This is a genomic window from Modestobacter sp. SYSU DS0511, from assembly GCF_054050755.1.
This window is the reverse complement of the sequence record NZ_JBJGZY010000003.1, coordinates 57672-170423: the sequence shown is the minus strand read 5'-3', so window position 1 is coordinate 170423 and position 112752 is coordinate 57672. Positions and strand designations below refer to the sequence as shown.

At 74.1% G+C, this 112752-nt stretch carries 122 protein-coding genes and 1 pseudogene (2 of these 123 running past the window's edge); 97 read left to right on the top strand and 26 right to left on the bottom strand.

Annotated features, from left to right (window positions below; translation table 11 throughout):
* From rplD to truA, 30 genes are all read left to right on the top strand, one after another.
* Positions 1 to 753 carry the 3' portion of a 50S ribosomal protein L4 gene (rplD, locus tag ACI783_RS02995; RefSeq protein ID WP_457139054.1) on the top strand. It extends 213 nt beyond the left edge of the window, so 753 of the gene's 966 nt are visible here — the last part of the coding sequence; its start codon lies off the left edge, out of view; the stop codon is at positions 751 to 753.
* A complete protein-coding gene (gene rplW, locus ACI783_RS02990) occupies positions 750 to 1052 on the top strand; it encodes a 50S ribosomal protein L23 (RefSeq protein ID WP_457084187.1) in 303 nt (100 codons plus the stop codon). The genes rplD and rplW overlap by 4 nt, the downstream gene beginning before the upstream one ends.
* 63 nt (positions 1053 to 1115) lie before the next feature.
* Entirely contained in the window at positions 1116 to 1949 is an 834-nt protein-coding gene (gene rplB, locus ACI783_RS02985; RefSeq protein ID WP_457076402.1) for a 50S ribosomal protein L2, read from the top strand.
* A 23-nt stretch (positions 1950 to 1972) separates the two neighbouring features.
* On the top strand, positions 1973 to 2254 hold the full coding sequence (rpsS, locus tag ACI783_RS02980) for a 30S ribosomal protein S19 (protein WP_153359827.1): 282 nt from the start codon (positions 1973 to 1975) through the stop codon (positions 2252 to 2254).
* A 32-nt stretch (positions 2255 to 2286) separates the two neighbouring features.
* Entirely contained in the window at positions 2287 to 2754 is a 468-nt protein-coding gene (rplV, locus tag ACI783_RS02975; RefSeq protein ID WP_457139053.1) for a 50S ribosomal protein L22, read from the top strand.
* The gene (gene rpsC / locus ACI783_RS02970; RefSeq protein WP_457139052.1) at positions 2754 to 3668 is read left to right on the top strand and encodes a 30S ribosomal protein S3; all 915 of its coding nucleotides are present in this window, start codon (positions 2754 to 2756) and stop codon (positions 3666 to 3668) included. Before rplV ends, rpsC begins: the two co-directional genes overlap by 1 nt.
* 2 nt (positions 3669 to 3670) lie before the next feature.
* Positions 3671 to 4087, top strand: a complete 417-nt coding sequence (gene rplP / locus ACI783_RS02965) for a 50S ribosomal protein L16 (protein WP_222194238.1) — start codon at positions 3671 to 3673, stop codon at positions 4085 to 4087.
* Positions 4087 to 4320, top strand: a complete 234-nt coding sequence (gene rpmC / locus ACI783_RS02960) for a 50S ribosomal protein L29 (RefSeq protein WP_014742850.1) — start codon at positions 4087 to 4089, stop codon at positions 4318 to 4320. Before rplP ends, rpmC begins: the two co-directional genes overlap by 1 nt.
* Positions 4317 to 4628 (top strand): 30S ribosomal protein S17, encoded by a 312-nt coding sequence (gene rpsQ, locus ACI783_RS02955; protein WP_457139051.1) that lies wholly within the window; start codon positions 4317 to 4319, stop codon positions 4626 to 4628. The genes rpmC and rpsQ overlap by 4 nt, the downstream gene beginning before the upstream one ends.
* Before the next feature lie 190 nt (positions 4629 to 4818).
* The gene (rplN, locus tag ACI783_RS02950; protein WP_091770139.1) at positions 4819 to 5187 is read left to right on the top strand and encodes a 50S ribosomal protein L14; all 369 of its coding nucleotides are present in this window, start codon (positions 4819 to 4821) and stop codon (positions 5185 to 5187) included.
* Positions 5188 to 5189: 2 nt separating this feature from the next.
* A complete protein-coding gene (gene rplX / locus ACI783_RS02945) occupies positions 5190 to 5537 on the top strand; it encodes a 50S ribosomal protein L24 (protein WP_457139050.1) in 348 nt (115 codons plus the stop codon).
* Positions 5538 to 5542: 5 nt separating this feature from the next.
* Positions 5543 to 6127 carry a 50S ribosomal protein L5 gene (gene rplE, locus ACI783_RS02940; protein WP_457084197.1) on the top strand — a complete coding sequence of 195 codons (585 nt, stop codon included), beginning with the start codon at positions 5543 to 5545 and terminating at the stop codon, positions 6125 to 6127.
* 19 nt (positions 6128 to 6146) lie between these two features.
* Positions 6147 to 6332, top strand: coding sequence for a type Z 30S ribosomal protein S14 (locus ACI783_RS02935; RefSeq protein ID WP_113838243.1), 186 nt, complete (start codon positions 6147 to 6149; stop codon positions 6330 to 6332).
* A gap of 192 nt (positions 6333 to 6524) precedes the next feature.
* A complete protein-coding gene (gene rpsH / locus ACI783_RS02930; RefSeq protein WP_457139049.1) occupies positions 6525 to 6929 on the top strand; it encodes a 30S ribosomal protein S8 in 405 nt (134 codons plus the stop codon).
* Positions 6930 to 6944: 15 nt separating this feature from the next.
* Positions 6945 to 7484 (top strand): 50S ribosomal protein L6, encoded by a 540-nt coding sequence (gene rplF, locus ACI783_RS02925; RefSeq protein WP_457076394.1) that lies wholly within the window; start codon positions 6945 to 6947, stop codon positions 7482 to 7484.
* Positions 7484 to 7897: a 50S ribosomal protein L18 gene (rplR, locus tag ACI783_RS02920; RefSeq protein WP_457084201.1), complete on the top strand. Its 414-nt coding sequence runs from the start codon at positions 7484 to 7486 to the stop codon at positions 7895 to 7897. Before rplF ends, rplR begins: the two co-directional genes overlap by 1 nt.
* A gap of 34 nt (positions 7898 to 7931) precedes the next feature.
* The gene (rpsE, locus tag ACI783_RS02915) at positions 7932 to 8546 is read left to right on the top strand and encodes a 30S ribosomal protein S5 (RefSeq protein WP_153359847.1); all 615 of its coding nucleotides are present in this window, start codon (positions 7932 to 7934) and stop codon (positions 8544 to 8546) included.
* 1 nt (position 8547) lies between these two features.
* A complete protein-coding gene (gene rpmD, locus ACI783_RS02910) occupies positions 8548 to 8730 on the top strand; it encodes a 50S ribosomal protein L30 (protein WP_153359849.1) in 183 nt (60 codons plus the stop codon).
* A gap of 13 nt (positions 8731 to 8743) precedes the next feature.
* Positions 8744 to 9187, top strand: a complete 444-nt coding sequence (gene rplO / locus ACI783_RS02905; protein ID WP_457084203.1) for a 50S ribosomal protein L15 — start codon at positions 8744 to 8746, stop codon at positions 9185 to 9187.
* 175 nt (positions 9188 to 9362) lie between these two features.
* Positions 9363 to 10673 (top strand): preprotein translocase subunit SecY, encoded by a 1311-nt coding sequence (gene secY, locus ACI783_RS02900; RefSeq protein WP_457139048.1) that lies wholly within the window; start codon positions 9363 to 9365, stop codon positions 10671 to 10673.
* Positions 10673 to 11296, top strand: a complete 624-nt coding sequence (locus ACI783_RS02895; protein ID WP_457139047.1) for an adenylate kinase — start codon at positions 10673 to 10675, stop codon at positions 11294 to 11296. Before secY ends, ACI783_RS02895 begins: the two co-directional genes overlap by 1 nt.
* Positions 11297 to 11378: 82 nt before the next feature.
* Positions 11379 to 12182 carry a type I methionyl aminopeptidase gene (gene map, locus ACI783_RS02890; RefSeq protein WP_457139046.1) on the top strand — a complete coding sequence of 268 codons (804 nt, stop codon included), beginning with the start codon at positions 11379 to 11381 and terminating at the stop codon, positions 12180 to 12182.
* A 277-nt stretch (positions 12183 to 12459) separates the two neighbouring features.
* The gene (gene infA / locus ACI783_RS02885; protein ID WP_012950459.1) at positions 12460 to 12681 is read left to right on the top strand and encodes a translation initiation factor IF-1; all 222 of its coding nucleotides are present in this window, start codon (positions 12460 to 12462) and stop codon (positions 12679 to 12681) included.
* Between the two features lie 67 nt (positions 12682 to 12748).
* Complete coding sequence (rpmJ, locus tag ACI783_RS02880; protein WP_012950458.1) at positions 12749 to 12862, top strand: 50S ribosomal protein L36; 114 nt, start codon at positions 12749 to 12751, stop codon at positions 12860 to 12862.
* Positions 12863 to 12876: 14 nt separating this feature from the next.
* Entirely contained in the window at positions 12877 to 13251 is a 375-nt protein-coding gene (gene rpsM, locus ACI783_RS02875; protein ID WP_457076388.1) for a 30S ribosomal protein S13, read from the top strand.
* A 116-nt stretch (positions 13252 to 13367) separates the two neighbouring features.
* Positions 13368 to 13775: a 30S ribosomal protein S11 gene (rpsK, locus tag ACI783_RS02870; RefSeq protein ID WP_026844840.1), complete on the top strand. Its 408-nt coding sequence runs from the start codon at positions 13368 to 13370 to the stop codon at positions 13773 to 13775.
* Between the two features lie 33 nt (positions 13776 to 13808).
* Positions 13809 to 14435: a 30S ribosomal protein S4 gene (gene rpsD / locus ACI783_RS02865; RefSeq protein ID WP_457139045.1), complete on the top strand. Its 627-nt coding sequence runs from the start codon at positions 13809 to 13811 to the stop codon at positions 14433 to 14435.
* Between the two features lie 133 nt (positions 14436 to 14568).
* Positions 14569 to 15636, top strand: a complete 1068-nt coding sequence (locus ACI783_RS02860) for a DNA-directed RNA polymerase subunit alpha (protein ID WP_457076386.1) — start codon at positions 14569 to 14571, stop codon at positions 15634 to 15636.
* A gap of 166 nt (positions 15637 to 15802) precedes the next feature.
* A complete protein-coding gene (gene rplQ / locus ACI783_RS02855) occupies positions 15803 to 16585 on the top strand; it encodes a 50S ribosomal protein L17 (RefSeq protein WP_457139044.1) in 783 nt (260 codons plus the stop codon).
* Between the two features lie 31 nt (positions 16586 to 16616).
* Positions 16617 to 17468 (top strand): tRNA pseudouridine(38-40) synthase TruA, encoded by an 852-nt coding sequence (gene truA, locus ACI783_RS02850; RefSeq protein ID WP_457139043.1) that lies wholly within the window; start codon positions 16617 to 16619, stop codon positions 17466 to 17468.
* Here the strand turns inward: truA and ACI783_RS02845 are convergent, their stop codons facing one another.
* Together ACI783_RS02845 and mobA are read right to left on the bottom strand one after the other, a co-directional pair.
* Entirely contained in the window at positions 17469 to 18131 is a 663-nt protein-coding gene (locus ACI783_RS02845) for an SDR family oxidoreductase (RefSeq protein WP_457139042.1), read from the bottom strand.
* Between the two features lie 9 nt (positions 18132 to 18140).
* Positions 18141 to 18752: a molybdenum cofactor guanylyltransferase gene (gene mobA / locus ACI783_RS02840; RefSeq protein WP_457139041.1), complete on the bottom strand. Its 612-nt coding sequence runs from the start codon at positions 18750 to 18752 to the stop codon at positions 18141 to 18143.
* Positions 18753 to 18794: 42 nt separating this feature from the next.
* Between mobA and fdhD the strand changes: the two genes are divergently transcribed.
* On the top strand, positions 18795 to 19625 hold the full coding sequence (fdhD, locus tag ACI783_RS02835; protein WP_457139040.1) for a formate dehydrogenase accessory sulfurtransferase FdhD: 831 nt from the start codon (positions 18795 to 18797) through the stop codon (positions 19623 to 19625).
* A gap of 160 nt (positions 19626 to 19785) precedes the next feature.
* Here fdhD and ACI783_RS02830 read toward each other — a convergent pair whose 3' ends face one another.
* The 3 genes from ACI783_RS02830 to moeA all read right to left on the bottom strand — a co-directional run bounded on the left by ACI783_RS02830 (position 19786) and on the right by moeA (position 22059).
* Entirely contained in the window at positions 19786 to 20304 is a 519-nt protein-coding gene (locus tag ACI783_RS02830; RefSeq protein ID WP_457139039.1) for a MogA/MoaB family molybdenum cofactor biosynthesis protein, read from the bottom strand.
* On the bottom strand, positions 20301 to 20774 hold the full coding sequence (gene moaC, locus ACI783_RS02825) for a cyclic pyranopterin monophosphate synthase MoaC (RefSeq protein ID WP_457139038.1): 474 nt from the start codon (positions 20772 to 20774) through the stop codon (positions 20301 to 20303). Before moaC ends, ACI783_RS02830 begins: the two co-directional genes overlap by 4 nt.
* Positions 20775 to 20853: 79 nt before the next feature.
* Positions 20854 to 22059: a molybdopterin molybdotransferase MoeA gene (gene moeA / locus ACI783_RS02820; RefSeq protein ID WP_457139037.1), complete on the bottom strand. Its 1206-nt coding sequence runs from the start codon at positions 22057 to 22059 to the stop codon at positions 20854 to 20856.
* 81 nt (positions 22060 to 22140) lie between these two features.
* Here moeA and ACI783_RS02815 point away from each other — a divergent pair, with 81 nt between their 5' ends.
* The 16 genes from ACI783_RS02815 (at position 22141) to tsaD (ending at position 37197) form a co-directional block, all read left to right on the top strand.
* Positions 22141 to 23100: a PfkB family carbohydrate kinase gene (locus ACI783_RS02815; protein WP_457139036.1), complete on the top strand. Its 960-nt coding sequence runs from the start codon at positions 22141 to 22143 to the stop codon at positions 23098 to 23100.
* 46 nt (positions 23101 to 23146) lie between these two features.
* Positions 23147 to 23632 (top strand): beta-class carbonic anhydrase, encoded by a 486-nt coding sequence (locus tag ACI783_RS02810; RefSeq protein ID WP_457084231.1) that lies wholly within the window; start codon positions 23147 to 23149, stop codon positions 23630 to 23632.
* A 233-nt stretch (positions 23633 to 23865) separates the two neighbouring features.
* Positions 23866 to 24309, top strand: a complete 444-nt coding sequence (gene rplM / locus ACI783_RS02805) for a 50S ribosomal protein L13 (RefSeq protein ID WP_457084233.1) — start codon at positions 23866 to 23868, stop codon at positions 24307 to 24309.
* The gene (rpsI, locus tag ACI783_RS02800; RefSeq protein WP_457084235.1) at positions 24306 to 24737 is read left to right on the top strand and encodes a 30S ribosomal protein S9; all 432 of its coding nucleotides are present in this window, start codon (positions 24306 to 24308) and stop codon (positions 24735 to 24737) included. The genes rplM and rpsI overlap by 4 nt, the downstream gene beginning before the upstream one ends.
* 22 nt (positions 24738 to 24759) lie before the next feature.
* The gene (gene glmM, locus ACI783_RS02795) at positions 24760 to 26115 is read left to right on the top strand and encodes a phosphoglucosamine mutase (RefSeq protein ID WP_457139035.1); all 1356 of its coding nucleotides are present in this window, start codon (positions 24760 to 24762) and stop codon (positions 26113 to 26115) included.
* A 108-nt stretch (positions 26116 to 26223) separates the two neighbouring features.
* Positions 26224 to 28086 carry a glutamine--fructose-6-phosphate transaminase (isomerizing) gene (gene glmS / locus ACI783_RS02790; RefSeq protein WP_457139034.1) on the top strand — a complete coding sequence of 621 codons (1863 nt, stop codon included), beginning with the start codon at positions 26224 to 26226 and terminating at the stop codon, positions 28084 to 28086.
* Between the two features lie 125 nt (positions 28087 to 28211).
* Entirely contained in the window at positions 28212 to 28586 is a 375-nt protein-coding gene (locus ACI783_RS02785; RefSeq protein WP_457139033.1) for a holo-ACP synthase, read from the top strand.
* On the top strand, positions 28583 to 30037 hold the full coding sequence (locus ACI783_RS02780; protein WP_457139032.1) for an NAD(P)H-hydrate dehydratase: 1455 nt from the start codon (positions 28583 to 28585) through the stop codon (positions 30035 to 30037). Before ACI783_RS02785 ends, ACI783_RS02780 begins: the two co-directional genes overlap by 4 nt.
* A 26-nt stretch (positions 30038 to 30063) precedes the next feature.
* The gene (gene alr, locus ACI783_RS02775; protein WP_457139031.1) at positions 30064 to 31227 is read left to right on the top strand and encodes an alanine racemase; all 1164 of its coding nucleotides are present in this window, start codon (positions 30064 to 30066) and stop codon (positions 31225 to 31227) included.
* On the top strand, positions 31227 to 32429 hold the full coding sequence (locus ACI783_RS02770; RefSeq protein ID WP_457139030.1) for an alpha/beta fold hydrolase: 1203 nt from the start codon (positions 31227 to 31229) through the stop codon (positions 32427 to 32429). Before alr ends, ACI783_RS02770 begins: the two co-directional genes overlap by 1 nt.
* A 30-nt stretch (positions 32430 to 32459) precedes the next feature.
* The gene (locus ACI783_RS02765) at positions 32460 to 33086 is read left to right on the top strand and encodes a uracil-DNA glycosylase (protein ID WP_457084249.1); all 627 of its coding nucleotides are present in this window, start codon (positions 32460 to 32462) and stop codon (positions 33084 to 33086) included.
* Positions 33083 to 33532 (top strand): tRNA (adenosine(37)-N6)-threonylcarbamoyltransferase complex ATPase subunit type 1 TsaE, encoded by a 450-nt coding sequence (tsaE, locus tag ACI783_RS02760; protein WP_457084251.1) that lies wholly within the window; start codon positions 33083 to 33085, stop codon positions 33530 to 33532. Before ACI783_RS02765 ends, tsaE begins: the two co-directional genes overlap by 4 nt.
* Positions 33533 to 33639: 107 nt before the next feature.
* The gene (gdhA, locus tag ACI783_RS02755) at positions 33640 to 34983 is read left to right on the top strand and encodes an NADP-specific glutamate dehydrogenase (protein ID WP_457139029.1); all 1344 of its coding nucleotides are present in this window, start codon (positions 33640 to 33642) and stop codon (positions 34981 to 34983) included.
* Between the two features lie 47 nt (positions 34984 to 35030).
* Complete coding sequence (tsaB, locus tag ACI783_RS02750) at positions 35031 to 35672, top strand: tRNA (adenosine(37)-N6)-threonylcarbamoyltransferase complex dimerization subunit type 1 TsaB (RefSeq protein WP_457139028.1); 642 nt, start codon at positions 35031 to 35033, stop codon at positions 35670 to 35672.
* Positions 35669 to 36121, top strand: coding sequence for a ribosomal protein S18-alanine N-acetyltransferase (gene rimI, locus ACI783_RS02745; protein WP_457139027.1), 453 nt, complete (start codon positions 35669 to 35671; stop codon positions 36119 to 36121). Before tsaB ends, rimI begins: the two co-directional genes overlap by 4 nt.
* The gene (gene tsaD, locus ACI783_RS02740) at positions 36118 to 37197 is read left to right on the top strand and encodes a tRNA (adenosine(37)-N6)-threonylcarbamoyltransferase complex transferase subunit TsaD (protein WP_457139026.1); all 1080 of its coding nucleotides are present in this window, start codon (positions 36118 to 36120) and stop codon (positions 37195 to 37197) included. Before rimI ends, tsaD begins: the two co-directional genes overlap by 4 nt.
* Before the next feature lie 6 nt (positions 37198 to 37203).
* On the opposite strand, the gene ACI783_RS02735 is transcribed toward tsaD, so the two are convergent.
* A complete protein-coding gene (locus ACI783_RS02735; protein ID WP_457139025.1) occupies positions 37204 to 38475 on the bottom strand; it encodes a class I SAM-dependent methyltransferase in 1272 nt (423 codons plus the stop codon).
* A gap of 198 nt (positions 38476 to 38673) precedes the next feature.
* Here ACI783_RS02735 and groES point away from each other — a divergent pair, with 198 nt between their 5' ends.
* The gene (groES, locus tag ACI783_RS02730; RefSeq protein WP_036334331.1) at positions 38674 to 38982 is read left to right on the top strand and encodes a co-chaperone GroES; all 309 of its coding nucleotides are present in this window, start codon (positions 38674 to 38676) and stop codon (positions 38980 to 38982) included.
* Positions 38983 to 39167: 185 nt separating this feature from the next.
* Positions 39168 to 40808 carry a chaperonin GroEL gene (gene groL, locus ACI783_RS02725; protein WP_457139024.1) on the top strand — a complete coding sequence of 547 codons (1641 nt, stop codon included), beginning with the start codon at positions 39168 to 39170 and terminating at the stop codon, positions 40806 to 40808.
* Between the two features lie 144 nt (positions 40809 to 40952).
* Here groL and ACI783_RS02720 read toward each other — a convergent pair whose 3' ends face one another.
* Positions 40953 to 41252 carry a WhiB family transcriptional regulator gene (locus ACI783_RS02720; RefSeq protein ID WP_457063782.1) on the bottom strand — a complete coding sequence of 100 codons (300 nt, stop codon included), beginning with the start codon at positions 41250 to 41252 and terminating at the stop codon, positions 40953 to 40955.
* A gap of 383 nt (positions 41253 to 41635) precedes the next feature.
* On the opposite strand from ACI783_RS02720, the gene ACI783_RS02715 reads away from it, so the two are divergent.
* A complete protein-coding gene (locus tag ACI783_RS02715) occupies positions 41636 to 42394 on the top strand; it encodes a response regulator transcription factor (protein WP_457139023.1) in 759 nt (252 codons plus the stop codon).
* 137 nt (positions 42395 to 42531) lie between these two features.
* Here the strand turns inward: ACI783_RS02715 and ACI783_RS02710 are convergent, their stop codons facing one another.
* On the bottom strand, positions 42532 to 42963 hold the full coding sequence (locus tag ACI783_RS02710; RefSeq protein WP_457084267.1) for a DUF5319 family protein: 432 nt from the start codon (positions 42961 to 42963) through the stop codon (positions 42532 to 42534).
* A 182-nt stretch (positions 42964 to 43145) separates the two neighbouring features.
* Between ACI783_RS02710 and guaB the strand changes: the two genes are divergently transcribed.
* From guaB to ACI783_RS02690, 4 genes are all read left to right on the top strand, one after another.
* Positions 43146 to 44681: an IMP dehydrogenase gene (guaB, locus tag ACI783_RS02705; RefSeq protein ID WP_457139022.1), complete on the top strand. Its 1536-nt coding sequence runs from the start codon at positions 43146 to 43148 to the stop codon at positions 44679 to 44681.
* A 3-nt stretch (positions 44682 to 44684) separates the two neighbouring features.
* Positions 44685 to 45857 (top strand): GuaB3 family IMP dehydrogenase-related protein, encoded by a 1173-nt coding sequence (locus ACI783_RS02700; RefSeq protein ID WP_457084271.1) that lies wholly within the window; start codon positions 44685 to 44687, stop codon positions 45855 to 45857.
* Positions 45858 to 45859: 2 nt separating this feature from the next.
* Positions 45860 to 47422, top strand: coding sequence for a glutamine-hydrolyzing GMP synthase (gene guaA / locus ACI783_RS02695; protein ID WP_457139021.1), 1563 nt, complete (start codon positions 45860 to 45862; stop codon positions 47420 to 47422).
* A 220-nt stretch (positions 47423 to 47642) separates the two neighbouring features.
* Complete coding sequence (locus ACI783_RS02690; protein WP_457139020.1) at positions 47643 to 48641, top strand: sodium:calcium antiporter; 999 nt, start codon at positions 47643 to 47645, stop codon at positions 48639 to 48641.
* A gap of 52 nt (positions 48642 to 48693) precedes the next feature.
* Here the strand turns inward: ACI783_RS02690 and ACI783_RS02685 are convergent, their stop codons facing one another.
* Entirely contained in the window at positions 48694 to 48960 is a 267-nt protein-coding gene (locus ACI783_RS02685) for a hypothetical protein (RefSeq protein ID WP_457139019.1), read from the bottom strand.
* Positions 48953 to 49876 (bottom strand): PspC domain-containing protein, encoded by a 924-nt coding sequence (locus ACI783_RS02680; RefSeq protein ID WP_457139018.1) that lies wholly within the window; start codon positions 49874 to 49876, stop codon positions 48953 to 48955. The genes ACI783_RS02685 and ACI783_RS02680 overlap by 8 nt, the downstream gene beginning before the upstream one ends.
* Before the next feature lie 155 nt (positions 49877 to 50031).
* On the opposite strand from ACI783_RS02680, the gene ACI783_RS02675 reads away from it, so the two are divergent.
* Positions 50032 to 51243 (top strand): ATP-binding protein, encoded by a 1212-nt coding sequence (locus ACI783_RS02675; RefSeq protein WP_457139017.1) that lies wholly within the window; start codon positions 50032 to 50034, stop codon positions 51241 to 51243.
* Positions 51240 to 51905, top strand: a complete 666-nt coding sequence (locus tag ACI783_RS02670; protein WP_457139016.1) for a response regulator — start codon at positions 51240 to 51242, stop codon at positions 51903 to 51905. The genes ACI783_RS02675 and ACI783_RS02670 overlap by 4 nt, the downstream gene beginning before the upstream one ends.
* Here the strand turns inward: ACI783_RS02670 and ACI783_RS02665 are convergent.
* Both ACI783_RS02665 and ACI783_RS02660 read right to left on the bottom strand, forming a co-directional pair.
* A complete protein-coding gene (locus tag ACI783_RS02665) occupies positions 51902 to 52636 on the bottom strand; it encodes a PIG-L deacetylase family protein (protein WP_457139060.1) in 735 nt (244 codons plus the stop codon). The genes ACI783_RS02670 and ACI783_RS02665 overlap by 4 nt on opposite strands.
* A gap of 62 nt (positions 52637 to 52698) precedes the next feature.
* Entirely contained in the window at positions 52699 to 52986 is a 288-nt protein-coding gene (locus ACI783_RS02660) for a chorismate mutase (protein WP_457139015.1), read from the bottom strand.
* Positions 52987 to 53248: 262 nt separating this feature from the next.
* On the opposite strand from ACI783_RS02660, the gene pcrA reads away from it, so the two are divergent.
* Together pcrA and ACI783_RS02650 are read left to right on the top strand one after the other, a co-directional pair.
* Entirely contained in the window at positions 53249 to 55555 is a 2307-nt protein-coding gene (pcrA, locus tag ACI783_RS02655) for a DNA helicase PcrA (RefSeq protein WP_457139014.1), read from the top strand.
* An 8-nt stretch (positions 55556 to 55563) separates the two neighbouring features.
* On the top strand, positions 55564 to 55878 hold the full coding sequence (locus ACI783_RS02650) for a hypothetical protein (protein WP_457139013.1): 315 nt from the start codon (positions 55564 to 55566) through the stop codon (positions 55876 to 55878).
* Positions 55879 to 55887: 9 nt separating this feature from the next.
* Here the strand turns inward: ACI783_RS02650 and ACI783_RS02645 are convergent, their stop codons facing one another.
* Positions 55888 to 56832: a M23 family metallopeptidase gene (locus tag ACI783_RS02645; protein WP_457139012.1), complete on the bottom strand. Its 945-nt coding sequence runs from the start codon at positions 56830 to 56832 to the stop codon at positions 55888 to 55890.
* Between the two features lie 237 nt (positions 56833 to 57069).
* Positions 57070 to 57981: an esterase/lipase family protein gene (locus ACI783_RS02640; protein ID WP_457139011.1), complete on the bottom strand. Its 912-nt coding sequence runs from the start codon at positions 57979 to 57981 to the stop codon at positions 57070 to 57072.
* A 149-nt stretch (positions 57982 to 58130) separates the two neighbouring features.
* On the opposite strand from ACI783_RS02640, the gene ACI783_RS02635 reads away from it, so the two are divergent.
* The 14 genes from ACI783_RS02635 to ACI783_RS02570 all read left to right on the top strand — a co-directional run bounded on the left by ACI783_RS02635 (position 58131) and on the right by ACI783_RS02570 (position 71736).
* Positions 58131 to 59174, top strand: a complete 1044-nt coding sequence (locus ACI783_RS02635; protein ID WP_457139010.1) for a hypothetical protein — start codon at positions 58131 to 58133, stop codon at positions 59172 to 59174.
* Between the two features lie 34 nt (positions 59175 to 59208).
* A complete protein-coding gene (locus tag ACI783_RS02630; protein WP_457084295.1) occupies positions 59209 to 59619 on the top strand; it encodes a cobalamin B12-binding domain-containing protein in 411 nt (136 codons plus the stop codon).
* An 86-nt stretch (positions 59620 to 59705) separates the two neighbouring features.
* Positions 59706 to 60869: an ADP-forming succinate--CoA ligase subunit beta gene (sucC, locus tag ACI783_RS02625; RefSeq protein ID WP_457139009.1), complete on the top strand. Its 1164-nt coding sequence runs from the start codon at positions 59706 to 59708 to the stop codon at positions 60867 to 60869.
* A gap of 31 nt (positions 60870 to 60900) precedes the next feature.
* Complete coding sequence (gene sucD, locus ACI783_RS02620; RefSeq protein ID WP_457139008.1) at positions 60901 to 61779, top strand: succinate--CoA ligase subunit alpha; 879 nt, start codon at positions 60901 to 60903, stop codon at positions 61777 to 61779.
* Positions 61780 to 61944: 165 nt separating this feature from the next.
* Positions 61945 to 62889 carry a hypothetical protein gene (locus ACI783_RS02615; protein ID WP_457139007.1) on the top strand — a complete coding sequence of 315 codons (945 nt, stop codon included), beginning with the start codon at positions 61945 to 61947 and terminating at the stop codon, positions 62887 to 62889.
* 85 nt (positions 62890 to 62974) lie between these two features.
* Positions 62975 to 64168: a cell division protein PerM gene (locus ACI783_RS02610; protein ID WP_457139006.1), complete on the top strand. Its 1194-nt coding sequence runs from the start codon at positions 62975 to 62977 to the stop codon at positions 64166 to 64168.
* Positions 64169 to 64228: 60 nt separating this feature from the next.
* Positions 64229 to 64891: a phosphoribosylglycinamide formyltransferase gene (gene purN, locus ACI783_RS02605; protein WP_457139005.1), complete on the top strand. Its 663-nt coding sequence runs from the start codon at positions 64229 to 64231 to the stop codon at positions 64889 to 64891.
* A complete protein-coding gene (gene purH / locus ACI783_RS02600) occupies positions 64888 to 66438 on the top strand; it encodes a bifunctional phosphoribosylaminoimidazolecarboxamide formyltransferase/IMP cyclohydrolase (protein ID WP_457139004.1) in 1551 nt (516 codons plus the stop codon). Before purN ends, purH begins: the two co-directional genes overlap by 4 nt.
* A 21-nt stretch (positions 66439 to 66459) precedes the next feature.
* Positions 66460 to 67077: a pentapeptide repeat-containing protein gene (locus tag ACI783_RS02595; RefSeq protein WP_457139003.1), complete on the top strand. Its 618-nt coding sequence runs from the start codon at positions 66460 to 66462 to the stop codon at positions 67075 to 67077.
* Positions 67078 to 67228: 151 nt separating this feature from the next.
* Entirely contained in the window at positions 67229 to 68098 is an 870-nt protein-coding gene (locus ACI783_RS02590) for a bifunctional methylenetetrahydrofolate dehydrogenase/methenyltetrahydrofolate cyclohydrolase (RefSeq protein WP_457082393.1), read from the top strand.
* Complete coding sequence (locus tag ACI783_RS02585; RefSeq protein ID WP_457139002.1) at positions 68095 to 68403, top strand: DUF3017 domain-containing protein; 309 nt, start codon at positions 68095 to 68097, stop codon at positions 68401 to 68403. Before ACI783_RS02590 ends, ACI783_RS02585 begins: the two co-directional genes overlap by 4 nt.
* Positions 68404 to 68460: 57 nt before the next feature.
* Positions 68461 to 69414 (top strand): malate dehydrogenase, encoded by a 954-nt coding sequence (mdh, locus tag ACI783_RS02580; protein WP_457139001.1) that lies wholly within the window; start codon positions 68461 to 68463, stop codon positions 69412 to 69414.
* 38 nt (positions 69415 to 69452) lie between these two features.
* Positions 69453 to 70667, top strand: a complete 1215-nt coding sequence (locus tag ACI783_RS02575; protein WP_457139000.1) for an NADP-dependent isocitrate dehydrogenase — start codon at positions 69453 to 69455, stop codon at positions 70665 to 70667.
* Between the two features lie 184 nt (positions 70668 to 70851).
* Positions 70852 to 71736, top strand: coding sequence for a hypothetical protein (locus tag ACI783_RS02570; RefSeq protein ID WP_457138999.1), 885 nt, complete (start codon positions 70852 to 70854; stop codon positions 71734 to 71736).
* Positions 71737 to 71803: 67 nt separating this feature from the next.
* On the opposite strand, the gene ACI783_RS02565 is transcribed toward ACI783_RS02570, so the two are convergent.
* Positions 71804 to 72616: a CAP domain-containing protein gene (locus ACI783_RS02565; protein ID WP_457138998.1), complete on the bottom strand. Its 813-nt coding sequence runs from the start codon at positions 72614 to 72616 to the stop codon at positions 71804 to 71806.
* 204 nt (positions 72617 to 72820) lie between these two features.
* Here ACI783_RS02565 and ACI783_RS02560 point away from each other — a divergent pair, with 204 nt between their 5' ends.
* Complete coding sequence (locus tag ACI783_RS02560; RefSeq protein WP_457138997.1) at positions 72821 to 74143, top strand: hemolysin family protein; 1323 nt, start codon at positions 72821 to 72823, stop codon at positions 74141 to 74143.
* Here the strand turns inward: ACI783_RS02560 and galE are convergent.
* On the bottom strand, positions 74136 to 75092 hold the full coding sequence (gene galE / locus ACI783_RS02555; RefSeq protein ID WP_457138996.1) for a UDP-glucose 4-epimerase GalE: 957 nt from the start codon (positions 75090 to 75092) through the stop codon (positions 74136 to 74138). The two genes, ACI783_RS02560 and galE, sit on opposite strands and share 8 nt — an antisense overlap.
* Before the next feature lie 73 nt (positions 75093 to 75165).
* Here galE and hisC point away from each other — a divergent pair, with 73 nt between their 5' ends.
* The 4 genes and pseudogenes from hisC to ACI783_RS02535 form a co-directional block, all read left to right on the top strand.
* Positions 75166 to 76290 (top strand): histidinol-phosphate transaminase, encoded by a 1125-nt coding sequence (gene hisC / locus ACI783_RS02550; protein ID WP_457138995.1) that lies wholly within the window; start codon positions 75166 to 75168, stop codon positions 76288 to 76290.
* 27 nt (positions 76291 to 76317) lie between these two features.
* The gene (gene trpS / locus ACI783_RS02545; RefSeq protein ID WP_457138994.1) at positions 76318 to 77346 is read left to right on the top strand and encodes a tryptophan--tRNA ligase; all 1029 of its coding nucleotides are present in this window, start codon (positions 76318 to 76320) and stop codon (positions 77344 to 77346) included.
* Positions 77343 to 77939, top strand: coding sequence for a 2'-5' RNA ligase family protein (locus ACI783_RS02540; protein WP_457138993.1), 597 nt, complete (start codon positions 77343 to 77345; stop codon positions 77937 to 77939). Before trpS ends, ACI783_RS02540 begins: the two co-directional genes overlap by 4 nt.
* Positions 77839 to 78924: pseudogene (locus ACI783_RS02535) on the top strand (YihY/virulence factor BrkB family protein); the annotation flags it as partial. The gene ACI783_RS02540 and the pseudogene ACI783_RS02535, both read left to right, overlap by 101 nt.
* 58 nt (positions 78925 to 78982) lie before the next feature.
* Here the strand turns inward: ACI783_RS02535 and ACI783_RS02530 are convergent.
* Complete coding sequence (locus tag ACI783_RS02530) at positions 78983 to 80491, bottom strand: D-alanyl-D-alanine carboxypeptidase family protein (RefSeq protein ID WP_457138992.1); 1509 nt, start codon at positions 80489 to 80491, stop codon at positions 78983 to 78985.
* A 278-nt stretch (positions 80492 to 80769) separates the two neighbouring features.
* On the opposite strand from ACI783_RS02530, the gene ACI783_RS02525 reads away from it, so the two are divergent.
* The 10 genes from ACI783_RS02525 to ACI783_RS02480 all read left to right on the top strand — a co-directional run bounded on the left by ACI783_RS02525 (position 80770) and on the right by ACI783_RS02480 (position 92899).
* Positions 80770 to 81828 (top strand): BMP family lipoprotein, encoded by a 1059-nt coding sequence (locus tag ACI783_RS02525; RefSeq protein ID WP_457139059.1) that lies wholly within the window; start codon positions 80770 to 80772, stop codon positions 81826 to 81828.
* A 199-nt stretch (positions 81829 to 82027) separates the two neighbouring features.
* Entirely contained in the window at positions 82028 to 83566 is a 1539-nt protein-coding gene (locus ACI783_RS02520; protein ID WP_457138991.1) for an ABC transporter ATP-binding protein, read from the top strand.
* Positions 83563 to 84804 (top strand): ABC transporter permease, encoded by a 1242-nt coding sequence (locus tag ACI783_RS02515; protein ID WP_457138990.1) that lies wholly within the window; start codon positions 83563 to 83565, stop codon positions 84802 to 84804. The genes ACI783_RS02520 and ACI783_RS02515 overlap by 4 nt, the downstream gene beginning before the upstream one ends.
* Before the next feature lie 79 nt (positions 84805 to 84883).
* Positions 84884 to 86158 (top strand): ABC transporter permease, encoded by a 1275-nt coding sequence (locus tag ACI783_RS02510; RefSeq protein WP_457138989.1) that lies wholly within the window; start codon positions 84884 to 84886, stop codon positions 86156 to 86158.
* Positions 86158 to 86592: a cytidine deaminase gene (locus ACI783_RS02505; RefSeq protein WP_457138988.1), complete on the top strand. Its 435-nt coding sequence runs from the start codon at positions 86158 to 86160 to the stop codon at positions 86590 to 86592. Before ACI783_RS02510 ends, ACI783_RS02505 begins: the two co-directional genes overlap by 1 nt.
* A complete protein-coding gene (locus ACI783_RS02500; RefSeq protein ID WP_457138987.1) occupies positions 86589 to 87869 on the top strand; it encodes a thymidine phosphorylase in 1281 nt (426 codons plus the stop codon). Before ACI783_RS02505 ends, ACI783_RS02500 begins: the two co-directional genes overlap by 4 nt.
* Before the next feature lie 117 nt (positions 87870 to 87986).
* On the top strand, positions 87987 to 88895 hold the full coding sequence (locus ACI783_RS02495) for an ABC transporter ATP-binding protein (RefSeq protein WP_457138986.1): 909 nt from the start codon (positions 87987 to 87989) through the stop codon (positions 88893 to 88895).
* On the top strand, positions 88892 to 89707 hold the full coding sequence (locus ACI783_RS02490) for an ABC transporter permease (RefSeq protein ID WP_457138985.1): 816 nt from the start codon (positions 88892 to 88894) through the stop codon (positions 89705 to 89707). Before ACI783_RS02495 ends, ACI783_RS02490 begins: the two co-directional genes overlap by 4 nt.
* Before the next feature lie 181 nt (positions 89708 to 89888).
* Complete coding sequence (locus tag ACI783_RS02485) at positions 89889 to 90971, top strand: adenosine deaminase (protein ID WP_457138984.1); 1083 nt, start codon at positions 89889 to 89891, stop codon at positions 90969 to 90971.
* 290 nt (positions 90972 to 91261) lie between these two features.
* Entirely contained in the window at positions 91262 to 92899 is a 1638-nt protein-coding gene (locus tag ACI783_RS02480) for a DEAD/DEAH box helicase (protein ID WP_457138983.1), read from the top strand.
* An 87-nt stretch (positions 92900 to 92986) separates the two neighbouring features.
* Here the strand turns inward: ACI783_RS02480 and ACI783_RS02475 are convergent, their stop codons facing one another.
* The 4 genes from ACI783_RS02475 to deoC all read right to left on the bottom strand — a co-directional run bounded on the left by ACI783_RS02475 (position 92987) and on the right by deoC (position 97886).
* Positions 92987 to 94456: a hypothetical protein gene (locus ACI783_RS02475; RefSeq protein ID WP_457138982.1), complete on the bottom strand. Its 1470-nt coding sequence runs from the start codon at positions 94454 to 94456 to the stop codon at positions 92987 to 92989.
* A gap of 111 nt (positions 94457 to 94567) precedes the next feature.
* Positions 94568 to 95434, bottom strand: a complete 867-nt coding sequence (locus tag ACI783_RS02470; RefSeq protein ID WP_457082437.1) for an aldehyde dehydrogenase family protein — start codon at positions 95432 to 95434, stop codon at positions 94568 to 94570.
* Positions 95431 to 96891 carry an aldehyde dehydrogenase family protein gene (locus ACI783_RS02465; protein WP_457138981.1) on the bottom strand — a complete coding sequence of 487 codons (1461 nt, stop codon included), beginning with the start codon at positions 96889 to 96891 and terminating at the stop codon, positions 95431 to 95433. Before ACI783_RS02465 ends, ACI783_RS02470 begins: the two co-directional genes overlap by 4 nt.
* Positions 96891 to 97886 carry a deoxyribose-phosphate aldolase gene (deoC, locus tag ACI783_RS02460; RefSeq protein WP_457138980.1) on the bottom strand — a complete coding sequence of 332 codons (996 nt, stop codon included), beginning with the start codon at positions 97884 to 97886 and terminating at the stop codon, positions 96891 to 96893. The genes ACI783_RS02465 and deoC overlap by 1 nt, the downstream gene beginning before the upstream one ends.
* Before the next feature lie 318 nt (positions 97887 to 98204).
* Here deoC and ACI783_RS02455 point away from each other — a divergent pair, with 318 nt between their 5' ends.
* A complete protein-coding gene (locus ACI783_RS02455; protein ID WP_457139058.1) occupies positions 98205 to 99413 on the top strand; it encodes a DUF222 domain-containing protein in 1209 nt (402 codons plus the stop codon).
* Positions 99414 to 99483: 70 nt separating this feature from the next.
* Here the strand turns inward: ACI783_RS02455 and ACI783_RS02450 are convergent, their stop codons facing one another.
* The gene (locus ACI783_RS02450; protein WP_457138979.1) at positions 99484 to 99939 is read right to left on the bottom strand and encodes a GNAT family N-acetyltransferase; all 456 of its coding nucleotides are present in this window, start codon (positions 99937 to 99939) and stop codon (positions 99484 to 99486) included.
* Between the two features lie 77 nt (positions 99940 to 100016).
* Between ACI783_RS02450 and ACI783_RS02445 the strand changes: the two genes are divergently transcribed.
* Positions 100017 to 100874, top strand: coding sequence for an alpha/beta fold hydrolase (locus ACI783_RS02445; RefSeq protein ID WP_457138978.1), 858 nt, complete (start codon positions 100017 to 100019; stop codon positions 100872 to 100874).
* Between the two features lie 71 nt (positions 100875 to 100945).
* Here ACI783_RS02445 and ACI783_RS02440 read toward each other — a convergent pair whose 3' ends face one another.
* Positions 100946 to 101791, bottom strand: a complete 846-nt coding sequence (locus ACI783_RS02440; RefSeq protein ID WP_457138977.1) for an SDR family oxidoreductase — start codon at positions 101789 to 101791, stop codon at positions 100946 to 100948.
* A gap of 194 nt (positions 101792 to 101985) precedes the next feature.
* On the opposite strand from ACI783_RS02440, the gene ACI783_RS02435 reads away from it, so the two are divergent.
* The 5 genes from ACI783_RS02435 (at position 101986) to ACI783_RS02415 (ending at position 105204) form a co-directional block, all read left to right on the top strand.
* Positions 101986 to 102630, top strand: a complete 645-nt coding sequence (locus ACI783_RS02435; RefSeq protein ID WP_457138976.1) for a maleylpyruvate isomerase family mycothiol-dependent enzyme — start codon at positions 101986 to 101988, stop codon at positions 102628 to 102630.
* 31 nt (positions 102631 to 102661) lie between these two features.
* Positions 102662 to 103285, top strand: coding sequence for a uracil phosphoribosyltransferase (upp, locus tag ACI783_RS02430; protein ID WP_457138975.1), 624 nt, complete (start codon positions 102662 to 102664; stop codon positions 103283 to 103285).
* An 82-nt stretch (positions 103286 to 103367) separates the two neighbouring features.
* Entirely contained in the window at positions 103368 to 104255 is an 888-nt protein-coding gene (locus tag ACI783_RS02425) for a Gfo/Idh/MocA family protein (protein ID WP_457138974.1), read from the top strand.
* Positions 104162 to 104680: a DUF805 domain-containing protein gene (locus ACI783_RS02420; RefSeq protein WP_457139057.1), complete on the top strand. Its 519-nt coding sequence runs from the start codon at positions 104162 to 104164 to the stop codon at positions 104678 to 104680. The genes ACI783_RS02425 and ACI783_RS02420 overlap by 94 nt, the downstream gene beginning before the upstream one ends.
* 110 nt (positions 104681 to 104790) lie before the next feature.
* A complete protein-coding gene (locus ACI783_RS02415; protein ID WP_457138973.1) occupies positions 104791 to 105204 on the top strand; it encodes a DUF805 domain-containing protein in 414 nt (137 codons plus the stop codon).
* A gap of 45 nt (positions 105205 to 105249) precedes the next feature.
* Here the strand turns inward: ACI783_RS02415 and ACI783_RS02410 are convergent, their stop codons facing one another.
* The 3 genes from ACI783_RS02410 to ACI783_RS02400 are packed head-to-tail and all read right to left on the bottom strand — an operon-like array spanning position 105250 to position 108571.
* Positions 105250 to 106878, bottom strand: a complete 1629-nt coding sequence (locus ACI783_RS02410) for a phospho-sugar mutase (protein ID WP_457138972.1) — start codon at positions 106876 to 106878, stop codon at positions 105250 to 105252.
* Positions 106875 to 107741: an NAD-dependent epimerase/dehydratase family protein gene (locus ACI783_RS02405; RefSeq protein WP_457138971.1), complete on the bottom strand. Its 867-nt coding sequence runs from the start codon at positions 107739 to 107741 to the stop codon at positions 106875 to 106877. The genes ACI783_RS02410 and ACI783_RS02405 overlap by 4 nt, the downstream gene beginning before the upstream one ends.
* Positions 107738 to 108571: a purine-nucleoside phosphorylase gene (locus ACI783_RS02400; protein ID WP_457138970.1), complete on the bottom strand. Its 834-nt coding sequence runs from the start codon at positions 108569 to 108571 to the stop codon at positions 107738 to 107740. Before ACI783_RS02400 ends, ACI783_RS02405 begins: the two co-directional genes overlap by 4 nt.
* A gap of 83 nt (positions 108572 to 108654) precedes the next feature.
* On the opposite strand from ACI783_RS02400, the gene ACI783_RS02395 reads away from it, so the two are divergent.
* From ACI783_RS02395 to ACI783_RS02385, 3 genes are all read left to right on the top strand, one after another.
* Positions 108655 to 109815 carry a glutamate--cysteine ligase gene (locus tag ACI783_RS02395; RefSeq protein ID WP_457138969.1) on the top strand — a complete coding sequence of 387 codons (1161 nt, stop codon included), beginning with the start codon at positions 108655 to 108657 and terminating at the stop codon, positions 109813 to 109815.
* Positions 109812 to 111038 carry an amidohydrolase gene (locus ACI783_RS02390; protein WP_457138968.1) on the top strand — a complete coding sequence of 409 codons (1227 nt, stop codon included), beginning with the start codon at positions 109812 to 109814 and terminating at the stop codon, positions 111036 to 111038. The genes ACI783_RS02395 and ACI783_RS02390 overlap by 4 nt, the downstream gene beginning before the upstream one ends.
* 69 nt (positions 111039 to 111107) lie before the next feature.
* Positions 111108 to 112752 carry the 5' portion of a methylmalonyl-CoA mutase subunit beta gene (locus ACI783_RS02385; protein ID WP_457138967.1) on the top strand. 227 nt of this gene lie beyond the right edge of the window, so 1645 of the gene's 1872 nt are visible here — the first part of the coding sequence; the start codon lies at positions 111108 to 111110; the stop codon falls past the right edge of the window.

Here is a 112752-nt window from a genome sequence, read left to right as displayed (position 1 = left end):
AAGCCGTACCGCCAGAAGGGCACCGGCCGAGCCCGCCAGGGCTCGCTGCGGTCGCCGCAGTTCTCCGGCGGTGGCATCGCGCACGGGCCGCAGCCGCGGAACTACGAGCAGAAGACGCCCAAGAAGATGAAGGCCGCCGCGCTGCGCGGTGCCCTCTCCGACCGGGCCCGCGAGGACCGCGTGCACGTGGTCTCCGCCTTCGTCGAGGGCGACGCCCCGTCGACCAAGGCCGCGCTCAAGGTGCTGGACTCGGTCACCGCCGCGAAGCGGGTCCTCGTGGTGCTCGACCGTGACGACGTCCTCAACTGGATCAGCCTGCGCAACGTGCCGCGGGTGCACCTGATCGAGGCCGGCCAGCTGAACACCTACGACGTGCTCGTCTCCGACGAGGTGGTCTTCACCGAGACCGCGCTGGCGGAGTTCATCGCCGGCCCGGCCCGGGGCGGCAGCTCCGTCGAGCTGCCCGACCTGACCACGCCGGACGTCCCGGGTGGCATCCCCTCGATCGAGGGCACCGGCACGACGGACCTCGACCTGGGCGAGGCCCCGGCCGAGGCGGCGCCGGTCAAGAAGGCCGCGGCCAAGAAGGCCCCGGCCAAGAAGGCCGCCAGCGCTGCCGACGCCGCGCCGGCCAGCGCAGCCGAGGCCGCTGCGGCCCCGGCCGAGCAGGCCGAGGCCGCCAACGCCGGTACGGACGCCACGGCGCCCACCGAGGACGGCACCACCGACGCGAGCACCGAGGAGAAGGCATGAGCGTCCGCGACCCCCGGGACGTCCTGCTGTCCCCGGTCATCTCCGAGAAGAGCTACGGGCTCCTGGACGAGAACAAGTACACGTTCATCGTCCGGCCCGACGCCAACAAGACCCAGATCAAGATCGCTGTGCAGCAGGTCTTCAACGTGAAGGTCCTGTCCGTCAACACGATCAACCGTCAGGGGAAGAGGAAGCGCTCGCGCGGCGCTGTGATGGGGAAGCGCAAGGACACCAAGCGCGCCATCGTCGCCGTCGCCCCCGGCGACCGCATCGAGCTCTTCGGGGGCCCGGGCGCCTGAGGCGACAGCCTCATCCACCCGGACACCCGCCCCACAGACTGGACCAGAGGACTCTGAGGAACCATGGCCATCCGTAAGTACAAGCCGACGACGCCGGGCCGCCGCGGCTCGTCCGTCGCCGACTTCGCCGAGGTCACCCGCGACCACCCCGAGAAGTCGCTGGTCCGGCCGCTGCACGGTCGCGGCGGGCGCAACGTCCACGGCCGCGTCACCGCCCGGCACCAGGGCGGTGGGCACAAGCGCGCCTACCGGCTGATCGACTTCCGCCGGGCGGACAAGGACGGCGTGCCGGCCAAGGTCGCGCACATCGAGTACGACCCCAACCGCACGTCGCGCATCGCGCTGCTGCACTTCGCCGACGGGGAGAAGCGCTACATCATCGCCCCGGCCCGGCTGAAGCAGGGCGACACGGTGGAGTGCGGGCCCGCCGCCGACATCAAGCCCGGCAACAACCTGCCGCTGCGCAACATCCCGGTCGGCACCGTCGTGCACGCGATCGAGCTGCGGCCCGGTGGCGGCGCGAAGATCGCCCGATCGGCTGGCACGAGCGTCCAGCTGGTCGCCCGTGAGGGTCGCTTCGCGCAGCTGCGCATGCCGTCCGGTGAGATCCGCAACGTCGACGTGCGCTGCCGCGCCACCGTCGGCGAGGTGGGCAACGCCGAGCAGTCGAACATCAACTGGGGCAAGGCCGGCCGCATGCGGTGGAAGGGCAAGCGCCCGACCGTCCGCGGTGTCGCCATGAACCCGGTGGACCACCCGCACGGTGGTGGTGAGGGCAAGACCTCCGGTGGCCGGCACCCGGTCAACCCGAAGGGCAAGCCGGAGGGCCGGACGCGCAAGCGGAAGGCCAGTGATGCCCTGATCGTGCGCCGCCGGCGCACCAACAAGAAGCGCTGAGCGGGTAGAGGAGTCCGACAGACATGCCACGCAGCCTGAAGAAGGGCCCGTTCGTCGACGACCACCTGCTCGCCAAGGTGGACGCTCAGAACGACAAGGGCACCAAGAACGTCATCCGCACCTGGTCGCGGCGTTCGACGATCATCCCCGACATGCTCGGGCACACGATCGCCGTGCACGACGGCCGCAAGCACGTCCCGGTGTTCGTCACCGAGGCGATGGTCGGGCACAAGCTCGGCGAGTTCGCGCCCACCCGCACCTTCCGTGGGCACGTCAAGGACGACCGCCGGTCGCGGCGCGGCTGAGCGCCGGACCAGGTAGAGAAGAGACGCATCAGATGACTTCCCAGTTGGGACAGGAGACGCCGGTCGCCCGGGCCACCGCCCGGTTCGTCCACGTCACCCCCATGAAGGCCCGTCGGGTGGTGGACCTGATCCGCTACCTGCCGACCGACGAGGCGCTCGCACTCCTGCGGTTCGCCCCGCAGAGCGCCAGCGAGCCGGTGGCCAAGGTCGTCGCCAGCGCGGTCGCCAACGCCGAGCACAACCTGCGGCTGGACCCGGCCGCGCTCGTGGTGAGCGCCGCGTTCGTCGACGAGGGCCCGACCCTGAAGCGGATCCGTCCGCGCGCCCAGGGCCGCGCCTTCCGGATCGACAAGCGCACCAGCCACATCACCGTCGAGGTGAGCGAGGTGACCAGCAGCGCGGACCTCGCGCAGCGGTCGCGCAAGGCACGTCGGGACACCGGTCAGGCCGGCCCGGCCACCCAGCAGTCGAAGAACAACACGAGGGGAGGGACCCGCTAGTGGGTCAGAAGGTCAACCCGCACGGGTTCCGGCTCGGCATCACCACCGACTACAAGTCCCGGTGGTACGCCGACAAGCTGTACAAGGACTACGTCAAGGAAGACGTGGCCATCCGCAAGCTCATGGGCAAGGGCATGGAGCGCGCCGGGATCTCGAAGGTGGAGATCGAGCGCACCCGTGACCGGGTCCGGGTCGACATCCACACCGCCCGTCCGGGCATCGTCATCGGCCGCCGCGGCGCCGAGGCCGACCGGATCCGTGGCGAGCTGGAGAAGCTCACGGGCAAGCAGGTGCAGCTCAACATCCTCGAGGTGAAGAACCCCGAGTCCGACGCGCAGCTGGTCGCCCAGGGCGTCGCCGAGCAGCTCTCCAGCCGGGTCAGCTTCCGCCGTGCCATGCGCAAGGCGATGCAGTCCGCGCAGCGGAGCCCGCAGGTCAAGGGCATCCGGGTGCAGTGCTCGGGTCGTCTGGGCGGCACCGAGATGAGCCGGTCGGAGTTCTACCGCGAGGGTCGGGTGCCGCTGCACACGCTCCGCGCGAACATCGACTACGGCATCTACGAGGCCCGCACGACCTTCGGCCGCATCGGCGTGAAGGTGTGGATCTACAAGGGTGACGCGAGCGGCTCGCGCGCCGAGCGGGAGGCCCTCGAGGCCCTCGCCCAGCGGCAGGCCCGGCGTGAGCGCCCCCAGCGGCCCCGTCGTTCGGGCTCCAGCGGCACCACCGCTGGTGGCACCGAGGCCGGTCGCGCCGCCGCCGAGGGCGGCCCGGGCACGGCCCAGGACGCCGTCGCCGTCAGCTCGGGTGAGGTCCCGGCCGAGCAGACCATCGCCCAGGCCGCCGGCGCCGAGGGCACCGCGGCCGCTGAGGCCGCCGGTACCGAGAACACCACGACTCCGGAGCAGGGGGCCTGATCATGCTGATCCCGCGTCGGGTCAAGCACCGCAAGCAGCACCACCCGGACCGTTCCGGGCGGGCCAAGGGCGGCACGGCGATCAACTTCGGTGAGTACGCCATCCAGGCCCTCGAGCCGGCGTACGTCACCAACCGCCAGATCGAGTCCGCTCGTATCGCCATGACCCGCCACATCAAGCGTGGCGGCAAGGTCTGGATCTCGATCTACCCCGACCGCCCCCTCACCAAGAAGCCGGCCGAGACCCGCATGGGTTCCGGCAAGGGCTCGCCGGAGTGGTGGGTGGCCAACGTGAAGCCCGGTCGCATCATGTTCGAGCTCTCGGGTGTCGCCGAGCCCGTGGCCCGTGAGGCCATGCGCCGCGCGATCCACAAGCTCCCCATGAAGTGCCGCTTCATCACCCGTGAAGGAGAGGTGTGATGGCCGCCGGACTGACTGCGCCCGAGCTGCGCGAGCTGTCCGCCGACGAGCTGGCCACCCGGCTGCGTGAGTCGCGCGAAGAGCTGTTCAACCTGCGGTTCCAGGTGGCCACCGGCCAGCTGGACAACAACCGGCGACTGCAGACCGTCCGCCGCGACATCGCCCGGATCTACACGATCATGCGCGAGCGCGAGCTGGGTCTCTCGGTCGCCCCGAACGAGGGTGTGGCATGAGCGAGGCCAGTACCACCAACTCCGAGGCCCAGACCTCGACCGGCCCCGGTCTGGCCGGGCGCGGGTACCGCAAGGTCCGCGAGGGCCTCGTCGTCAGCGACAAGATGGACAAGACCATCGTCGTCGAGGTCGAGGACCGGGTGAAGCACGGGCTGTACGGCAAGGTGCTCCGCCGGACCAGCAAGCTGAAGGCCCACGACGAGCAGAACACCGCCGGCATCGGCGACCGGGTGCAGATCATGGAGACGCGCCCCACCTCGGCCACCAAGCGCTGGCGCCTGGTGACCATCGTCGAGAAGGCCAAGTGACGCATCCGGCTGCAACGGCCGGGTGAACAACAGGTACTCTGGACGACTGGCGCCCCTGACGGGTGCGCCGCATCCCGGTATCCCGTGACGGACGGCCGGTGGCTCACGCCACCGGCTGTCTGCGCGTGGGAACCGGACAGCCGGTTCACCGATCCGGCCCGGCTGTCACCACTAGTTCGAGGAGCAGGAAGTGATCCAGCAGGAGTCGCGGCTGCGAGTCGCCGACAACACCGGTGCCAAGGAGATCTTGTGCATCCGTGTGCTCGGTGGGTCCGGGCGACGCTACGCGGGCATCGGCGACATCATCGTCGCCACCGTGAAGGACGCCCTCCCGGGCGCCGGCGTGAAGAAGGGCGACGTGGTCAAGGCCGTCATCGTCCGCACCGTGAAGGAGCGGCGCCGTCCCGACGGCTCGTACATCCGCTTCGACGAGAACGCCGCGGTGATCATCCGCGACAGCGGCGACCCGCGCGGTACGCGCATCTTCGGCCCCGTCGGCCGCGAGCTGCGGGACAAGCGCTTCATGCGGATCATCTCGCTCGCTCCGGAGGTGTTGTGATCATGGCTCAGCACATCAGCGGGAAGACCCCGTCGATGAAGGTCAAGAAGGGCGACCAGGTCGTCGTCCTGTCCGGCAAGGACAAGGGCGCCAAGGGCCGCGTCATCGCTGCCTTCCCCAAGACCCAGAAGGTGCTCGTCGAGGGCATCGGCCGGGTGAAGAAGCACACCCGGATCAGCTCCACCCAGCGTGGGGCGCAGTCGGGCGGGATCGTCACGCAGGAGGCGGCCATCCACGTCAGCAACGTGATGGTCATCGACAGCGAGGACAAGCCGACCCGGGTCGGTTACCGCAAGGACGAGGAAGGCCGCAGCATCCGGGTCTCGCGGCGCACCGGTAAGGACCTCTGATCCCCATGAGCGCACCCACCCGTGAGCTGCCCCGCCTGCTCGCCCGTTACCGCGCGGACATCGCGCCGGCGCTGCAGAACGAGTTCGGCTACGCCAACGTCATGCAGATCCCCGGTCTGGTGAAGATCGTGGTCAACATGGGCGTCGGCGAGGCCACCCGTGACGCCAAGCTGATGGACGGCGCGGTCCGTGACCTCACGGCCATCACCGGCCAGAAGCCGGCGGTCGTCCGGGCCCGCAAGTCGATCGCCCAGTTCAAGCTCCGCGAGGGCATGCCGATCGGCGCGAAGGTCACCCTCCGCGGCGACCGCATGTGGGAGTTCCTGGACCGGCTGCTGTCGCTGGCCCTGCCCCGCATCCGTGACTTCCGTGGACTGAACCCCAAGCAGTTCGACGGCCACGGCAACTACACGTTCGGCCTGACCGAGCAGTCGATGTTCCGCGAGATCGACGTCGACAAGATCGACCGTCCCCGCGGCATGGACATCACCCTGGTGACCACCGCGACCACCGACGAGGAGGGCCGCGAGCTGCTCACGCTGCTCGGCTTCCCCTTCGCCGGCCAGACCGTCGTGAACGCGACCCGCTGAGCGGGCGAGGAGAAGCGATATGGCCAAGAAGGCTCTGATCAACAAGGCGGCCCGCAAGCCGAAGTTCGCCGTCCGCGGTTACACCCGCTGCCAGCGGTGCGGTCGTCCGCACGCGGTCTTCCGCAAGTTCGGCCTCTGCCGCATCTGCCTGCGGGAGATGGCGCACGCCGGCGAGCTGCCGGGCGTGAGCAAGTCCAGCTGGTGAAGGAGTAGGGACCCCGTCCTCCTCACCCTTCGCAAGCTCAGGGCGAGCCTCGGGACGGGGCCTTCCAGCCCCACCCAGCAACAGCAGGTCACCATCCAACACGGCACCACCGATCGCCGAGAGGCCCGGGGCCAAGTCACCTGACCCAGCCCCAGAGGAACCGCGGCGAGAGAGGCACCACCCGACATGACGATGACCGACCCGATCGCGGACATGCTCACGCGGCTGCGGAACGCCAACCAGGCGTACCACGACACCGCCGCCATGCCGTCGTCGAAGCTGAAGACGCACGTCGCCGAGATCCTCCAGCAGGAGGGCTACATCGGCGGCTGGACCGTCAACGACGTCGAGAAGGACGGCCACATCCGCAAGGAGCTCGTGGTCACCCTCAAGTACGGCCCGAACCGCGAGCGGAGCATCGCCGGCGTCCGGCGGGTGTCGAAGCCCGGTCTGCGGGTCTACGCGAAGTCGACGTCGCTGCCCAAGGTGCTCGGCGGCCTGGGGGTCGCGATCATCTCGACCTCCACCGGGCTGCTCACCGACAAGCAGGCGAACAAGAAGGGCGTGGGTGGGGAAGTCCTCGCCTACGTCTGGTAAGAGGAGCGAGCAGACATGTCACGGATCGGACGACTCCCGGTTCCGGTGCCCTCTGGTGTGGAGGTCGCCCTCGACGGGCAGACCGTCAACGTCTCGGGCCCGAAGGGGAAGCTGAGCCACACGGTCGCAGCTCCCATCACCGTCGAGCGCGGTGAGGACGGCACGTTGCTGGTGCAGCGTCCCAACGACGAGCGTGAGAGCCGGGCGCTGCACGGCCTCTCCCGCACCCTCATCGCCAACATGATCACCGGCGTCACCCAGGGCTACGACAAGACCCTGGAGATCGTCGGCGTGGGTTACCGCGTGCAGGCCCGTGGGGCGGACCTCGAGTTCGCCCTGGGCTTCAGCCACCCGGTCCCGGTGAAGGCGCCCGAGGGCATCACCTTCACCGTCGAGGCCCCCACCCGGATCCGGGTGAGCGGCATCGACAAGCAGCAGGTGGGCCAGGTCGCGGCCAACATCCGGAAGCTCCGCAAGCCCGACCCGTACAAGGGCAAGGGCGTGCGTTACCAGGGTGAGGTCGTCAAGCGCAAGGTCGGGAAGACGGGCAAGTGATGGCACAGGCACAGAGCGACAAGGGTGCCCGGGTGCACAAGCCCGTGGGCACCGACATCAGCACCGCCCGCCGCGTCTCGCGGCTGCGCCGCCACAACCGGCTGCGCAAGCGGGTCTCCGGCACGCCGGAGCGTCCGCGCATGGTGGTCAACCGCAGCAGCCGGCACATGCACGTCCAGGTGGTCGACGACACCGTCGGCCGTACCCTGGTCAGTGCATCGACGCTGGACGCCAGCCTGAAGGGCGCCGAGGGCGACAAGTCCACGCTCGCCAAGCAGGTCGGTGCGCTGGTGGCCGAGCGGGCCAAGGCGGCCGGGATCACCGCGGTCGTCTTCGACCGCGGGGGCAACCGGTACGCCGGCCGCATCGCGGCGCTGGCGGACGGCGCCCGCGAGGGCGGGCTGGACTTCTGATGAGCACGGCAACTGAGATCGAGAGGGACGTCTGATGCCAGGACCACAGCGACGCGGCGGCGGCGCCGGCGGCGGTAACGACCGCCGCGACCGCCGTGACGGCGGGCGGGGGCCCGGTGGCGCGCCCGCCGAGAAGAGCCAGTTCATCGAGCGCGTGGTCGCGATCAACCGCGTGTCGAAGGTCGTCAAGGGCGGTCGGCGCTTCAGCTTCACCGCGCTGGTGATCGTCGGCGACGGCGACGGCACCGTGGGCGTCGGCTACGGCAAGGCCAAGGAGGTGCCCGCGGCCATCGCCAAGGGCGTCGAGGAGGCCAAGAAGCACTTCTACCGCGTGCCGCGCATCGCCAGCACCATCCCGCACCCGGTGCAGGGTGAGGCCGCGGCCGGTGTCGTGCTGCTCAAGCCGGCCAGCCCGGGTACCGGTGTCATCGCCGGTGGTCCGGTGCGCGCCGTGCTCGAGTGCGCCGGCATCCACGACGTGCTCTCCAAGAGCCTCGGGTCCTCCAACCCGATCAACATCGTCCACGCCACCATGCAGGCGCTGAAGGACCTCGTCCGTCCCGAGGAGATCGCGGCCCGCCGCGGTCTGCCCCTGGAGGACGTCGCCCCGGCCGCCATGCTGCGGGCGCGGGCCGGTCAGGGGGTCTGAGATGGCTCAGCTGAAGGTCACCCAGATCAAGTCGACCATCGGCACCAAGCCGAACCAGCGTCAGACGCTGCGTTCGCTGGGGCTCAAGCGGATCAACGACTCGGTCGTCCAGGAGGACCGTCCCGAGATCCGCGGGATGGTCGCGACGGTGCCGCACCTGGTCACCGTCGAAGAGATCGTCTGAGCAGGGGAACACCATGACTCTCAAGGTCCACCACCTGCGGCCGGCTCCCGGCGCCCACACCAAGAAGACCCGCGTGGGTCGCGGTGAGGGCTCCAAGGGCAAGACCGCCGGTCGCGGCACCAAGGGCTCCGGCGCCCGCGTGCAGGTGTCTGCCCGCTTCGAGGGCGGCCAGACCCCGCTGCACATGCGGCTGCCGAAGCTCTCGGGCTTCAAGAACAACAACAAGGTCGTCTTCCAGGTCGTGAACCTGGACCGGATCGCCTCGCTCTTCCCCGAGGGCGGCTCGGTCAACCCGGACTCGCTGGCGGACGCCGGCGCGGTGCGGCGCGGCCAGCCGGTCAAGGTGCTGGGCACCGGCGAGCTCGGTGGCGTCCAGGTCCACGTGCACGCGCACGCCTTCTCGGCCTCGGCCGCGGAGAAGATCGGCGCGGCCGGGGGCAGCACCACCCAGATCTGAGCGAGGACCCCCCTGCCGTCCTGCCTCGAACACGCTCGAGGCGGGACCTAGCAGGGGGGCCTTTCTCTGTCCGCGGCCGGGCCCGCCGACGCCCCGGTCCGTCCCCTCGGGACGGCCGGGGTCGGTTCGCCCGACCTCCGTTGATAACCTCGCACGACCGACTCGGGGAGGGCACGTGCTGCAGGCGTTCGCCGCGGCGTTCCGGACGCCAGATCTCCGGCGCAAGCTGCTGTTCTCCCTGGCGGTCATCGCCGTCTACCGGCTGGGCGCCAGCATCCCCGGCCCAGGGGTCTCCATCGAGGCGATCAACAGCTGCCTCGAGCAGGCGCAGGCCTCCGACCAGCGGGACGTCTACTCGCTGGTCAACCTGTTCTCCGGCGGTGCGCTGCTGCGCCTGTCGGTCTTCGCGCTCGGCATCATGCCGTACATCACCGCGAGCATCATCGTCCAGCTGCTGGTCGTGGTCATCCCGCGGTTCGAGCAGCTGAAGAAGGAAGGGCAGTCCGGTCAGGCGAAGCTGACCCAGTACACCCGTTACCTGACGATCGCCCTCGCGGTCCTGCAGAGCACCGGCATCATCGCCCTCGCCCGCAGCGGTCAGCTCTTCCCCGGCTGCGCGCAGGACATCATCCCGTCGGACTCGGTCTGGACCACGATCATCCTGGTCGTCACCCTCACCGCCGGCACCGCCGTCATCATGTGGCTGGGCGAGCTGCTGACCGAGAAGGGGATCGGCAACGGCATGTCCGTGCTGATCTTCACCTCGATCGCCGCCCGGATCCCCGCCGAGGGCGGGTCGATCCTGCAGGCGCGCGGTGGGTTCATCTTCGCGATCGTCTGCGTGATCGCGGTCGTCATCATCGGCACCGTCGTCTACGTCGAGCAGGCGCAGCGCCGCATCCCGGTGCAGTACGCCAAGCGCATGGTCGGCCGCCGCATGTACGGCGGCACCTCCACCTACCTGCCGCTGAAGGTGAACCAGGCGGGTGTCATCCCGGTCATCTTCGCCTCGTCGCTGCTCTACCTGCCGCAGCTGATCGCCCAGCTCCAGGGGGACACCGCCGGTCCGGTCCGGCGGTTCTTCGAGTCGTATGTGATCAACCAGAGCAGCCCGGTGCACATCGCGATCTACTTCGCGATGATCATCTTCTTCACGTACTTCTACGTGTCGATCACGTTCAACCCCGAGGAGCGGGCGGAGGACATGAAGCGCTACGGCGGCTTCATCCCGGGCATCCGGCCGGGGCGTCCCACCGCGGAGTACCTGCAGTACGTGCTGTCCCGGATCACCCTGCCCGGGTCGATCTACCTGGGGCTGGTCGCGGTGCTGCCCAACCTCTTCCTCTCCATCACGCAGGAGGGGCAGAACCAGAACTTCCCGTTCGGCGGGACCGCGGTGCTGATCATGGTGGGAGTGGGCTTGGAGACGGTGAAGCAGATCGAGACGCAACTCAACCAGCGCAGCTACGAAGGGTTCCTGAAGTAGTGCGCGTCGTGCTGCTGGGCCCGCCTGGAGCCGGCAAGGGGACCCAGGCCCAGATCATCGCCGGTCGGCTGTCGGTCCCCGCGATCTCCACGGGCGACATCTTCCGGGCCAACGTGAGCGGCCAGACGGAGCTCGGACGGGCCGCCAAGGTCTACATGGACGCCGGCGACCTCGTGCCCGACGAGATCACCGTGGCGATGGTCTCCGACCGGCTCGCCGAGCCCGACGCCAAGGCCGGCTTCCTGCTCGACGGCTTCCCGCGCACCATCGCCCAGGCGGAGCAGCTGCGTGATTCCCTCGCCGAGATGGGGCACCGGCTCGACCGCGTCCTGGAGCTCGTCGTCGACCAGGACGAGCTGGTCCGGCGGCTCTCCGGCCGGCGCATGCTCGTGGACGGCGAGTGGGTCCAGCGCGACGACGACAAGCCCGAGACCGTGCGGCACCGCCTCGAGGTCTACCGGGAACAGACGGCGCCGCTGTCCGGTTTCTACGCCGAGGCCGGGCTGCTCAGCCAGATCGACGCGATCGGGGAGATCGACGAGGTCACCCGGCGGGCGCTGACCGCCCTCGGCGCCGACGACGCGCTGGCCGACGAGCCGGCCGACGGCTCGACCGAGGACTGAGGCCGGGGCGTCGCCGGTGCACGGTGACCGCAGTGCCGCGCTCCTCGCCCGACTGCCCCTGTTGGCCAAGTGGAGTGGACGCATGATCCAGATCAAGACGGCGCACGAGATCGAGCTGATGCGCGCCTCCGGGCTCGTGACCGCCGGTGCCCTGAAGGCGGTGCGCGCCGCCGTGCGTCCCGGGGTGAGCACCAAGGAGCTCGACGCGATCGCTGAGGACCACATCCGGTCCCAGGGTGCGGTGCCGAACTTCCTCGGCTACCACGGCTTCACCGGCACCATCTGCGCCTCGGTGAACCACGAGGTGGTGCACGGCATCCCGAACCCGGACCGGGTGCTCGCCGAGGGCGACAACATCTCGATCGACTGCGGTGCCATCCTGAACGGTTGGCACAGCGACTCCGCGATCACGGTCACGGTGGGGGAGCCCTCCCCGGAGGACGCCGCGCTGCTCGAGGTGACCGAGCGGTCGATGTGGGCGGGGCTCGCCCGCGCGGTGGCCGGCGGTCGGCTCACGGACATCAGCCACGCGGTGGAGGAGGCGATCACCGCCTCGGAGCACCGGTACGGCATCGTCGACCACTACGGCGGTCACGGCATCGGGACCGAGATGCACCAGGATCCGCACGTCCTCAACTACGGCCGGGCCGGCCGCGGTCCGAAGCTGGTCCCCGGCATGGCGCTGGCCATCGAACCGATGGTCACCCTGGGCGACCCGGCGACGGTCGAGCTCGAGGACGGGTGGACCGTGGTCACCAAGGACGGGTCCCGGGCCGCTCACTTCGAGCACTCCGTGGCCATCACCCCCGAGGGCCCCTGGGTCCTGACCGCCGAGGACGGCGGTGTCGCCGGCCTGGCGCCGTTCGGCGTCACACCGCGCACCTGAAGAGGTTCCGCCCCCGCCCGCGGCGGGTCCCTGCGACGGGGCCGATGCGCCTGCCGGCGGGTTGCGCGGCCACCGTCACTCCAGCCCGGGTTGGAGAGTCGGGGCGAGGCGGGGTAGAGTGGCCGATGGCGTTCGCGTCGTCCGTCGTCCTGCTGTGGCCGTAGTCCGACGGACGCCCTCTGCGGGATCGCCGCTCCAGCACCACCGTCCGTGCCGTCCCGGCATGGGCGCGACCAGCTCCACTGCGAGTTCTGTGAACGAGGAGGCCGTGTAGGGCATGGCAAAGAAGGACGGGGCCATCGAGGTCGAGGGTCGCGTCGTCGAGCCGCTCCCCAACGCGATGTTCCGAGTGGAACTGCAGAACGGGCACCGGGTGCTCGCCCACATCAGCGGCAAGATGCGGCAGCACTACATCCGCATCCTGCCCGAGGACCGCGTGGTCGTGGAGCTCTCGCCCTACGACCTGACCCGCGGTCGCATCGTCTACCGCTACAAGTGACCGCCGGCCCTCCGTGCAACGAGCGCGGGCGTCGGCACATCGATCTGAGGAATGAGGGGCGGCACCGGTGAAGGTCCAGCCGTCGGTGAAGAAGATCTGCGACAAGTGCAAGGTGATCCGCCGGCATGGCCGGGTCATGGTCATCTGCGACAACGCCCGGCACAAGCAGCGCCAGGGCTGAGGGAGTACCTGAACATGGCACGACTGGCTGGCGTCGACCTGCCCCGCGAGAAGCGGATGGAGATCGCGCTCACCTACATCTACGGGATCGGCAAGACCTCGGCGAAGGCGACCTTGAGCGCGACGGGCGTGAGCCCGGACCTGCGCGCGAAGGACCTCTCCGACGAGGACCTGCTGAAGCTCCGCGACTACATCGACGAGCACTTCCGCGTCGAGGGTGACCTGCGCCGTGAGGTCGCCGCCGACATCCGCCGCAAGGTGGAGATCGGCTGCTACCAGGGTCTGCGCCACCGCCGTGGCCTGCCCGTGCACGGTCAGCGCACCAAGACCAACGCGCGCGGCCGCAAGGGCCCGCGCAAGACGATCGCCGGCAAGAAGAAGGCTCGCTGAGTCGAGCTCGACGGCGCGCCGTCGCGGGTCCGTAGGGCCGGACCGGCGGCGCGCCTGCAGCGACAGCGCTGCACCCGCACCACCAGGCCACGAACACAGACACAGACCGGAGAGACATGCCTCCCAGGGCTCGCGCGGCTGCTGGCACCAAGAAGGTGCGCCGCAAGGAGAAGAAGAACGTCGCCCACGGCGCGGCGCACATCAAGAGCACGTTCAACAACACGATCGTGTCGATCACCGACCCGACCGGGAACGTGATCAGCTGGGCCTCCGCCGGCCACGTCGGCTTCAAGGGCTCCCGCAAGTCCACGCCGTTCGCCGCGCAGATGGCCGCCGAGAACGCCGCGCGCAAGGCGCAGGAGCACGGCATGCGCAAGGTCGACGTCTTCGTCAAGGGCCCGGGCTCCGGCCGGGAGACCGCGATCCGCTCGCTGCAGGCCACCGGCCTCGAGGTGGGTCAGATCCAGGACGTGACGCCGCAGCCGCACAACGGCTGCCGCCCCAAGAAGCGCCGCCGGGTCTGACCGGTCACTGACGAGACGAAGAGGTAGATAGACGTGGCCCGTTACACCGGAGCCGACTGCCGCATGTGCCGGCGCGAGAAGATGAAGCTGTTCCTCAAGGGCAGCAAGTGCGAGTCCCCGAAGTGCCCGATCGAGATCCGGCCCTACCCGCCGGGCGAGCACGGCCGGGGTCGCAGCAAGGACAGCGAGTACCTGCTGCAGCTGCGTGAGAAGCAGAAGGCCCGCCGCATCTACGGCGTGCTGGAGAAGCAGTTCCGCGGCTACTACGAAGAGGCGAACAAGAAGACGGGCAAGACCGGTGAGGTCCTGCTGCAGATCCTCGAGTCGCGCCTGGACAACGTGGTCTACCGGGCCGGTTTCGCCGAGTCCCGTGACATGGCCCGCCAGCTGGTGCGCCACGGCCACATCAAGGTCAACGGCCGCAAGGTCGACATCCCGTCCTACCGGGTGAGCGCCAACGACATCGTCGAGGTCGCCGCCAAGTCGGTCGAGATGGTCCCCTTCCAGCTCGCCCAGGCAAAGGCCGGGCAGCGCCCCGTGCCGCCGTGGCTGGAGGTCATCACCACGCAGCTGAAGGTGTTGGTCCACAACATCCCGGCGCGCCAGGTGATCGACACCCCGGTGCAGGAGCAGCTGATCGTGGAGCTCTACTCCAAGTGATCCACCGGCCCTGACCAGGCGTTCGCCTGGTCAGGGCCTGCACGACGGCGGGACGGGCGGACGGATGTCCGTCCCGCCGGCACCACCCCTCACGGCGTCATATGGCGGGTGCCGGAGGAACTGAAGGAGAACCATGCTCATCGCACAGCGTCCGACCCTCACCGAGGAGACCATCGACGCCCAGCGCTCGCGGTTCGTCATCGAGCCGCTGGAGCCGGGCTTCGGCTACACCCTCGGCAACTCCCTGCGTCGCACCCTGCTGTCCTCGATCCCCGGCGCTGCTGTCACCAGCATCCGCATCGAGGGCACCCTGCACGAGTTCACCACCGTGCCGGGCGTCAAGGAGGACGTCACCGAGATCATCCTGAACCTCAAGGGTCTGGTGGTCAGCTCCGACTCCGACGAGCCGGTCACCATGTACCTGCGCAAGCAGGGCCCGGGCGAGGTCACCGCCGCCGACATCGCGCCGCCGGCCGGTGTCGAGGTGCACAACCCCGAGCTGCACATCGCCACGCTGAACGCGAAGGGCCGGCTCGAGGTCGAGCTCGTCGTGGAGCGTGGGCGCGGGTACGTGCCGGCCACCCAGAACAAGCAGCCCGGCCAGGAGATCGGTCGCATCCCCGTCGACTCGATCTACTCCCCGGTGCTCAAGGTCACCTACGCCGTCGAGGCCACCCGCGTCGAGCAGCGCACCGACTTCGACCGCCTGGTCGTCGACGTCGAGACCAAGCCGTCGATGGAGCCCCGCGACGCCATCGCCAGCGCCGGTTCGACCCTGGTCGAGCTCTTCGGCCTGCTGCGCGAGCTCAACGTCGACGCCGAGGGCATCGAGGTCGGGCCCAGCCCGGCCGAGGCCGCCGACATCGCGAACTTCTCGATGCCGATCGAGGACATGGACCTCACCGTCCGGTCCTACAACTGCCTCAAGCGCGAGGGCGTGCACACCGTCGGTGAGCTCGTCACCCGCTCCGAGGCCGACCTGCTCGACATCCGCAACTTCGGCGCGAAGTCGATCGACGAGGTCAAGCTGAAGCTCGCCGCCATGGGCCTCGCGCTCAAGGACAGCCCGCCCGGGTTCGTCCCCTCCTCGGTGGAGAGCTACGACGAGGGTTACGAGACCGACGCGTACCAGGGCGACGCCGCCTTCGGCGACCCGGCCCAGTACGACGAGGGCAACTACCAGGAGACCGAGCAGCTCTGACGAAGGGCCCCACTGCCCCCCACCGCGAGCACGTTCGCGGTGGGGCCCGCAGCGGGGCCACTCGGGGCCCGGCACACTGGTCCCGGACCCAGCACCGCACTCTGCAGCACCGCGATGGACGACGCAGCCGGCACATGCCCGCCCGGCCGCCTGAGGAAGGACCGACATGCCCACCCCCACCAAGGGCCCCCGTCTCGGCGGGTCCCCCGCGCACGAGCGGCTGATGCTGGCCAACCTGGCCACCTCGCTGTTCGAGCACGGGCGGATCACCACCACCGAGGCCAAGGCCAAGCGGCTGCGCCCGCTGGCCGAGAAGCTGGTCACCTTCGCCAAGCGTGGTGACCTGCACGCCCGCCGGCAGGTCATGACGACGATCCGTGACAAGGACGTCGTGCACCACCTGTTCGCCGAGATCGGTCCCCGCTTCGCGGAGCGCCCCGGTGGCTACACGCGCATCGTCAAGGTCGGTCCCCGCAAGGGCGACAACGCCCCCATGGCGATCATCGAACTGGTCGAGGGTCAGACCGTGGCCCAGCAGGCCGTCGGTGAGGCCGAGCGTGCCCGTGGCACCCGCTTCGCCGCCGGCGCCGGCGCGGCCGCTGCGGCCGGTGAGGTCAACGCCGACGCAGGCGACCTGACCGACACCGACGTCACCACCGGCCCCGGGGGCGACACGAGCCCGGCGGTCAGCGGCGACGAGCCGGCCGCGGACGTCGCTGCGGCCCAGGACGTCGTCACCGACGTCTACAACCCGGACGGCGACCGGCAGGACGACGGCGACGTCACCCCAGAGCCGACCGCGGAGAACCTCGCCGTCGTCGACGACCCGACCCTCTCCCCGGACGTGGCGAACGCCGCGGCCGCCGAGGTCGAGGCCGCCGAGCTCAGCGACGCCGCCACTGCCGGGACGCACGCCCCGGGCGGCGAGCCCGAGATCGACCCCAAGTGATCCGACCGGCCTCGCGCTGAGGCCGGGGGTCATGGACCACCAGCACGCAACGGACGAGCCCGCCACCGCACCCGGTGGCGGGCTCGTCCGCGTTCGCCTGGACGTCGCCTACGACGGCACCGCGCTGCACGGCTGGGCCCGCCAGCCCGGCCTGCGCACCGTCCAGGGCGAGCTGGAGCTCGGTCTCGCCACGGTGCTGCGGTCCGACGTCGACCTCACGGTCGCCGGCCGCACCGACGCGGGCGTGCACGCCACCGGCCAGGTCGCGCACACCGACCTCCCGGCCGACCTGTTCGCCGCCCACGAGCGGCGACTGCTGCGCCGGTTGCGCGGGGTGCTGCCGCCCGACGTCGCGGTGACCGGTGCCCGGGTGGTCACGGCCGACTTCGACGCCCGCTTCGGGGCCCTCGCCCGGCACTACGTGTACCGGCTGACCGACGCCGACGCCGGACCGCCACCGCTGCGCCGGGCGGACACCGTCGGCTGGGCCCGCACGCTGGACGCGGCCGCGATGTCGCTGGCCGCCGGCCTGCTGCTCGGGCAGCACGACTTCGCGGCCTACTGCCGACGCCGGGAGGGGGCGACGACCATCCGCACCCTGCTGGACCTCGACGTCGTCCGGGACGGCGACCTGATCGAGGTGCGCGCCTCGGCCGACGCCTTCTGCCACTCCATGGTCCGCAGCCTCGTGGGGGCGCTGATCGCCGTGGGCGAGGGGCGGCGGCCCGTGGGCTGGCCGGCGTCGCTGCTGGAGCTCCGTCGGCGGGCGAACGACGTGCCGGTGGCGCCGGCCGGCGGCTTGACGCTGGTCCGGGTCGACTACCCCTCGGACGCCCAGCTGGCCGACCGGGCCCGACTCACCCGGGCGCGCCGCGACGGCTGATCAGGGGAGGGCGGCGACGGCCTCGTCGATCGGGGTCTCGCCGGAGACCAGCTCCACCACCTCGCCCCACTTGCCGGCGGCCAGGATCCCCGCGAGCACCGCGGCGACGTCGTCCCGGGGCACGCTGCCCCGCTCGACCCCGTGCCGGAGCGTGACGCGCCCGGTGCCGGGGTCGTCGGTGAGCGCGCCCGGCCGCACGATCGTGGTGTCCAGCCCGGCCCGGGGGAGGATGGAGTCCTCGGCGGCGAGCTTGGCCTGCAGGTACGCGGCGAACTGGGGGTCCATGCCCTGCGGGGTGCCCTGACGGGCCTGCTCGACGCCCATGGAGGAGACCAGGAGGTAGGGGCGCACCCCGGCGCGCTCGGCGGCGTCGGCGAGGAGCACGGCCGCTCCCCGGTCGACGGTGTGCTTGCGCTCGGCGCCGCTGTTCGGGCCGCCGCCGGCGGCGAAGACCACGGCGTCGGCACCGCGGACCACGTCGGCGACCTGGTCGACCGATGCCTGCTCCAGGTCCAGGACCGTGGGCTGGACGCCGTCGGACTCCAGGTCGGCCCGGTGGTCGGCGTTGCGGACGATGCCGACGACGGTGTCCCCGCGGCTGCTGAGCAGCCGGCCGAGGCGACGCGCGACCTGTCCATGGGCTCCGGCGATCACGATGCGCATGGCCCCGCCCTACCCGCCGGTGCTGCCCGGCACTCGTCCGGTGGCGGCGGCCCGGGCCGCGGCGAGCTCCGCGGGGGTGTCGCAGTCGGTCCACGGCGGCGGGGAGCCGGGCGGCACGGAGGGACGGTGCCGGACGGCGGCGAGGGGCCCGAGCACCGACCGCAGGGGCGCGTGCGGGCGGGCGCCGACGAGCGCGGTCCGCAGCGCCCCGGTGCGCCACAGCCCCAGCAGCAGCTGGTCGCGGCCGGTCTCGTCGACGACGAGCGCGCCGTCCCCGGTGAGCCTGTCCCGCAGCTCGGCGACCAGCTGCGGCGTGACGAACGGCAGGTCGCCGGCGAGCACCGCGACCACGCCGACGCCGGGGGGCACCGCGGCGAGGCCGGCGGCCAGAGCCGGCACGGGGCCACCGCCGGGGGGCTCCTCCCGCACGAGCACGACGCCCGTGGGCACGTGCTGCGGAGGGCCGACGACGACCCGGGGCCGCGCGTCGGTCACCGCGGCCAGGACGGCGTCCAGCATGGTCCGGCCACCGACGTCGAGCTGCGGCTTGGGCCGCCCGCCGAGGCGGGCGGCGCGGCCGCCGGCGAGGACGACCGCGGCGTAGGGCGGGGGCTCGGTCACGGCCCGAACGGTAGGGCGCGGCCGGTGAGTACCGTCAGGCGCGTGGGACGAGTCACCAGCCGGACCCCGGTGCTGCGCATCCGGGGCGACCTGCACACCCAGCGCCCGGACACCGTCGCGGCGGAGGAGCCGTTGGAGATCCGCCTGGGCGGCACGCCGTTGGCGGTGACGATGCGCACCCCGGGCGACGACTTCGACCTCGTGCACGGGTTCCTGGCCACCGAGGGCGTCATCCGCAGCGCCGACGACCTGGCCGGGCTGCGGTACTGCAACTCCGTCGACGACGAGGGCAGGAACACCTACAACGTGGTGGACGTCGACCTCGCGCCCGGCGTCGAGGCACCGGACACCGCGCTGGACCGGAACTTCTACACGTCCAGCTCGTGCGGTGTCTGCGGCAAGGCGAGCATCGACGCGATCCGCACCCGGACCAGCTACGCCATCGCCGGTGACGACACCCGGCTCACGCTGGAGACGCTGCTGGCCCTGCCCGACCGCCTGCGGGCGGCGCAGCAGGTGTTCGAGAAGACCGGTGGGCTGCACGCCGCCGGGCTGTTCACGCCCGAGGGCGAGCTGGTCGCGCTGCGCGAGGACGTCGGCCGGCACAACGCGGTGGACAAGGTCATCGGTGACGCGGTGCGCGAGGGGCGGGTCCCGCTGTCCCGGCACGTGCTCATGGTCAGCGGGCGGTCGTCGTTCGAGCTGACCCAGAAGGCGGCGATGGCCGGCATCCCGGTGCTCGCCGCGGTGTCGGCGCCCAGCTCGCTGGCGGTGGAGCTGGCCCGGGAGTTCGGCATGACGCTGATCGGCTTCCTCCGCGGCGACGGCTGCAACGTCTACACCCACCCCGAACGGCTCACACTGCGGCGCTGACGCGCCCAACCGCGGCCAGGTGCCGTCCCCGACCGCGCTGAGCCGCTGCCCGCGATCCCGCGGGAGCCTTCGGCCCCACGCCGGGCTCCCGGACCGCCCTCCGGACGGGTGATCCGGACCCGTACCCGGCTCTCTCAGACCCGTACCCGGCTCTCTCAGGTCATGGGCCAGGCGCTGACGCGCCGGGCCCATGATCGCCGCCGCGGAGCTGGCTGACGACGTGCGGCAGGAGCGGGCCCAGGACGGCGAGCCCGTCGCGGACGCCGCCGGTGGAGCCGGGCAGGTTCACGATCAGGGTGCGGCTGCAGGTGCCGGCCAGGCCCCGGGACAGCACCGACGTCGGCACGGTGCCCTGGCCGTACCGCCGGATCGCCTCGGCGATGCCGGGCGCCTCCCGTTCCAGGACGGCGCGGGTCGCCTCGGGGGTGACGTCGGTGGGGGTCAGCCCGGTGCCGCCGGTGGTGAGGACGACGTCGGCGCCGGCGGCCACCGCCTCGCGGAGCACGACCTCCAGCTCGGCGATGTCGTCCGGGCGGACGTGCGGCCCCTCGACGGTGAAGCCGAGCTCGCGCAGGCCGTCGGCGAGCGCCTGGCCGCTGCGGTCCTCGTACACGCCGAACGCCGCGCGGTTGGACGCGGTGACGACGACGGCCAGGGCGTCGGGCGGGAGGTCGGTCACCGGTGGAAGTCCCCGCTCTTGCCGCCGGTCTTCGACAGCAGCCGCACGTCGGTGAGGGACGCGCGCTTGTCGACGGCCTTGACCATGTCGATCATCGTGAGCCCGGCGACGGTGACCGCCGTCAGGGCCTCCATCTCCACGCCGGTGCGGTCGGCGGTGCGAGCGGTGGCGGTGATCTCCACGGCGTCGGTGGTGACCTCCAGGTCGACGGTCACCCCGTGCAGCGCGATCGGGTGGCACAGCGGCACCAGGTCCGGCGTCCGCTTGGCCCCGGCGATGCCGGCGATCCGCGCGGTGGCGATCGCGTCGCCCTTCGGCACGCCCCCGCTGCGCAGCAGCGCGACGACCTCCGGGCTGACCAGCACCCTGCCGGCCGCGGTGGCCGTGCGGGCGGTGACCGCCTTCGCGGTGACGTCGACCATCCGGGCGGCGCCGGACTCGTCGAGGTGGGTGAGCCGGGGCTCGCTCATCGTGCACTCCTGTTCGTCTCGGCCCGCGTTCCGCTCCTCGGTCGCTGGCGCTCCCTGCGATGCTCGCGCGGACGTCGACTCACTGCAGTGCTCCTTCGATCAGGACGACGGTCACCTCGGCGCCCGCGGGCAGCTCGGTGACCTCCTCGGGGAGGACGACCAGGCAGTTGGCGCGGGCCAGGTGGGCGACCAGGTGCGAGCCGGGGCCACCGACCTGGGACACCTCGCCGCTGTCGAACCGGCCGCGGAGGAACTGGCGCTTCCCCGCCGGGGAGCGCAGCGGCGAGGTGAGCCGGGCGGTGGTGCGCAGCCGGTCGGGGTCGCGGTGCCCCAGCGCCCGGCGCAGGGCCGGTCGCACGAACACCTCGAAGGAGACGAACGAGCTCACCGGGTTCCCGGGCAGGGTGACCACCGGGACGCCGTCCACGGTGCCGGCCCCCTGGGGCCCGCCGGGCTGCATGGCGACCTTGCCGAACTCGACGGTGCCCAGGCCGCGGAAGGCGTCCTTGACCACCTCGTAGGCGCCGGCGCTCACCCCGCCGCTGGTCACCAGCAGGTCGGCGGTGCCGAGCTCGGCGCGGACGGTGCGCAGGAACTCGTCGACGTCGTCGGGCACGAAGTGCAGCGTGCGCGCCTCGCCGCCGGCGGCCTCGACCGCCGCGGCCAGCAGCACCGAGTTCGACTCGTAGATCTGCCCCGGCAGCAGCGGCCGGCCGGGCTCGACCAGCTCGCTGCCGGTGGACAGCACCAGCACCCGCGGGCGGCGGCGCACGGGCACGACGGCGTGGCCGACCGCGGCCGCCAGGCCGAGCTGCGCGGCGCCGAGCGGCGTGCCCGCGGCGAGGGCGACCTCGCCGGCGCGGATGTCCTCCCCGGTGTGGCGCAGGTGCGCGCCGGCGGCGGGGGAGCTGGTGATGGTGACCACGTCGGTCGCGGCGTCGGTGCGCTCCACCGGGACGACGACGTCGGCGCCGGCCGGCACGGGGGCGCCGGTCATGATCCGGTGCACCGTGCCCGGCTCGAGGACCGGGACGTCGGTGCGCCCGGCCGGGATGTCGGCGGCGACCGGCAGCCGGACGGGGGTCTCCGGTCCGGCCCCCGCCACCTCGGCGTGCCGGGCGGCGTAGCCGTCCATCGCCGAGTTGGTGAAGCCGGGCAACGAGACCAGCGCGGTGAGGTCGGCGGCGAGCACCCGTCCGGCGGCAGCGCCGAGCGGGACGTCCTCGACCGGCAGCGGGGCCAGCAGGCCGCGCACCACCGCCTGGTGTTCCTCGACCGTCCGCACGCCCCCATCCTCACCGACCCGGCCCGGCGCCGGACCAGGGGGCGCGTGCGCCGCCCGGCGGGACCGGGCAGGGTGGGCTCCGTGAGTGCTCCGGAGGGACCGGCCGTCGTCGTCGGGCAGGTGGGCCGTGACCTGGTGCTGGAGATCGACCAGCTGCCCGCCGGCGGCGGCAGCACCCCGGTGCGCTCGCGCCGTGAGCTGCTCGGGGGCAAGGGCGCCAACCAGGCCGTCGCCATGCGGCAGCTGGGTCTGCCGGCTGCGCTGGTGGGCGTGCTGGGGGACGACGAGGCGGGTGACCAGGTGCTGGCCCAGGCGGTGCACGACGGGCTCTGGATCTCCGGGGTGGTGCGCCGGCGCGGTGGGACCACCGCCCTGCTGGTCGACCTGGTGGAGGCCGGCGGCACCCGGCGGCTCCTCGAGGACGTGCCCGGGTCGAGCCTGCTGACCCCGGCCGACGTCGCGGCCGCCGGTGACCTGTTCGAGCGCGCCCGGGCGGTCGTCCTGCAGCTGCAGCAGCCCGGGCCGGCGGTGCGGGCGGCGCTGGAGCTCGCGCCCCGCAGCGCCCTGACGGTGGCCGACGGGGCCCCGCCGGACGGCGAGACGGCGGAGGCGCTGCTGGCCGGGGTGCAGGTGCTCCGCGCGGACGCCGCCGAGGCCGGCATGTGGGTCGGCGGCGAGCTGTCCGGCCTGGACGACGTGCGCGCCGCGGCCACCGAGCTCTGCCGCCGGGGGCCGCGGGTGGTCTGCCTGGCCGCCGGCGAGGAGGGCGACCTGACCGTGTGGCGCTCCCGCAGCGGGCGGGTGCAGGAGCAGCTCGTGCCGTTGCAGGGGGAGTCGCCGGTCGACCCGACCGGCGCGGGGGACGCCGTCGTCGCCGCGCTCACCGTGGCCCTGCTGGCCGGCCGTGACCCCCGGGAGGCGGCCTGGCAGGCGGGCGTCGCCGCGGCGCGCGCCGTCGACCGGCTCGGCGGGCGCCCGCGGCTGGACGCCGAGGAGGTGCGGCGGTCCGCCGAGGAGGCCCGTCGTCCTGCCGGTCGCTGACCTCGCCGCTAGCGTGGTGGCCCGGATCCCAGGGGAGAGGACTGCTGTGAGCGAGATCGACCGGATGCTGGCGGCCAACGAGGAGTGGCTGGCCGAGTTCCCGGGGCCCATGCCGGTGGCGCCCGGGCGCAAGGTCGCCGTCGTGGCCTGCATGGACTCCCGGATGCCGCTGTTCGGCCTGCTCGGCCTCGCGGTGGGCGACGCCCACGTGCTCCGCAACGCCGGCGGCCTGGTCACCGAGGACACCCTCCGCTCGCTCGCCATCTCCCAGCACCTGCTGGGCACCCGCTCCGTGGTGCTCGTGCACCACACCGACTGCGGGCTGAACAAGGCGACCGAGGAGCAGTTCCGCGCCGCCGTCGAGGAGGCCACCGGGGTGCGGCCGCCGTGGCCCGCGGGTGCCTTCAGCGACCTGGACGCCGACGTCCGGGAGTCGATCCGCCGCGTGCGCGAGGCGCCCTACCTGGTGACCGAGGAAATCCGGGGCACGGTCTACGACGTCACGACGGGCCGGCTGCGCGAGGTGTCCTGACGGCGGGCCTGCGGGGCCCGTTGCGAGCTCGCGGGCGGTGCGGCGGGCGAGATCCTTCGGGGGTCCTCCCTCCTGGTATCGTGTCCGTTTGGCGCGCGCTGCCGGCTGGTGCACGCGTGTCCCGGGTCGTCGGTCACCTGTACACACGGTGCCCGGATGGCGGCCAAGTCTCCCGTGCTCGGTGAGGCGATCCCACCAGCCGCCCGCCCGATCGACGAAGGACAGTGAGCCTCGTGCGCACGTACAGCCCCAAGCCCGGTGACATCACCCGGGCGTGGCACGTCATCGACGCCACCGACGTGGTGCTCGGCCGACTCGCCAGCCAGACCGCACAGCTGCTGCGCGGCAAGCACAAGCCCCAGTTCGCCCCGCACGTGGACGCCGGTGACTTCGTCGTCATCGTCAACGCCGGCAAGGTGGCGCTGACCGGCTCCAAGCGCGACGACAAGATCGCCTACCGCCACTCCGGCCACCCGGGCGGCCTCAAGCGGACCAACGTCGGCGACGAGCTCCGGACCCGTCCCGACCGCGTCATCGAGCGCGCCGTCAAGGGGATGCTGCCGCACAACTCGCTGGGCCGGCAGATGCTCTCCAAGCTCAAGGTCTACGCCGGGCCCGAGCACCCGCACGCCGCCCAGCAGCCCCAGACCTACGAGATCAAGCAGGTGGCCCAGTGACCACGCCCATGACCACGGCCCAGACCGTGACCGACGCCGACGGGCGTCCGGTGCAGACCGTCGGCCGCCGCAAGGAGGCCATCGTCCGGGTGCGTCTGCTCCCCGGCACCGGCCAGTTCCGGCTCAACGGCCGCTCCATCGAGGAGTACTTCCCGAACAAGGTCCACCAGCAGCTCATCCGTGAGCCGTTCGTGATCCTGGAGAAGGCCGAGCAGTACGACGTCGTCGGCATCCTGCACGGCGGTGGCGTCAGCGGCCAGGCCGGTGCGCTGCGCCTGGCGATCGCCCGCGCGCTGATCGAGGTCGAGCCCGACGACCGCCCCACGCTGAAGAAGGCCGGCTTCCTGACCCGTGACCCGCGTGTCACCGAGCGCAAGAAGTACGGCCTGAAGAAGGCCCGCAAGGCCCCGCAGTACTCCAAGCGCTGACCGGCGTCCGGGGGTCTGTTCCATGGGTCGCCTCTTCGGCACCGACGGCGTCCGAGGCCGGGCCAACGCCGACCTGACGCCGGAGCTGGCCCTCTCGGTGGCCCGTGCGGCTGCCAGCGTGCTCGCCGACCGCGACGGGACCTCGCGTCCCGTCGCGGTCGTCGGCCGCGACCCCCGCGCGAGCGGGGAGATGCTCGAGGCGGCCGTGGTCGCCGGGCTGGCCAGTGCCGGCGCCGAGGTCCTGCGGGTGGGCGTGCTGCCCACGCCGGCCATCGCGCACCTGACCGGGCGCACCGACGCCGATCTCGGCGTGATGCTGTCGGCCAGCCACAACCCGATGCCCGACAACGGCATCAAGCTGTTCAGCCGCGGTGGGCACAAGCTGCCCGACGCGGTCGAGGCGGCGATCGAGCGGCGGGTCACCGGTCTCGACGGCGGTGACCCCCGGGGCGACCACCGCCCCACCGGCGGCGGGGTCGGCCGCGTCCGCGAGCTGGCCGGCGCCGCGGAGGACTACACCGCCCACGTGCTCTCGGCCCTGCGCGAGCCGTTGCGCGGCCTGCGCGTGGTGGTCGACTGCGCCCACGGCGCCGCCTTCCGCTGCGCGCCCGAGGTCTACCGCCGGGCCGGCGCGCAGGTGCACGTCATCGGTGGCGAGCCCGATGGCTGGAACATCAACGACGGCATCGGCTCCACCCACCTGGAGCCCCTGATCGCCGAGGTGGCCCGCCGCGGCGCGGACATCGGCATCGCCCACGACGGTGACGCCGACCGCTGCCTGGCCGTCACCGCCGAGGGGCAGGTCGTCGACGGCGACGCGATCCTCGCGATCTGCGCGCTGGCGCTGCACGAGAGCGGCAACCTCACCAACGACACGGTCGTGGCCACGGTGATGAGCAACCTCGGCTTCCACCACACCATGCGCGACGCGGGCATCGCCGTGCAGACCACCGCCGTGGGTGACCGCTACGTGCTGGAGGCGCTCCGCTCCCGCGGGCTGTCCCTCGGGGGCGAGCAGAGCGGCCACCTGGTCTTCCTCGACTGGGCCACCACCGGCGACGGCCTGCTCACCGGGCTGGCCCTGCTGTCCCGGATGAGCGCGACCGGGGCGTCGCTGGCGGAGCTGGCCTCCGTCGTCCGGCGGCTGCCGCAGACGCTGGTCAACGTGCCGGTCACCGACCGGCTGGCGGTCGTGGAGAGCGACGAGGTCGCCCAGGCGGTCAACGCGGTCGAGGCCGAGCTCGGCGACACCGGCCGGGTGCTGCTGCGCCCCTCGGGCACCGAGCAGCTGGTCCGGGTGATGGTCGAGGCGCCCACCCAGGAGGAGGCCGACGAGACCGCCGCCCGGCTCGCCGCGGTGGTGGCCGCCACCGGCTGAGCGGCCCGGGACGACGCACCGGACCCTCCCGTCGCAGCTGTCCCGTGCGCGCCGTGTCGCCATCGACCGTGACGGAACGGTTCCACGCTCGCCGGTACCATCGGTCGAATGTGCGGCATCGTGGGGTATGTGGGACCGCAGAACTCGCTCGACGTGGTCCTGGACGGACTCCGCCGACTCGAGTACCGCGGATATGACTCGGCCGGGGTCGCGGTCATCGCCGACGGGCGACTGAGCGCCGCGAAGAAGGCCGGCAAGCTGGCCAACCTGGAGAAGGAGCTCGCCGAGGAGGGGCTGCCCGCCGCCACCATCGGCCTCGGGCACACCCGGTGGGCCACCCACGGCGGGCCCACCGACCGCAACGCCCACCCGCACGTCTCCGCCGACGGCGCCGTCGCGGTCGTGCACAACGGCATCATCGAGAACTTCGCCGCGCTGCGCGCCGAGATCGAGTCGACGGGTGTGGAGTTCACCTCCGAGACCGACACCGAGGTCGTCGCCCACCTGCTGACCGCCACCTACCGGGAGCTCCCCGCCGGTGCCGGCCGGCTCGCCGAGGCGATGCGCGTGGTCAGCCGGCAGCTCGAGGGCGCCTTCACCCTGGTCGCCGGTCATGCGGCGGAGCCGGACACCCTGGTCGCCTCGCGTCGCAACAGCCCGCTGGTCGTGGGCGTCGGTGAGGGGGAGTACTTCCTCGGCTCCGACGTCGCGGCCTTCATCGGGCACACCCGCAAGGCCCTCGAGCTCGGCCAGGACCAGGTCGTGGAGATCGACCGCACCCGCGGGGTCACGGTCACCGACTTCGCCGGCGCGCCGGTCGAGCCCACGGCCTACGACGTCGACTGGGACGCCGAGGCCGCCGAGAAGGGCGGCTACGACTGGTTCATGCTCAAGGAGATCGCCGAGCAGCCGCAGGCGGTCGCGGACACCCTGCTGGGTCGGCTGGGGGAGAACGGCGAGCTCGTCCTCGACGAGGTCCGCCTCTCCGACCAGGAGCTGCGCGACATCGACAAGGTCTTCGTCGTCGCCTGCGGCACCGCGTACCACGCCGGCCTGATCGCCAAGTACGCCATCGAGCACTGGACCCGGATCCCGGTGGAGGTGGAGCTGGCCAGCGAGTTCCGCTACCGGGACCCGGTGCTGGACCGCTCGACGCTCGTGGTCGTCATCAGCCAGTCCGGTGAGACGATGGACACCCTGATGGCGCTGCGCCACGCCCGCGAGCAGAAGGCCCGGGTGCTGGCGATCTGCAACGCGAACGGCTCGACGATCCCGCGCGAGTCCGACGCCGTCCTCTACACCCACGCCGGGCCGGAGGTCGCCGTCGCCTCCACCAAGGGCTTCCTGACCCAGGTGGTCGCCTGCTACCTGGTGGGGCTGTTCCTCGCCCAGGTCCGCGGGGTCAAGTACGCCGACGAGGTCGCCTCGATCGTCGACGACCTGCGGCAGCTGCCGGGCGCGGTGTCCCAGGTGCTCGCCGACATGGAGCCGGTGCGCGAGCTGGCCCGGTCGCTGGCCACCGAGAACACGCTGCTGTTCCTCGGCCGGCACGTGGGCTACCCGGTCGCTCTCGAGGGCGCGCTCAAGCTCAAGGAGCTGGCCTACATCCACGCCGAGGGCTTCGCCGCCGGCGAGCTCAAGCACGGGTCGATCGCGCTGATCGGGCAGGGCACGCCGGTCGTCGTCGTGGTGCCGTCGCCGCGCAGCCGCGGGTCGGTGCACGGCAAGGTCGTCTCCAACATCCAGGAGGTGCGGGCCCGCGGCGCACGCACGATCGTCATCGCCGAGGAGGGCGACGACGACGTGCTGCCCTACGCCGACCACCTGATCCGGGTGCCGCGCACGCCCACCCTGCTGGCGCCGGTGGTCACCACCGTGCCGCTGCAGGTGCTGGCCTGCGAGATCGCCGACACCCGGGGCCTGGACGTCGACCAGCCGCGCAACCTGGCGAAGTCCGTCACCGTCGAGTAGTCGGCCCTCCCGGGGTTGGATCAGGTCACCTGATCACTGCCTGTCCCCCCGCACCAGCATTGGTGCGGGGGGACAGGTGTTGGTGCGGGAGGACGCCGGGCGGGGCCACCGGGCAGACTGGGCGGGTGATCATCGGGGTCGGCATCGACGTGTGCCCGGTCGACCGGTTCGCCGCCTCGCTGCAGCGCACGCCGGGTCTGCGGGACCGGCTGTTCACCGCGGCCGAGCAGCGCACGCCTTCCGGCGGTGAGCGGACCGGGGAGTCCCTGGCCGCCCGCTTCGCGGCGAAGGAGGCGCTGGCCAAGGCCCTCGGCGCCCCCGGGGGCCTGCAGTGGCACGACGCGGAGGTGGTCGTCGGGGAGCGCGGCCGCCCCCACCTGGAGGTGCGGGGCACCGTGGCCCGGCAGGCCGCCGAGCTCGGCGTCACCTCCTGGCACGTGTCGTTGAGCCACGACGGGGGCATCGCCTCTGCCGTGGTCATCGCCGAGGGTGCTCCGTGATCGGGCTCCACACCGCCGACGAGGTGCGGACGGCGGAGCGTGCGCTGATGGCGACGCTGCCGCCCGGCGCGCTCATGCAGCGAGCCGCGACGGGGCTCGCGACGATCTGCCTCGGGCTCGCCGGCCGGGCCCACGGGCTGCGGGTGGTGCTGCTCGTCGGTGCCGGCGACAACGGCGGTGACGCGCTGTTCGCCGGCGCCCACCTCGCCGGCCGGGGTGCGCAGGTCACCGCCGTCCTGCTGGACCCCGAGCGCGCGCACGCGGCCGGCCTGGCCGCGCTCCGCCGGGCCGGGGGCCGGGTCGCCGACCCCGCGCACAGCGGGCTGGACCGCGCCGACCTCGTCCTGGACGGGGTCGTCGGCATCGGGGGCTCCGGCGGCCTGCGCCCGGCCGCCGCCGACCTGGCCGGGCAGGCGGCGGCCGGGCCAGGGCTGCTGGTCGCCGCCGACCTGCCCAGCGGGGTCGCCGCGGACACCGGGGAGGTGCCCGGGGAGGTCTTTCCCGCGCAGCACACGGTGACCTTCGGCGCGGTGAAGCCGGGGCTCGTCGTCGGGGAGGGCCGCCGGCACGCCGGGCAGGTCCACCTGGTCGACATCGGCCTCGGCCCGCACCTCGGCGAACCGTCCGCCCGGCAGCTGACCGATGCCGACGCCGCGGCGCGGATCGAGCCGCCGTCGCCGGACAGCGACAAGTACACCGGCGGGGTCGTGGGCATCGTCGCCGGCTCGGCCACCTACCCGGGGGCCGGCGTGCTCTGCACCGGCGCCGCGCTGCGCACCCGTCCGGGCCTGGTGCGCTACGCCGGTGCCGCCGCCGACGGGGTGCGCGCCTCCTGGCCGGAGGCGATCGTGACCTCCGGCCGCCCCGGGGACGCCGGCCGGGTGCAGGCCTGGGTGGTGGGGCCGGGCATGGGCACCGACGACGACGCGCGCAGCGTGCTCGCCGAGGTGCTCGCCACCGACCTGCCGGTGGTGGTGGACGCCGACGGGCTGACGATGGTCGCCGACTCCCCGGAGCTCGTCCGCGACCGGACGGCGCCGACCGTGCTCACCCCGCACGACCGCGAGTTCGCCCGGATCTTCGGCGAGGTGGGCGCCGACCGGATGGCTGCCGCCCGCCGGGGGGCGGCCGAACTCGGCTGCACGGTGCTGCTCAAGGGCGATGCCACCGTGGTCGCCGACGCGGCGGGGACGACGTTCGTCAACGGCACCGGCACCCCGTGGCTGGCCACCGCCGGTACCGGTGACGTCCTCTCCGGCGTGCTCGGCTCGGTGCTGGCGCAGACCCCGGTCACCGGGCTGCCCGCGGTCGAGGCCGCCGCGACCGCCGCCCACGTGCACGGCCGGGCGGGTCAGCTGGCCGCCGCGGACGGACCGCTGGTCGCCGGTGACCTGGTGCGCCACCTGCCGGAGGCCGTCGGCCGGCTCTACCGGGGCGGTGCCCCCGCCTGAGCGGGCGCGCCTGGGACAGTGAGCTGGTGACGACGGTGCAGCAGACCCCCCGGCGGACCGGGGACAGCCGGGCCGAGGTGCTGGTCGACCTGGACGCGATCGCGGCGAACACCGCGGTGCTGCGCGAGCGGGTCGGCCGGCCGTTGATGGCCGTGGTCAAGGCCGACGGGTACGGCCACGGGCTGGTGCCGGCCGCCCGTGCCGCGCTCGCCGGCGGTGCCGACGCGCTCGGGGTGACCGTGCTGGAGGAGGCGCTCGCGCTGCGCGCGGCGGGGGTCACCGCGCCGCTGCTGTCGTGGCAGCACGGGCCGGGGGAGGACTACGCCGCCGCGCTGACCGCCGACGTCGAGGTGTCGGTCAACGCCGAGTGGGCGCTGGCCGAGGTGGTGGACGCCGCCCGGGCCACCGGTCGGACCGCCCGGGTGCAGCTGTTCGCCGACACCGGGCTGTCCCGGGAGGGCGCCACCCCGGACGCCTGGCCCGGGCTGGTGGCGGACGCGGCGCGCGCGCAGGCCGACGGCGAGCTGGTGGTCACCGGGCTGTGGAGCCACCTGGCCTACGCCGACGCCCCGACGCACCCGACGATCGGCCGGCAGGTCCGGGTCTTCGAGGAGGCCGTGGCGCTGGCCCGGGCGGCCGGGCTGACCGACGCCCGCCGGCACCTGGCCAACTCGGCGGCGACCATCGCGCTGCCGGGGACCTGGTTCGACATGGTCCGTCCCGGCGTGGCGGTCTACGGGCTGGACCCGCTGGGCGGCGACCCGGCGCAGTACGGGCTGCGCCCGGCGATGACCGTGCGGGCCCGGGTCGCGCTCACCAAGCGGGTACCCGCCGGTGCCGGGGTCTCCTACGGCCACACCTACGCCACCGCGGCGGAGACGACGCTGGCGCTGGTGCCGGTCGGGTACGCCGACGGGGTGCCCCGGGCCGCGGGCAACCGTGCGCGGGTGCTGGCCGCGGGCGCGCAGCGCACCATCGCCGGCCGGGTGTGCATGGACCAGTTCGTGCTCGACGTCGGGAACGACCCGGTGGCGCCCGGTGACCGGGTGGTGCTGTGGGGCCCGGGCGACGACGGCGAGCCGACGGCGCAGGACTGGGCCGACGCCCTCGACACCATCCACTACGAGCTGGTCACCCGGGTCGGTGGCCGGTTCACCCGCCGGCACGTCGGCACGGCCGGGGCGGTCTGATGGCCGCCGCGAACCGCCACCCGCACCAGCTCCACCACCTGCACCGGCCCAGCGGGCGCACGGTCGGCCTGGTCGGTGCGGTGCTCGGGCTGGCCGCCGCCGGCACGGCCGTCGGGGTCACCGCCACCCGCGCGGCCACCGCCCGGGTCCGTGCCGAGCGGCTGGCCGGCCAGGTTCCCGACGTCGACCAGGAGACGTGGCAGGAGCTGCGCGAGGATGACCCGCTGGGCCTGCGCCGCCGCCCGGCCGACCGGACGGCGGTGGTCGAGGCCGACGACGGGTGCCGGCTGGCCGTGGAGGAGGTCGGCCCGCTCGACGCACCGCTGACCGTCGTGTTCGTGCACGGCTACGCGCTGTCGATGCACTCCTGGACCTTCCAGCGCCGCGACCTCGGCGAGCAGCTGGCCACCGCCAACGGCCACCGGCCGGCGGCCCGGCTGGTCTTCTACGACCAGCGCGGCCACGGCTCCTCCGGCCGGGGCGACGCCGCGCACGCCACCATCGAGCAGCTGGCGGCGGACCTGGAGGCGGTGCTCACCGCGCGGGTGCCGCGCGGCCCGGTGGTGCTGGTCGGCCACTCGATGGGCGGGATGAGCCTGCTGGCGTTCGCCCGCCGCCGTCCGGAGCTGTTCGGCGACCGGGTGGTGGGCGTGGCGCTGGTGTCGACCTCGAGCGGCAACCTCGCCGACCTCGACTTCGGGCTGCCGCACCTGCTCACCCGGGTGCGGGCCGCGGTGCTGCCGCTGGCCGCGTGGACCATGCGCCGCCGGCCGGTGATCGCCGAGCACACCCGCCGGCTGGCCAAGGACGTCGTCTCCGCAGCCACCCGGGCGCTGTCGTTCTCCTCCGCCGACGTCGCGCCGGCGCTGGGCCACTACGTGGACGCGATGATCGCCGGTACCCCGGTCGACGTGATCGCGGAGTTCTACCCGGCGCTGGTCCGCCTGGACCAGAGCGGCGCCATCGAGCCGCTGCGCCGGGTGCCCGTCCTGGTGCTCACCGGCGACAGCGACCGGATGATCCCCGCCGCGCACAGCGAGCTCATCGTGCAGGACCTGGGCCGCGACGAGCACGGGGTGGACTTCGTCGTCGTACCCGACGCCGGGCACCTGGTGCCGCTCGAGCACCCGGAGCAGGTGACGGCGGCGCTGTCCGAGCTGCTGCGCCGGGTGGAGGCGGAGCGGGGGTCCCGGCGCGGGTGACCGCACCGGCCCGGTCGTAGGGTGCTCGCCGTGGCCGCCCTCCGACCGCCCCGCCTCGACGCGGCCGCCGACGAGGTGGCCCGCACCGCCGCGGCCGCGGCGGACTGGACCGCGTTGGCCGGGGTCGCCCGCTCCTGCGTGGCCTGCCCGGAGCTGGCCGCCACTCGCCAGCACGTCGTCGTCGGCGACCTGCCCGTCGGTGGCCGCCCGCGGCTGGTCCTCGTGGGCGAGGCCCCGGGGGCGACCGAGGACGAGACCGGCCGGCCCTTCGTCGGGCGCTCCGGCGCGCTGCTGGACCAGTTGCTCGGCGAGGCGGGGCTGGACCGGGCCGACGCCGCGGTGCTCAACATCGTGAAGTGCCGACCGCCGGCCAACCGGACCCCGAAGGCGCCGGAGGTGGCGCGCTGCAGCGGCTGGTTGCGCCGCCAGCTGGAGCTGCTCGACGCCCGGGTGGTGGTGGCGCTGGGGCTCTCCTCGGCGAAGTGGTTCCTCGGGCCGCGCACGGTGCTGGGCCAGGTCCGCGGCCGGGCGCACGAGGTCGACGGCCGGCAGGTGTGGGCCACCTACCACCCGTCGGCGGCGATCCGGTTCGGGCCCAACGGGGCCCCCCGCGCCGGGTTGCTGGCCGACCTGCAGGCCGTGGCGGGCGCGCTGTGAACCGCGAGCACCTGCTGCCCACGCCGGCGGACACCCACGCCCTGGGCCGCGAGCTGGCCGGGCTGCTGCGCGCCGGCGACCTCGTCGTGCTCGCCGGCCCGTTGGGCGCCGGCAAGACCGCGCTCACCCAGGGCATCGGCGCCGGGCTCGGCGTGCGCGGGCCGGTCACCTCGCCGACGTTCGTGCTGGCCCGGGTGCACCGCGGCGGCCGGGTGCCGCTGGTGCACGTCGACGCCTACCGGCTCGGGAGCATGGCCGACGTCGACGACCTGGACCTCGACGCCACCACCGAGGAGGCGGTCACCGTGGTCGAGTGGGGACACGGCCTGGTCGAGCAGCTGGCCGACGAGCACCTGGTCGTCGAGCTGGACCGCCGGGACGACGACGTCCGCACCGCCCGCCTCGTGCCCGTCGGCGCGGGCTGGGAGCAGCGCCTCGGCGACTGACCTGCGTCCGGCCGTGCCGTCTCGTACCGTCCAGGAACCGAGCCGCACACCGGTGCGGCCACCGGGTCGACGTCGGGGGCGTCGCCGGTCGAGGAGCGGAGGGGCCAGTGCGGGCACAGCCGGTCATCGAGACCATCTACGACGAGGTCCTGCGCCGGAACCCGGGGGAGACGGAGTTCCACCAGGCGGTGCGCGAGGTGCTGGAGTCGCTCGCGGTCGTGCTGTCCCGGCACCGCGAGTACACCGAGATGAAGACCGTCGAGCGGATCTGCGAGCCCGAGCGGCAGGTCATCTTCCGCGTCCCGTGGCAGGACGACCGCGGTGAGGTGCACATCAACCGCGGCTTCCGGGTGGAGTTCAGCTCGGCGTTGGGCCCCTACAAGGGTGGGCTGCGGTTCCACCCCTCGGTCAACCTGGGCATCGTCAAGTTCCTCGGCTTCGAGCAGGTCTTCAAGAACGCGCTGACCGGCATGCCGATCGGCGGGGGCAAGGGCGGGGCGGACTTCGACCCGAAGGGCCGCTCCGACGCCGAGGTGATGCGGTTCTGCCAGTCCTTCATGACCGAGCTGTACCGGCACCTGGGGGAGTACACCGACGTCCCCGCCGGCGACATCGGCGTGGGGGCGCGGGAGATCGGCTACCTGTTCGGCCAGTACAAGCGGATCACCAACCGCTACGAGTCCGGCGTGCTGACCGGCAAGGGCCTGGGCTGGGGCGGCGCCCTGGTGCGCACGGAGGCGACCGGCTACGGCGCCGCCTTCTTCGCCGCCGAGATGCTGGCGGCGCGGGGTGAGTCGATGGACGGCAAGCGGGTCACCGTCTCCGGCTCCGGGAACGTGGCCGTGTACGGCATCGAGAAGGTGCACCAGCTGGGTGGCACGGTGGTCGCCTGCTCCGACTCCAGCGGCTACGTCGTGGACGAGCGGGGCATCGACCTCGACGTCCTCAAGGAGCTCAAGGAGGTGCAGCGGGCCCGGATCGACGCCTATGCGGCGCGAGTCCCCTCCGCCCGGTTCGTGGCCGGCGGCAGCATCTGGGACGTGCCGTGCGACATCGCGCTGCCGAGCGCGACGCAGAACGAGCTGGACGGCGAAGCCGCGGCGACGCTGGTCCGCAACGGCTGCCGGTACGTCGTCGAGGGCGCCAACATGCCGGCCACCCCCGATGCCGTCCAGGTGCTCCGCGAGGCCGGCGTGGCCTTCGCCCCGGGCAAGGCGGCCAACGCCGGCGGGGTGGCCACCTCGGCGCTGGAGATGCAGCAGAACGCCTCCCGCGACCGCTGGACCTTCGAGTACACCGAGGCCCGGCTGGAGGACATCATGCGCGGCATCCACGCGCGCTGCCACGAGACGGCCGAGGAGTACGGCGCCCCCGGCGACCTGGTGCTGGGCGCCAACGTCGCCGGCTTCCTGCAGGTGGCCGAGGCGGTCCACGCCCACGGGCTGGTCTGACCGGCGGGCGGGACCACCTGGCCGGTGGCGAACTACTCTCGTCGGTCGTGCTGGTCCTCGCGCTCGACACCGCCACCCCGACCCTCGTCGTCGGCCTGGCGCGGTGGTCTGGGGTGAGGCCGGGCGCGGGCCCGGCGGAGGTGCTCGCCGAGCGCGCCGTCGCCTCGGGCAACCGGCACGCCGAGCTCCTCACCCCCGCCGTCCGTGACGTGCTGGCCGAGGCCGGGGTCACGCGGGCCGACCTCGACGCCGTCGTCACCGGGCTGGGGCCGGGGCCGTTCACCGGGCTGCGGGTCGGCATCGTCACCGCCGCCGCGTTCGGCGACGCCCTCGGGGTGCCGGTGCACGGGGTCTGCTCGCTGGACGCGGTGGGCGAGGGCGCCCGGTCGGTGGTCACCGACGCCCGCCGCAAGGAGGTCCACTGGGCCACCTACGACGCCGCGGGCACCCGGCAGACCGGCCCGGGCGTGGACCGGCCGGAGGACGCCCCGGTCACCGACCCGGTGGTGGGCGACGTCCGCTTCGCCGAGCGGCTCGGGCGCGACGTCGCCCCAGCGGAGGTGACGACGGCGGGGCTGCTGCGCGCCGCCGCCCCGCTGCTCGGCTCGCCGCCCGCACCGCTGGAGCCGCTGTACCTGCGCCGTCCCGACGCCGTGCCGCCGGCAGCGCGCAAGGCGGTCAGCCAGTGAGCGTCCGGTTGCGCGCGATGACCGCGGCCGACCTCCCCCGGGTGATGGAGCTCGAGGAGGAGCTCTTCGCGCCGGACACCTGGACCGAGTGGATGTACCGCGACGAGCTCGCCCGCCCGGACACCCGCCGCTACCTGGTCGCCGTCGACCCGGACGGCGTCGTCGTCGGCTACGCCGGGCTGATCGCCTACGACGACGAGGCGCACATCGCCACCATCGGGGTCACCGGCGCACGGCAGCACGAGGGCATCGGGGCGCTCCTGCTGGACACCCTGCTGGTGGAGGCCGACCGGCGGCCCACCCCGGTGCTGCTGGAGGTGCGCGCCGACGACGCGGCCACCCAGGCCTTCTACGCCCGCCGCGGCTTCGTCGAGATCGGCCGCCGGCCGCACTACTACCCGCTCAGCGGGGCCGACGCCGTCGTCATGGAGAGGAAGGTGCGGCCATGAGCGGGCAGGGAGCGGAGCGACCGCGGGAGCGGACGATGACGGTGAGCCAGCCGTTGGTGCTGGGGTTCGAGACCTCGTGCGACGAGACCGGCATCGGGCTGGTGCGCGGGCAGACGCTGCTGTCCGACGCGCTGGCCACGAGCATGGCCGAGCACGAGCGCTTCGGCGGCGTCGTCCCGGAGATCGCCAGCCGGGCCCACCTGGAGGCGATGGTCCCGACGGTGCACCGGGCGCTGGCCGATGCGGGGGTCTCCCTCGGCGACGTCGACGCCGTCGCGGTGACCGCCGGGCCGGGCCTGACCGGCGCGCTGCTGGTCGGGGTGGCGGCGGCGAAGGCCTACGCGCTGGCCCTGGACGTGCCGCTGTACGGGGTCAACCACCTCGCCGCGCACGTCGCGGTCGACGAGCTGGAGCACGGCCGGCTCGCCGAGCCGTCGCTGGCCATGCTCGTCTCCGGCGGGCACAGCTCGCTGCTGCTGGTGCCCGACCTGACCCAGGACGTGCAGGAGCTCGGCCGCACCATCGACGACGCCGCGGGGGAGGCGTTCGACAAGGTGGCCCGGGTGCTCGGCCTGCCCTTCCCCGGCGGCCCGCCGATCGACCGCGCCGCCCGGGACGGCGACCCGTCGTCCATCGCCTTCCCGCGCGGTCTCACCGGCCCGCGCGACGCCGCCTACGACTTCTCCTTCTCCGGCCTGAAGACCGCCGTCGCCCGCTGGGTCGAGGCCCGGCAGCGGGCCGGCGAGCCGGTACCGGTGGCCGACGTCGCCGCCGCGTTCCAGGAGGCCGTGGCCGACGTGCTCACCGCGAAGGCGGTCCGGGCCTGCCGCGACCAGGGCGTCGACCACCTGGTCATCGGCGGGGGAGTGGCGGCCAACTCCCGGCTGCGCGCGCTCGCCCAGGAGCGCTGCGACGCCGCCGGCATCGTGCTGCGCACCCCCAGCCCCCGGCTGTGCACCGACAACGGCGCGATGGTGGCCGCGCTCGGCTCACGGCTGGCCGAGGCCGGGGTCGCCGCCTCGCGGATCGACCTGGGCGCCGACAGCTCGCTGCCGATCGAGGTCGTCAGCCGTTGACCCGCTTCATCGTGCAATCGCCGGACGACCCGGCGGGTCGCAGACGAGCACGGTCGGTGCGCCGGCCACCCGGGTGACGACGACGACCGCCGTCCCGCTGCCCGGGCCGCGCAGCTGCCGCGCCAGCGTCTCCGGCTCGATCGCCGAGCCGCGCTTCTTCACCGTGACCCGGCCGACGCCGCGGGCGCGCAGCAGCGCCCGCAGCTTCTTGAGGTTGAACGGGACCACCTCGGTGACCCGCAGCGAGCTGACCCAGGGGGAGTCCGCCGGGGCGTCGGAGGTCAGGTAGGCGATGGTGGGGTCGACGCCGGTGGCGCCGAACCGGTCGGCGACCAGCGCCACCAGGCCGGAACGGATCACCGCCGGATCGGGCTCGTGCAGCCAGCCCCGCACCGCGGCCACCGGGGTGAGCCCGGGGTCGACGTCGGCGGTCAGCTCCAGCACCGTGCCGTCGGGCTGCAGCTGCGCGGCGCGGCGCCAGGTCGCCGACACCCCGCGCCCCCACAGCAGCGCCTCGACGATCGACCCACCGGCGGAGACCCACTCGGCCTCGACCCCAGCCGGCACCCGGTCGTGGTCGAGCCCCGGGGCCACCTTCACCACGCAGGTGGGCAGCACGTCGAGCAGCCGGGACACCGTCGACCAGGGCGGTGACCACCGGTCGGGGTCCAGCAACCGCCGGCCACCCGCCCGGCGGGCCGGGTCCAGGACGGCGGCGTCGCACCCGGCCACCCGGCCGTCGGCGGCGGCCGCCACCAGGTCGACGACGTCGGCGTCGCGCACCTGCACACGGTCGGCCAGCCCCAGCGCGGTCGTGTTGAGGGCGGTGAGCTCCCGGGCGACCGGGTCGCGGTCGACCGCCACCACCCGGGCGCCCGCGCGGGCCAGCGCGATCGTGTCGGTGCCGGCGGCACAGCCCAGGTCGGCGACCTCCGCCGCGCCGCCGGCCAGCAGCCGGTGCGCCCGCCGGGTGGCCAGTACCGGGCGGCCCGCCTGCTCCAGGGCGTCGCCGGTGAAGAGGAGCCGGTCGGCGTCGGCGCCGAAGGCCGTCCGGGCGCGCTCGCGCTGGCGGGCGAGGCCCCAGGCCGGCCCGGCCAGGTCGACCCCCACCTCGGCACGCAGCCGGGTCAGCGCGGCGACGGCGTCGACCCGCTCGGAGAGCAGGGCGGTCGCCCGCGCCAGCGCCGCGGTGCCGGCGGGGGTGGCGACCGCCCGCAGCTGGCGGACCGTCTCGGCTGCCTGGTCGCCGGACTCCGCCTCCGGGTGCGCGCTGGACACGTCCACCAGCCTGGCCCACGCGCCTGTCGCCCGGGCGGGCGACCCGGTTGAGTGGCTGGCACTCGCATGGGTAGAGTGCCAACGACACGGCCGGTGGCTGACCCCCGCGACGGCAGCTCCCGCGACTCCGTGCCACAGCATCTGCACCACCGCACGACCTTCCGAGTACCCGTCCGACACCGAAGGGGGCGTCACGACGTGACGACCGCTACCAAGGTCAACATCAAGCCGCTCGAGGACCGCGTGGTCGTCCAGGCCAACGAGGCCGAGACCACCACCGCCTCCGGTCTGGTCATCCCGGACACCGCCAAGGAGAAGCCCCAGGAGGGCACCGTCGTCGCCGTCGGCCCCGGCCGCGTCGACGACAACGGCAACCGGGTCCCGCTCGACGTCAACGTCGGCGACGTGGTCATCTACTCGAAGTACGGCGGCACCGAGGTGCGCTACGGCGGCGAGGACTACCTCGTCCTGTCCGCGCGCGACCTGCTCGCCGTCGTCGAGAAGTAAAGGACCCTCCTGCCCCCCACCGCGCGCAAGCTCGCGGTGGGCCCCTGCAGGAGGGCCGGCGGCTGGTGACGCGTTCATCGCCGCTCGCGCTCCGAACGACCGCCCCGGCGACCCGAGACACCGGGTCCCGGGGCGGTCGTCGTCCGCCCCTGTTCTCCTCCGCGCACCCTGAGAGAGGTCTGGCAATGGCCAAGATCATCCTGTTCGACGAGGACGCCCGGCGCGCCCTCGAGCGCGGCGTCGACAAGCTCGCTGACGCCGTCAAGGTCACCCTCGGTCCCCGCGGCCGCAACGTCGTCATCAACAAGAACTTCGGCGCCCCGACGATCACCAACGACGGCGTCACCATCGCCCGGGAGATCGACCTCGAGGACCCCTACGAGAACCTCGGCGCGCAGCTGGCGAAGAACGTCGCCACCAAGACCAACGACGTCGCCGGTGACGGCACCACCACCGCCACCGTGCTGGCCCAGGCGCTCGTCCACGAGGGCCTGCGCAACGTGGCCGCCGGCGCCAACCCGATGGCCGTGGGCCGCGGCATGCGCGCCGCCGTCGACGCCGTGCACGCGGCGCTGGACCAGGTGGCGATCCCGGTCGACGACCGCGGCGCCATCTCCGAGGTCGCCACCATCTCCGCCCAGGACGCCACGGTCGGCGACCTGATCGGTGAGGCGATGGAGCGGGTCGGCAAGGACGGCGTCATCACCGTCGAAGAGGCCAGCGGCATGACGACCGACCTGGACGTCACCGAGGGCGTGCAGTTCGACAAGGGCTACCTGTCGCCGTACTTCGTCACCGACAACGAGTCGATGGAGGCCGTCCTCGAGGACGCCCTCGTGCTCCTCGTGCAGGGGAAGATCAGCGCCCTGCCCGACCTGCTGCCGCTGCTGGAGAAGGTGCTCTCGACCGGTGGCCGGCCGCTGCTGATCGTCGCGGAGGACGTCGAGGGTGAGGCCCTGTCGACGCTGGTGGTCAACTCCATCCGCAAGACCGTCAAGGTCGTCGCGGTCAAGTCGCCCTTCTTCGGCGACCGGCGCAAGGCCTTCATGGCCGACCTCGCCGTCGTCACCGGTGGCCAGGTCGTCAGCGAGGACGTCGGCCTGTCCCTGGACTCCGTCGGCCTGGAGGTGCTCGGCACCGCCCGCCGGGTCACCGTCACCAAGGACGACACCACGCTGGTCGACGGCGGCGGCACGTCCGAGGCCATCGCCGACCGGGTCGCCCAGATCCGCAAGGAGATCGAGGCCACCGACTCCGACTGGGACCGGGAGAAGCTGCAGGAGCGGCTGGCCAAGCTGGCCGGCGGCATCGCGGTCATCCGGGTCGGTGCGGCGACCGAGGTCGAGATGAAGGAGAAGAAGCACCGGATCGAGGACGCCATCGCCGCCACCCGAGCCGCGGTGGAGGAGGGCGTCGTCCCCGGTGGTGGCTCCGCGCTGGTGCACGCCGCCAGCGCAGTCGAGGCGCTCGACCTCTCCGGCGACGAGCTGATCGGGGCCCGGTCGGTGCGCAAGGCGATCGACTCGCCGCTGGCCCTGATCGCCTCCAACGCGGGCTTCGAGGGCCCCGTCGTCGTCGGCAAGGTCCGCGAGCTCGGGGTCGGGCAGGGCTTCAACGCCGCGACCGGTGAGTTCGGCGACCTGGCCGCCCAGGGGGTCATCGACCCGGTGAAGGTCACCAAGGCCGCGCTGGCGCACGCCGTGTCCATCGCCGCGATGGTGCTCACGACCGACTCCGCGATCGTGGAGAAGCCCGCCGAGGAGGAGTCCGCCGACGGCGGTCACCACACCCACGGCCACTCGCACGGCCACGGGCACAGCCACTGAGCGGGGCCTGACTGCCGGTGCCCGCCTCCGGGCGGGCACCGGCCGAACAAGCCGAGAGGGCCGGTCCGACGTGATGTCGGACCGGCCCTCTCGGCATTCAGCGGGCGGCGGGGTGTCCCCGCCCAGCGGCGCTGACCCCGGTGCTCAGACCCCGGCGGCGATGGCGGCGGGCTCGGCTGCGATCAGCCGGGTCCGCTCCTCCTCGCTCATGCCGCCCCAGACCCCGTAGGGCTCGCGGACGGCGAGCGCGTGCTTGAGGCACGCGTCGATGACGGGGCACGTTCCGCAGACGGCCTTGGCGGCGGCCTGGCGGCGGGCGCGTGCCGGGCCGCGCTCGCCGTCGGGGTGGAAGAACAGCGAGGTGCTCTCGCCCCGGCAGGCGCCGTGCAGCTGCCAGTCCCAGACCTCGGCGACGGGGGTGGGCAGTCGGCGGATGTCGGCCATTGGACCTCCTCGGCTCGGGTGCACCGGGGGGTCTGCCCGGTCACGGAGCAGCGGGTGCCCCCGTGCAGTCGGCGGCAAACACGGCTGATCACGTTTCATCGTGCGGGATCTCCCGGGATGTGCATCGCGTCGCCCCCGGCCGGCGACGTCCGTGCAGGTCTCACCCCCGGGGGTGACGGGCGCTGTCCTCTCGTCACCCCGGCGATCAAGGTGGTCACAGGGAGTGCCGACCACCGGGGTGGGGGACACCCCGACACCCGTCCGGGGGTCGGAGGTGGCGGCACCCCTGGGAGCGGGGCGCACCTCGTTCCCGACCATCGGACCGGGCGCTCGCCCGGACCGGTACGCGCCGGCTCCCCGCCGGCGCAGAACGGGAGCACGCGGTGATCGAGGACAGGATGCGCGGCAACGGCGGCGCAGGCGCCGTGGTCTGGGTGTTCGACGAGCGTCGCCGGGTGCGCGACGAGGTCGCCGGCCGGCTCCTCGCCCTGCCGTTCGTCGCTCGGGTCGAAGCGGTCGGTGACCCGGCCGCACTGCTGGCGCGGCTGGACAACCGGCTGCCCGACGTCCTGCTCGTCGGCACCCAGCGGGCCACCGACAGCGGTCTGTCCGTGGCCACCCAGGTGCTCCGCGCCCACCCCGCGCTGCGGGTCCTGGTCCTCGGCGCCCCCGACGACGCCGACTCCGTGCGGGCCGCCGTCGCCGCCGGCGCCCGCGGCTACCTGCGGTGGGACGCCAGCCCGCTCGAACTGGGCCTGGGCCTGTCCCGCACCGGCCTGCGCAACGAGCCGGGCCGGCCGCCGTCGCTGGCACCGGCGCCGCGCGCGCCGCACCAGGTGCTGGCCGGTTCCGGCGGGCCGTCGTCCGGGCCGTCCTGGGGCGGGGCGACCCCGCTCGCCGGGCTCGCCCCCACGACCGTCCGCTCGACGGTGCCCGAGACCCCCGCCGTCGCGCTCTCCATGCGGGAGATGCAGGTGCTCACCGGCATGAGCCAGGGCAAGAGCAATGCCCAGATCGGCCGCGAGCTCTACCTGTCCGAGGACACCATCAAGACCCACGCCCGGCGGCTGTTCCGCAAGCTGGGCGCCAAGGACCGCGCCGAGGCGGTCGCCACCGGCTTCCGCCGCGGCATGATGACCTGACACTGCGGTCCTACCGGACCGCACCGCGGCCAGGAGCCGTCCCCGGGCGCCGCTGAGCCGTTGCCGGCGTTGCGCCGGGGACCCTGCGGGTCCGCCACCGCCTCGCCGATGCGCTGACGCGCAGTTCTCCGTGGCGGCTACTCGTCGCGGGCGTGCCGGCCGCCGGTGCCGTGCCGGCCGGTCGGCTCCTCGCGCTCGGCGAGCGCCGCGATCCCGTCGGCGTAGCCGCTGGCGTAGTCCCAGCTGACGTAGTCGTCCGGGTTCGGGTCGAACGGCGGCTCGTGCCGGCCGGTCTGCCCCTCGTCGAGCAGCTGGCGCAGGTTGGCCTGCATCAGCGCCCAGTCGACGTGGTGCTCCTCCTGGCAGTCCTGGCAGTCGACGACGATGCCCTTGACGCCCGTGGGCTCCAGCAGGGTGCGGAAGACCTCCAGCTCGGCGAGGTCGTCGAGCACCCCCGCCCGCTCCTCCATGGTCAGCGGCGGGTGGCCCGGTCCGCCGTCGGGGTCGGGCCCGAACTCCCCGCCGAAGTCGCGGTCGGGGAACCCGTCAGCTGCGTCCCACGCGTCCACGTGTCCTCCTCGCCCGGTCCTGCTCCTGTGGTGGCACCGGCACCGCTGGTGACCAGCGGGGCGGTGTCCGACGGACCACGGTAACGGGGGAACAGGGCCGCTGGGGGCTCCGCCTACCATCGACGTGGTCCCCCTGCGCCGTCGGCGGCGCTCCACCACCAACTCCGAGAGGGTGGCGACACGTGCAGCCCGATGCGCATGGTCTCGACGAGCACCGTCCCGAACTGCCGGCCAAGTTCGCCCCGCTGGGGCTGACCTACGACGACGTGCTCCTGGTCCCCGGGCCCTCGGACATCGTGCCCACCGACGTCGACACGAGTTCCCGGCTGACCCGCGGCATCCGGTTGGCCATCCCGCTGCTCTCCTCGGCGATGGACACCGTCACCGAGTCGCGGATGGCGATCGCCATGGCCCGCGCCGGGGGCATCGGAGTCCTGCACCGCAACCTCGCGGCCGAGGACCAGGCCGGCCAGGTCGACCTGGTGAAGCGCTCCGAGGCGGGCATGGTGACCAACCCGGTCACCTGTTCCCCGGACAACACCCTGGCCGAGGTCGACGCGCTGTCGGGCCGGTACCGGATCTCCGGGGCCCCGGTGGTCGACGCCGACGGCGTGCTCGTCGGCATGGTGACCAACCGGGACATGCGCTTCGAGACCGACCAGAACCGGCTCGTCCGGGACGTGATGACGCCGATGCCGCTGGTCACCGCCCCGGTGGGCGTCGACCCGGAGCGGGCCCTGGCGCTGCTCAAGCAGCACAAGATCGAGAAGCTCCCGCTGGTCGACGACGCCGGCCGGCTGCGCGGGCTGATCACCGTCAAGGACTTCGTCAAGCGCGACCAGTTCCCCAACGCCACCAAGGACGTCGACGGCCGGCTGTCGGTCGGTGCGGCGCTGGGCGTGGGCGAGGACGCCTACAAGCGCGCCGGGCTGCTCGTGGACGCCGGGGTCGACGTGCTCGTCGTCGACACCGCGCACGGGCACCAGCGCGCGGTGCTGGAGATGGTCGCCCGGGTGAAGCGGGACTTCGCCGACGTGGGCCACGGCGTGCAGGTCGTCGGCGGCAACATCGCCACCCGCGCCGGCGCGCAGGCGCTCATCGACGCCGGGGTGGACGCGGTCAAGGTCGGGGTCGGCCCCGGCTCCATCTGCACCACCCGGGTGGTGGCCGGGGTCGGCGTCCCGCAGATCAGCGCCATCTACGAGGCGAGCCTCGCCGCGCGTCCGGCCGGCGTCCCGGTCATCGCCGACGGCGGGCTGCAGTACTCCGGCGACATCGTCAAGGCCCTGGTCGCCGGCGCCGACACGGTGATGATCGGCGGGCTGTTCGCGGGCGTCGAAGAGGCGCCGGGCGAGCTGGTGTTCATGAACGGCAAGCAGTACAAGACCTACCGCGGCATGGGGTCGCTGGGCGCGATGCAGAAGCGTGGCAACCAGTCCTTCAGCCGGGACCGGTACTTCGCCGACGACGTCCTCTCCGACGACAAGCTCGTGCCCGAGGGCATCGAGGGGCAGGTGCCCTACCGGGGCCCGCTGTCCGGGGTCGCCCACCAGCTGGTCGGCGGCCTGCGCGCCGGGATGGGCTACGCGGGCGCGGCCACCGTCGCCGACCTGCAGGAGCGCGGCCAGCTCACCCGGATCACGTCCGCCGGGCTGACCGAGAGCCACCCGCACGACATCCAGATGACCGTCGAAGCACCGAACTACCGGGGACGCTGACCGATGCCCGTACGCGACAACGTCGAGATCGGTCTGAACCGCTTCGCCCGCCGGGGCTACGACCTGGACGAGGTGTCGATCGTCCCCTCCCGGCGAACCCGTGACCACGACGACGTCTCCACCGCCTGGCAGATCGACGCCTTCCGCTTCGAGATGCCGCTGATCACCAGCCCCAGCGACGCCGTGGTCAGCCCGGCCACCGCGATCGCGATCGGCCAGGTCGGTGGGCTCGGCGTGCTCAACGCCGAGGGTCTGTGGACCCGCTACGACGACCCGACCGACGTCTACCGCCGCCTGCGCGACGCCGCCGGCCCGGACAGCGGCCCGCCGACCGCGCTGCTGCAGGAGGTCTACGCCGAGCCGGTGAAGCCCGACCTGATCACCGCCCGGGTCAAGGAGCTGCGCGACTCGGGCGTGACGACGGCGATCCGGGTCTCCCCGCAGCACACGCTGCAGCTGGCCCCGACGATCCTCGCGGCGGGGGTCGACCTGCTCGTCATCCAGGGCACGATCGTCTCCGCCGAGCACGTGACGACGGCGGGGGAGGCGCTGAACCTCAAGGAGTTCATCGCCGACCTCGACGTCCCGGTGATCGTCGGCGGCGCGGCCGACTACCAGACCGCGCTGCACCTGATGCGCACCGGCGCTGCCGGCGTGATCGTCGGCGTCGGGGCCGACAGCTGGTCCACCGCCGACGCCGTCATGGGCGTCCGGGTGCCGCTGGCCAGCGCGATCGCCGACGCCGCCGCGGCCCGCCGTGACTACCTCGACGAGACCGGCGGCCGGTACGTGCACGTCATCGCCAACGGCCGGATCGAGACCAGCGGTGCGATCGCGCGTGCCCTGGCCTGCGGCGCCGACGCCGTCCAGCTGGGCGAGCCGCTGCGGGCCGCGAGCGAGGCCCCGGCCGGCGGTGTGTGGTGGGACTCGGTCGCCGCCCACCCGCGGCTGCCCCGCGGCGGCACCTCGGGTGCCGCCGAGCCGCGCGGCACGATGGAGCAGCTGCTGCTCGGGCCGGCGGCCACCGCCGACGGGCGCACCAACCTCTTCGGCGCGCTGCGGCGCACGATGGCCAAGACCGGCTACCGCGACCTCAAGGAGTTCCAGCGGGTCGACCTGGTCCTCGGTGGCGGCAGCGGCGAGAGCGCCGTCGGCCCCGGCCACCTGGTCGGCTGACGATGGACTTCCCGACCGTCCTGGTCGTCGACTTCGGCGCCCAGTACGCGCAGCTGATCGCCCGCCGGATCCGGGAGGCCGGGGTCTACTCCGAGCTCGTCGGCTCCGACGTCCCGGTCGAGGAGCTGCTGGCCCGCAAGCCGGCGGCGATCGTGCTGTCCGGTGGCCCCTCCAGCGTCTACGCCGAGGGGGCGCCGCAGATCGACCGCACGCTGTTCGAGGCCGGCGTGCCCGCCTTCGGCATCTGCTACGGCTTCCAGGCGATGGCCGCCAGCCTCGGAGGCACGGTCGCCCGCACCGGTGACCGCGAGTACGGGGGCACCCCGCTGACCGTCACCACCCCCGGACGGCTGTTCGGTGCGATGCCGAACGAGCAGTCGGTGTGGATGAGCCACGGCGACGCGGTGAGCGCGGCCCCGCCCGGGTTCACCGTGACCGCGACCTCGACCGGTGCCCCGGTCGCGGCGTTCGAGGACGTCGACCGGCGGCTGGCCGGCGTGCAGTTCCACCCCGAGGTGAAGCACACCGCGCACGGTCAGACGGTGCTCGAGCACTTCCTGTTCGACATCGCGGGCCTGGAGCCCAGCTGGACGATGGCCAACGTCGTCGACGAGCAGGTCGCCGCGGTCCGGGAGCAGATCGGCGACCGGCGGGCCATCTGCGGGCTGTCGGGCGGGGTCGACTCCGCGGTGGCGGCCGCGCTGGTCCAGCGGGCCATCGGCGACCGGCTCACCTGCGTCTACGTCGACCACGGCCTGATGCGCGAGGGCGAGACCGAGCAGATCGAGCGGGACTTCGTCGCGGTCACCGGCGCCGACCTGCGGGTCGTGGACGCCAGCGACCAGTTCCTCGCCGCACTGGCCGGGGTCAGCGACCCGGAGACCAAGCGGAAGATCATCGGCCGGGAGTTCATCCGGGTCTTCGAGCAGGCCGCGCTCGACGTGATCGCCGATGCCAAGGAGCACGGGGAGACCGTGGACTTCCTGGTGCAGGGCACGCTCTACCCCGACGTCGTCGAGTCCGGTGGCGGCACCGGGACGGCGAACATCAAGAGCCACCACAACGTCGGCGGGCTGCCCGAGGACCTCACCTTCACCCTGGTCGAGCCGCTGCGCACGCTGTTCAAGGACGAGGTGCGCGAGGTCGGCCGGCAGCTCGGCCTGCCCGACACCCTGGTGCAGCGGCAGCCCTTCCCCGGCCCGGGCCTGGGCATCCGGATCATCGGTGAGGTCACCCGCGACCGGCTGGACGTGCTCCGCCGGGCCGACGCGATCGCCCGCGAGGAGCTCACCGCGGCGAAGCTGGACACCGAGATCTGGCAGTGCCCGGTGGTGCTGCTCGCCGACGTCCGCTCGGTGGGGGTGCAGGGCGACGGGCGCACCTACGGGCACCCGGTGGTGCTGCGCCCGGTGTCCAGCGAGGACGCGATGACCGCCGACTGGACCCGGCTGCCCTACGACGTGCTGGCGAGGATCTCCACCCGGATCACCAACGAGGTCGCCGAGGTGAACCGGGTCGTGCTCGACGTGACGAGCAAGCCCCCGGGCACCATCGAGTGGGAGTGAGTCGAAGGACCCCACCGCCCCCCGCGGTGCGCACGCTCGCCGCGGGCCCCTGCGGCGGCGGGGCCTGACCCCACCGCCCGCACGCTCGCGGCGGGCCCTCGGAGGGGCGGTTGCCGAACGTCACCTCGGGTGGCGGCGGCCGGGGGGTCGTGATCTGGTTGCCGGCGGTCCGACCGTCGACACCTGGAGGTTCCGAGTGACCGCCGGAGCGTGGCCGCTCGTGCCGAGCCTCCTCGCCCTGGTCCTGATGGGCGTGGTCATCGTGGTCGTCGGGGTCCGGCTGACCCGGGCGGCGGACGAGCTCGCCGACCGCACCGGCCTCGGCGACGCGATCGGGGGTGCGCTGCTCCTGGGGGCGGTGACCTCCCTCCCGGGCAACGTCGCCGTCCTGACCGGGGCGCTGGAGGGGGACGCCGGATTCGCGCTGGCGAACCCGGTCGGCGGCATCGCACTGCAGACCGTCTGGCTGGCGGTCGCCGACCTGGTGTACCGCCGGGCCAACCTCGAGCACGCCGCCGCGTCGCTGGAGAACGTCATGCAGTCGGTGATCCTCATGGCGATGCTGTCGCTGCCGGTGATCGCCTACTCGACGCCCCAGCTGACCCTCGGCTGGATCCACCCGGTCACGCTGCTCATCCCGCTCCTCTACGCCTACGGGTTGCGGCTGCTGCGCCGGATGCACGACCACCCGATGTGGGTGCCCACCCACACCGCGGCGACGGAGGGCTCGCACGACGAGGAGGAGGGCTCCGGTCGCTCGACCCGGCGGCTGTGGGCCACGCTGGCCGGGCTGGGGCTGATCGTGGGGGTCGCCGGCTGGATCGTCGGGCAGGCCGGTCTCGGTGTCGCCGCCGGAACCGGTCTGGAGGGCGGCATCATCGGGTTCACGCTGACCACGGCCGTGAGCTCGCTGCCCGAGCTGGTCGTGCTGGTCACGGCGGTGCGGATGGGGCAGCTGACCCTCGGGGTCGGCAACATCGTCGGGGGCAACGTCTTCGACATGCTGATGGTCGCCGTCGCGGACCTGGGCTACGTCAACGGCTCCCTGTACCGGGACGCCGGCTCGACCAGCCTGGTGCTGCTGGGCGGCACCATGCTGCTGATCGCGGTGCTCACCGCCGGGCTGGTGATGCGGGACCGGAAGGGCATCGGGTTCGAGGGCCTGCTGCTCCCGCTCATCTACGTCGGCACGGTCGCCCTGGCCACGGTCAGCATCTGACGTGGGCCCGGGGAGCGACCGCTCCCCGGGCCCACGTGCAGCTCGACCGCGCTCATCCACGTCGGCGGGCCCGGCGCAGCTCGTTGACCAGGAGGGCCAGCCCGGCGCCGATCAGCAGCACCCAGCTGAAGCCGTGCTCGAACCAGCTCAGCGGCAGGGTCACGCCGGTCATGAACAGGACGGCGAGGCCGACGAAGAACACGCCGGCGACCAGGGCGGTCGTGTCCAGGTCACGCCGGCGGGCCGGCGGGTCGGTCGGGGAGGCGCCGCTGGGGAACACCTCGGTCTGCTGGCGGCCGTAGGGGTCGTGCTCAGCCACGGGACACCTCCACGCTCCCGGCACCGAGGGAGATCGTGAGCACGATCTCCGGGTCGCCGTCGTCGCTCCAGTCTTCGCCGTACCCCGGGAAGAACCCGGACTCCAGGGAGTCCCCGAACAGCGCCACGTCGCCGATGGCGTTGTCCACGCTCACCTGGACGTCGGCCGAGAAGGGCACCAGGACCCGGACGTCACCCAGGCCGGAGTCCACGCTCGTGCGGATGGCCCGGTCTCGGTCGGCCAGGTCGAGCTCGCTGAGGTCGAGGGTGAGGTCCCCTGCCCCGTGCTCGTACTCCGACTGCACGGCGGCGGCGGTCATCGGCCGGTAGGTGCGGTCGCCCATCTCGCCGTTGGGCAGCTGCACCGTCGAGGCGATCAGCAGGGCCGCGGAGAGCAGCAACCCGAGGGTGATCAGGCCGCCCTTGGCGCCACGCCCCACGCCCGTCAGGGCGCCGACCACCAGGCCGACGCCGATGACGAGCAGCGCGCTGCCGAGGAAACCGCGTGCCCCGAGGTCGAGGTCGGTGAACTGCGTGACCAGCACCCCGATGCCGAGGACGATCAGCAACGCCGCGACGGTCACCCCCGGAACCGGCGAGCGCGGGCCGGACGGCGGGCGCGGGGCCTGGGCACCCGGTTGCACGGCCGGCGCCGCAGGCATCAGCAGCCACAGCAGGACGTAGATCACGATCCCGCTGCCGCCGGCGAGGGTGAGCGCGATCGCGCCGACCCGCCAGAGCAAGGCGTCGACGCCGGTGTAGTCGGCGAGGCCGCCGGCGACGCCGCCGATCACCTTGTCGGTGCGGCTGCGGCGCAGCTGCGGGCGGGGCGCCGGGTCGGGCGGCGGCGGAGGCCAGGAGCCCGGCGGCTGCTCGGCCGTCGGGGGTGGCGCGGAGGGAGGGAGTGCTGAGGACATGGCCCCAGCCTGCTCACCCCGACGGCACAGCGGTATCGGGGAACCCCCTGGACCGACCCTGATCCCACCCGCCCCGGGCGACCCGGACCGTGCCGTGCCCGCACTCCGGGTGATCACCGGTGTGCGGGCACGGCAGGCGGTGACACCATCGATCCGTGACCACCAGCACCGCGCCGACCGCCCGGCCCCCCGTGGGCCGCGGCGCCCGGCCCCCGCTCGCGCGCCCGGCCTCCGGCCGGCTGCTCGCCGGGGTCGCCGCGGGCACGGCTGCGCACTTGCGCCTGGACCCGCTGGTGGTCCGCGTCGTCATCACCGGGCTGGCCTTCGCCGGGGTCGGGGTCGTCGCGTACGCGCTCCTCTGGCTGACGATGCCCGTCGTCGAGGAGTCCGACGACGGGGCCCCGGCCGCCGTGATCGGCGAGCGCCCCAGCCGGCGGCAGCTGATCCTGCTGGCGCTGCTCTCCTTCGCCGCCTTCGGGCTGGTCTCCCAGCTGCTCACCTTCGGCGGCTACGACGTCGTCGTGCCGCTGGCCCTGGCCGGGACCGGCCTGGCGGTCATCTGGCGGCAGACCGACACCGACACGTCGCGGTCCCGCCGCACCAGCCGCTGGGCGCTGGCCGCCGGCGTCGCCGTCGGCGTGGTCGGGGTGGTGCTGCTGCTGGCCACCACGGGGCAGCTGGCCAACGCCCGCAACGGCTTCACCGCCACCGTGGTGATCCTGGTCGGCCTGGTGCTGGCGACCGCCCCGTTGTGGCGCCGGCTGCTCGACCAGCGGGCGACCGAGCGTGCCGCCCGCATCCGCTCCGAGGAGCGCGCCGCGGTCGCCGCGCACCTGCACGACTCGGTGCTGCAGACCCTGGCGCTCATCCAGCGGCACGCGGAGGACCCGACCGTGGTCGGGCGGCTGGCCCGCAGCCAGGAGCGCGAGCTGCGCGCGTGGTTGTACGAGCCCACGGTGGCCACCGGCGGCACCTGGGCCGGGCTCGTCGCCCGGCTGGTCGCCGAGGTCGAGGCCGACCACGCCGTCGCGGTCGACCCGGTGGTCGTCGGCGACCTGCCGGTCGACGACGCGGTCGCCGCGTTGGGACAGGCCGCGAAGGAGGCGGTGGTGAACGCCGCCAAGCACTCGGGCGCTCCCCGGGTGTCGCTCTACTCCGAGGTGACGCCGGCGACGGTGACGGTCTTCGTGCGGGACCGGGGCACCGGCTTCGACCCGGCTGCGGTGCCCGGGGACCGCCGGGGCCTGCGCGACTCGGTGGTGGGCCGGCTCACCCGGCTCGACGGAACTGCGACGGTGCGTTCAGCACCAGGAGAGGGGACCGAGGTGGAGCTGTGTCTCCCGCGCGAGGCGGGGGTGTCCGCGTGAGCGCGCCGATCCGCGTCTTCCTGGTCGACGACCACGCGATGGTCCGGGCCGGGGTCCGCACCGAGCTCGGCGACGACGTCGAGGTCGTCGGTGAGGCCGCCGACGTGGCCACCGCGATCTCCGGCATCCGCGCCGCGGCGCCCGACGTCGTCCTGCTCGACGTGCACCTGCCCGGCGGCAACGGGCAGGCGGTGCTCGAGGCGCTGCGCGCGGAGCTGCCGCGGACCCGCTGGCTGGCGTTGTCGGTCTCCGACGCCGCCGAGGACGTCATCGCGGTCATCCGCGCCGGCGCCCGCGGCTACGTCACCAAGACCATCTCCGGCGCGGAGCTGCGCGACGCGGTGCGCCGGGTCGCCGAGGACGACGTGGTGTTCAGCCCCCGGCTGGCGGGTTTCGTGCTCGACGCCTTCGCCGCCGCTGGCGCCGTCGCGGCGCCCACCAGCGCGGACCCGGCCGTCGACCCCGGCCTGGACCTGCTCTCGGCCCGGGAACGGGAGGTGATGCAGCTGCTGGCCCGCGGCTACACCTACCGGGAGATCGGCCAGCGGCTGTTCATCTCGGTCAAGACCGTCGAGTCGCACGCCTCGAACGTGCTGCGCAAGCTGCAGCTGTCCAACCGCAACGAGCTCACCCGCTGGGCGGCGACCAACCGCCTGCTCTAGGCGGTGTGGACCACCTGGAAGGACTCGGCGAGCCGGCCCTCGGGTAGGCCGTGGGCGCGCGCGTTCTCCCGCATCCAGCCGGTCAGGAACTCCTCCAGCTGGCCCTCGGGCCAGTGGGAGACCTGGCTGGCGTGCGAGCGCAGCGCCGCGAGCTTGCGGTCCAGCACGTCGGTCACGTCGACGGCGTGGTCCGAGCGCGGGCCGCCACCCAGCCACACCTCCGACACCGTCCACTCCTCGAGGCCCTCGTCGGCCAGCAGCTCGGGGAAGGCGAACGGGTTGCGGGCGTCGGGGTAGACGGCGCGCAGCGTGGACTCACCGACGATCATGTGGTCGGGGTGGCTGGCCCCGATCCGCTCCCAGAACCGCTCGGGTGAGCTGGTGAGCACCCGCTGCGGACGCACCTGGCGGATCACCCGGGCGATGTCCCGGCGCAGGTCCAGGGAGAGCTCCAGCCGCCCGTCGGGGTACCCGAGGAACCGCACGTCGCTGACCCCGACCGCGGCCGCGGCAGCGGTCTGCTCCTCCCGGCGCAGCGGGCCCATCCGGTCCCGGGGGGTGTCGTCGAAGCCGCCCGCGTCGCCGTCGGTGACCATGCAGTAGGTCACCTCGGTGCCCGCCGCGGTCCAGGTGGCGATGGTCCCGGCGCTGCCGAAGTCGACGTCGTCGGGGTGGGCCAGCACGCACAGGGCGCGCTCGACGTGCTCGGCAGGGGCGGTCGGCAGCGGCATCACGCGCCGCAGCCTAAGGCCCCGTCCCGAGGCCTGCCCCGAGCCCGCGAGGGGGTGCTCCCTCAGAGCCGGCCGCGGCCCTGGCGGAGCAGCATCATCCCGAGCGCGGCGCCGTCGGGGCCGAGCGCGCTGCGGAACCGGGCGAGCACCTGGCGCTCACGCGAGAGGTTGAGCCGCATCCCGCCCGAGGCGGTGCGCAGGGAGCCGATCTCCTGGGAGATCGCCAGCCGACGCTGCACCAGCTCGATGATCTGGGCGTCGCAGGCGTCGATCTCGCTGCGCAGCGCGCCGATCCGGTCGTCGGCCGGAGCGGTCGGCTGGGCGGTGACGGGGGAGAGGGTGGTGCTCATCGGGACCTCCGGGGTGGGGAGGGCCGTCGGACCCCGCAAGACGAGAAACGCCCCGGGGCCATCGGGCCCGGGGCGTCGTGTGCGGTGGCTGCTCAGCCAGCGGTGACGGACACCGGAACCCGGTGGCCGTAGTAAAACTCGCGGTGGCGCAGCACGCGTCGATTGTGACACGGACGACGCCTGGGGCGCCACCCGCCCCGCGCGTCACACCCGGTGCACGGCGCCCGGGACCGTCACCCGTCCGGCTTACAGTGGCGGGGACATGAGCAGCCCGCAGATCTCCCTCCCCGGCACCGCCGCGCTCGCGCGCTCCACTCCCGGCCAGACCGGGCGGGAGCTCGACCGGATGCTCGCCGGCCTGAACGGCCCCCAGCGCGACGCCGTCGTCCACGAGGGCAGCCCGCTGCTCATCGTGGCCGGGGCCGGCTCGGGCAAGACGCGGGTGCTCACCCACCGGATCGCCTACCTGCTCGGCGCCCGGGGGGTGCAGCCGGGCGAGATCATGGCGATCACCTTCACCAACAAGGCCGCCGGGGAGATGAAGGAGCGCGTCGCGGCCCTCGTGGGGCCCCGCGCGCGGGCGATGTGGGTGTCGACCTTCCACTCGATGTGCGTGCGCATCCTGCGCGCCGAGGCCGCCAAGCTCGGCATGAAGAGCTCGTTCACCATCTACGACCAGGGCGACTCGGTGCGCCTGATGACGATGGTCGCCCGTGACCTCGACCTCGACGCCAAGCGCTACCCCGGGCGGAGCCTGGCCAACCAGGTGTCGAACCTGAAGAACGAGCTGGTCGACGAGGAGTCCTTCAGCCCCCAGACGGCGCCGGAGAAGGTGCTCAAGGAGGCGTACACGCTCTACCAGCGGCGGCTGCGCGAGGCGCACGCGATGGACTTCGACGACCTGATCATGACCACCGTCAACCTGCTGCAGGCGTTCCCGGACGTCGCCGAGCACTACCGCCGTCGGTTCCGGCACGTGCTGGTCGACGAGTACCAGGACACCAACCACGCCCAGTACATGCTGGTGCGGGAGCTGGCCGGTGGCCCCGGCGGGCCGGTGCCGCAGGCCGAGCTGTGCGTCGTCGGTGACGCCGACCAGTCGATCTACGCCTTCCGCGGCGCCACGATCCGCAACATCGACGAGTTCGAGCGCGACTACCCCGACGCCACGACGATCGTGCTGGAGCAGAACTACCGCTCCACGCAGCGGATCCTCCGGGCCGCCAACACCGTCATCGCGAAGAACACCTCCCGCCGGCCCAAGAACCTGTGGTCCGACGCCGGCGACGGCGAGCTGATCTCCGGCTACGTCGCCGAGAACGAGCACGACGAGGCGGCCTGGGTCGCCGAGCAGATCGACGCGCTCACCGACGAGGGCAAGGCCCGGCCGGCCGACATCGCGGTCTTCTACCGCACCAACAACGCCTCCCGGGTGTTCGAGGAGGTGTTCATCCGGGTCGGCATGCCCTACAAGGTGGTCGGCGGGGTGCGCTTCTACGAGCGCAAGGAGGTCCGCGACGCGCTGGCCTACCTGAAGCTCGTCGCCAACCCGGCCGACGTGGTCAGCCTGCGCCGGATCATCAACGTGCCCAAGCGGGGGATCGGCGACAAGGCCGAGTCCTGCATCGAGCAGTTCGCCGACCGTGAGCGGATCGCCTTCGGCACCGCGCTGCGCCGCTGCTCGGAGATCACCACGCTCGCCCCGCGCTCGCTCAAGGCGCTGCAGGAGTTCGTCGCCCTGCTGGAGGAGTTCGAGCAGCTGGTCGAGACCGGCTCGGGCCCGGCGGCGCTGCTGGAGAGCATCCTCGACCGCACCGGGTACCTGGCCGAGCTGTCCGCCAGCACCGACCCGCAGGACGAGGGGCGGGTCGACAACCTCAACGAGCTGATCTCGGTCGCCGCCGAGTTCGAGGCGGCCTCGCCCGGCGGCACGGTCACCGACTTCCTGGAGCAGGTGTCGCTGGTGGCCGACGCCGACCAGATCCCCGGGGGCCCCGGAGGGGAGGACGGAGCCGACGCCGGGGTGGTCACCCTGATGACCCTGCACACCGCGAAGGGCCTGGAGTTCCCGGTGGTCTTCCTCACCGGGCTGGAGGACGGCGTCTTCCCGCACCTGCGCGCCCTCGGCGACCCCAAGGAGCTGGAGGAGGAGCGCCGCCTGGCCTACGTGGGCATCACCCGGGCCCAGCAGCGGCTGTTCCTCTCCCGGGCCACGGTGCGCACCAACTGGGGTCAGCCGGCCTACAACCCGCCGTCCAGGTTCCTCGACGAGCTCCCCGCCGACACCGTGCAGTGGGCCAACCTGCAGCCGGCGCCGTCCACCCCGCTGTCGTCGGCCCAGCAGCGGGTCGCCGCGACCGGGCTGTCCACCGGCGGGCTGCGCGGCGGGGCGGGCAAGCGCGCCGTCATCAACGTCGACGTCGGCGACCGGGTCAGTCACGACGCCTTCGGGCTGGGCACCGTGGTCGAGGTCAATGGCGCCGGGGACAAGGCCCAGGCGACGGTCGACTTCGGCTCCGGCGGCACCAAGCGCCTCGTGCTGCGCTACGCCCCGCTGGTCAAGCTGTAGGCGACGACGTGCCGGGCGGTGAGCGGGAGGCCGATCTCGCCGCCTGGTACGACCGCGACGCGGCCGGGCGGAGCACCCGGCCGCTCGACCCCGAGCGGGTGCGTCGCCGGCAGGAGTTCACCGCGCTGCTGCGGGCCGACGTGGAAGGACCGCTCGCCTCCGACGCGTTCGACCCGCCGCGCTTCTTCAGCTTCCGGTCGCCCGGGCGGCTGGTCGACCTGCTGAGCCGGCACGGCGAGGTGGCGCGGTCGGAGGTGTGGGCCGCCGGTGGCGAGCGGGACGATCGCTACCAGTGGGTCCTGCTGCGCCTGCCGGGCACCTGAGCCCAGCGGTCAGCGGACGGAGAGCCCGCGCTCGGCCAGCCACTCCTCGGGGTCGGTGGGCTTGCCGTTCATCCCGCCGACGTGGATCTCGTAGTGCAGGTGGGGGCCGGTCGACTGCCCCTGGTTGCCGACCTTGGCGATCTGCTCGCCGGCGGAGACGACGTCGCCGGCCTCGACGCTGTAGTAGCGCATGTGCCCGTAGATGTGCACGTTGCCGTCGGCGTCCTGGATGTAGACCGCGTTGCCGTAGCCCGACGCCGGGCCGGCGCGCAGCACCACGCCGTCGGCGGCCGAGTAGATCGGGGTGCCCAGCGGTGCGGCCAGGTCCAGGCCCCAGTGCATGGTGCCCCAGCGCATGCAGAAGCAGGTGGTCAGCCGGCCGGTGGTCGGGACGACGAAGTCGGGCTCGCGTGCCGCACGGGACGCCGCGATCTCGCCCAGCCGCGCGGCAGCCTCGGCCTGGCTGATCTCCCCCCGCGCGGCCGCGACGTCCACCCCGCCGGCGAAGCTGACGTCCTCGACGCCCAGGCCGTAGTCCTGCCCGGAGGCCACCGGCGCGGTGTCGGTGGTGCCGCCCAGCAGCGCCGCCCCGAGGGCGCCGGCGACGGCGACGGCGAGCAGCACCGGTCCGCGACGGCCCGGGGGGCGGCGGGCGGCGGTCGGGCGGGGGAGCCGGGGGCGGCGGAGGCGGGGGAGGTGGGGGACGCGGAGGTGGGGGACGCCGACCCGGCGGCGCGGCGCGCGGGTCCGGTCCTCGCCGGCGTCGTCCCGCGGGCCCTCGTCGTCCTCCGGCGTGCTGTCCGGGTCGGCGTCGAGCTCGGCCCAGCTCCCGTCCCAGTCCGACTCGTCCCAGTCCGGGCCGGGTGCCCAGTCGCCGTCCCAGGCGTCGTCGGTGCCCAGGTCGGCGTCGGACGCCGATGTGGTCCGGCCCACGAGCTCGCGCAGTCGGGTCAACGGGCACCTTCCGGGGGCGGCACCCCGGGGGGAGCCGGGGTGCCTGGCGGGCGCCGGTCACCGGGGAGGGCGACCGGGCTGCGCACAGGCTGTGCGTCGACGTCTCCGGGCGAATGCCATCGATGTCATTGCGGACGCTAACCACGGTCGGGGGGCCGGACAACGACCTGACGACACGTGTCGCAGCAGTGTGCGCTGCGTGACGACACACGCCACACGGGGCGCAGGAATGCCGCCTCAGGCGGCGACGGGAGGGTCGGCGGGGGCGGCGCTCCGCTGCCCGGCCAGCGTCGCGGCGACCTCGTCGACGACGGCTCGGTGGATCGGCAGGGACATGTGCCCCACGCCGCGGACCAGCACGTTGCGGACCCGCAGGTCGGGGTGCTCGCACCGGCCGGCGGTCGAGGGGACGACGACCTGGTCCAGATCGCTGTAGACGGCGGTGACGGGGGTGCGGCAGCCCGGCGCGGGCATCGCCAGCTCCCGAAGCAGGGGGGACCCGGGCCGGAGCTGGCGGATCAGCGGGGTCGGCAGCACGTGCGCCCACCGCGAGCCGCCGTGCGGGGTGCCCAGGGTGACCAGCGACTCCACCCGGGCGTCGCCGCCGAGCCGCTGCACCATGTACCGGGCGATCAGCCCGCCCAGGCTGTGCCCGACCACGTGCACCCGTTCGTGCCCGGTCTCGCTGCACACCCGCTCGACGTGCCGGCCGAGGGCCTCCGCCGCGCCGGCCACGTCCCGCACCAGCGGGCCGTAGTTCCAGGAGCAGACCTGGGCGAAGCCGCGCCGCCGCAGGCTGCGCCGCATGATCGCGAAGACCGACCGGTTGTCGACCAGGCCGTGCACCAGGACGACCGGGATCCGGGCGGCCAGCGGGTCATCGGCGAACAGGGCGCGCACCCCGGGGGGCTGGGTGCCCGGGCGGTACCGGCCGTCGGCGCGCACCGGTTCGGTGCGGGCGCCGAGGGGGTAGAGCAGTGCGTGGGCGCCGACCCAGGCCAGCTCGGTGAGGCCGCCGGTCAGCGCGATCGGGCTGACCAGTGACCGCAGGCCGGAGCGGGCCGAAGCCGTCCGGTCCGGTACGTCGGTGGCGGCTCCGGTCGCACGGGCGTGCCACGCTGGGGGAGAGGGTGGGTCGGTGGTGTGCACCTGGTCTCCCTCCGCCCGTCCGGCCCGGCGCCGGGGGCGCCGCGTGCACTCGTGGTGTGCTCGGTTCGGGGACCGTAATGCCCCCGTGTGCCGGACGTCACACAACTGCCATGCGACACGACCGACCCAGTGACCTCCGAGGGGGAACCGTGCCCGCCCGCGACCGCGCGCCTGCCCGTTCCACGACCGGCCGGCCGAGCGCCCGCCGGGCGTCCAGCAGTGCTGCCCGGCCGGCCCGCCGGCCGGCGGCCCGCCCTGCCGGTGACCCGCTGGTCGTCGGGACGGTCCCGCCGCTCGCCCGGGTCGCCGGGGTGCTCCTCGCCCTCGCCGGCCTGGTCGGCGCCGTCGGCGTCTTCCCGACCTACCTGACGGTCGGCGGGACCACGATCGACCTCGTCACCGGCCCGCTCGATGCCCTGGTGGCGCTGATCGGCCCGCTGGCGGCCCTGCTGGTCGGGGTGGTGCTGGCCCTGGGGCGGGTGCCGCGGCTGGGGTTGGCCTACGCGGCGGTGAGCGGTGCGCTGGCGGTCGGCCGGCTGCTGATCGAGCTGCACCAGGGGCACGGCTCCACCGCCCGCCCGGCGGTCGAGGTGCTGGCCGGTGAGCGCGTGCTCACCAGCTCGGTGGAGACCGGTGCAGGATGGGTGCTCGGCCTGGTCGCCCTCGGCCTGACCGTGCTGGCCGGCGGGGTCGCCCTCGTGGCGTGGGGGCGCACCGTGATGGAGGACGCCGGGACGCTGGACCCGGTGCGGCCGGTGCTGGCCGGGTCGGCGGTGGTGCTCGGCGTCGTCGGGGTGCTCTGCCTGGCGCTGCCCGCCGCCGACGTCCCCGACCGGGTGGTGGCCGATCCGGTGACCGGGCTGGAGACGGTGGTGACCGTCGAGGGGCCGCAGGCGCTGCTGGAGCGGCCCGGGCTCGCGCTGCTCGGTGGGCTGCTGCTCGCCGGCGCCCTCCTGCTGTGCTCGGTGACCGCGCCGTCGCTGCGCCCCCGGCTGGGCGCGGTCGGCGGCCTGCTGGCCCTGTCGGTGTTCGTGCTGGCCACCGCGCTGGCCGGGATGCGGGACGCCGCCCGGAGCCCGGAGGTCGAGTGGACGGTGCCCGGGATGGGCCTGCTGCTGGTCGGCCTGGGCTTCGCCGGGCTGACCGCCGTGGCCTGGCGCTGGCGGACCGGCGCGACGGCCACGCAGGAGTGACGCAGGACACGCCAGGGGGCCTAGAGTCCACGGCGTGACCAGCGAGCGCATCCGGGTGGTGATCGCCAAGCCCGGCCTGGACGGGCACGACCGCGGCGCCAAGGTGGTCGCGCGCGCCCTGCGCGACGCCGGCATGGAGGTCGTCTACACCGGCCTGCACCAGACCCCGGAGCAGATCGTGGAGACCGTCGTGCAGGAGGACGCCGACGCCGTCGGCCTCTCCGTGCTCTCCGGTGCGCACCTCACGCTCTTCGCCCGGCTCGCCGAGCTCCTGCGCGAGCGCGGCGTCGACGACGTGGTCGTCTTCGGTGGCGGGATCATCCCCGAGGCCGACCTGCCCGAGCTGGCCCGCCTGGGCGTGGCACGCGTGTTCACCCCCGGTGCCAGCACCGAGGAGATCGTCGGCTGGGTGCGCGCGCACGTCGGCGCCCCCGCCGGGGCGTGACACGCCCACCCCGATCGGGGTGACGCGCCGCACTCGCGGCCGGGCGCGTGAGCGGCGGCCGCAGCGGCGGTCTACGGTGCCTGATCGTGGATCTCTTCGAGTACCAGGCCCGTGACCTGTTGGCCGCGCACGGCGTCCCCGTGCTCCCCGGCGGCGTAGCCGAGACACCCGAGCAGGCCGAGGCGATCGCCCGCGAGATCGCGGCGCCCGTCGTGGTCAAGGCCCAGGTGAAGGTGGGCGGCCGGGGCAAGGCGGGTGGCGTGAAGCTCGCCGACGACCCCGAGACCGCCAGGGCGCGCGCCCAGGACATCCTCGGGCTGGACATCAAGGGTCACATCACCCACCGCGTGATGGTCGCCCAGGCCAGCGACATCGCCGAGGAGTACTACTTCTCCTACCTGCTCGACCGGTCCAACCGCACCTTCCTGGCGATGGCCTCGAAGGAGGGCGGCATGGAGATCGAGCAGCTCGCCGTCGAGCGCCCCGAGGCGCTGGCCCGGGTCCCCGTCGACGCCTCCGTCGGTGTCGACACCCAGAAGGCCGCCGAGATCATCGACGCCGCCGGGTTCCCCGCCGAGGTGCGCGACCAGGTCATCGCCATCGCGGTGCAGCTGTGGGACGTCTTCAGCAAGGAGGACGCCACCCTGGTCGAGATCAACCCGCTGGCCAAGGCGCCCGACGGCACCGTCCTCGCGCTGGACGCGAAGGTGACCCTCGACGAGAACGCCGGCTTCCGGCACCCCGGGCACGAGGCCCTCGAGGACGCCGCCTCCGCCGACCCGCTGGAGGCCGCGGCCAAGGCCAAGGACCTCAACTACGTCAAGCTCGAGGGCGAGGTCGGCATCATCGGCAACGGCGCCGGCCTGGTCATGAGCACGCTGGACGTCGTGGCCTACGCCGGCGAGGACTTCGGCGGCGTCCGCCCGGCGAACTTCCTGGACATCGGTGGCGGTGCCTCGGCCGAGGTCATGGCCAACGGGCTGGGCATCATCCTCTCCGACTCGGCCGTGAAGAGCGTCTTCGTCAACGTCTTCGGCGGGATCACCGCCTGCGACGCCGTCGCCAACGGCATCGTCGCGGCGCTGGGCCAGCTCGGCGACGAGGCCAGCAAGCCGCTGGTCGTCCGGCTCGACGGCAACAACGTGGAGGAGGGCCGGCGGATCCTCGCCGACGCCAACCACCCGCTGGTGACCGTGGTGGACACGATGGACGGCGCCGCCCGCCGGGCCGCCGAGCTCGCCGCCCTCTAATCGCCCCCGGCCTGAACAGGACTCACCAGAGATGTCGATCTTCCTCACCGAGAACAGCAAGGTCATCGTCCAGGGCATGACCGGCTCCGAGGGGCGCAAGCACACGCAGCGCATGCTCGCCTCCGGCACCGCCATCGTCGGTGGCGTCAACCCGAAGAAGGCCGGCGAGACCGTCGACTTCGACGGCGCCAGCGTCCCCGTCTTCGGCAGCGTCGCCGACGCCATGAAGGAGACCGGCGCCGACGTCAGCGTCATCTTCGTGCCGCCGGCCGGCGCGAAGAACGCCGTCATCGAGGCCGTCGACGCCCAGATCGGGCTCGCCGTCGTGATCACCGAGGGCATCCCGGTGCACGACTCGACCTACTTCTGGGCCCACGCCCAGGGTGGCACCACCCGGATCATCGGCCCGAACTGCCCGGGCCTGATCAGCCCCGGGCGGTCGAACGCCGGGATCATCCCCGCGAACATCACCAAGGCCGGCAAGATCGGCCTGGTCAGCAAGAGCGGCACGCTGACCTACCAGATGATGTACGAGCTCCGGGACATCGGCTTCTCCACCGCCGTCGGCATCGGCGGTGACCCGGTCATCGGCACCACGCACATCGACTGCCTCCAGGCGTTCCAGGACGACCCGGAGACCGAGGCGATCGTGATGATCGGCGAGATCGGTGGCGACGCCGAGGAGCGGGCCGCGGAGTTCATCAAGGCCAACGTGACCAAGCCGGTCGTCGGCTACGTCGCCGGCTTCACCGCGCCGGAGGGCAAGACGATGGGCCACGCCGGCGCGATCGTCTCCGGTTCGGCCGGCACCGCCCAGGCCAAGCAGGAGGCCCTCGAGGCCGCCGGCGTCCGGGTGGGCAAGACCCCGTCGGAGACCGCGCGGCTGATGCGCGAGATCGTCGGAGGCTGATGAAGGACCCCGTCCTCCCCACCCTTGGCGAGCTCAGGGCGGGACCCGGGACGGGGGCCTGAGGGGCTGACTGCCCGGCACCTCCCGCGGAGGTGCCGGGCAGCGGCGTTCCCGGTGGGGGACGATGCGGGGGACCTGCCGCGCACCAGGAGGAGAGCCGCAGCGATGACGTCCAGTGGTCCCGAGCAGCAGCCGGGCGGGCCGGGACCGGAGCCGGTGGCCCCCGGGCCGGCACCCCGCCGCCGGCCCGGGCTGCGGGTGCTGGGCTGGGCCGACCTCGCCGTCCCGGCCGGGGCGCTGCTCTACCTGGTGTTCCTCAGCGTGCCGTGGTTCACCGTCCCGGCGTACGACCTCGGCTTCGGCTACAGCGCGCCCGGCGCGTCGGTCAACGGGTTCCGGTCGCCCTGGCTGACCCTCGCGCTCGTGCTGCTGGGAGCGGCCGCGGTGTGGACCGTGCTGCCGGCCTTCCGCGAGGTCCGGGTGCCGTTCCCACGGGCCGTCGTCCCGGCCGGCCTCGCGTCCCTGGCCTTCCTGCTGACGCTGACCGAGTGGCTGACCACCTTCGACGCCGGCTTCACGCTGATGGGGCTGCTCGCCTTCCTCACCGCGACGGCGCTGCTGGTGGTCACCATGTCCCGGCTGCTCGCCGAGCTGCGGGCCTCAGGTGCCGCTCCCGCCGGGTGGATCGGTGCACCGCCACCGCCCCCGGCCCACCCGGGCTGGGGCTCGCCGCCGTACGGGCCGACGGGGTACGGGCCACCGGGGTACGGGGCGCCGCCGACCTACGGCTCCACCCCGCCCCCTGCCGGGTGGAGCCCAGGGGCGTTCCCGGGGTACGGGCAGGCTCCCGACCCCGCACCGGCCCCGGGATGGGGGCAGCCTCCGCAGTCCGGCTGGTACCAGGGCCCGCCTGCCTGGACGCCGGCTCCGGCCTGGCCGACGGCGCCGCAGCCCGGGTCGACGGCGCAGCCCGGGTCGACGCCGCAGCCCGGGTCGACGGAGCAGCCCGGGTCGACGGCGCAGCCCGGGCCGGCGGACGGGGAGCCCGCGCCGGAGCCCGGTCGTCGCCCCGGGGAGCCCGGCGGGAGCACCGCCGCCGGGGCCGGCTGATCCGTCCGGCGGGGCGGCCGTGTGAGATGGCCGGACCCGGCGCGTGCGCCGCCGATCCGGCGACGTGGCTTGCGAGAGTGGGGAGGTGACGTCCCTGCTGTCCCGCCTGCCCCTCGGGTCACGCGGCACCGGTGGACGGCGCGGCCCCGCCACCGGCTGGCTCGCGGTGGCCACCGCCCTCGCGGTGCCGGTGACCGGGCTGCTCGGGCTGTGGCTGGCGCTGCTCGTCGTGCAGGCCCTCGACCCTGACGGCGGGCTGCCGGCGGGGTCGTCCGCGCGGGTGGCCGGGCAGCTGTGGCTGCTGGCGCACGGCGCGGCGGTCGAGCTGCCCTCCGGGCCCCTCCGGATCGCCCCGTTGCTGGTCACCGCGGGCATCGCCTGGGGGCTGGCCCGGGCGGCGGGTTCGGTCGCCGCGGTCCGCGAGCTGGAGTCACCCCGGTCGGCCAGCGGGGTGGTCGCCGTCGTGGTCGCGGTGCACACGGCCACGACCGGGCTGGTCACCGCGCTGGTCAGCACGCCCGACGCCACGGTCGGCCCGGTGGGTCCGCTCGTGGGGGGCGCCGTGCTCGCGCTGCTCGCCGGTGGCACGGGCGTGCTGCGCGACTCCCCGCTCGGCGGGGAGCTGCTGGACCGGTTCCCCGGACCGGGCCGGGCCGTGCTGCGGGCCGTGGCGGCCGGCACGCTGGCGCTGGCCGCCGGGTGCGCCGCCGTCCTCGCCGTAGCGCTGGGGTCCGACGTCGACGGTGCCGCCGCGATGGTCACCGGCCTCGGGAGCGCCAGCGCCGGGGCCGCCGGGCTGGTCGGGCTGAGCCTCCTGCTGCTGCCCAACGCCCTCGCCGCGGTCGCCGGGCTGGCCGCCGGGCCGGGGTTCGTCGTCGGGACGGGCACCGTCGTCTCGGTCGGCGGTGTCACGCTCGGGCCGGTGCCCGCGTTGCCGCTGCTGGCTGCCCTCCCCGACACCCAGGCCGTGCCGCTGGTCGCGTTCCTGTCCCAGGCGCTGCCCGCGCTCGCCGGGGCGGTCGCCGGCACCGCGCTGGGGCGCCGGCTCGAGGACGGCGACGGCGGGGCGGTCACCGCTGCCTTGTGGGGCATCGTCGCGGGGGTCGGCGTCGGCGTCGTCACGGGGCTGTGGGTGCTCGTCGCCGGGGGCGCGCTCGGCGACGGAGCCCTGGCCGTGGTCGGCGCGCCGGCGCTGGCCACCGGGCTGGCGGTCGCCGCGCAGGCCGGGATCGCCGCCGTCCCCAGCGCCGCCGTCGCCCGCTGGCGCGCCCGGTCCTGACCTGCCCGTGCCCGACCCGTCGACACCGGGCTCCGGACCCGGCCACTAGGGTCTGCGGACGTGCCCGCCGACGCATCCGCCGTCCCGGGGACGCCGGGTGCCCGGGCGCGCGTGGTCGTCCTGCTCTCCGGGGCCGGCTCGCTGTGCGCCGCTCTGCTCGCCGCCACCGAGGAGCCCGGATACCCCGCCGAGGTCGTCGCCGTCGGCGCGGACCGCCCGGACGCCGCAGGCCTGGCCCTCGCTGCCGACCGCGGGATCGGCACCTTCGTCGTCGCCCTGCGCGACCACCCCGACCGGGCGTCCTGGGACCGAGCGCTGGCCGCCGCGCTGGTCGAGCACCGTCCCGACTGGGTGGTCTCGGCCGGGTTCATGAAACTGCTGGGCCCCGCCGTGCTGGCCGCCTTCGGCGGCCGGGTGGTCAACACCCACCCGGCGCTGCTGCCGGCGTTCCCCGGCGCGCACGCCGTCCGCGACGCCCTGGCCGCCGGGGTCACCACGACCGGCGCGACCGTGCACCTGGTCGACGCCGGCCTGGACACCGGCCCGGTGCTGACCCAGCGCCCCGTTCCCGTGCACGCCGACGACGACGAGGCGAGCCTGCACGAACGGATCAAGACCGTCGAGCGCGAGCTCCTGGTGCGCACCGTGGCCGCGCTGGCCACCGGCGCGCCGATCCCCTCCCCACCGACTCCCGCCATCCCGACCGAGGAGAGCACCCGATGACCGAGCGCACCCCCGTCCGCCGCGCGCTGCTGGGCGTCTACGACAAGAGCGGCGTCGACGAGCTCGCCCGCGGCCTGGTCGACGCCGGTGTCGAACTGGTCAGCACCGGCGCCACCGCGGCGCGGATCGCCGCCGCCGGGCTGCCGGTCACCCCCGTCGAGCAGGTCACCGGCTTCCCCGAGTGCCTCGACGGCCGGGTCAAGACGCTGCACCCGGCGGTGCACGCGGGCATCCTGGCCGACCGCCGCAAGCCCGCGCACCTGGCCCAGCTGGACGAGCTGGGCATCGCCGCCTTCGACCTCGTCGTGGTCAACCTCTACCCGTTCAGCGACACCGTCGCCTCCGGCGCCTCCCCCGACGAGTGCATCGAGCAGATCGACATCGGCGGCCCGGCGATGGTGCGGGCCGCGGCGAAGAACCACCCGTCGGTGGCCGTCGTCGTCGACCCGGGCCGCTACGCGGAGGTCGTGGAGGCGGTCGGCGCCGGCGGCTTCACCCTGGCCCAGCGCCAGCAGCTGGCCGCCGAGGCGTTCCGGCACACCGCTGCCTACGACGTCGCGGTCGCCTCCTGGATGGGCAACGTGCTCTCCCCGGACGACGAGAGCGGCTTCCCCGAGTGGGTCGGGGGCAGCTGGGAGCGCACCGACGTCCTCCGCTACGGGGAGAACCCGCACCAGGGGGCCGCGCTGTACCGCAGCGGGCAGCCCGGGCTCGCCGACGCCGAGCAGCTGCACGGCAAGCAGATGTCCTACAACAACTACGTCGACACCGACGCCGCCTGGCGGGCCGCGCACGACCACGGCGAGCCGTGCGTGGCGATCATCAAGCACGCCAACCCGTGCGGGATCGCGGTCGGGGCGGACATCGCGGCCGCGCACCGCAAGGCGCACGCCTGCGACCCGGTCTCGGCCTTCGGTGGGGTGATCGCCGCCAACCGCGAGGTCGACCTGACCCTCGCCGAGCAGATCTCCGAGGTGTTCACCGAGGTCGTCGTCGCCCCGTCGTTCACCGAGGACGCCCTGGGCCTGCTCACCCAGAAGAAGAACATCCGGCTGCTGCAGATGCCCGAGGCCCCGCGGCTGACCGTCGAGCTGCGCCCGGTGAGCGGCGGACTGCTGCTGCAGACCGCCGACCGGATCGACGCCGTCGGCGACGACCCCACCAGCTGGACCCTGGCCACCGGTCAGCCGCTGGACGCCGCCGGCCTCGACGACCTGGTCTTCGCCTGGCGAGCCGTGCGCGCGGTGAAGAGCAACGCCATCCTGCTGGCCACCGACCGGGCCACCGTGGGCGTCGGCATGGGCCAGGTCAACCGGGTCGACTCCGCCCGGCTGGCCGTGGCGCGGGCGGGGGAGCGGGCCGCCGGGTCGGTGGCCGCCTCCGACGCGTTCTTCCCCTTCGCCGACGGGCTGCAGGTGCTGCTGGACGCCGGGGTGCGCGCGGTGGTGCAGCCAGGCGGGTCCGTGCGGGACGACGAGGTGGTCGCCGCCGCGGCGGCGGCCGGGGCGACGCTGTACCTCACCGGCACCCGCCACTTCGCGCACTGAGCAAGGTGGAAGGCCGTTCGCGTGGACCCGTCACCCCCTGAGCCGGACACCGTCTGGGAGGGCGAGGACCTCGCCCGGGTCGAGTGGGACTGGGCCCGGCTGGAGCGGGTCACCTTCGTCGACTGCCGCTTCGACGACGCCTCGTTCGCCGAGCTGGTCACGGTGCGCTGCGTGTTCGAGCAGTGCGTGCTCACCGGCGTGGCGATGTCCGGCGCCCGGCACGAGGGGACGGCGTTCCTCTCCTGCCGGTTCGACCGGGCGCGCCTGTCCGGCAGCACCTGGTCCGGCTGCAAGCTCACCGGCTCGCAGTTCCCGGGCGCGACGCTGCGCCCGATGACCAGCGCGGACTCCGACTGGAGCTACACGTCGCTGCGCGGGGTCGACCTGTCCGGGGTCGACCTGTCGGGCCAGAAACTGGTCGAGTCCGACCTGACCGACACCGACCTGCGCGAGTCCGACCTCACCCGCGCCGACCTGCGGCACGCCCGTCTGCAGACCACCCGGCTGCGTGGTGCGGACCTGCGCGGCGCGGACACCGACGGGGTCGACTGGCACGGCTTCGACGTCACCGGGGTGCGGCTCGACGTCGTCCAGGCGGTGACCTTCGCCCGCGCCCACGGCGCGCTGGTCGCCGACTGACCTGCCGCGCGGACAGCGCTGCCGTGCGTGGTGGGCTCCCGTCCCACGGCCCCTGCCGGGCTCGCTCGTCGGTCCGCCTCGCGCGACGGGCCGCCCCCGGGGCCGGCGGTGTGCGGGGGCCCAGGGAACGGGCGTGCGGCAGACTGGCGGCGTGGCGGCGACGACTCTGGACGGCAAGGCGACGGCGGCGGCGATCCGGGCGGAGCTCACCGGGCGGGTGGCCGCGCTCGCGGCCGCCGGACGGCGCCCCGGACTGGGCACCCTGCTGGTCGGCGACGACCCGGGCAGCCGGTGGTACGTCTCGGCGAAGCACTCCGACTGCGCCGAGGTGGGCATCGCCAGCATCCAGCGCGAGCTGCCTGCCACCGCCACGCTGACCGACGTGCTGGCCGTCGTCGACGAGCTCAACGCCGACCCGGCGTGCACCGGCTACATCGTCCAGCTCCCGCTGCCGCGGGGGATCGACGAGAGCGAGGTGCTGGAGCGGATGGACCCGGCCAAGGACGCCGACGGCCTGCACCCGACCAACCTGGGCCGGCTGGTGCTCGGGGTGCCGGGCCCGCTGCCCTGCACCCCGGTGGGCATCGTCGAGCTGCTGCGCCGGTACGACGTCCCGCTCGCCGGGGCCGAGGTCGTCGTCGTCGGCCGCGGGATCACCGTCGGCCGACCACTCGGCCTGCTGCTCACCCGGCGCACCGAGAACGCCACGGTGACCCTCTGCCACACCGGCACGCGGGACCTGGCCGCGCACACCCGCGACGCCGACGTCGTGGTCGCCGCCGCCGGTGTGCCCGGGCTGATCACCGGGGAGATGGTCAAGCCCGGGGCCGCCGTGCTCGACGTCGGCGTGAGCCGGGTCGACGGGAAGATCGCCGGTGACGTCGCCGCGGACGTCCGCGAGGTCGCCGGCTTCGTCGCCCCCAACCCCGGCGGGGTGGGCCCGATGACCCGGGCGATGCTGCTGGCCAACGTCGTCCTCGCCGCCGAGCAGGCGGCCGGCGCCGAGGTCCTCACGGCGTGACCCGGCCGGCCCGTGAGCCGCTGTACCGACGGCGGCCGCTGCTGGCCGGCTTCCTCCGGCAGTGGCCGCTGCTGCTGGTCATCGTGGTGGTCGGTGCGGGCCTGGGGCTGGTGGCGCTCGAGCAGTGGCGCCGCGGCCTGGTGCTCATGGGGCTGGCGCTGGTCGGTGCCGGGCTGATGCGGCTGTTCCTGCCGGCCCGCCGGATCGGGTTCCTGGCGGTGCGCAGCCGCCCGGTCGACGTCGGATTGAGCCTCGTGGTGGGCCTGGCGATCGCCGGCATCGCGCTGGCCATCCCGGCCGGCTGACCCGTGCGGAGCGCCCCGCATGGCCCCAGGGGTCGGTCCGGGGCTAGGTTGGCGGGCATGGCGGAGCGGGACCGGCAGGGCAAGGTGACCGTCGTCGGCGCCGGTTTCTACGGCTCGACCACCGCGCTGCGGTTGGCGGAGTACGACCTGTTCGAGACCGTGGTGCTCACCGACATCGTCGAGGGCAAGCCCGAGGGGCTCGCGCTGGACATCAACCAGTCACGGCCGATCGAGGGCTTCGAGACCCGGGTCGTGGGGGTCGGCGGCGGCTCCTACGAGGGCACCGAGGGCTCCGACATCGTCGTCATCACCGCCGGCCTGCCGCGCAAGCCGGGGATGAGCCGGATGGACCTCATCGAGACCAACGCCGGCATCGTCCGCTCGGTCGCGGAGAACGTCGCCCGCACCTCGCCCGACGCCGTCGTCATCGTCGTCTCCAACCCGCTCGACGAGATGACCGCGCTGGCCCAGCTGGCCACCGGTTTCCCGAAGGCTCGGGTCATGGGGCAGGCCGGGATGCTCGACACGGCCCGGTTCACGGACAACGTGGCCCAGGAGTGCGGTGTGCCGGTCGGCTCGGTGCGCACCCTGACGCTCGGGTCGCACGGCGACACGATGGTCCCCGTCCCCTCGCGCTGCACCGTCGACGGCCGCCCGCTCACCGAGGTGCTGCCCGCCGACCGGATCGCGCACCTGGTCGACCGCACCCGCAACGGCGGGGCCGAGGTCGTCGCGCTGCTGAAGACCGGTTCGGCGTACTACGCCCCGTCCGCGGCGGCCGCCCGGATGGCGCGCGCGGTGCGGGAGGACGCCGGGGCGGTCATGCCGGTGTGCGCCTGGGTCGACGGCGAGTACGGCATCTCCGGGGTCTACCTGGGGGTCGAGGCCGAGATCGGCCGGACAGGAGTGCGGCGGGTCGTGCAGAGCGACCTGACCGACAGTGAACTGGCGGGCCTGCGCGAGGCCGCCGAGGCCGTGCGCGCCAAGCAGGCCGATGTAGCCGACCTCTGACCACGACGGTCAGAGCTGCAGAGAGGGAAACCGAACACGTGACCAAGATCAAGGTCGAGGGCAAGGTCGTCGAGCTCGACGGCGACGAGATGACCCGGATCATCTGGCAGTTCATCAAGGACCAGCTGATCCTCCCGTACCTGGACGTCGACCTCGAGTACTACGACCTCGGCATGGAGTCGCGCGACGCGACCGACGACCAGATCACCGTCGACGCCGCCAACGCCATCAAGAAGCACGGCGTCGGCGTCAAGTGCGCGACCATCACCCCCGACGAGGCCCGGGTCGAGGAGTTCGGTCTCAAGCGGATGTACCGCTCGCCCAACGGCACGATCCGCAACATCCTCGGTGGCGTCATCTTCCGCGAGCCGATCATCATGGCCAACGTGCCGCGGCTGGTGCCCGGCTGGACCAAGCCGATCATCGTCGGCCGCCACGCCTTCGGTGACCAGTACCGCGCCACCGACTTCCGCTTCCCGGGCGCGGGCACCCTCACGGTGACCTTCACCCCGTCCGACGGCTCCGCGCCGATCGAGCACGAGGTCTTCCAGGCCCCGGGCTCCGGTGTCGCGATGGCCATGTACAACCTGGACGAGTCGATCCGTGACTTCGCGCGCGCCTCGCTCAACTACGGCCTGGCCCGCAACTACCCGGTCTACCTCTCCACCAAGAACACGATCCTCAAGGCCTACGACGGCCGCTTCAAGGACCTGTTCCAGGAGGTCTTCGAGACCGAGTTCAAGGACCAGTTCGCCGCGGCGGGCATCACCTACGAGCACCGCCTCATCGACGACATGGTCGCCGCCTCCCTCAAGTGGGAGGGCGGGTACGTCTGGGCCGCCAAGAACTACGACGGCGACGTGCAGTCCGACACCGTGGCGCAGGGCTTCGGCTCGCTGGGCCTGATGACCTCGGTGCTGGCCACCCCGGACGGCCGCACGGTCGAGGCCGAGGCCGCGCACGGCACGGTCACCCGCCACTTCCGCGCCCACCAGCGCGGCGAGGCGACCTCGACCAACCCGATCGCGTCGATCTTCGCCTGGACCCGGGGCCTGGCCCACCGCGGCAAGCTGGACAACACCCCCGAGGTGACCCGGTTCGCCGAGACCCTGGAGAAGGTCTGCATCGACACCGTCGAGAGCGGTCAGATGACCAAGGACCTGGCGCTGCTGATCAGCAAGGACAGCCCGTGGCTGAACACCCAGGACTTCCTGGCGGCCATCGACGCCAACCTGCAGAAGGCGATGGGCTGACGTTCGCACCACCGAGAGGCCCCCGCGACCACTGGTCGCGGGGGCCTCTCCGCGTCGGGGGCCCAACGGTGACCACCTCGGCGTCGTCGGGGTCTCGAGCGTGGGGTGACCCCGCTGGCGCCGGGGTGAGCGAGCCTGTGGACGGCGCCGGCGCGGGAGCCGCGGGCTCCGGCACGCTCCGCGGGTGCCCCGCCCACCTGCGCGTCCACCCGCCCTCGATGGGCGGGTCTTCCGGGGCGAGACGGCGCTGGCCCGTGGTCTGCTCACCCCCGACCAGCTCCGCAGCACGGCGTGGCGCCGGGTGCTGCCCGGCGTGTACGCCGACGCCCGGCTGGTCGCCGACCACCGGCTCTGGGGCACCGCGGTGTCGCTCGTCGCCCCACCGGCCGCCGTCTTCGGTGGCCGCACGGCGGCGCTGCTCTGGGGCGCCGAGGGCCTGGTCGGCGCCGCCGATCCCGTCGAGGTCGTGCTGCCGGCCGGCCGGCGCTGGAGCCCGCGGTCACCGGCGATCCGGGTGCGCACCGCAGCGCTGGACGACGGCGACGTCGAGGTGCGGGGCCGATTCCGGGTGACCGGACGCACGCGGACGGCGGTCGACCTGATCCGCCGCGGTCCGCTGGAGGAGGCCGTCGTCGTGCTGGACCAGCTCGGGCACCAGCGCGTGGTGCGACTCGAGGAGGTGCGCGCCGCGGTCCCGGGGCTGCCCCGGTCGCGGGGCAGCGCCCAGGCCCGGCGCGCCCTGGTGCTCGCCGACGGGCTGGCCGAGTCGCCGCAGGAGACCCGAGTGCGGCTGGTGCTGATGCGGGCCGGTCTCCCGCTGCCGGTGGCGCAGTTCGAGGTGCGCCACCGCGGCGGGTTCGTCGCCCGGGTGGACTTCGGCTGGCCCGAGCACCGGCTGGCGCTGGAGTACGACGGTCAGTGGCACGCAGAGCCGGGACGGTTCGCGCGCGACCGGGAGCGGCTGAACCGTCTGACGGCGGCCGGCTGGCGGGTCGTGTTCGTCACCGCGGCCGATCTGCGTCGGCCCGATCTGCTCGTGACCCGGGTGGCAGCGGCGCTGCGCGGATGATCACCCCGGCACCAGCGGGCCCTCGGGGACGGCGAAGGCCCCGGAGTGCCGAGGTGATCACGGGGCATCAGGCGCCGAAGAGCTGGGTCCACCACGGACCGCCGGTGCCCTGGGCCACGCCGACGCCCAGGGTGCCCAGGTCGCAGTTCAGGATGTTCGCCCGGTGGCCGGGGCTGCCCATCCAGGCGGCCATCACCGCAGCGGCGTCCGGCTGCCCGTAGGCGATGTTCTCCGCCCGTGCGTGCTCGATGCCGGCCGCGCGGGCCCGGGCGAACGGGTCGCGGCCGTCGGGGTCGACGTGGGAGAAGAAGTCCCGGTCGCGCATGTCCGCGCTGTGCGCGCGGGCCACCGCTGCGAGCTCCCCGTCGGCGACCACGGCCGAGCAGCCGGCTGCCGCGCGCTCGGCGTTGACCAGGTCGAGCACCTGCTGCTCCGGGCCGGCGCCGGCCGCCGCCACCGGGCCGGACGGCGGGGTGGGCACCCGCGCCGGTTCCGGTTCGGGTTCGGGTTCAGGGGAAGGCGCGGGGGGAGCCGTGGACGTGGCCGGTCCGGGGGCGGTGACCTCCGCCTCGGGTGCGGAGCGCGTCTCCGACTCGGCGGCCGGGGGAGCGGGGGTCCCGGGGACGGCGGTCCCCGGCTGCGGTGCGGCGCCGTCGGGGAGGTCGGCGGCGGTGCCGGGTGCCGGGGAGGTCGGCGGCTGTGGCTGCGGGGCCTGGGCGGCGGTCTCGGCCAGCTGGGTGCGGACCACGCCGTGCACGACGGTGGCCGTGGAGGCGATCAGCACCAGCACGGCGGCCAGCAGCAGCGGCGCCCAGAGCGACCGGGAGAGGGCGGCGTCCAGACGGCGCAGCGCGGACGGGCGTGGCGGGTGGGAAGGCACGGCTCGTCCTCAGCAGCGGATCGCGGACGTCACTCGACCGAGGGTAGCCGGAAGCGGACAGTCACCAGCGTGCCCGCGGAGGGAACACCCGGGGGAGCGGGCGGGTTCGACGGCACGGACCCCGTGGCGGGTCCGGCCGCTACCGTGGTCCGCTGACGCCGGCAGAGCGCTGCCGAGCACCGCATCTGGAGGAACACGCCGCTCGTGAGCGACGTCTGGCTCAACATCGTCATGGTCCTGGCCTTCATCCTGGTCGGCGGGGCCTTCGCAGGGGCGGAGATCGCCCTGGTCTCGCTGCGTGACTCCCAGGTGCGTGCGCTGGCCGACACCGGCCGCCGCGGGCAGGCGCTGCAGAAGCTGCTCGGCGACCCGAACCGCTTCCTCGCCGCGGTGCAGGTCGGGGTCACCCTGGCCGGCTTCTTCTCGGCTGCCTTCGGGGCCAGCACGCTGTCCGGGCCGCTCGCCGACCTCCTGGTCGACCGGGGCCTCCAGGCCAGGGTGGCCGACCCACTGGCCTTCGTGCTGGTCACCATCGCGATCAGCTACCTGTCGCTGGTCGTCGGTGAGCTGACCCCCAAGCGGCTGGCACTGCAGCGTGCCGAGGGGTTCTCCCTCGTCGTCGCCGCGCCGCTCAACGCCATCGCCAAGCTCTTCCGGCCGGTCATCTGGCTGCTGTCCAAGAGCACCGACCTGCTCGTCCGGCTGCTCGGCGGTGACCCGAAGGTCAGCGGTGAGTCGATCAGCCAGGAGGAGCTGCGCGACCTGGTGGCGGCGCACGAGTCGCTCTCCAGCGACGAGCGGCGGCTCATCGACGAGGTGTTCCGCGCCGGCGACCGGGAGGTGCGCGAGGTCATGACCCCGCGCACCGAGGTGCACTTCCTGGACGGGTCGACGACCGCGAGCCGGGCGGCCAAGCAGGTCGCCGACTCCAGCTGGTCGCGCTACCCGGTGGTCGGCCGGGGGGAGGACGACGTCATCGGCTTCGTGCACGTCCGCGACCTGTTCCTGCCCACCCACCCCGCCGGGCGGGCGGCGACCGTTGCCGACCTGGCCCGGGAGGTCAAGCAGCTCCCCGGGACGGCGAAGGTGCTCAACGCGATGTCGGAGATGCGCCGGGAGAACCGGCACTTCGCGATCGTCGTCGACGAGTACGGCGGCACCGACGGCATCGTCACCCTGGAGGACCTCATCGAGGAGGTCATCGGGGACATCTACGACGAGTACGACGCCGACGTCGCCGCGGAGGACGCCGAGCCCGGCGGTGGCCCGCAGGAGCTCGACGGGCTGCTGAACCTCGACGACTTCGCCGAGGCCACCGGCCTCGAGCTGCCCGAGGGGCCCTACGAGACGGTCGCCGGCTACCTGCTGGCGGCGCTGGGCCGGCTGCCGGTGGTGGGCGACGTCGTCGCGGTCGAGGGCCGCACGCTGACCGTGCTGGAGCTGGACGGACGGCGGATCGCCCGCATCGAGGTCAGCCCCGCGCCGGACCCGGCAGACGAGACCCCCGCCGAGGCGAGCGCTAGCTGAGGTCCTTCGTGAACTCCCAGGCGTCGCGCACGATCTTCCGCAGGTCGGTGTGCACCGGCCGCCAGCCCAGGTCGTCGTGGATCCGGGCGGAGCTGGCCACCAGGCGGGCCGGGTCGCCGGCCCGGCGCGGACCGACGACGACGGGCAGGTCGTGCCCGGTCACCTCGCGGACGGCGTCGACCATCTCCTGCACGGAGAACCCGCTGCCGCTGCCCAGGTTGTAGACCCGGTGCTCACCGGGCGCGGGCGCCGGCAGGGCCAGCAGGTGCGCGGCGGCGAGGTCCTGGACGTGCACGTAGTCGCGGATGCAGGTGCCGTCGGGGGTCGGGTAGTCGTCGCCGTAGACGGTGAGCGACTCGCGGGTGCCCGAGGCGACCTGCAGGGCGATCGGGATCAGGTGCGTCTCGGTGGCGTGCCGCTCGCCCCGGCCGTACGCGGCGCCGCCCACGTTGAAGTACCGCAGGCTCACCGCGGCGAAGTCGTACGCCACCGCGTAGCTGGTGAGCATCGTGTCGACGGCGAGCTTGCTGGCGCCGTAGGTGTTGGTCGGCCGGGTGGGCGCGCTCTCCGGGATGGGCACCTCCTCGGGCTCCCCGTAGGTGGCCGCGGTGGAGGAGAAGACGATCCGGCGGCAGTCGGCGGCGCGCATCGCCTCCAGCAGCGCCAGCGATCCGCCGACGTTGTTCTCCCAGTACAGCTCCGGAGCCTGCTGGCTCTCGCCGACCAGGCTCTTCGCCGCGAAGTGCAGCACTGCGTCGGGGCGCACCTCGGCGAGCACGGGCGCGGAGTCGTGCAGCGAGGCCTGCACCAGGCGCGCGCCGTCGGGGACGGCGTCCTCGTGCCCGGTCGAGAGGTCGTCGAGCACCGTGACCTCGTGGCCCTCGGCCAGCAGAGCCGCGGTGACTACGCTGCCGATGTACCCGGCTCCGCCGGTGACGAGAACGCGCATGCCCGGGAGCCTAGACACGCGCACGCCGGGAAGCCTGGACAGGTGCGCCCCCCGCACCGGTAGGAGGAGCCCCGTGGTCAGCGCACGTCCCGCGGTCGCCGCGATGCCGGCCTACCGGCCCGGCCGCAACCCCGCCGACCTGGCCCGGGAGATCGGCGTGCCGCGCGCGGTGAAGCTGGCCAGCAACGAGGTGGCCTTCCCGCCGCTGCCGGCCGTCGTCGAGGCGATCGCGGCGACGGCGGGGGAGACCAACCGCTACCCCGACAACGGCGCGACCGTGCTCACCGCGGCGCTGGCGGAGCGGTACGGCGTCAGCCCCGGTCAGGTGGCCACCGGCTGCGGCGCGGTCACCCTGCTGCAGCAGCTGGCCCAGGCGTACAACGACCCGGGCACCGGCATCGCGTTCGCGTGGCGGTCGTTCGAGATGTACCCGCTGCTGGCCCAGGTGGCCGGCGCTCGCACCCAGCAGGTGCCGCTGGTGCCCGGCGCGCCGGGCGGCGCCGCCGACACCCACGACCTCGAGGCGCTGGCCGCCGTGGTCGACGAGCGCACCCGGCTGGTGTTCGTCTGCAACCCGAACAACCCCACCGGGACGGCGGTGCGCCGGGCGGAGCTGGAGCGGTTCCTCGACGCGGTCCCCGAGACGGCGCTGGTGGTGGTCGACGAGGCCTACCGGGAGTTCGTCACCGACCCCGGAGTGCCCGACGGCGTCGAGCTGATGCGCGGGCGGCCCAACGTCGCGGTGCTGCGCACCTTCTCCAAGGCATGGGGCCTGGCCGGGCTGCGGGTGGGCTACCTGCTGGCCGAGGACCCGGCCGTCGCCGACGCGGTGCGCCGCACCCACGTGCCGTTCAGCGTCTCCAGCCTCGCGCAGGCCGCGGCGGTCGCCGCCCTGGCGAGCGAGGGCGAGGTGCGGCAGCGGTGCGCCGCCGTCGTCGCCGAGCGCGACCGGCTGACCGCAGCGTTGCGCGAGCGGGGCCTGCCGGTCGCCGACAGCCAGGCCAACTTCGTCTGGCTGCCGCTGGGCGAGCGCACCGCGGAGGTCGCCGCTGCCCTGGAGGCGCGGGCGGTGATCACCCGGCCGTTCCCCGGCGAGGGGCTGCGCGTGACGGTCGGGACGGCGGAGGAGGACGACGTCCTCCTCGGCGCGCTGGACGCCGTCCTGACCAGCACCGGGGCTGCGGACGCGGACACCTGACCGCACACCGGTGGGGCGCGTGGTTCGATGAGGGACGTGCCTGCTCCCCGCGTGCTGTCCGGCATCCAGCCGACGGCTGACTCGTTCCACCTCGGCAACTACCTGGGTGCGCTGCGGCAGTGGGTGGCCCTGCAGGACGACCACGACGCCTTCTACTGCGTCGTCGACCTGCACGCGATCACCGCGGAGCAGCCCGACCCGGCGGTGCTGCGCCGGCGCACGCTGGTCTCCGCCGCGCAGCTGATCGCGCTGGGCGTCGACCCGGCGCGCAGCACGCTGTTCGTGCAGAGCCACGTGCCCGAGCACGCCCAGCTCGCCTGGGTGCTCCAGTGCCTGACCGGGTTCGGCGAGGCCAGCCGGATGACCCAGTTCAAGGACAAGAGCACCCGCGAGGGCGCCGGGACGACGTCGGTCGGGCTGTTCACCTACCCGGTGCTGCAGGCCGCCGACATCCTGCTCTACCGGGCCGCCCGCGTTCCGGTCGGTGAGGACCAGCGGCAGCACCTGGAGCTGACCCGCGACCTGGCCACCCGGTTCAACGGCCGGTACGGCGACACGTTCGTGCTCCCCGAGGCCTACGTGCCGCCGGGGGCGGCCAAGGTGCTGGACCTGCAGTCGCCGGACAAGAAGATGAGCAAGAGCCTGCCGCCGGCCGGCTGCGTGAACCTGCTCGACGACCCGAAGGCGACGGCGAAGAAGATCCGCTCGGCGGTCACCGACACCGGCCGCGAGATCGTCGCCGACCCGGTGGAGAAGCCGGGCGTGACCAACCTGCTGGCCATCCACTCGGCGCTGTCCGGGCAGACCGTGGCCCAGCTCGAGGAGCACTTCGCCGGTCGCGGCTACGGCGACCTGAAGAAGGAGCTCGCCGACGTGGTCACCGAGGCGTTCGCCCCGGTGCAGCAGCGCACCGCCGAGCTGCTGGCCGACACCGCCGAGCTGGAGCGGGTGCTGGCCGCCGGGGCCGCCCGGGCCCGCGAGGTCGCGGCCCCCACGCTGGCCGCCGTCTACGAGCGGGTGGGCTTCCTGGCCCCGGTCGGGGGCACGCCGGCGTGACCGACCGACCGCTGCGCGCCGACGACACCTTCGTGCACCGCCCCTCGGCGGAGCGCGAGGTGTCGACCGACACCGCCGTGCTGGGCGTGGTGGTGTCGATCCCGGAGCCGTGGGCGCAGCTGCTGGTCGAGTGGCGGGGCAAGTGCGGAGACCCGCAGGCGAGCCTGGTGCCGCCGCACGTCACGCTGCTCCCGCCCACCGAGGTCGCGGTGGGTGACCGCCCGGCGATCAGCGCCCACCTGGCGCAGGTCGCGGCGGCCCACCCGCCGTTCGACATGCGGCTGTCGGGCACCGGCACGTTCCGCCCCGTCTCGGAGGTCGTCTTCGTCGCCGTGGAGCGGGGCGTCGCCGACTGCGAGCTGATCGCCACCGACGTCCGCACCGGCCCGCTGGCCCGGCCGCTGGCGTTCCCGTACCACCCGCACGTGACGGTCGCGCACGACGTGCCGGGGGAGATGCTGGACCTGGCGCACGCCGGTCTGGCCGACGTGCGTGCGGACTTCCGGGTGGACTCGTTCACCGAGTTCGAGCAGCTCCCGAGCGGCGCCTGGGCTGTCGCCCGCGAGTACCCGCTCACCGGCACACCGCGCTGACCTGCGGCGCGACCGGGCCGGAACGCCTGCGGTCGACGGGCGCCGGAGTTCGCCAGACCGCACACTCGGTCCGGTGACCGAGCCCAGGACGACGCCCGACCGCGCCGACGGTCCGGCTCCGGGCAACCCGGTCACCCGGCTGGCCGCCGCCGCCCGCCGCCTGCTGCGCCGGGGCCGGAACCGGTGGCCGTGGCTGGACCACCTCGTGCACGCCGGGGGCCACTACAACCGGGTGCAGGGCGACCTGCTCGCCTCCGGCGTCACCTACTACGTCTTCCTCGCGCTGTTCCCGGTGCTGCTGCTCGTCGCCGCCGTCGCCGGGCTGGTGCTGCGGGGCAACCCGCTCCTGGAGGAGCGCATCGTCTCCGGGATCCGCGACGCGGTGCCCGGGTCGACGGGCGCGGACCTGGCCCAGCAGGCCGAGGCGGCCATCGACAGCGCCGCCACCTTCGGCCTGGTCGGCCTGCTCGTCTTCCTGGTCATCGGGCTGCGCGCGATGGACAAGCTGCGGGTCGGCATGGACGTCGTCTGGCGCGGCCAGCCCGATCCGCCGAACTTCCTCACCGACCGGGTCAGGGACGTCGCCGGCCTGCTCGGCTTCGGGGTGGCGGCGGCGCTGAGCATCGCGCTGACCACCAGCGCGACGTCGGCATCGACCCGGCTGCTGGGCCTGCTGGGCCTGGACGGCGTCCCCGGTTTCGGGGTGCTCACCGCAGCGGTGGCGATCGCGCTGGCCCTGGTCGGCGACACCCTGGTCTTCCTCTGGCTGCTGCGCGGCGTGCCGGACAACCCGTTCGGCTCGCGCCAGCTGCTGCCCGGCGCGGTGTTCGGGGCGGTCGGGTTCGAGCTGCTGAAGGTCGCCGGGAACCTCTACCTGACCGTCATCAGCGGCAACGTCACGGCGCAGACGTTCGGCGGGATCGTCGGCCTCATCGTCTGGCTGAACGTGGTCTTCCGGTTCGCCTTCTACACCGCGGCGTGGACGGCGACCATCCCGTCGATCGAGCAGGAGCGGATCGCCGCCGGGCACGTGCGGTCGGTGGTCAGCGCCCCGGATCCGGTGGCGCCGGCCGAGGCCCGTCCGGGTCGTCCGCCGGCGGTGTCGCCGGCTGTGCCCCCGGCCGTGCCTCCGGCGGCGGACCCGCGGGTGCCCCGGGTGCGGACGGCGGTGGGGCTGCTGGGGGCCGGTGCCCTGACCGGTGCTCTGGGGGTGGCGCTGGGGACCGGGTGGCTGGCCCGCCGTCGGCGGGGCCGGGGAGCCGGCTGACCGGACGGCGGGCCCGCCGGCGGCCGACGACGGTGGCGAGGACCACCAGCACCGCGGCGACGGCCAGGGCGACGGGCACGAGCGGGCTGCTCGGCTCCTGCGCCGCCGTGGGGGCGGCGGCGGTGACCGGCGGAGCCGCGACGGCCGGGGGTGAGGAGGCGGTCGGGGTGGGCCTGGCCGGGGTGGCCGACGCCGTCGGCTCGGGCTCGTCGGGGTCGACCAGCCGGCCCGGGGCGTCGACCGAGGCCGGGGTGGCGAAGCCCCAGTCGAGGAGCCGGGTCGCCTGCTCCTGCTCGTGCACCGGGCGGCGCTCGGCCTGCATCAGGCTGACCACCAGCCGGCGGCCGTCGCGCTCGGCGGCGGCGACGAAGGTGTGCCGCGCGGCGTCGGTGAAGCCGGTCTTGCCACCCAGCGCGCCCGGATAGCCCGACAGGAGCGCGTTCTGCGACTGGATCTGGAAGCCGTCGAACCCGGGCGCCGGGGGCATCTCCGCGATCCGGGTCTGCAGCACGTCGAGGGTGTAGGGGTCGGCGACCAGCTCCCGCATGAACAGGGCCAGGTCGTAGGGGGAGGACGACTGGCCGGCCACGTCCAGGCCGGACGGCGTGCCGACGACGGTGTCCGAGGCCCCCAGCCGGGCCGCGGTGGCGTTCATCGCCGCGACCGTGGCCTCGACCCCGCCGGCGGTTCGGGCCAGCGCGTTGGCCACGTCGTTGCCCGACTGCATGACCAGTGCCCGGAAGAGCAGGTCGACGGGGTACTGACCGTCGTGCACCAGCCCGACCCGGCTGCCCTCGATCGCCTCGTCCTCGACGGTGGCGACCACGACCTGGCCGGGGTCCAGCTGCGGCGCCAGGGTGAGCAGGGTCAGCGTCTTGATCGTGCTCGCCGGGTAGTAGCGGCCGTGCGGGTCACGGGCGCCGAGCACCTGACCGGTGCCGGCGTCGGCCACCAGCCAGCCGCGCGCGTCGATCCCCTCGGGCAGCGGTGGGGCGCCCTCGGCGGTGACCACCCCGCGGGTGTCCAGCCCCTCCCCGCCGACGGTGCTGCCGTCGGCGGCGCTGCCCTGCGGCGGGCCGGCCTCGTACGGCGCGGTCGGCGTGGGGGCGCCGGGGTCGACGGTGGGCCGGGCGATCTCGGCGTGGGCGGTCTCGGCGTGGGCGGTCACCGCGGGAGGGGCGAGCACCGCGACCGCGACCAGTGCGACGGCGACCAGGACACGGACGACGGCGGGCCGGACGACGGGGCCGGCGGACGGCCGGGCCGGGGACGTCGGGTGGCGCATGACGGGCACGCTAACCCGGCCGGGGCGCGGGCCGGGCTGTGGGCGCCGTCTCACCACGGCTGCGGGGTGTGTGCCCGGTGTTGCCCGTAGGCAACGATCCCATCTCTATCCGTCTCCGGGTGGCCGCACCCGCTTCACCCGCAGTTAGCGTGCCGGGGGCGTCGTCGAGCGGTCCGGTCACCCCGGCCGGGCGGGCGGCGGAGCACCGGACACCCTGGCACCGGGGCCCACCGATCCGATCGGCCGGGCCCATGAGAGAGGAGACCGTCTTGCGCCGAGTGCGTGGGATGAAGGCCGCGGCGCTGCTGCTGGCCGGCAGCATGGCCCTGGCGGCCTGCGCGAGCGACGAGACCGACAGCGGCTCGGGCGGCAGCGGCGGCAGCGGCAACGACGACCTCATGATCGGCCTGGCGTACGACACCGGCGGCCGGGGCGACAAGTCGTTCAACGACTCCGCCTACGCCGGCGTCGAGGCCGCCGTCGAGGAGCTCGGCCTGTCGATGGAGGAGAACGTCCAGACGCTGTCGCCGAACGACGACGCCTCCAACCGCGGCGAGCTGCTCACCCAGCTGGCCGAGCAGGGCTACGACCCGGTGATCGCCGTCGGCTTCAACTACGACGAGATCATCGGTGAGGTCGCCGCGGAGTTCCCGGAGACCACGTTCGCCCAGGTCGACGGCTCCAACGCCGACGGCGCCAAGGGCGACAACGTGACCGGTCTGCTGTTCGCCGAGGAGCAGGGTTCGTTCCTGGCCGGCGTGGCCGCGGCGTCGAAGACCGAGACCGACAACATCGGCTTCGTCGGCGGCGTGCAGAGCCCGCTGATCGAGAAGTTCCAGGCCGGCTACGAGGCCGGTGCCCGCGCGGTGAACCCGGACATCACCATCCAGAGCCAGTACCTGTCGCCGGCCGGTGACTTCAGCGGCTTCGGCGCCCCGGACCGCGGCTACAGCGTGGCCCAGGGCTTTTACCAGAACGGTGCGGACATCGTCTTCCACGCCGCTGGTGGCTCCGGTGAGGGCGTCTTCCAGGCCGCGGTCGAGACCGGCAACCGGGCCATCGGCGTCGACTCCGACCAGTGGCAGCTCGGCTCCCCCGAGCAGCAGGCCGTGATCATGACCTCGATGCTGAAGCGGGTCGACAACGCGGTGCAGGAGTTCATCCTGTCCTTCGCCGAGGGTGAGGTAGAGGGCGGCACCGACGTCGTCTACGACCTGGAGTCCGACGGCATCGGCCTGGCCACCTCCGGCGGCTACATCGACGACATCGCCGACGTGATCGAGGACTACCGCCAGCAGATCGTCGACGGCGAGATCACGGTCCCCACCACTCCGTGACGCGCTCGTCCTGAGCACACGGACGGCGGCGGGCTCGGGGGCGGCACACGCCCCCGGGACCCGCCGTTTTCCGTGTGTACCGTCTGCGCGTCGGACGACAGCTCCACAACGAGCAAGCCCGAGAACCACCGCCAGCCGCACGACCTGCGGCCGGCGGCCCACCCCCGCGCCACCACGCCGGTCCACCCGAGGAGTCCCGTTGACCGAGTCGGCACCGCTCGCGGTCGAGCTCCGCGGCATCACCAAGCGCTTCCCGGGCGTGGTGGCCAACTCCGACATCCAGCTGCGCGTCCGCCGCGGTGAGGTGCACGCGATCGTGGGGGAGAACGGCGCCGGCAAGTCGACGCTGATGAAGACCCTCTACGGCATGCACCGCCCCGACGAGGGCGAGATCCTCGTGGACGGCCGCCCGGTCACCTTCCGCAGCCCGGCCGACGCGATCTCCGCCGGGATCGGCATGGTCCACCAGCACTTCATGCTGGCCGACAACTTCACCGTGCTGGAGAACGTCGTCCTCGGCAGTGAGCCCACCAGGGGCGGCCGGCTCGACCGCGCCGAGGCCCGGCGCCGGATCCGGGAGATCTCCGACTCCTACGCCCTCGGGCTCGACCCGGACACCCTGGTCGAGGAGCTCGGGGTCGGCGACCGGCAGCGGGTGGAGATCGCCAAGGTGCTGTACCGCGGCGCCCGGACGCTGATCCTCGACGAGCCGACCGCGGTGCTGGTGCCGCAGGAGGTCGACGAGCTGTTCGGCAACCTCGCCGAGCTCAAGCGCGAGGGCCTCACCGTCATCTTCATCTCGCACAAGCTCGACGAGGTCCGGAAGGTCGCCGACGCGATCACCGTGATCCGCCGGGGCACGACCGTCGGGGAGGCCGACCCGCGGACGACGACGGCCCGCCAGCTCGCCGAGCTGATGGTCGGCGCCGAGCTGCCCACCGCGCAGAAGCGCGACTCGACCGTCCGGGACACCCCGGTGCTTCAGCTGCGCGGGGTCACCGTCGCCGCGCCGGGTGGCCGCCCGGCGGTGGACGACGTCTCGCTCACCGTCCGCGAGGGCGAGGTCGTGGGCATCGCCGGCGTCGAGGGCAACGGCCAGGCCGAGCTCGTCGAGGCGGTCATGGGGCTGCGGCCGCTCACCTCCGGTGCGGTGCTGCTCGGGGACGACGACATCACCGCCTGGTCGACCCGGCGGCGGCGGGAGCAGGGGCTGGGCTTCATCCCGGAGGACCGGCACCGGCAGGGGATGCTGCTGGAGGCCCCGCTGTGGGAGAACCGGATCCTCGGCCACCAGACCCGGCCGCCGGCGGTGAAGGGCCCCTTCATCGACCGCAAGGGCGCCCGCGAGGACACCGCGCGGATCATGCGCGAGTACGACGTCCGGGCACCCGGCCCGGACACCGCCGCCATGGCGCTGTCCGGCGGCAACCAGCAGAAGCTGATCGTCGGGCGGGAGATGAGCGCCCGGCCACGGCTGCTCATCGCCGCCCACCCGACCCGCGGCGTGGACGTCGGCGCCCAGTCGGTCATCTGGGAACTGCTCAAGGACGCCCGCGCGGAGGGGATGGGGATCGTGCTGGTCTCGGCGGACCTCGACGAGCTCATCGGCCTGTCGGACACGCTGCACGTCATGCTCCGCGGGCGCCTGGTGGCCACGCTGGACCCGGCCCGGCTCAGCCCGGACGAGCTCGGGAGCCACATGACCGGTGCCGGTGACCCCGCGGTGGGTGCCGCGTGAGCAGGGTCCGCCGCCTGGGCACCGCGCTGCTCGCGCCGGTGCTGGCCATCGTCGTCGCGCTGGTCATCTCCGCGCTGGTGATCGTGCTGATCGGGGAGAACCCGCTCAGCGCGCTCGAGGTCATGCTCGACTTCGGCGACTCGCCGTCCCAGCAGACCCAGGCGATGGTCGTCATCCTCAACCGCGCGATCCCGCTGTTCCTCGCCGGCCTCGCCGTCTCCGTGGCGTTCCGGATGGGGCTGTTCAACATCGGCGTCGAGGGCCAGTACCGGCTCGCCACCATCCTCGCCGCCGCGGCGGGCGCGGCGGTCGCGCTGCCGGCCCCGCTGCACGTGCTGCTGATCATCGTGGTGGCGATGCTGGTCGGTGCCTTCTGGGCCGGCATCGTCGCCGTCCTCAAGGTCACCCGGGGCGTCAGCGAGGTGATCAGCTCGATCATGCTGAACTTCATCGCGCTGGGGCTGGCGTCCTACCTGCTCACCGGGCCGCTGCGCGGCAGCGAGCCGGGCGCCTCGATCATCACCACCGCGGAGATCCCGGAGTCGGGCTGGTTCCCGTCGCTGAACGGGGTGTTCGGGGTGCTGGGGCTGGCCGAGCCGCGCTCGGAGCTGTACGGCTTCCTGCTGGTGGCGGTGGTCGCCGGGATCGTGATCGCGGTGCTGATCAAGCGCACCCGGTTCGGCTTCGACCTGCGCGCCACCGGCATCTCGCCGTCGGCCGCCACCGCCAGCGGCGTCGACGCCCGCGGCATGGTGCTGAAGACGATGCTCATCTCCGGCGCGGTCGCCGGCCTCATCGGCCTGCCCGACCTGCTGGGCAGCTCCCACCACTACGGCACCGAGTTCACCACCGGCCTGGGCTTCCTGGGCATCGCCGTCGCGCTGCTGGGGCGCAACAACCCGCTGGGCATCGCCTTCGGCGCGCTGCTCTTCGGCTTCCTGGACCGGGCCGCGATCCCGCTGCAGTTCGAGGGCATCCCGGCCTCGGTGGTGACGATCATCCAGGGCACGATCGTGCTGGCCGTCGTCGTCGCGAACGAGATCGCCCGCCGCGTCACCCGGCGCCAGGCCGAGCGCGGCGGGGACCAGGCCGCCCCGCCGACCAGCGGTGACGGCAGCACCGACGGCGGTCAGGGCCCCGGGGGCCCGCCGCCGGAACCCGGCTCCACGATCGGGACCGGCACCGGTCCCGGCGTGCGCAGCGGCGCCGCTGACGGAACCCGAGGAGGCCAGCAGTGAGCACCGCGAGGACGACGTGCGAGCGAGCATCGCAGGGAGCGCCAGCGACCGAGGAGCGGAACGAGCACGGAGTCGAGCAGTGAGCACCGCCACCACGACGTCGGCGCCGAGCCGGGGGCCGGTCACCGAGCTGCTGCTCGGCGGCGGGCGGGCGCGGCGGATCACCTGGCTGCTGGTCGGGCTGCTCGTGCTCGTCTCGGCGGTCCGCGTGATCTCCGGCGAGCAGGCGCTGACGTCGTCCTCGACGTTCTCCGCCGCGCTGCTGCTGGCCGTCCCCCTGGGCCTGGTGGCCCTCGGCGGCCTGTTCGCCGAGCGGGCCGGCGTGGTGAACATCGGCCTCGAGGGGATGATGATCCTCGGCACCTGGGGGGCCGGCTGGGCCGGCTACCAGTGGGGGTGGGCCGGCGCGCTGATCGGCGGCGCGGTCTGCGGCGCCGCCGGTGGCCTGCTGCACGCGGTCGCGACGGTCACCTTCGGGGTCGACCACGTGGTCTCCGGTGTGGCGATCAACATCCTGGCCGCCGGCGTCGTCCGGTTCCTCTCCGAGCTGCTCTACAGCGACAACCCGGCCGGTGGCGGGGTGACCCAGTCGCCGGCGCTGTCCAGCCGGCCACCGTCGTTCTCGCTGCCGGTGCTCTCCTCGGGGCCGGACCTGCTCGGTGACCTGGAGCGCCAGCACTGGTTCCTCGTCTCCGACGTCGCCGGCATCCTGCGCGGGTTCACCAGCGGCGTCGGCGTGCTCACCGTGCTCGCGGTGCTGCTGGTGCCGGCCACCTACCTGCTGCTGTGGCGCACCGCCTTCGGGCTGCGGCTGCGCTCCTGCGGGGAGAACCCGGCGGCCGCGGACTCCCTGGGCGTGCCGGTCTACCGGCTCAAGTACGTCGCCGTGGTCATCTCCGGGGCGCTCGCCGGGCTCGGCGGGGTCTTCCTGGTGTTCGTCGCCAACATCTACCGCGAGGGGCAGACCGGCGGCCGCGGCTTCATCGGCCTGGCCGCGCTGATCTTCGGCAACTGGCGGCCGGGTGGGCTGGCCGCGGGGGCGGGGCTGTTCGGGTTCTCCGACGCGCTCCAGCTGCGCAGCCCCACCGCCGTCGTCGCCCTGCTGCTGCTCATCGCCGTGCTGCTGGTCGGCGTGGCGGTCTGGCAGGCCACCCGGCGCCGGTACGTGCAGGCGGTGATCGCGGCGGCGTTCGGTGCCGCGGCGCTGGCCGGCTTCCTGACCATCGACGAGCTGCCCGAGGGCATCGTCTCCTTCACCCCGCACCTGACCACGCTGCTGGTGCTGTCGCTGGCCTCGCAACGGCTGCGCATGCCCAAGGCCGACGGGCTCGTGTACCGACGAGGAGAGCACTGATGGACGTGGACTGGGACGCGCTGCGCACCGCGGCGCGCGAGGCGATGAGGCACGCCTACGCCCCCTACTCGCGGTTCCCCGTGGGCGTGGCCGGGCTGGTCGACGACGGCCGGGTGGTCACCGGCTGCAACGTGGAGAACGCCTCGTACGGCCTGGGGCTGTGCGCCGAGTGCGGCATGGTCAGCGACCTGGCCCGGACCGGTGGCGGCCGGCTGGTCGCCGTCGCCTGCGTCGGTGGTGACGGGCAGCCGCTGATGCCCTGCGGGCGCTGCCGGCAGCTGCTGTGGGAGCACGGGGGGCGCGACATGCTCCTCGAGACCGTGTCGCTGGGCATCGTGCCGATGAGCGACGTGCTGCCCGACGCGTTCGGCCCCGACGACCTCACGGCTGCCGCTGAGCGGTCTGCCGACGGCGCAGCGGCGGCCTCCCGATGAGCCAGCCGTTCGACGCCGTCGACGTCATCCGGGCCAAGCGCGACGGGCAGCCCCTCACACCCGAGCAGATCCGCTGGGTGATCGGCGCCTACACCGCCGGCGACGTGGCCCACGAGCAGATGAGCGCCCTGCTGATGGCCGTGTTCTTCCAGGGCATGGCGGTCGAGGAGCTCTCCGTCTGGACGCAGGCGATGATCGACTCCGGCGTCCGGAAGGACCTCTCCGGCCTGGGCCGGCCCACCGCCGACAAGCACTCCACCGGTGGGGTGGGGGACAAGATCACCCTGCCGCTGGCGCCGCTGGTCGCCGCCTGCGGGGTGGCCGTGCCGCAGCTGTCCGGCCGGGGGCTCGGGCACACCGGCGGCACGCTGGACAAGCTGGAGTCGGTCCCCGGCTGGCGGGCCTCGCTCACCGACGCCGAGTACGAGCAGCAGCTGCGCGACGTCGGTGCGGTGATCTGCGCCGCCGGCGCCGACCTCGCCCCGGCCGACAAGGTGCTCTACGCGCTGCGCGACGTGACCGGCACCGTGGAGTCGATCCCGCTGATCGCCAGCTCGATCATGAGCAAGAAGATCGCCGAGGGCGCCGACGCGCTCGTGCTCGACGTCAAGACCGGGTCGGGCGCGTTCATGCGCGACCCCGACGACGCCCGCGCGCTGGCCCGCACGATGGTCGGCCTCGGGGAGGCCGCCGGGGTGCGCACCGTCGCCCTGGTCACCGCGATGGACCGTCCGCTGGGCCGCAGCGCCGGCAACGCCGTCGAGGTCGCCGAGTCGGTGGAGGTGCTCGCCGGGGGCGGCCCGGCCGACGTCGTCGAGCTGACCCTGGCACTGGCGCGGGAGATGCTCGCCGGGGTCGGCCGGGACGACGTCGACCCCGCCGACGTGCTCGCCGACGGTCGTGCGATGGACGCCTGGCGCCGGATGATCAGCGCGCAGGGCGGCGACCCGGACGCGCCCCTGCCGCAGCCCGCCGAGCGGCACGTGGTCACCGCGCCGGCGACCGGCACCCTGACCCGGCTGGACGCCTACGCACTCGGGGTCGCCGCCTGGCGGCTGGGCGCCGGGCGGGCGCGCAAGGAGGACCCGGTCTCGGCCGCGGCCGGCGTCGTCTGGCACGCCGGAGTGGGGGAGCAGGTGACCGCCGGTCAGCCACTGCTGGAGCTGCAGACCGACGACGCCGCCCGCATCCCGCGCGCCCTGGAAGCGCTGGAGGGCGCCGTCGGCGTCGACACCGACGACCGGCCGCTCCCGCTGCTCATCGACCGCATCTGTTGACGGACCCCCTCGCCCCCACGCCTCGCAGGCTCGGCGCGGGACCCTGCGAGGAGGCCGGGGGCGAGCCCCGGGCGGGGCCTGAACGGGCCACAGGTCGATGGAGGACACTGACGCCTCGTGCAGCAGAAGGACCTCCCCACGACCCGCACGCTCGGGGTGCCGCCCGCGGGCGTGCCGCTCGATCCCGACGCCGCCATCTCGGTGCGCGGCCTGGTCAAGCGCTACGGCGAGCGAGCGGCCGTCGACGGCCTGGACCTGGACATCCGGCGCGGCGAGATCTTCGCGCTGCTGGGCCCCAACGGGGCCGGCAAGACCACCACGGTGGAGGTGCTGGAGGGCTACCGCAGCCGCGACGGCGGCGAGGTCCGGGTGCTCGGCGTCGACCCGGCCGCCGGCGGGCGGGCGTGGAAGGGCGAGCTGGGCATCGTGCTGCAGTCCGGCGCCGGCGACAGCCAGCTGACCTGCCGTGAGCTGCTGCGCGCGCAGGCGTCCTACTACGCCGACCCGCGTGACCCCGACGAGGTGCTCGAGCTGGTCGGGCTCACCGAGAAGGCCGGCTCCCGCGGGCGCACCCTCTCCGGCGGTCAGCGCCGGCGGCTCGACGTGGCGCTCGGCATCGTCGGCCGCCCCCGGCTGCTGTTCCTCGACGAGCCGACCACCGGCTTCGACCCGGAGGCCCGCCGCCAGTTCTGGTCGCTGATCCGCTCGCTGCGCGACCTCGGCACCACGATGCTGCTCACCACCCACTACCTGGACGAGGCCGAGGAGCTGGCCGACCGGGTGGGGGTGATCGCCCACGGCCGGCTGGTCGAGGTCGCCGTCCCGGCCGAGCTCGGCGGCCGGGGCGCCGCGCCCGCCGTCGTCAGCTGGACCGAGGACGGCGCGCGCCGGGTGGCCGAGACCGCCACGCCGACGGCGTTCGTCGCCGAGCTGGCCGGCCGGTTCTCCGGCGAGGTGCCCGACCTGGCCGTCGCCCGGCCCACGCTCGAGGACGTCTACCTGAGGATGATCGGCGAACCCGCATGACCACGACCCAGGAACGCTCGTTGCCGTCGATCGGCAGCGTCTGCCGGACCCGTGCCGGGGTGGAGCTCAAGGAGTTCTTCCGGCAGCGCGAGTCCGTCGTCTTCACGCTGATGTTCCCGGTGATCCTGCTGCTGGTCTTCGGCGCGGTGCTCGACTACGACCTCGGGGCCGGGGTCAGCTTCACCCAGTACTTCATGGCCGGGGTGATCGCCGCGGGCATCCTCGGCGCCAGCCTGCAGAACATGGCGATCAGCATCGCCACCGAGCGCTCCGACGGCACGCTCAAGGGCCTGGCCGGCACCCCGATGCCCAAGAGCGCCTACTTCGTCGGCAAGGTCGTACAGGTCCTCGTCGTCACCGTGGCGATCGTGGTGATCCTGCTGGTCATCGGGGTGGCCTTCTACGACGTCGCGCTCCCCTCGGGTGCGGACTGGCTGACCTTCCTCTGGGTCGCCGGGCTCGGCTCGGCGGCGTGCACGCTGCTGGGCATCGCGGTCTCCAGCCTGGCCCGCAACGGGCGCTCCGCGTCGGCCACGGTCACCCCGATCGCGTTGGTGCTGCAGTTCATCTCCGGGGTGTTCTTCCAGTTCAGCGAGGTGCCCACCTGGCTGCAGACGATCGCCGCGGTCTTCCCGCTGAAGTGGATGGCGCAGGGGCTGCGGTCGGTGTTCCTCCCCGACGAGCTCGCCGCCGCCGAGCCGGCCGGCAGCTGGGAGCTGGGCCGGGTCGCGCTGGTGCTCGGGATCTGGTGCGTCGTCGGCCTGGTGCTGTGCGTGCGGACCTTCCGCTGGCAGGACCGGGAGAGCCGCTGACTGAGCACCCGGTTGGCCTCCCGGCCTCCGACGCGGCCAGGTGCCGTCCCGGGTGGCGCTGGGCCGTCTCCCGCGTCCACGGCGGGGAGCCTCCGGCCCCCGCGCCGTGCCCCCGGACGGCCCGCTGTCCGTACCCGTCCCCGGCTCCCCGCGCCGTGGTGCCGTTGGGCAGGATCACCCCATGGCCGCCCCACTGAACGTCGAGAACCTCGTCCGTGCGCCCAAGGTGCTGTTGCACGACCACCTGGACGGCGGGCTGCGGCCGCAGACGGTGCTGGAACTGGCCGACGAGGTTGGGTACCGCGATCTGCCGGCCGACGAGCCGGCGGCGCTGGGCCGCTGGTTCCGCGAGGCGGCCGACTCCGGGTCGCTGCCGCGCTACCTGGAGACGTTCGCGCACACCGTCGCGGTGCTGCAGCGGCCCGCGGCCGTGCACCGGGTCGCCCGCGAGGCCGCGCTCGACCTGGCCGCCGACGGCGTCGTCTACGCCGAGGTGCGGATGGCGCCGGAGTTGCTCACCGAGGGCGGCACGGCCCTGCCCGCGGTGGTCGAGGCGATGCTCGACGGCTACGCCCAGGGCAGCCGGGAGGCCGCAGCCGCCGGGACGCCGATCGTCGTCGGCACCCTGCTGTGCGCGATGCGCCAGGCCGACCGGTGGGTTGAGGTCGCCGAGCAGGTGGTCCGGTTCGCCGACGCCGGGGTGGTCGGCTTCGACCTGGCCGGCCCCGAGGACGGCTTCCCACCGGACCGCATCCCGGAGGCGATCGCCGTGCTGGACCGGGCCGGGGCGCACCGCACCGTGCACGCCGGGGAGGCCGCCGGGATTGCCTCGATCGTCGCCGCGCTGGACGGCGCGGGTGCCGAGCGGCTGGGCCACGGGGTGCGCATCGCCGACGAGGTGCCCGTCGACGGCGCGCTCGGTCCGGTGGCGCAGCGGGTCCGCGACGCGCAGGTGCCGCTGGAGGTTGCCCCGTCGTCCAACGTGCAGACCGGCGCCTACCCGTCGCTGGCCGACCACCCGGTCGACCGGCTGCACCGGGCCGGCTTCGCCGTGACCCTGAACACCGACAACCGCCTGATGAGCGGGGTCTCGGCGAGCAGCGAGCTGGCCGCCGTCGCCGCCGCCTTCGGCTGGGGCTGGGACGACGTGCAGACGGTGACCGAGCGGGCGCTGCGCGCCGGCTTCCACGACGACGCCGTGCGTGCCCGGATCACCACCGAGGTGGTCCGCCCCGCCTACGACGTCCTCCGCGCGGGCAGCTGAGGCGCCCGGGTGAGCAGTCGAAGGCCCCCTTGCCCCCACCACTCGCCGGCTCGCGGCGGGTCCCGGCAAGGGGGCCGGAGCGCTCGGGAATCAATCCGGCCGCCGCGCTGCTAACCTGGACGTGCCGGTGAATGTGCCGGTCATCCTCCCGGGCGGTCCTGTCCGGGCACAGCGCATCCGTGCAGATCAACGCGTCACCGCAGACGGCCGCGATCACCAGTGTGGACGCCGGACACCCCGGCGATCAGCAGCACCACGGGACGCGCACCGATCTGTATCGGAGTTCCCGCTTGTCCTCGTTCGACTCTGTCGACACCCGCACCACCCCTGAGAACACCCCCCTCGAGGCCGCCGCCTCCACTCCCGAGGTCACGGCGCCCGCCGCGACCGAGGAGGCCCCCGAGCCCACCGGCCCGACCTTCGCCCAGCTGGGCCTGCCCCAGCCGCTGGTCACCGCGCTGGAGCGCAAGGGCATCCGGCACCCGTTCGCCATCCAGACCTCCGCGCTGCCCGACGCCCTCGCCGGGCGCGACGTGCTGGGCAAGGCCGCCACCGGTTCCGGCAAGACGCTGGCCTTCGGGCTGCCGCTGCTGGCCCGCCTGGGCGGCGACGCACAGCACGGCCGGCGGGCGCCGCGTGGCCTGATCCTGGTGCCGACCCGTGAGCTGGCCCAGCAGGTGCACGACAACCTGGCCCCGCTCGGCCAGTCGATCGGCGTCCAGCTGGCCGCCGTGTACGGCGGTGCCTCGATGTACCGCCAGATCCAGCAGCTGCGTCGCGGCGTCGACGTGCTCATCGCCACCCCCGGCCGGCTGCAGGACCTGATCAACCAGGGCGAGACCACCCTCTCCGAGGTCGTCGTCTCGATCATCGACGAGGCCGACTTCATGTCCGACCTCGGCTTCCTGCCGGTGGTCAAGGAGCTGCTCGACCAGACCCGCCCCGACGCCCAGCGGCTGCTGTTCTCGGCCACCCTGGACGGCGAGGTCGACACCCTGGTCCGCCGTTACCTGAAGGACCCGGCGCGGCACGAGGTCGTCAAGGCCGCGGACTCCGGTCCGCAGGCCGAGCACCTGGCCTACAGCGTGTCCTTCCCGGACAAGCTGAAGGTCACCGAGGCGATGGCCGCCCGCCCGGGCCGGATCATCATCTTCGTGCGCACCCAGCACGGTGCCGACCGGCTGGCCGGCAACCTGCAGGCCGTCGGCATCTCCGCCGAGCCGATCCACGGCGGCCTGCCGCAGTCGGCGCGTCGCCGGGCACTGGAGGCGTTCACCGACGCCCGCAGCCCGGTGCTGGTGGCCACCGACGTCGCCGCGCGTGGCATCCACGTCGACGACGTGTCGCTGGTGCTGCACTACGACCCGCCGGCCGACCACAAGACCTACCTGCACCGCTCCGGCCGCACCGCGCGGGCCGGTGCCGCGGGCGTCGTGGTCTCGCTGCTGCTGCCCGACCAGGTGGGGCAGTCCAAGCGTCGGTTCCGCCAGGCCAAGGTCGAGCCGCAGGTCACCCGGATCCGTCCGGGCGACACCGCGATCTCCGACCTGGTCGCCGGTGGCACCTTCGTCGAGCCGATCGTCCGTCCGGTGCGCGAGTCGCGCCGTCCGTCCGGTGGCTCCGGCGGGCGTCGCCCCTCGGGCGAGCGTCCGGGTGGCTACCGCGGTGGTCCCCGTCGTCCCTCCGGTGACCGCGATCGCACGTACGGAGACCGCCCCTCGGGCGAGCGCTCCTACGGCGATCGGGATCGCTCCGGTGGTCGTCCCTCCGGCGACCGCGACCGCTCGTACGGAGACCGCCCCTCGGGCGAGCGCTCCTACGGCGATCGGGATCGTTCCGGTGGCGACCGGCGCACCGGTGGCTACCGCGGCTCCAGCGAGGGGCACCGCTCCGGCGGCCGTCCCTCGCGCCCGGCCCGCTCCTACTGAGGCCCGGCCCGTCCCGCGAGGGACGGGTGAGCAACGGCCAACGGCCGGTCCCCGCAGCGCGGGGGCCGGCCGTTGGCCGTTCCCGGCCTAGTCGCGGAAGCGCAGGGCCCCGCCGACCTCGGTGACCACCTCGTCCCAGGAACTCGCCAGCACGGCGGCGTCCTGAGCCGGGAGCGGCGACGCCGGATCGGTCTCGCTGCGGGCGACGGCGCGACCCAGCGGGGTGTCGCCGGTGAGCAGCTCCTCCACCCGGGTCAGCCCGGCGTACTCGGCGACGTCCCGCACGCCCTCGACCGGCTGCTCCAGCGCCTCGTGCTGCACCAGCCCGCCGGCGCCGCCGGCGACCTCGCGCAGCACCTCGGCGAGCGCGGTGAGGTCGTAGCGGTCCTGGTCGGCCGGCAGCGGCGGGACGTCGGTGTCGGCCACCTCCGGCCAGGAGGCGATGCCGCTGAGGTCGTGGCGCTCGTCCGAGGCGCAGAAGCGGGCCAGCTCGACCGGGGAGGGGAACAGGAAGACCTGCCCGTCGCGGCCGAGGAACCGGGCGCGGTCCTCGACGTAGCAGCGCAGGGTCAGGCCGGCGCCCTCGGGGACGACCAGCTCGACGGGGAGGATGCCGACCGCCTCCCAGAACTCCTGGGCGGCGGCGACCGCGGCCGGGCTGGCGGTCAGCCGGCTGCCGCCGCGGATGTCCCGGGTGCCGGTGGTCGGCACGCCCGGGGCCGCAGCGGTGGAGCCGGCCGGCTGGCGCTGCGCGCTGGCCCCCGCCACGGCCGGGCGAGCAGCGGCGTCGTCATCGTCGAGCAGGTCGACGTCGTCGTCCTCGTCGTCGTCCTCGTCGTCCGGCTCCGCCGCGCGGGCCTCGGCCTCCTCGGCGGCCGACGGGTAGTCGTCGGGGGAGACGCTGCCGGCCCCGGTCCAGTCCAGGTGGTCGTCGAGCTCCTCGAGCACGTCCTCCCAGAGCTCGTCGATCGCGGTGCCCAGCCGCTGCCAGGACTCCTCACCGGTGCGGCCGAGGAACGCCTGCACGCCGAGGGGCAGCGCGGCCACCTCGGGGCGGGAGACCAGCTCGGCGACCGACTCGAACTCGGTCTCGTCGTCGTCGAGCAGGTCGTCCTCGTCATCGGCGGTGTCGCAGCACTCGGCGATGCGCCCGACGACGTCGACGACGGCGGCCAGCTCGTCGACGGCCCAGCGGTCCGGGTTCTCCGCGACCACGTCGTAGACGCCGTCCAGGTCGAACCGGTGGTCCTCGTCGGGGGTCAGGTCGCCGGCGTCGAGCCCGGCCACGACCGGCCAGACCGGGTGGTCGGCGAGGTCGTGGTCGGTGCTGGCGCGGCAGAAGGCGGCCAGCGCGGCCGGGGAGGGGAACAGGTGGACGACGGCCTTGGTGACGCCGTCCTCGGGGTCGTCGTCGTTCAGGTCGGCGGGCACGTCGACCGTGCTGCCGAGGAACGCCTGCCACTCCTCGCCGTCCTCCTCCCAGGGAGGAGCCCAGAGCGTGTAGCCCGTGCGGTCGTCGAGGGTGAGGGCGATGGGGACGATGCTGGGCCTGGCCACCCGCCCATCCTGCCCGGTGGACCTGCGCGCGCGCACTGCGGTCCCCGACCCGTGGCCCCGGTGCCGGATCCCGCCGCCGGTTCGCGAGCGCCGGGGAGCGGCGGGGCCCGGCTACACGCCCATCGGGTGCCAGACCGACTTGGTCTCCAGGAACGGCGTCATCCGGCTGAGACCGGGGTCCGCGGTCCAGTCCGGCTCCTCCGCCGGAGCCCGCAGCACGCGCTTGATCGTGCCGGCGGCCGAGCGCTCCAGCTCCATCGCCAGCGGGCCGTGCGCACCGGCCAGGTCGATCGCGTCGACGTCGGCGTGCTCGGCCAGCCAGGGCCCGATCTCCGCGGCGTCGCCGGTGAGCAGGTTGACCACACCGCCGGGGACGTCGGAGGTGGCGAGCACCTCGCCCAGGGTGATGGCCGGCAGCGGGCGCTCCTTGGCGGAGACGACGACGGCGGTGTTGCCCCCGGCGAGCACCGGCGCGAGCACGCTGACCAGCCCGAGCAGGCTCGACCGCTGCGGAGCCAGGACGGCGACCACGCCGGTCGGCTCGGGAGTGGAGAAGCCGAAGTACGGGCCGGCGACCGGGTTGCTGCTGCCCAGGACGGCCGCGAGCTTGTCGGTCCACCCGGCGTACCAGACCCACCGGTCGATCGCGGCGTCCACGGCGGCCCGGGCCTTGGCGCCGGACAGCCCCTCGCCGGCGGCCACCTCCTCGGCGAACTGGGCGGCCCGGCCCTCCATCACCTCGGCGACCCGGTAGAGCACCTGCCCGCGGTTGTAGGCGGTGGCGCCGGACCACTTCGGGAAAGCGCCGCGGGCGGCGACGACGGCGTCCCGGGCGTCCTTGCGGGAGGCCCAGGCGGCGTTGGCCAGGAAGTGGCCCTTGGCGTCGTGCACCTCGTAGGTGCGGCCGGACTCCGAGCGGGGGAACGCCCCGCCCAGGTAGAGCTTGTAGGTCTTGCGGACGGCGAGGCGGTCGGTCACTTGGCGTCTCCCGTCGAGAGGTAGGCGGCCAGCCCCTGCCGGCCGCCCTCGCGGCCGTAGCCGGACTGCTTGTAGCCGCCGAACGGCGAGGTGGGGTCGAGCTCGTTGAAGGTGTTGGCCCACACCACACCGGCCCGCAGCTGGTCGGCGATCTTAAGGATGCGGGAGCCCTTCTCCGACCAGATGCCGGCCGACAGCCCGTAGGTGCTGTTGTTGGCCTTCGCGACCGCCTCGTCGGGGGTGCGGAAGGTGAGCACGGACAGCACCGGGCCGAAGACCTCGTCGCGGGCGATGCGGTGCGCCGCCGAGACGTTGGTGAAGATCGTCGGGGGGAACCAGAACCCGCGGTCGGGGAGGTCGCAGGCCGGCTGCCAGCGCTGGGCGCCCTCGGCCTCGCCGATCTCGGCCAGCTCCCGGATCCGGGCCAGCTGGGCCGCGGAGTTGATCGCGCCCAGGTCGGTGTTCTTGTCCAGCGGGTCGCCGACGCGCAGGGTGCCGATCCGCCGCTGCAGCGCCGCGATGACCTCGTCGTGCACCGACTCCTGCACCAGCAGGCGCGAGCCCGCGCAGCAGACGTGGCCCTGGTTGAAGAAGATGCCGCGGACGATCCCCTCGACGGCCTGGTCGACCGGGGCATCGTCGAAGACGATGTTGGCGGCCTTGCCGCCGAGCTCCAGGGTGAGCCGCTTGCCGGTGCCGGCGACCGAGCGGGCGATCTCCCGGCCGACCTCGGTGGAGCCGGTGAAGGCGACCTTGTCGACGTCGGGGTGGGCGACCACGGCCCGGCCCGTGGCGCCCGCGCCGGTCACGATGTTGACCACGCCGGGCGGCAGGTCGGCCTGCTGGCACACCTCGGCGAACAGCAGCGCGGTCAGCGGGGTGGTCTCCGCGGGCTTGAGGACGACGGTGTTGCCGGCCGCGAGTGCGGGAGCGACCTTCCACGCCAGCATGAGCAACGGGAAGTTCCACGGGATGACCTGGCCGGCCACGCCGAGCGGCCGCGGGGTCGGCCCGAGCCCCGCGTGCTCCAGCTTGTCGGCCCAGCCCGCGTGGTAGAAGAAGTGCGCCGCGGCGAGCGGAACGTCGACGTCCCGGCTCTCCCGGATCGGCTTGCCGTTGTCGAGGCTCTCCAGGACGGCGAACTCCCGGGCCCGTTCCTGCAGCAGCCGGGCGATGCGGAACAGGTACTTGCCGCGGTCGGCCGGGCGCATCGGCCCCCAGACCCGGGTGAACGCGCGGCGGGCGGCGCGGACGGCGCGGTCGACGTCCTCCTCGGACCCCACGGCGACCTCGCTGAGCACCTCCTCGGTGGCCGGGTTGACGGTCTTCAGCGGGGTGCCGGCGCCAGGGGTGAACTCACCGTCGACGAACAGGCCGTAGCTGGGCTCGAGGTCGACGATGGAGCGGGACTCCGGGGCCGGCGCGTACTCGAACAGGCTCGAGGTGGGGGAGGTCATCAGTCCACGCTCACGTGGTCGGGGCCGGAGTAGTGGCCGGTGCGGAGCTTCTGGCGCTGCAGGAGCAGGTCGTTGAGCAGGCTGGAGGCGCCGAGGCGGAACCAGTCGGGGGAGAGCCAGTCGGCACCGGCGGTCTCGTTGACCAGCACCAGGTGCTTGACGGCGTCCTTCGTGGTCCGGATGCCGCCGGCTGGCTTGACGCCGACCTGGCGGCCGGTGGCGGCGCGGAAGTCGCGGACCGCCTCCATCATCACCAGGCAGACCGGCAGCGTGGCGGCGGGGGAGATCTTGCCGGTGGAGGTCTTGATGAAGTCGCCGCCGGCGAGCATCGCCAGCCACGAGGCGCGACGGACGTTGTCCAGCGTGACCAGCTCGCCGGTCTCCAGGATGACCTTGAGGTGCGCGGGTCCGCAGGCCTCCTTCACCGCGACGATCTCCTCGAACACGTCGAGGTAGCGGCCGGACAGGAACGCCCCGCGGTCGATGACCATGTCGATCTCGTCGGCGCCGTTCGCGACCGCGTCCCGGACGTCGGCGAGCTTGACCGCCCGGCTGGCGCGGCCGCTGGGGAAAGCGGTGGCGACGGCGGCGACGTTGATGTCGGTGCCGGCCAGCGCCTCCTTGGCCACTCCGGCGAGGTCGCCGTAGACGCAGACCGCGGCGACGGCCGGGCAGGTGAGGTCCTCCGGATCGGGGCGGCGGGCCTTGGCGGCGAGGCTGCGCACCTTGCCGGGGGTGTCGGCGCCCTCGAGGGTGGTCAGGTCGACCATCGAGATCGCGGTGTCGATCGCCCAGGCCTTCGCGGTGCTCTTGATCGAACGGGAGCCCAGAACGGCGACCCGCTGCTGGGCGCCCACCTGGTCGACGCCGGGCAGCCCGTGCAGGAAGGCGCGGAAGGCGTCGTCCGAGCGGGTCACGTCGGCGAACGGGTCGGGTGGGGTGCCCGGGGCGCCGCCGGACCCGGCCAGCGCGTTCGGGTCGAGCACGTGGGTCATGCCGGGCATTCTCCACTGCCCGGTGACAACTCCTCGGGGCTCACCCTGCCGCCGTCTGGTGGTGGGCCCGTGCCCGGCGTCGGCGGCCGGCCTCGTCGGAGCGGTCCGGTGGCTCTCCCCAGCGCTCCGGGGGAGTCCGTCAAGAACCGTCGCGGATCTGTGGACAGGCATCTGAGCTGGGGCTCCGCCCGGTGAGCGGGGTCGTGGGGCGGTAGACTTCGAACACACATTCGAATGACGCAGGGGGTGTCCGTGGGCGAGTCGTTGACCCTGGACGCCCCCGCACCGAACGTGGCGGCCGAGCTGCCGGCCGATGACGTGTTCGGGTCGGAGCTGCTGTCGGCGTTGGACTCGCTGGCGGCCGAGGAGCTGCAGGGGCTCACGAACAAGCGGACCCTGGATCGGACGGCGCTGCTGGTGTCGGTGGCGAACCGGGTCGCGGCGGAGTTGACCCGCACGGTCCGGCACGCGGAGTCCACCCAGGCCGCCGAGCACGACGGGCTCAAGAGCATGCGGTCGTGGTTGATCGGGCATGCGCGGCTGGCCCCGGCCGAGGCGTCGCGGGTGGTGCGGGCGGGGCGGGTGCTGGAGTTCTTCCCGGTGTTGGCGGCGGAGTTCGCGGCGGGGGAGGTGACCGCGGCGCAGGTGAACGTGGTGGCGGAGAAGGTGGGGCCCGGCGAGGTCGCCGCAGCCGAGGCGCAGGGGGTCGATCTGGGCGCGTTCGACCAGACGTGGGCGCAGATCGCGGCCGGGGCGCCGCATGAGGTGCTGAAGACCGCGGTGGCGCTGTTCGACGCCGCGCTGGATCCGGATGGGCCGGAGCCCGACCCCACGGAGGGGCGGCGGTTGTCGATCGCCAAGCATGCCGATGGCAGCGTCACCGGCCGGTTCGACCTGGACGCCGTCGGTGGGGAGAAGCTGCAGGCGGCGGTGGAGTCGCTGGTGCAGGCGAACCGGCCGAAGGGTGACACCCGGACGCGGTCCCAGCAGCAGGCTGATGCGCTGGTGCAGTTGTGCGACAACCAGCTCGCCTCCGGTGGCCTGCCGACGCTGCGGACGGTGAAGCCGCACGTGGTCGTCGGGATCGACCTGGACGACCTCGTCGACGACGCGACCGGCCCGGGGGCTGCGCAGACGGGGTTCGGGGCGACCATCTCCGCCGCCCGCGCCCGCTACCTCGCCTGTGACGGCAGCGTCTCCCGGATCGTGATGGGGCCTGACGGTGTGCCGCTGGACCTGGGCCGGGACTACCGGGTCGTCACCCCCGGACTCCGCAAGGCGGTCGAGCGGCGGGACAAGGGCTGCGTGTTCACCGGCTGCGGCGCCCCGACCTGGTGGTGCGATGTCCACCACCTCGTCCACTGGCTGCACGGCGGCGAGACCAACCTGAGCAACTCCGCGCTGCTGTGCGAACGGCACCACACCAAGGTCCACCACGGATTCCGGGTCCAGCGACAACCCGACGGCCGATGGCGCACCTGGCGACCCGACGGCACCGAGATCCTCATCGGACCACTGCTCACCTGAACCGGTTGCGCGCGTCCCGACCCTGATCGAGTGAACTCCGAACGGCTCGCATCAGGTGAGTGCCGTTCGTTCACGGGCGATGGGTGAAACGAGTGACCCACAAGTCTGGGAGCACCTGGATGTCTTCTGTCGCGGTGAAGCCCACCGACTCGTACAGGGCACGCGCGGGCAGGTTGTCGCGTCCCGTGGACACCACGGTCACCCGCCCGTCCGCCCGCCGGAGCACCTCGCGTACGAGTGCCCTGCCGAGACCGCTGCGGTGCATGGCGGGAGCGACCACAAGCCGGTCGACGTCAACGGTCACCGGGTCGGCCGTCCAGGCCAGTGCACCGACGAGGCGCCCGTCGATCCAGCTGCCCAACCACGAGAGATCGGCGTCCCTCAGCTGCCGGAGGTCCTCGTGCAGCCCCGGGATCCGGTCGTCGCCGATCAGCTCGGCTTCGACGGCGTAGGCGGCCCGCTGCAAGGTCAGCAGCTCGACAGCCAGTGCATCCTCCGTCGCCGGCGCCAGGTCACTGATCAGCACGCCCGAAGTGTCGCAGCGAGACATCCCGGCCGGGAAACGCGTCGCGTCCACGGGCGGGTGCGTGCTCTCCTGCTGGTGTGGAGACGTTCGTCGAGGTCGCCCCGGGCGCCCGGCTCTGGACGGAGGTGACCGGGCCGGCGGACGGCTCGCCGCTGCTGCTCGTCATGGGCGCCAACGCCTCCGGCCGCACGTGGCCTCACGACCTGGTCCGCGCGCTGGGTGAACGGCACCGGGTCGTCCGGTACGACCACCGGGACACCGGGCGGTCGACCTGGGCCTTCGACGAGCGGCCCTACGCCGTGCGCGACCTCGCCGAGGACGCGGTGCGGGTGCTGGACGCACTCGGCATCGCACGCGCTCACGTGGTGGGCATGTCGATGGGCGGCACGCTCGTCCAGCTCCTCCTGCTCGACCACCCGGATCGGCTCCGCTCGGCCACGGTCTTCGCGACCGCGGTGCTGGAGGGCGTCGCGGCGCCCGCGCCCTTCACCGAGACCGACCCGTGGCTGCTGGAGCTGTGGGAGCACCTGGCGGACCCGCGCGACCGGGACGCCGAGATCGCCTGGCGGGTCGAGCACTGGCGGCTGCTGAACGGCGCCGACGTCCCCTTCGACGGCGAGGAGTTCCGCCGGATGGAGGAACGGGTGATCGCGCACGCCGGTCGGCACGACAACCCGGCGGCGCACGCGCGGGCCGATCAGGCCGGGCTGGCCCGCGGTGCGGAGCTCGCCCGGGTGACGGTCCCGACGCTGGTCGTCGAGGCGCCGAACGACCCGATCAACCCGCCGCCGGCGGCCCGTCGCATCGCCGAGGCCGTCCCCGGCGCCCACCTCGTGACCGTCCCGGGCATGGGGCACGCGCTGCCGTCGCCGGTGCTCCCGCCGCTGGCCGCCGCCGTGCTGGCACACACTGGACGCGTGGACGCGGGAAGGTGAGCTGCCGCCGCCCGCTGCTCAGGGCGGCTCGGTGACGGGGTGGTGCACCGCCGCCGGAACCCGGCCGGGCGTCAGCGCGAGGCGCGCAGCACCTGCTCCAGCGACCGCGCCGGGTGACCGGTGAGCTCTGCGACGTGATCGGTGACGCCGGCCAGTGAACCGTCCGCGATCGCCGTGTAGGTCGACACCCACGCCTCGACCTCCCAGTCGGGCGCGCCGTAGGAGGCGCGGGACGCGTACGCCTCGTCGAGGGTCTCCGGGACGTAGCGGGTCGCCCTCCCGGTGACCGCGCTGACCGTGTCGGCCACCTCGTGGAGCGTCAGCGCCTCCGGCCCGGTCAGCGACCAGGTGCGCCCGCCGTGGGCAACCGGGTCACGGAGGACGGCGACCGCAGCGTCCGCGACGTCGTCCCGGGCCACCGCCGCCACCCGACCGTCGCCAGCCGGGCCGCGGATCACGCCGTCCTGCCCGACGAACTCCACGAGCGAGTCCAGGTAGAACTGGTCGCGGAGGAACGTGGCCGGCAGCCCGAGCGCACGGATGTGCTGCTCGGTCGCCCAGTGGTCGCGGGCCAGCGTGAAGGTCGCCTCCGCCGCGGCGCCCTCGAAGGACGTGTAGACCAGGTGCTCGACCCCGGCGTCGGCCGCGGCGTCGAGGAAGCTGCGGTGCTGGTCGACCCGGTCAGCGGTCTCCGAGGCCGACACCATCAGCACGACCGGCACGCCCGCCAGTGCCTCGCGCACCGCCTCCCGGTCGCCGTAGGGCGCCCGGACGACGGTCGTTCCCGGCAGCTGCGGTGCCCGGGAGGGGTCACGGACCAGCAGCTGCTGCGGCACCCCGGCCTCGGCGAGCAGTCGTGCAACACGGCCGCCGAGGTGGCCGGTCGACCCGGTGACGGCGATCGGGGCACCAGACACGAGGGACTCCCTGGGTGCTCGGAACGGATGCCGTCCGGCGGACCGGGACGCCGATGCGCCGCCCAGCCTGCCACCGCAGCCCCGACCGGTCATCCGGTGGACCGAGCCCTGGTCGCGGCCACCGGACCGATGAGTCCGGCGCCGCCCCGCAGTCCTCGTCGGTGACCGACGTCCGCCGTCCCGTGCGAGGAACCGTGCCCGAGCCCCGCGTCGCCATGCTCTCCGAGGTCGCCGCGCAGCGGCACGCCCTCGCCGACCTCCTCGACACCCTGCACCGTCACGAGTGGGCCGCGCCCTCGCTCTGCCGTGGCTGGACGGTGCACGACGTGCTCGCCCACCTCACCCTCTCCACCCGGCAGTCCACCGCCGGCATGGTGCTGCGCATCCTGCGGGCCCGCGGCGACTTCGACCGGGCCGAGGCGCGCGCCGCCCGGCACCGCGCCACCGCGCACCCGCCGGCCGTGCTCACCGCCCAGCTGCGCGAGACCGCCGCACTCGACCGCCGCGTCGGCATGTCCAGCCGGTGGGACCCGCTGGTCGACGTCCTGGTGCACAGCCAGGACATCGCCCGACCGCTCCGGCGCCGGCTCCCCACCCCACCCGCGCTCGCCGTCCCGGCGTTGGAGCACGTCTGGACCAACGTCTTCTACGGCCGCCCGGCCCGGCGGCTGCACGGGCTCCGGCTGGTCGGCACCGACACCGACTGGGCCGCGGGGCAGGGTGCCGAGGTCCGCGGTTGCGCCGGGGACCTGCTGCTGCTCGCCACCGGCCGGCCGGTCGCCGCAACCGGGGTCACCGGACCGGGGGCCGGGGAGGCCGCCGCCCGGCTCCGCTCCTGACCGATGCCTGCAGGCCGATACGGTGTGCGCCGTGCAGCTGACCGTCGTCGACCACCCGATCGCCCGCGCCCGCCTGTCCCGGATGCGCGACGAGCGCACGGACAACGCCGCGTTCCGCGCCGCCCTGCGCGAGCTCACCCAGATGCTGGTCTACGAGGCCACCCGCGACCTCGAGATCGCCGAGGAGTCGATCACCACCCCGGTCACCGACACCATCGGCTACCGGCTGGCCGGTCCGCCGCTGATCGTCCCGGTGCTCCGTGCCGGACTCGGCATGGCCGACACCGCGCACGGCATGCTGCCGGAGTCGCAGATGGGCTTCGTCGGCCTGGCCCGCAACGAGGTCACCTTCCAGCCCGAGGCCTACATGGCCTCGCTGCCGGAGTCGCTGGTCGGCCGGGCGGTCTTCGTCCTCGACCCGATGCTGGCCACCGGCGGCTCGCTGGTGCACTGCTGCACCCTGCTCACCGACCGCGGCTGCACCGACATCACCGTGCTGTGCGCGCTCGCCGCTCCCGAGGGCATCGAGCGCCTGGAGGTCAGCGGCCTGCCGCTGCGCGTCTTCACCGCCAGCGTCGACCAGGGCCTGGACGAGAACGCCTACATCGTCCCGGGCCTGGGCGATGCCGGTGACCGCCAGTTCGGCGCCGTCTGACCACGACGGAGTGAGCATCGCAGCGAGGAACGAGCGAGGAGCGGAGCGGAGTGACCGTGGGCAGACCCAGGGACGTGGCCTGATGCGGTTCGGGGTGCTGGGCACCGGCCACTGGGCACGCACGGTGCACGCCGCCTCCCTGGCGGAGCACCCCGACGCCGAGCTGGCCGGGGTCTGGGGCCGCGACCTGGCCAAGGCGAAGGCGGTGGGCGCGGAGTTCGACGTCGCCGGCACCGACGACCTCGACGCGCTGCTCGCCGACGTCGACGCCGTCAGCGTCGCCGTCCCGCCGGACGTGCAGGTGCCGCTGGCCGAGCGCGCCGCCGCCGCGGGCAAGCACCTCCTGCTGGAGAAGCCGGTGGGGCTGACGCTCGCGGCCGCCGACCGGGTGGTCACCGCGGTCGGGACCGCCGGCGTCGCCTCGGTCGTCTTCTTCACCAGCCGCTTCCGGACGGCGACCTCCACCTGGCTGCAGGAGGCGAGCCGCACCACCCTGGCCGGCGGCGCGGTCACCTGGCTGGGCTCGCTGGCCGGCAGCCCCTTCGACTCCGCGTGGCGGCGGCAGCACGGCGCGCTGTGGGACGTCGGCCCGCACGCCCTGGCGCTGCTCGTCCCCACCCTCGGACCCGTGCGCACCGTGCAGGCCGGCGCCGGGCAGGGCGACACCGTGCACCTGGTCCTCGGCCACGACGACGGGCGGGCGAGCACCGTCACGCTGTCGCACACCGCCGCCGGGCTGTCGGCGGGCATCGACGTGTGGGTGCACGGCGACGCCGGCCGGCTGGTGCTGCTGCCGGAGTCCGACACCGCGGTCGCCGCGCACCGGGTCGCGGTCGACGAGCTGCAGGCCGCCGCGCTCACCGGCGGCGCCCACCCCTGCGACGCCGCCTTCGGCCGGGACGTCGTCCGGGTGCTCGAGACCGCGCAGCGGGCCCTGGCCAGCGGCTGCCGGGAGACCGTCGCCGCCTGACCCGCAACGACGGCCGGGTCGGCCCCGCCGCTTGGTACGTCCCCACCGGGCGGATCCAGCGCAGCGACTGGTGGCTGCGCTACGTGCTCGTCATCCTGCTCATCGGGGTGCTCGCCTCGCTGGTCGACGCCTCGACCTTCCCCGACGCGTTCCCCCGTTTCCAGGACCGGGAGAACGTCCTCGACGTCGCCGACCTGCTGTGGGCCTTCCCCAGCCAGGGCGGGCCGGTGACCGTGCTGGCTGCGCTGGTGCTGGTCGTGCCGAACGTCGCGGCCACCGTCACCCGGCTGCACGACCGCGACCACTCCGCCTGGTGGCTGCTGTGGGCGGCGCTGCCCGTGATCGGCTGGCTCGTCCTGTTCCTCACCTGCGGCTTCCTCGGGACGCAGCAGCACCCCAACCGCTACGGCCGCCCGCCCGCCTGACCGCCGGCGAGCGCCTCGCCCGGCCGGGGGACAGACGCCACCCTGCGTGATCGGCACGATGAAGTGCCGGCCCTCCGGACGGCGTCGGTCCGCAACGACGGTGAGGTCTTGTGAACATCGCCCAGTGGTACGTGTCCCGCGGCCGGATTCCCCGCCGCACCTTCTGGCTGCACTACTTCCTGCCGATCACGGCCGCCAGCCTGGTGCTGCAGCTCGTCGTCATGACGACCGTGGGCTCCACGGCACCACCGGTCGACGACGGGGGTGGCATCCCCGGCATCTTCTGGGTGTTCCTCGTCTTCTGGCTGGCCGCCCTCCCGCCGTCGATCTCGTCCCAGGCGACCCGCCTGCACGACCGGGGGCACTCGGCTTGGTGGCTGTTGTTCCTCCTGCTGCCGGTGGTCGGCCCGATCGTGCTTCTCGTGCAGATGTGCCTGCCGGGAGAGGAGCGCACCAACGACTACGGCCCGCCGCCGGCCGGCGAGCGGGTGCCCGAGCCGGGCTACCCGCAGAGCTACCGCTGACCACCCCGCCGCCGCCCGGCCGAGGGCGGCGGCGGGTGGCGGGCGCTACAGCCCCAGCGCGGCGGACATCTCCGTGCGCAGCCGGTCCAGCTCCGCCGCGGCGCGCTCGCGGGCGGCGGGCAGCCCGGCGGCGTCGGCCACCGGGACGACGACCTCCAGGTAGGCCTTGAGCTTGGGCTCGGTGCCGCTGGGCCGCACGACCACCCGGACGGCGTCGCCGGTCAGCCGCACCGCGTCGACCGGCGGGTCGGCGTGCGCCAGGTCGGTGGCCTGGACGTCCCGGCCGAGCAGCTGCGCCGGGGGCGTGGCGCGCAACCGGGCCATCGCCCCGGAGATCACCGAGAGGTCCTCCACCCGCACCGCCAGCGGCCCGGTGGCGAACAGCCCGTGCTCCACCGCCAGCTCGTCGAGCCGGTCGGTCAGCGTCCGGCCGTCCGCGCGCAGCTCGGCGGCGAGCAGCGCCACGGCCAGCGCCGCGGAGATGCCGTCCTTGTCGTGCGCGACCCCCGGGGTGACCGCGTAGCCCAGCGCCTCCTCGTAGCCGAACGCCAGCGGCGCCCCGGCCGAGCCGGCCCGGATGATCCACTTGAAGCCGGTGGGGGTCTGCTCGAACGGCGCGCCGTGCGCGCGGGCGAGCGCGCCCAGCAGCGACCCGCTCACCAGCGAGCAGGCGTAGGTGCCGCGCACGCCGCGGCGCAGCAGCCAGTCGCCCAGCAGCGCGCCGACCTCGTCGCCGGTCAGCTGGCGCCCGCCCACGACCACCGAGCAGCGGTCGGCGTCGGGGTCCTCGGCGATCGCGACGTCGGCGCCGGCCTGCTCGGCGCGGGCCACGAGCAGGTCGACCGCGCCCGGCTCCTCCGGGTTGGGGAACGCGACGGTCGGGAACGCCGGGTCGGGCCGGTCCTGCTGCGGCACGGTGTGCAGCGGCCCGAAGCCGGCCGCCTCGAACACCCGTCGGGTGGTGGCCGACCCGACACCGTGCATGGCGGTGTAGGCGACGGTGAGCTGCTGCCGGTCGGCGAGCGCCACCCGGCCGGGCTCCAGCGCGTCGACGACGGCGGTCACGTAGTCGGTCTCGACGTCGTCGCCGCAGGTGACCCAGTCGTCGCTGCGCGGCAGCGACCGCAGCGATCCGACGGCGGCGATCGCGGCCTCGATCTCCCGGTCGGCCGGCGGCACCAGCTGCGCGCCGTCGCCGAGGTACACCTTGTAGCCGTTGTCCTGCGGCGGGTTGTGGCTGGCGGTCACCATGATCCCGGCGACCGCGCCCAGGTGCCGGACGGCGAACGACAGCACCGGGGTGGGCAGCGGCCGGGGCAGCACCTGGACGGCGAACCCGGCCCCGGCCAGCACCTCGGCGGACAACCGGGCGAACTCGTCGGAGCGGTGCCGGGCGTCGAAGCCGATGACGACGCCACCACCGGCGTGCCCGGCGTCGCGCAGCCAGGCACCCAGCCCGGCGGCCGCGCGGGTGACCACGGCGGCGTTCATCCCGGCCGGGCCCGCGCGCAGCGGGCCGCGCAGCCCGGCGGTGCCGAAGGTGAGCGGGCCGGCGAACCTGCGCACCAGCTCGGAGATGTCGCCCGCCTCGATCAGCGCCTCGATCTCGGCCCGGTCGCCGTCGTGCGGGTCGTCGTCGGCCCAGGCGCGGGCGGTGGTCAGCACGTCGGTCACCGCTGCTGCCTCTCGATGCCCTCGGTGGCGGTGGCGGTGTCGGTGTCGGACGTCGGGGCGTCGAAGGAGGCGAGGGTGTACTCCCCGCCCACGCGGGTGTGCACCGGATCGGTGGGGTCGGGCTCCCCGTGCGCGGCGATCAGCGCGGCGGCGTAGCGCTCGGCGTCGTCGACCGGCCGGTAGCCCAGCGCCCGGGCCGCGGTGAGGTCCCACCAGTTGCGGGTGTTGTCCGACACGCCCCAGACCACGGCGAAGCCCGGGGAGGGAGCGCGCAGCGCGGCGTCGACCAGGCCCACCTGGTCGGTGGGGGACAACCAGGTGGCCAGCTGGCGCAGCGTCGTCGGCTCGGGGAAGGCGCTGCCGATGCGCAGGCAGACGACGTCCATCCCGTAGCGGTCGACGTACAGCGCGCCGAGGCCCTCCATCGCCACCTTGGAGACCCCGTAGTAGGTGTCCGGGCGGTGCGGCGCGTCGGCCTCACGGAGCAGACCCTGCCCGGGGCGCGGGGTGTACCCGGTGGCGTGGTTGCTGCTGGCCAGCACGACCCGCCGGACGCCGGCGCGGCGGGCGGCCTCCAGCGCGCAGTACGTGCCCTCGATGTTCGCCGATCGGATCGCCGGCCAGGGGGACTCACCGGAGATGCCGGCGAGGTGGACGACGGCGCTCGCCCCCGCGGTGGCCTCGACCACCGCGTCCAGGTCGGTGACGTCGGCGACGACGGTCTCCTCGCCCGGGCGCGGCTCGGTGATCGGGGCGACGTCCAGGCTGCGCAGCGCCCACCCGCGCTCGGGCAGCCCGCCCCGCAGCACGGTGCCGATGCGGCCCGCGGCGCCGGTGACCAGCACCGGCCCGGGAGACGTCACGGCATGCGCCCGATCAGCTGCACCAGGAACTCCCCGAGCCGGCCGGCGGCGGCCTTGCCTGCCTCCAGGACCTCCAGGTGGTCCAGCGCCTCGCCGGTGATCCCGGCCGCGGCGTTGGTGACCATCGACAGCCCGACCACCTCCATGCCCGCGGCCCGGGCGGCGATCGCCTCGAGCGCCGTCGACATGCCGACCAGGTCGGCGCCGAGGGTGGTGAGCATCCGGATCTCCGCCGGGGTCTCGAAGTGCGGGCCGGGCAGGGCGGCGTAGACGCCCTCGGCCAGCGACGGGTCGATCTCCTTGGCCAGGGTGCGCAGCCGGGCGGAGTAGAGATCGGTGAGGTCGACGAAGGTGGCGCCGACCAGCGGCGAGCGCGCGGTCAGGTTCAGGTGGTCGCTGATCAGCACCGCCTGCCCGACCCGGTGCTCGGGCCGCAGGCCGCCGGCGGCGTTGGTCAGCACGACGGTGCCCACCCCGGCGGCGGCGGCGGTGCGGATGCCGTGGACCACCGGCTCGACCCCGCGGCCCTCGTACAGGTGGGTGCGGCCCAGGAACAGCAGCACCTTGCGGTCGCCCACCCGGACCGAGCGGATCTGCCCGCCGTGACCGGTGACGGTGGGGGCGGCGAAGCCGGGGAGGTCACCGATGGCGACGCTCGCCAGCGTCTCGCCGAACGCGTCGGCGGCCGGCGCCCAGCCCGAGCCCATGACGACGGCGACGTCGTGGCCCCCGCCGACGGCGGCGGTCAGCTGTTCGGCGGCCCGGGCGGCCAGCGCGGTGGGATCGGGGACAGGTGCTTCGGGTGCAGGTGCTGCGGTGGGCTCGCTCACCTGCGCGAGCATAGGGACCGGGCCGGACACCGCACCCGCTCGCACGACCGGCGGTCCGCCCACCCCGCTCCTAGACTCACCGGGTGCAGATCCCCTTCCACTCGTCCGAACGCGCCTCCCTGGGAGTGGAGTGGGAACTCCAGCTGGTCGACCGGGAGACCGGTGAGCTGACCTCCGGTGCCACCGAGATCCTGGCCGAGATCACCCCCGACGGGCTCGAGGAGCACCCGAAGGCCAAGCACGAGCTGCTGCAGTCGACGGTCGAGGTCATCACCGGGATCTGCACCACCGTGGCCGAGGCCAAGGCCGACCTGGCAGCCACCCTCGCCGAGGTCGTCGCGGCGGCCGACCGGCGCGGCCTGGACCTGATGTGCGCGGGCAGCCACCCCTACACCCGCTGGGACACCCAGGAGATCTCGCCGAAGGAGCGGTACGCCGAGCTGGTCGAGCGGATGCAGTGGCCGGCCCGGCGGCTGCAGATCTTCGGCGTCCACGTGCACGTGGGCGTGCGCTCGCCGGACAAGGCGATGCCGATCGTCAACGCGCTGCTGCAGTACGTGCCGCACCTCCTGGCGCTGTCGGCGTCCTCGCCGTTCTGGTCCGGCTGCGACACGGGGCTGGCCTCGGTGCGCACCAAGGTGTTCGAGGGCATGCCGACCGCGGGGCTGCCGTACCAGCTCACCGACTGGGCCGGGTTCGAGGAGTACATGGGCACGCTCATCGCCGCCGGGGCGATCGAGAGCGTCCGCGAGGTGTGGTGGGACGTGCGGCCGCACCCGGACTTCGGCACGGTCGAGCTGCGGATCTGCGACGGCCTGCCCACCCTCGACGAGATCGGTGCGGTCGCCGCCGTGGCCCAGTGCCTGGTCGAGCAGCTGGACACCCAGCTCGACCGCGGCTACACCCTGCCCACCCCGGCCGGCTGGATCGTCCGGGAGAACAAGTGGCGGGCGGTGCGCTACGGCCTGGACGCGCAGATCGTCGTCGACGAGCAGGGCACCGTTGCCCCCGTGCGGGAGGCGCTGGCCGAGCTGGTCGAGGAGCTGCTGCCCACCGCGCGCAAGCTCGGCTGCGAGGCCGAGCTGCTCGACGTCCGCCGGGTGCTGGCCGTCGGTGGGTCCTACCAGCGGCAGCGGGCGGTCGCCGCCGCGCACGGCGGAGACCTGCGCCCGGTCGTGGACAGCCTGGTCGCCGAGCTGCGCGACGGCCTGCCCGACGTCGACCCCGCCGGGGAGCCGCGGTGAGCGAGGCCCCCTCCCCGGACGACGCCGGCGCCCGGCTCGACGACTGGGCCCGGGAGCACCACCCGGAGCTGGTCGCCGTCCGCCGGCACCTGCACGCCCACCCCGAGCTCGGGTTCGCCGAGCACGAGACGACCGCCCACCTCGAGCAGCGGCTGTCCGCGGCCGGGCTGCGTCCGCGGCGGCTGCGCAGCGGCACCGGCCTGGTGTGCGACGTGCCCGGCGACCCCGACGGCCCGGTCGTCGTGCTGCGTGCCGACATCGACGCGCTGCCGCTGGCCGACCTCAAGGACGTGCCCTACCGCTCGACCCGCGAGGGCCTCTGCCACGCCTGCGGGCACGACGTGCACACCACGGTGCTGCTCGGCGTCGCGCTGGCGCTCGCCGCGCAGGAGCGGCTGCCCGGCACCGTGCGCTGCGTCTTCCAGCCGGCCGAGGAGCAGCTGCCCGGCGGCGGCCTGGTGGTGGTCGACGAGGGGGTGCTGGCCGGCGCCACCCGGGCGTTCGCGCTGCACTGCGACCCCTCGCTGCCGGTCGGGCAGGTGGGGCTCCGCAACGGCGCGATCACCGCCGCCTGCGACCGGGTCGAGGTCACCCTGACCGGGCCCGGCGGGCACACCGCCCGGCCGCAGCTCACCGTGGACCTGGTGCACGCGCTGGGCCGGGTGGTCACCGACGTCCCCGGGCTGCTCTCCCGCGTGGTCGACCCGCGGGCGAGCCTGTCGCTGGTCTGGGGGGCGATCAGCGCCGGTGTCGCGGCGAACGCCATCCCGCAGACCGGCACGCTGCGCGGCACGCTGCGGGTGCTGGACCGGTCGGTGTGGAGCGAGGCGGAGGGCCTGGTCCACCGGCTGGTCACCGAGGTGGCGGCCGGGTCGGGCGCGGAGGTCGCCATCGAGTACGTGCGGGGCGTGCCGCCGGTGGTCAACGACCCGCGCAGCGTGGCGCTGCTGCGCGGGGCCGCGATCGAGACCGTCGGCGGCGAGGGGGTCGTCCTCTCCCCGCAGAGCATGGGCGGGGAGGACTTCGGCTGGTTCGCCGAGGTGCTGCCGATCGCGCTGGCCCGGCTGGGCACCGCCGGCTCCGGCCCGGCGCTCGACCTGCACCGCGGCACCTTCGACGTCGACGAGCGGGCGATCGGCGTCGGCGTCCGGCTGCTGGCCCGCACGGCGGTGCACGCGCTGACCGCCGACGCGGGCGTCCCCGTGGGTGACCCCGCCCGGTAGATCGTGTAGAGGTTGGGCCCACGAGTTGCACAGACGCACCGCGCGGCACCGAGAGGCGAGGACCCGACGATGAGCTCTCCCGACCAGCCGGCGGAGCGCCCGGCCGGGCCGCCCCCTGCCGAGCCGGAGACGCCGGAGGAGCTCGCGCTCGCCGCCGGCTTCCCGGCCGCCACCCGGGAGCAGTGGCGGGAGCTGGTCGCCGGGGTGCTGCGCAAGGCCGGGCGGGACGACCTGCCCGACCCGGTCGAGGACGCGCTGCGCCGGACCGTGGCCACCGGGGTCACCGTCGCGCCGCTGTACACCGCCGAGGACGTCGGCGACCTGCCCACCGCCGTCGGGGTGCCCGGGGCGCCGCCCTTCGTCCGCGGCTCGCGGGCGGGGAGCGCCGAGGTGGAGGTGCCGGCCGGGTGGGACGTCCGGCAGCGGCACGCCGACCCCGACGTCGCCCGCACCCGGGAGGCGATCGCCGCCGACCTGGAGAACGGCGTCACCTCGCTCTGGCTGGTCCTCGGCGAGGGCGCACTCCCGGTGGAGGCGCTGGGGGAGGTGCTCGCCGACGTGTACCTGGACCTCGCGCCGGTCACGCTGCAGGGCGGCGTCCCGGCTGCCGAGGCGTTCCTCGCCCTGGTCCAGGGGCGCGCCGACCTCGCACCGGGCGGCTGCCTGGGCCTGGACCCGATGGGCCTGCAGGCGGCCACGGGGGAGGCGCAGGACCTCTCCGGCCTGGCCCCCCTGGCCCGCCGCGCCCCGGCGGGCTGGCGCACCGTCGCCGTCGACGGCACGGTGTTCGCCGACGCCGGCGGGTCGGTGGTCGAGGAGCTGGGCTGCGCGATCGCGTCCGGGGTGGCCTGCCTGCGGGCGCTGACCGAGGGGGGCCTGACCGTCGAGGAGGCGTTCGGCCAGCTGGAGTTCCGGCTCTCCGCCGGGGTCGACCAGTTCACCACCATCGCCGCGCTGCGCGCCGCGCGCCGGCTGTGGAACCGGGTGGGCGAGGCGAGCGGGGTGGCGGCGGAGCACCGGGCGATGCGCCAGCACGCGGTCACCTCGTCGGCGATGGTCACCCGGCACGGTGCGGCGGTGAACATGCTGCGCACGACGGTCGCCTGCTTCGCCGCGGGCGTCGGCGGCGCCGACGTCGTCACGGTGCAGCCGTTCGACGCCGCGATCGGCCTGCCCGACCCGTTCGCCCGGCGGCTCGCCCGGAACACCCAGACACTGCTGCTCGAGGAGGGGTCCGTGGGCCGGGTGCTCGACCCGGCCGGCGGCTCCTGGTACGTCGAGGCGCTGACCGAGTCGATCGCCCGGGCCGCCTGGGCCTGGTTCACCGAGGTCGAGCGGGCCGGCGGGCTGCCCGCCGCGCTGGCCTCCGGGCTGGTCGGCGAGCGGATCGCCGCCGCCTGGGCGACCCGGCAGCAGCGGGTGGCGCACCGCACCGACGCGGTCACCGGCGTCACCGGGTTCCCCGACGCCGCGGAGGTGCCACCGAGCCGCCGGCCGGACCCCTGGCGGCCGCCGTCCGGGCCCGGCGGGCTGCCCCGGGTGCGCACCGCCGAGCGGTTCGAGGCGTTGCGCGACCGCGTCGAGGCCACCGAGCCGCGGCCGGCGGTGTACCTGGCCACGCTCGGCCCGGCCGCCCGGCACACCGCCCGCGCCGGGTTCGCCACGAACCTGTTCGCCGCCGGCGGGCTGCGCACGCCGACCGGCGACGGCGCCT

Bases quoted from the DNA above. Each gene is read 5' to 3' on its own strand.
- ACI783_RS02465 (WP_457138981.1), bottom strand. From the start codon at position 96,891: ATGACCTCCCCCACCTCGAGCCTGTTCGAGTACGCGCCGGCCCCGGAG.
- ACI783_RS02530 (WP_457138992.1), bottom strand. From the start codon at position 80,491: ATGCGCCACCCGACGTCCCCGGCCCGGCCGTCCGCCGGCCCCGTCGTC.
- map (WP_457139046.1), top strand. From the start codon at position 11,379: ATGATCCAGATCAAGACGGCGCACGAGATCGAGCTGATGCGCGCCTCC.
- ACI783_RS02935 (WP_113838243.1), top strand. From the start codon at position 6,147: ATGGCCAAGAAGGCTCTGATCAACAAGGCGGCCCGCAAGCCGAAGTTC.
- rplP (WP_222194238.1), top strand. From the start codon at position 3,671: ATGCTGATCCCGCGTCGGGTCAAGCACCGCAAGCAGCACCACCCGGAC.
- glmM (WP_457139035.1), top strand. From the start codon at position 24,760: ATGGGTCGCCTCTTCGGCACCGACGGCGTCCGAGGCCGGGCCAACGCC.
- rplQ (WP_457139044.1), top strand. From the start codon at position 15,803: ATGCCCACCCCCACCAAGGGCCCCCGTCTCGGCGGGTCCCCCGCGCAC.
- guaA (WP_457139021.1), top strand. From the start codon at position 45,860: ATGGACTTCCCGACCGTCCTGGTCGTCGACTTCGGCGCCCAGTACGCG.
- ACI783_RS02425 (WP_457138974.1), top strand. From the start codon at position 103,368: ATGCGGTTCGGGGTGCTGGGCACCGGCCACTGGGCACGCACGGTGCAC.
- ACI783_RS02860 (WP_457076386.1), top strand. From the start codon at position 14,569: ATGCTCATCGCACAGCGTCCGACCCTCACCGAGGAGACCATCGACGCC.
- rpmC (WP_014742850.1), top strand. From the start codon at position 4,087: ATGGCCGCCGGACTGACTGCGCCCGAGCTGCGCGAGCTGTCCGCCGAC.
- rpsM (WP_457076388.1), top strand. From the start codon at position 12,877: ATGGCACGACTGGCTGGCGTCGACCTGCCCCGCGAGAAGCGGATGGAG.
- ACI783_RS02660 (WP_457139015.1), bottom strand. From the start codon at position 52,986: ATGAGCACCACCCTCTCCCCCGTCACCGCCCAGCCGACCGCTCCGGCC.
- ACI783_RS02770 (WP_457139030.1), top strand. From the start codon at position 31,227: ATGGCCGCCGCGAACCGCCACCCGCACCAGCTCCACCACCTGCACCGG.
- rplO (WP_457084203.1), top strand. From the start codon at position 8,744: ATGACTCTCAAGGTCCACCACCTGCGGCCGGCTCCCGGCGCCCACACC.
- rpsQ (WP_457139051.1), top strand. From the start codon at position 4,317: ATGAGCGAGGCCAGTACCACCAACTCCGAGGCCCAGACCTCGACCGGC.
- rplF (WP_457076394.1), top strand. From the start codon at position 6,945: ATGTCACGGATCGGACGACTCCCGGTTCCGGTGCCCTCTGGTGTGGAG.
- tsaD (WP_457139026.1), top strand. From the start codon at position 36,118: ATGAGCGGGCAGGGAGCGGAGCGACCGCGGGAGCGGACGATGACGGTG.
- purH (WP_457139004.1), top strand. From the start codon at position 64,888: ATGACCGAGCGCACCCCCGTCCGCCGCGCGCTGCTGGGCGTCTACGAC.
- ACI783_RS02615 (WP_457139007.1), top strand. From the start codon at position 61,945: ATGACGTCCAGTGGTCCCGAGCAGCAGCCGGGCGGGCCGGGACCGGAG.
- ACI783_RS02500 (WP_457138987.1), top strand. From the start codon at position 86,589: ATGAGCCAGCCGTTCGACGCCGTCGACGTCATCCGGGCCAAGCGCGAC.
- ACI783_RS02720 (WP_457063782.1), bottom strand. From the start codon at position 41,252: ATGGCCGACATCCGCCGACTGCCCACCCCCGTCGCCGAGGTCTGGGAC.
- galE (WP_457138996.1), bottom strand. From the start codon at position 75,092: ATGCGCGTTCTCGTCACCGGCGGAGCCGGGTACATCGGCAGCGTAGTC.
- rplE (WP_457084197.1), top strand. From the start codon at position 5,543: ATGAGCGCACCCACCCGTGAGCTGCCCCGCCTGCTCGCCCGTTACCGC.
- mdh (WP_457139001.1), top strand. From the start codon at position 68,461: ATGGCGGAGCGGGACCGGCAGGGCAAGGTGACCGTCGTCGGCGCCGGT.
- glmS (WP_457139034.1), top strand. From the start codon at position 26,224: ATGTGCGGCATCGTGGGGTATGTGGGACCGCAGAACTCGCTCGACGTG.
- infA (WP_012950459.1), top strand. From the start codon at position 12,460: ATGGCAAAGAAGGACGGGGCCATCGAGGTCGAGGGTCGCGTCGTCGAG.
- pcrA (WP_457139014.1), top strand. From the start codon at position 53,249: ATGAGCAGCCCGCAGATCTCCCTCCCCGGCACCGCCGCGCTCGCGCGC.
- rpmD (WP_153359849.1), top strand. From the start codon at position 8,548: ATGGCTCAGCTGAAGGTCACCCAGATCAAGTCGACCATCGGCACCAAG.
- moaC (WP_457139038.1), bottom strand. From the start codon at position 20,774: ATGAGCGAGCCCCGGCTCACCCACCTCGACGAGTCCGGCGCCGCCCGG.
- ACI783_RS02665 (WP_457139060.1), bottom strand. From the start codon at position 52,636: ATGCCGCTGCCGACCGCCCCTGCCGAGCACGTCGAGCGCGCCCTGTGC.
- ACI783_RS02505 (WP_457138988.1), top strand. From the start codon at position 86,158: ATGGACGTGGACTGGGACGCGCTGCGCACCGCGGCGCGCGAGGCGATG.
- ACI783_RS02485 (WP_457138984.1), top strand. From the start codon at position 89,889: ATGGCCGCCCCACTGAACGTCGAGAACCTCGTCCGTGCGCCCAAGGTG.
- rplV (WP_457139053.1), top strand. From the start codon at position 2,287: ATGACTTCCCAGTTGGGACAGGAGACGCCGGTCGCCCGGGCCACCGCC.
- ACI783_RS02700 (WP_457084271.1), top strand. From the start codon at position 44,685: ATGCCCGTACGCGACAACGTCGAGATCGGTCTGAACCGCTTCGCCCGC.
- rplB (WP_457076402.1), top strand. From the start codon at position 1,116: ATGGCCATCCGTAAGTACAAGCCGACGACGCCGGGCCGCCGCGGCTCG.
- rplR (WP_457084201.1), top strand. From the start codon at position 7,484: ATGGCACAGGCACAGAGCGACAAGGGTGCCCGGGTGCACAAGCCCGTG.
- trpS (WP_457138994.1), top strand. From the start codon at position 76,318: ATGAGGGACGTGCCTGCTCCCCGCGTGCTGTCCGGCATCCAGCCGACG.
- groL (WP_457139024.1), top strand. From the start codon at position 39,168: ATGGCCAAGATCATCCTGTTCGACGAGGACGCCCGGCGCGCCCTCGAG.
- rplX (WP_457139050.1), top strand. From the start codon at position 5,190: ATGGCTCAGCACATCAGCGGGAAGACCCCGTCGATGAAGGTCAAGAAG.
- sucD (WP_457139008.1), top strand. From the start codon at position 60,901: ATGTCGATCTTCCTCACCGAGAACAGCAAGGTCATCGTCCAGGGCATG.
- rpsH (WP_457139049.1), top strand. From the start codon at position 6,525: ATGACCGACCCGATCGCGGACATGCTCACGCGGCTGCGGAACGCCAAC.
- ACI783_RS02490 (WP_457138985.1), top strand. From the start codon at position 88,892: ATGACCACGACCCAGGAACGCTCGTTGCCGTCGATCGGCAGCGTCTGC.
- truA (WP_457139043.1), top strand. From the start codon at position 16,617: ATGGACCACCAGCACGCAACGGACGAGCCCGCCACCGCACCCGGTGGC.
- deoC (WP_457138980.1), bottom strand. From the start codon at position 97,886: ATGACCCACGTGCTCGACCCGAACGCGCTGGCCGGGTCCGGCGGCGCC.
- rpsK (WP_026844840.1), top strand. From the start codon at position 13,368: ATGCCTCCCAGGGCTCGCGCGGCTGCTGGCACCAAGAAGGTGCGCCGC.
- rpsE (WP_153359847.1), top strand. From the start codon at position 7,932: ATGCCAGGACCACAGCGACGCGGCGGCGGCGCCGGCGGCGGTAACGAC.
- ACI783_RS02845 (WP_457139042.1), bottom strand. From the start codon at position 18,131: ATGCGCATCGTGATCGCCGGAGCCCATGGACAGGTCGCGCGTCGCCTC.
- rplW (WP_457084187.1), top strand. From the start codon at position 750: ATGAGCGTCCGCGACCCCCGGGACGTCCTGCTGTCCCCGGTCATCTCC.
- rpsS (WP_153359827.1), top strand. From the start codon at position 1,973: ATGCCACGCAGCCTGAAGAAGGGCCCGTTCGTCGACGACCACCTGCTC.
- ACI783_RS02680 (WP_457139018.1), bottom strand. From the start codon at position 49,876: ATGTCCTCAGCACTCCCTCCCTCCGCGCCACCCCCGACGGCCGAGCAG.